This is a genomic window from Leptospiraceae bacterium, assembly GCA_025059995.1.
In the GTDB taxonomy this organism is placed as follows: Bacteria; Spirochaetota; Leptospiria; order Leptospirales; family Leptonemataceae; genus SKYB61.
Genome location: JANXCF010000001.1, coordinates 346029 through 461371, shown reverse-complemented (window position 1 = coordinate 461371; position 115343 = coordinate 346029). Strand labels below are relative to the sequence as shown.

At 33.7% G+C, this 115343-nt stretch carries 101 protein-coding genes, 3 tRNA genes, 1 pseudogene and 1 riboswitch (2 of these 106 cut by a window edge); of the genes and pseudogenes, 49 read left to right on the top strand and 56 right to left on the bottom strand.

The genetic code is table 11. The features are described from left to right. A protein-coding gene (locus NZ853_02150) for a hypothetical protein (GenBank protein MCS7204479.1) crosses the window boundary here: on the bottom strand, window positions 1–1598 show its 5' portion. It extends 187 nt beyond the left edge of the window; the window shows 1598 of its 1785 coding nt (coding positions 1–1598); its start codon is at window positions 1596–1598; its stop codon lies off the left edge, out of view. A 91-nt stretch (window positions 1599–1689) separates the two neighbouring features. On the opposite strand from NZ853_02150, the gene NZ853_02145 reads away from it, so the two are divergent. Continuing rightward, the gene (locus tag NZ853_02145; protein MCS7204478.1) at window positions 1690–2214 is read left to right on the top strand and encodes a C40 family peptidase; all 525 of its coding nucleotides are present in this window, start codon (window positions 1690–1692) and stop codon (window positions 2212–2214) included. Here NZ853_02145 and NZ853_02140 read toward each other — a convergent pair. Further along, window positions 2160–3311, bottom strand: a complete 1152-nt coding sequence (locus tag NZ853_02140; protein MCS7204477.1) for a DegT/DnrJ/EryC1/StrS family aminotransferase — start codon at window positions 3309–3311, stop codon at window positions 2160–2162. The genes NZ853_02145 and NZ853_02140 overlap by 55 nt on opposite strands. A 317-nt stretch (window positions 3312–3628) precedes the next feature. On the opposite strand from NZ853_02140, the gene NZ853_02135 reads away from it, so the two are divergent. Next, window positions 3629–3760 carry a hypothetical protein gene (locus NZ853_02135; protein MCS7204476.1) on the top strand — a complete coding sequence of 44 codons (132 nt, stop codon included), beginning with the start codon at window positions 3629–3631 and terminating at the stop codon, window positions 3758–3760. 85 nt (window positions 3761–3845) lie between these two features. Here NZ853_02135 and NZ853_02130 read toward each other — a convergent pair whose 3' ends face one another. Then, window positions 3846–4370 (bottom strand): hypothetical protein, encoded by a 525-nt coding sequence (locus NZ853_02130; protein MCS7204475.1) that lies wholly within the window; start codon window positions 4368–4370, stop codon window positions 3846–3848. A gap of 161 nt (window positions 4371–4531) precedes the next feature. Between NZ853_02130 and NZ853_02125 the strand changes: the two genes are divergently transcribed. Continuing rightward, on the top strand, window positions 4532–4978 hold the full coding sequence (locus NZ853_02125) for a hypothetical protein (protein ID MCS7204474.1): 447 nt from the start codon (window positions 4532–4534) through the stop codon (window positions 4976–4978). Window positions 4979–5235: 257 nt separating this feature from the next. On the opposite strand, the gene NZ853_02120 is transcribed toward NZ853_02125, so the two are convergent. Further along, window positions 5236–6504 carry an AarF/UbiB family protein gene (locus tag NZ853_02120; GenBank protein ID MCS7204473.1) on the bottom strand — a complete coding sequence of 423 codons (1269 nt, stop codon included), beginning with the start codon at window positions 6502–6504 and terminating at the stop codon, window positions 5236–5238. A 46-nt stretch (window positions 6505–6550) separates the two neighbouring features. Between NZ853_02120 and NZ853_02115 the strand changes: the two genes are divergently transcribed. The 4 genes from NZ853_02115 to gltX are packed head-to-tail and all read left to right on the top strand — an operon-like array spanning window position 6551 to window position 9854. Continuing rightward, window positions 6551–7207: a protein-L-isoaspartate(D-aspartate) O-methyltransferase gene (locus NZ853_02115; GenBank protein MCS7204472.1), complete on the top strand. Its 657-nt coding sequence runs from the start codon at window positions 6551–6553 to the stop codon at window positions 7205–7207. Then, window positions 7204–7860: a lipoyl(octanoyl) transferase LipB gene (gene lipB, locus NZ853_02110; protein ID MCS7204471.1), complete on the top strand. Its 657-nt coding sequence runs from the start codon at window positions 7204–7206 to the stop codon at window positions 7858–7860. Before NZ853_02115 ends, lipB begins: the two co-directional genes overlap by 4 nt. After that, window positions 7827–8240, top strand: coding sequence for a hypothetical protein (locus NZ853_02105; protein ID MCS7204470.1), 414 nt, complete (start codon window positions 7827–7829; stop codon window positions 8238–8240). The genes lipB and NZ853_02105 overlap by 34 nt, the downstream gene beginning before the upstream one ends. Before the next feature lie 15 nt (window positions 8241–8255). Further along, complete coding sequence (gene gltX, locus NZ853_02100) at window positions 8256–9854, top strand: glutamate--tRNA ligase (GenBank protein MCS7204469.1); 1599 nt, start codon at window positions 8256–8258, stop codon at window positions 9852–9854. On the opposite strand, the gene NZ853_02095 is transcribed toward gltX, so the two are convergent. Next, on the bottom strand, window positions 9851–11203 hold the full coding sequence (locus tag NZ853_02095; GenBank protein ID MCS7204468.1) for a SpoIIE family protein phosphatase: 1353 nt from the start codon (window positions 11201–11203) through the stop codon (window positions 9851–9853). The genes gltX and NZ853_02095 overlap by 4 nt on opposite strands. A gap of 392 nt (window positions 11204–11595) precedes the next feature. After that, complete coding sequence (locus NZ853_02090) at window positions 11596–12681, bottom strand: hypothetical protein (protein MCS7204467.1); 1086 nt, start codon at window positions 12679–12681, stop codon at window positions 11596–11598. 699 nt (window positions 12682–13380) lie between these two features. On the opposite strand from NZ853_02090, the gene purD reads away from it, so the two are divergent. Continuing rightward, window positions 13381–14652 carry a phosphoribosylamine--glycine ligase gene (gene purD / locus NZ853_02085; GenBank protein MCS7204466.1) on the top strand — a complete coding sequence of 424 codons (1272 nt, stop codon included), beginning with the start codon at window positions 13381–13383 and terminating at the stop codon, window positions 14650–14652. 7 nt (window positions 14653–14659) lie between these two features. On the opposite strand, the gene NZ853_02080 is transcribed toward purD, so the two are convergent. Genes NZ853_02080 through NZ853_02070 form a run of 3 tightly spaced genes read right to left on the bottom strand, consistent with a single transcriptional unit; the run spans window position 14660 to window position 17846 of the window. After that, window positions 14660–17089 carry a hypothetical protein gene (locus NZ853_02080; protein MCS7204465.1) on the bottom strand — a complete coding sequence of 810 codons (2430 nt, stop codon included), beginning with the start codon at window positions 17087–17089 and terminating at the stop codon, window positions 14660–14662. Between the two features lie 2 nt (window positions 17090–17091). Next, a complete protein-coding gene (locus NZ853_02075; GenBank protein MCS7204464.1) occupies window positions 17092–17550 on the bottom strand; it encodes a hypothetical protein in 459 nt (152 codons plus the stop codon). Then, entirely contained in the window at window positions 17547–17846 is a 300-nt protein-coding gene (locus tag NZ853_02070) for a hypothetical protein (GenBank protein ID MCS7204463.1), read from the bottom strand. The genes NZ853_02075 and NZ853_02070 overlap by 4 nt, the downstream gene beginning before the upstream one ends. A gap of 165 nt (window positions 17847–18011) precedes the next feature. On the opposite strand from NZ853_02070, the gene NZ853_02065 reads away from it, so the two are divergent. The 5 genes from NZ853_02065 to NZ853_02045 all read left to right on the top strand — a co-directional run bounded on the left by NZ853_02065 (window position 18012) and on the right by NZ853_02045 (window position 22818). Continuing rightward, window positions 18012–18329, top strand: a complete 318-nt coding sequence (locus tag NZ853_02065) for a hypothetical protein (GenBank protein MCS7204462.1) — start codon at window positions 18012–18014, stop codon at window positions 18327–18329. Window positions 18330–18429: 100 nt separating this feature from the next. Beyond that, window positions 18430–21117 (top strand): TonB-dependent receptor, encoded by a 2688-nt coding sequence (locus NZ853_02060; protein MCS7204461.1) that lies wholly within the window; start codon window positions 18430–18432, stop codon window positions 21115–21117. Between the two features lie 124 nt (window positions 21118–21241). Beyond that, window positions 21242–21865 carry a MotA/TolQ/ExbB proton channel family protein gene (locus NZ853_02055; GenBank protein MCS7204460.1) on the top strand — a complete coding sequence of 208 codons (624 nt, stop codon included), beginning with the start codon at window positions 21242–21244 and terminating at the stop codon, window positions 21863–21865. Further along, the gene (locus tag NZ853_02050; GenBank protein MCS7204459.1) at window positions 21852–22247 is read left to right on the top strand and encodes a biopolymer transporter ExbD; all 396 of its coding nucleotides are present in this window, start codon (window positions 21852–21854) and stop codon (window positions 22245–22247) included. Before NZ853_02055 ends, NZ853_02050 begins: the two co-directional genes overlap by 14 nt. Continuing rightward, complete coding sequence (locus NZ853_02045; GenBank protein MCS7204458.1) at window positions 22234–22818, top strand: energy transducer TonB; 585 nt, start codon at window positions 22234–22236, stop codon at window positions 22816–22818. Before NZ853_02050 ends, NZ853_02045 begins: the two co-directional genes overlap by 14 nt. Here NZ853_02045 and NZ853_02040 read toward each other — a convergent pair. After that, the gene (locus NZ853_02040) at window positions 22793–24088 is read right to left on the bottom strand and encodes an aminotransferase class I/II-fold pyridoxal phosphate-dependent enzyme (protein MCS7204457.1); all 1296 of its coding nucleotides are present in this window, start codon (window positions 24086–24088) and stop codon (window positions 22793–22795) included. The two genes, NZ853_02045 and NZ853_02040, sit on opposite strands and share 26 nt — an antisense overlap. A 199-nt stretch (window positions 24089–24287) precedes the next feature. On the opposite strand from NZ853_02040, the gene NZ853_02035 reads away from it, so the two are divergent. Next, window positions 24288–24548 (top strand): lipoyl domain-containing protein, encoded by a 261-nt coding sequence (locus NZ853_02035; GenBank protein MCS7204456.1) that lies wholly within the window; start codon window positions 24288–24290, stop codon window positions 24546–24548. 3 nt (window positions 24549–24551) lie between these two features. Here NZ853_02035 and NZ853_02030 read toward each other — a convergent pair whose 3' ends face one another. From NZ853_02030 to NZ853_01950, 17 genes are all read right to left on the bottom strand, one after another. Continuing rightward, entirely contained in the window at window positions 24552–25064 is a 513-nt protein-coding gene (locus tag NZ853_02030) for a polyhydroxyalkanoate synthesis regulator DNA-binding domain-containing protein (protein ID MCS7204455.1), read from the bottom strand. A 39-nt stretch (window positions 25065–25103) separates the two neighbouring features. Further along, window positions 25104–25886 carry an energy-coupling factor ABC transporter ATP-binding protein gene (locus NZ853_02025; protein ID MCS7204454.1) on the bottom strand — a complete coding sequence of 261 codons (783 nt, stop codon included), beginning with the start codon at window positions 25884–25886 and terminating at the stop codon, window positions 25104–25106. Further along, window positions 25840–26430, bottom strand: a complete 591-nt coding sequence (locus tag NZ853_02020; GenBank protein MCS7204453.1) for a hypothetical protein — start codon at window positions 26428–26430, stop codon at window positions 25840–25842. Before NZ853_02020 ends, NZ853_02025 begins: the two co-directional genes overlap by 47 nt. Continuing rightward, on the bottom strand, window positions 26427–27074 hold the full coding sequence (locus tag NZ853_02015; protein MCS7204452.1) for an energy-coupling factor ABC transporter permease: 648 nt from the start codon (window positions 27072–27074) through the stop codon (window positions 26427–26429). Before NZ853_02015 ends, NZ853_02020 begins: the two co-directional genes overlap by 4 nt. 4 nt (window positions 27075–27078) lie before the next feature. Beyond that, a complete protein-coding gene (locus NZ853_02010; protein ID MCS7204451.1) occupies window positions 27079–28773 on the bottom strand; it encodes a hypothetical protein in 1695 nt (564 codons plus the stop codon). 18 nt (window positions 28774–28791) lie between these two features. Next, on the bottom strand, window positions 28792–29505 hold the full coding sequence (locus NZ853_02005; protein ID MCS7204450.1) for a DUF4198 domain-containing protein: 714 nt from the start codon (window positions 29503–29505) through the stop codon (window positions 28792–28794). A gap of 151 nt (window positions 29506–29656) precedes the next feature. Continuing rightward, window positions 29657–30094, bottom strand: a complete 438-nt coding sequence (locus tag NZ853_02000) for a DsrE family protein (GenBank protein ID MCS7204449.1) — start codon at window positions 30092–30094, stop codon at window positions 29657–29659. A gap of 627 nt (window positions 30095–30721) precedes the next feature. Continuing rightward, window positions 30722–31738, bottom strand: a complete 1017-nt coding sequence (locus NZ853_01995) for a hypothetical protein (protein ID MCS7204448.1) — start codon at window positions 31736–31738, stop codon at window positions 30722–30724. Further along, window positions 31735–32190: a cyclic nucleotide-binding domain-containing protein gene (locus NZ853_01990; GenBank protein ID MCS7204447.1), complete on the bottom strand. Its 456-nt coding sequence runs from the start codon at window positions 32188–32190 to the stop codon at window positions 31735–31737. Before NZ853_01990 ends, NZ853_01995 begins: the two co-directional genes overlap by 4 nt. 4 nt (window positions 32191–32194) lie before the next feature. Next, window positions 32195–32581, bottom strand: coding sequence for a cyclic nucleotide-binding domain-containing protein (locus NZ853_01985; GenBank protein ID MCS7204446.1), 387 nt, complete (start codon window positions 32579–32581; stop codon window positions 32195–32197). Window positions 32582–32635: 54 nt separating this feature from the next. Then, a complete protein-coding gene (locus tag NZ853_01980; protein MCS7204445.1) occupies window positions 32636–33274 on the bottom strand; it encodes a carbonic anhydrase in 639 nt (212 codons plus the stop codon). Window positions 33275–33295: 21 nt separating this feature from the next. Continuing rightward, window positions 33296–33862 (bottom strand): hypothetical protein, encoded by a 567-nt coding sequence (locus NZ853_01975; protein ID MCS7204444.1) that lies wholly within the window; start codon window positions 33860–33862, stop codon window positions 33296–33298. A 14-nt stretch (window positions 33863–33876) separates the two neighbouring features. Then, window positions 33877–35154, bottom strand: a complete 1278-nt coding sequence (locus NZ853_01970; protein MCS7204443.1) for a nicotinamide-nucleotide amidohydrolase family protein — start codon at window positions 35152–35154, stop codon at window positions 33877–33879. 16 nt (window positions 35155–35170) lie between these two features. Then, on the bottom strand, window positions 35171–36205 hold the full coding sequence (locus NZ853_01965) for a hypothetical protein (GenBank protein MCS7204442.1): 1035 nt from the start codon (window positions 36203–36205) through the stop codon (window positions 35171–35173). A gap of 15 nt (window positions 36206–36220) precedes the next feature. Continuing rightward, window positions 36221–37033 (bottom strand): class I SAM-dependent methyltransferase, encoded by an 813-nt coding sequence (locus NZ853_01960; GenBank protein ID MCS7204441.1) that lies wholly within the window; start codon window positions 37031–37033, stop codon window positions 36221–36223. Next, the gene (locus tag NZ853_01955) at window positions 37023–39488 is read right to left on the bottom strand and encodes a 1-acyl-sn-glycerol-3-phosphate acyltransferase (protein ID MCS7204440.1); all 2466 of its coding nucleotides are present in this window, start codon (window positions 39486–39488) and stop codon (window positions 37023–37025) included. The genes NZ853_01960 and NZ853_01955 overlap by 11 nt, the downstream gene beginning before the upstream one ends. A 114-nt stretch (window positions 39489–39602) precedes the next feature. Then, window positions 39603–42083 (bottom strand): transglycosylase domain-containing protein, encoded by a 2481-nt coding sequence (locus tag NZ853_01950; GenBank protein MCS7204439.1) that lies wholly within the window; start codon window positions 42081–42083, stop codon window positions 39603–39605. 158 nt (window positions 42084–42241) lie between these two features. Between NZ853_01950 and NZ853_01945 the strand changes: the two genes are divergently transcribed. Continuing rightward, a complete protein-coding gene (locus NZ853_01945; GenBank protein ID MCS7204438.1) occupies window positions 42242–45979 on the top strand; it encodes a GAF domain-containing protein in 3738 nt (1245 codons plus the stop codon). Between the two features lie 7 nt (window positions 45980–45986). Beyond that, window positions 45987–46898 carry an alpha/beta hydrolase gene (locus NZ853_01940; GenBank protein MCS7204437.1) on the top strand — a complete coding sequence of 304 codons (912 nt, stop codon included), beginning with the start codon at window positions 45987–45989 and terminating at the stop codon, window positions 46896–46898. On the opposite strand, the gene NZ853_01935 is transcribed toward NZ853_01940, so the two are convergent. Genes NZ853_01935 through NZ853_01915 form a run of 5 tightly spaced genes read right to left on the bottom strand, consistent with a single transcriptional unit; the run spans window position 46887 to window position 57521 of the window. Further along, on the bottom strand, window positions 46887–47501 hold the full coding sequence (locus NZ853_01935; GenBank protein MCS7204436.1) for a hypothetical protein: 615 nt from the start codon (window positions 47499–47501) through the stop codon (window positions 46887–46889). The genes NZ853_01940 and NZ853_01935 overlap by 12 nt on opposite strands. A gap of 10 nt (window positions 47502–47511) precedes the next feature. Continuing rightward, window positions 47512–48630 (bottom strand): hypothetical protein, encoded by a 1119-nt coding sequence (locus NZ853_01930; GenBank protein MCS7204435.1) that lies wholly within the window; start codon window positions 48628–48630, stop codon window positions 47512–47514. Beyond that, window positions 48627–51242, bottom strand: a complete 2616-nt coding sequence (gene leuS, locus NZ853_01925) for a leucine--tRNA ligase (GenBank protein ID MCS7204434.1) — start codon at window positions 51240–51242, stop codon at window positions 48627–48629. Before leuS ends, NZ853_01930 begins: the two co-directional genes overlap by 4 nt. A gap of 44 nt (window positions 51243–51286) precedes the next feature. Continuing rightward, window positions 51287–56668 carry a hypothetical protein gene (locus tag NZ853_01920; protein MCS7204433.1) on the bottom strand — a complete coding sequence of 1794 codons (5382 nt, stop codon included), beginning with the start codon at window positions 56666–56668 and terminating at the stop codon, window positions 51287–51289. A gap of 1 nt (window position 56669) precedes the next feature. Then, a complete protein-coding gene (locus NZ853_01915; GenBank protein MCS7204432.1) occupies window positions 56670–57521 on the bottom strand; it encodes an SDR family oxidoreductase in 852 nt (283 codons plus the stop codon). Window positions 57522–57634: 113 nt separating this feature from the next. Here NZ853_01915 and NZ853_01910 point away from each other — a divergent pair. The 17 genes from NZ853_01910 (at window position 57635) to mgtE (ending at window position 79334) form a co-directional block, all read left to right on the top strand. After that, window positions 57635–57707: transfer RNA gene (locus tag NZ853_01910), tRNA-Ala, on the top strand. 48 nt (window positions 57708–57755) lie between these two features. Beyond that, window positions 57756–58670 carry a hypothetical protein gene (locus tag NZ853_01905; GenBank protein ID MCS7204431.1) on the top strand — a complete coding sequence of 305 codons (915 nt, stop codon included), beginning with the start codon at window positions 57756–57758 and terminating at the stop codon, window positions 58668–58670. 9 nt (window positions 58671–58679) lie between these two features. After that, window positions 58680–59696 (top strand): response regulator, encoded by a 1017-nt coding sequence (locus tag NZ853_01900; GenBank protein ID MCS7204430.1) that lies wholly within the window; start codon window positions 58680–58682, stop codon window positions 59694–59696. A 98-nt stretch (window positions 59697–59794) separates the two neighbouring features. After that, window positions 59795–61582, top strand: coding sequence for a GGDEF domain-containing protein (locus NZ853_01895; protein MCS7204429.1), 1788 nt, complete (start codon window positions 59795–59797; stop codon window positions 61580–61582). A 69-nt stretch (window positions 61583–61651) separates the two neighbouring features. Further along, window positions 61652–63271: a pilus assembly protein PilM gene (gene pilM, locus NZ853_01890; GenBank protein MCS7204428.1), complete on the top strand. Its 1620-nt coding sequence runs from the start codon at window positions 61652–61654 to the stop codon at window positions 63269–63271. A 2-nt stretch (window positions 63272–63273) separates the two neighbouring features. Then, window positions 63274–63771: a type II secretion system protein GspM gene (gene gspM / locus NZ853_01885; protein ID MCS7204427.1), complete on the top strand. Its 498-nt coding sequence runs from the start codon at window positions 63274–63276 to the stop codon at window positions 63769–63771. A gap of 4 nt (window positions 63772–63775) precedes the next feature. Beyond that, window positions 63776–64621, top strand: coding sequence for a type II secretion system protein GspN (gspN, locus tag NZ853_01880; GenBank protein MCS7204426.1), 846 nt, complete (start codon window positions 63776–63778; stop codon window positions 64619–64621). Window positions 64622–64624: 3 nt separating this feature from the next. Then, window positions 64625–65686: a CPBP family intramembrane metalloprotease gene (locus NZ853_01875; protein ID MCS7204425.1), complete on the top strand. Its 1062-nt coding sequence runs from the start codon at window positions 64625–64627 to the stop codon at window positions 65684–65686. Window positions 65687–65690: 4 nt separating this feature from the next. Further along, a complete protein-coding gene (locus tag NZ853_01870) occupies window positions 65691–65972 on the top strand; it encodes a hypothetical protein (GenBank protein MCS7204424.1) in 282 nt (93 codons plus the stop codon). Between the two features lie 71 nt (window positions 65973–66043). After that, window positions 66044–66149, top strand: a riboswitch (TPP riboswitch). Continuing rightward, window positions 66140–67933 carry a phosphomethylpyrimidine synthase ThiC gene (gene thiC, locus NZ853_01865; protein MCS7204423.1) on the top strand — a complete coding sequence of 598 codons (1794 nt, stop codon included), beginning with the start codon at window positions 66140–66142 and terminating at the stop codon, window positions 67931–67933. (Overlaps the previous riboswitch by 10 nt.) Before the next feature lie 279 nt (window positions 67934–68212). Next, on the top strand, window positions 68213–69424 hold the full coding sequence (locus tag NZ853_01860; protein MCS7204422.1) for a fructose-bisphosphatase class II: 1212 nt from the start codon (window positions 68213–68215) through the stop codon (window positions 69422–69424). Beyond that, the gene (locus tag NZ853_01855) at window positions 69421–70776 is read left to right on the top strand and encodes an oligosaccharide flippase family protein (GenBank protein MCS7204421.1); all 1356 of its coding nucleotides are present in this window, start codon (window positions 69421–69423) and stop codon (window positions 70774–70776) included. Before NZ853_01860 ends, NZ853_01855 begins: the two co-directional genes overlap by 4 nt. Then, complete coding sequence (locus NZ853_01850) at window positions 70773–73250, top strand: transglycosylase domain-containing protein (protein ID MCS7204420.1); 2478 nt, start codon at window positions 70773–70775, stop codon at window positions 73248–73250. Before NZ853_01855 ends, NZ853_01850 begins: the two co-directional genes overlap by 4 nt. A 1-nt stretch (window position 73251) precedes the next feature. Continuing rightward, a complete protein-coding gene (locus NZ853_01845; protein ID MCS7204419.1) occupies window positions 73252–73791 on the top strand; it encodes an NUDIX hydrolase in 540 nt (179 codons plus the stop codon). Next, a complete protein-coding gene (locus NZ853_01840) occupies window positions 73788–76589 on the top strand; it encodes an SNF2-related protein (protein MCS7204418.1) in 2802 nt (933 codons plus the stop codon). Before NZ853_01845 ends, NZ853_01840 begins: the two co-directional genes overlap by 4 nt. 65 nt (window positions 76590–76654) lie before the next feature. Then, window positions 76655–77845, top strand: coding sequence for a CoA transferase (locus NZ853_01835; protein ID MCS7204417.1), 1191 nt, complete (start codon window positions 76655–76657; stop codon window positions 77843–77845). 118 nt (window positions 77846–77963) lie between these two features. After that, window positions 77964–79334, top strand: coding sequence for a magnesium transporter (gene mgtE, locus NZ853_01830; protein ID MCS7204416.1), 1371 nt, complete (start codon window positions 77964–77966; stop codon window positions 79332–79334). Here the strand turns inward: mgtE and recR are convergent, their stop codons facing one another. Both recR and NZ853_01820 read right to left on the bottom strand, forming a co-directional pair. Beyond that, window positions 79335–79937: a recombination mediator RecR gene (gene recR / locus NZ853_01825; GenBank protein ID MCS7204415.1), complete on the bottom strand. Its 603-nt coding sequence runs from the start codon at window positions 79935–79937 to the stop codon at window positions 79335–79337. It abuts the gene before it with no gap. After that, window positions 79937–80257, bottom strand: coding sequence for a YbaB/EbfC family nucleoid-associated protein (locus NZ853_01820; GenBank protein MCS7204414.1), 321 nt, complete (start codon window positions 80255–80257; stop codon window positions 79937–79939). The genes recR and NZ853_01820 overlap by 1 nt, the downstream gene beginning before the upstream one ends. 310 nt (window positions 80258–80567) lie before the next feature. On the opposite strand from NZ853_01820, the gene NZ853_01815 reads away from it, so the two are divergent. The 4 genes and pseudogenes from NZ853_01815 to NZ853_01800 all read left to right on the top strand — a co-directional run bounded on the left by NZ853_01815 (window position 80568) and on the right by NZ853_01800 (window position 85082). Continuing rightward, complete coding sequence (locus NZ853_01815) at window positions 80568–81038, top strand: transcriptional regulator (GenBank protein MCS7204413.1); 471 nt, start codon at window positions 80568–80570, stop codon at window positions 81036–81038. A gap of 427 nt (window positions 81039–81465) precedes the next feature. Then, window positions 81466–82182: pseudogene (locus tag NZ853_01810) on the top strand (TRAM domain-containing protein). 3 nt (window positions 82183–82185) lie between these two features. Continuing rightward, window positions 82186–83415 (top strand): 4-hydroxy-3-methylbut-2-enyl diphosphate reductase, encoded by a 1230-nt coding sequence (locus NZ853_01805; protein ID MCS7204412.1) that lies wholly within the window; start codon window positions 82186–82188, stop codon window positions 83413–83415. Window positions 83416–83471: 56 nt separating this feature from the next. Further along, the gene (locus NZ853_01800) at window positions 83472–85082 is read left to right on the top strand and encodes a CTP synthase (GenBank protein MCS7204411.1); all 1611 of its coding nucleotides are present in this window, start codon (window positions 83472–83474) and stop codon (window positions 85080–85082) included. Between the two features lie 7 nt (window positions 85083–85089). Here the strand turns inward: NZ853_01800 and NZ853_01795 are convergent, their stop codons facing one another. The 9 genes from NZ853_01795 to NZ853_01755 form a co-directional block, all read right to left on the bottom strand. Next, window positions 85090–85881, bottom strand: a complete 792-nt coding sequence (locus NZ853_01795; GenBank protein ID MCS7204410.1) for a MoxR family ATPase — start codon at window positions 85879–85881, stop codon at window positions 85090–85092. Window positions 85882–85923: 42 nt separating this feature from the next. Continuing rightward, the gene (locus NZ853_01790) at window positions 85924–86973 is read right to left on the bottom strand and encodes a zinc-binding dehydrogenase (protein ID MCS7204409.1); all 1050 of its coding nucleotides are present in this window, start codon (window positions 86971–86973) and stop codon (window positions 85924–85926) included. Window positions 86974–87155: 182 nt separating this feature from the next. Then, window positions 87156–87341, bottom strand: a complete 186-nt coding sequence (locus NZ853_01785) for a hypothetical protein (GenBank protein ID MCS7204408.1) — start codon at window positions 87339–87341, stop codon at window positions 87156–87158. Further along, the gene (locus tag NZ853_01780) at window positions 87338–87841 is read right to left on the bottom strand and encodes a hypothetical protein (GenBank protein ID MCS7204407.1); all 504 of its coding nucleotides are present in this window, start codon (window positions 87839–87841) and stop codon (window positions 87338–87340) included. Before NZ853_01780 ends, NZ853_01785 begins: the two co-directional genes overlap by 4 nt. A 17-nt stretch (window positions 87842–87858) precedes the next feature. Continuing rightward, a complete protein-coding gene (fba, locus tag NZ853_01775) occupies window positions 87859–88902 on the bottom strand; it encodes a fructose-bisphosphate aldolase class II (GenBank protein ID MCS7204406.1) in 1044 nt (347 codons plus the stop codon). A 316-nt stretch (window positions 88903–89218) separates the two neighbouring features. Then, window positions 89219–90124 carry an ornithine carbamoyltransferase gene (gene argF, locus NZ853_01770; protein MCS7204405.1) on the bottom strand — a complete coding sequence of 302 codons (906 nt, stop codon included), beginning with the start codon at window positions 90122–90124 and terminating at the stop codon, window positions 89219–89221. A gap of 11 nt (window positions 90125–90135) precedes the next feature. Further along, entirely contained in the window at window positions 90136–91290 is a 1155-nt protein-coding gene (gene lpxB, locus NZ853_01765) for a lipid-A-disaccharide synthase (GenBank protein MCS7204404.1), read from the bottom strand. Beyond that, on the bottom strand, window positions 91287–92147 hold the full coding sequence (gene lpxI / locus NZ853_01760; protein MCS7204403.1) for a UDP-2,3-diacylglucosamine diphosphatase LpxI: 861 nt from the start codon (window positions 92145–92147) through the stop codon (window positions 91287–91289). Before lpxI ends, lpxB begins: the two co-directional genes overlap by 4 nt. Window positions 92148–92214: 67 nt before the next feature. Further along, window positions 92215–92982: an NAD-dependent protein deacylase gene (locus tag NZ853_01755; GenBank protein ID MCS7204402.1), complete on the bottom strand. Its 768-nt coding sequence runs from the start codon at window positions 92980–92982 to the stop codon at window positions 92215–92217. A 324-nt stretch (window positions 92983–93306) separates the two neighbouring features. Here NZ853_01755 and NZ853_01750 point away from each other — a divergent pair, with 324 nt between their 5' ends. Further along, a complete protein-coding gene (locus tag NZ853_01750; GenBank protein MCS7204401.1) occupies window positions 93307–94071 on the top strand; it encodes a GNAT family N-acetyltransferase in 765 nt (254 codons plus the stop codon). Continuing rightward, window positions 94049–94954: a fatty acid desaturase gene (locus NZ853_01745; GenBank protein ID MCS7204400.1), complete on the top strand. Its 906-nt coding sequence runs from the start codon at window positions 94049–94051 to the stop codon at window positions 94952–94954. Before NZ853_01750 ends, NZ853_01745 begins: the two co-directional genes overlap by 23 nt. Here the strand turns inward: NZ853_01745 and NZ853_01740 are convergent. The 7 genes from NZ853_01740 to NZ853_01710 form a co-directional block, all read right to left on the bottom strand. After that, window positions 94949–95389, bottom strand: a complete 441-nt coding sequence (locus NZ853_01740) for a ClpXP protease specificity-enhancing factor SspB (GenBank protein ID MCS7204399.1) — start codon at window positions 95387–95389, stop codon at window positions 94949–94951. The genes NZ853_01745 and NZ853_01740 overlap by 6 nt on opposite strands. 18 nt (window positions 95390–95407) lie before the next feature. Then, window positions 95408–96190, bottom strand: a complete 783-nt coding sequence (locus NZ853_01735; protein ID MCS7204398.1) for a polyphenol oxidase family protein — start codon at window positions 96188–96190, stop codon at window positions 95408–95410. Next, complete coding sequence (locus NZ853_01730) at window positions 96191–96814, bottom strand: hypothetical protein (GenBank protein MCS7204397.1); 624 nt, start codon at window positions 96812–96814, stop codon at window positions 96191–96193. A gap of 131 nt (window positions 96815–96945) precedes the next feature. Continuing rightward, window positions 96946–97827 (bottom strand): hypothetical protein, encoded by an 882-nt coding sequence (locus tag NZ853_01725; GenBank protein ID MCS7204396.1) that lies wholly within the window; start codon window positions 97825–97827, stop codon window positions 96946–96948. 52 nt (window positions 97828–97879) lie between these two features. After that, window positions 97880–98272 carry a hypothetical protein gene (locus tag NZ853_01720; protein ID MCS7204395.1) on the bottom strand — a complete coding sequence of 131 codons (393 nt, stop codon included), beginning with the start codon at window positions 98270–98272 and terminating at the stop codon, window positions 97880–97882. Between the two features lie 52 nt (window positions 98273–98324). After that, window positions 98325–99797 (bottom strand): HDOD domain-containing protein, encoded by a 1473-nt coding sequence (locus tag NZ853_01715; protein MCS7204394.1) that lies wholly within the window; start codon window positions 99795–99797, stop codon window positions 98325–98327. A gap of 80 nt (window positions 99798–99877) precedes the next feature. Beyond that, a complete protein-coding gene (locus NZ853_01710) occupies window positions 99878–100816 on the bottom strand; it encodes a hypothetical protein (protein MCS7204393.1) in 939 nt (312 codons plus the stop codon). A gap of 119 nt (window positions 100817–100935) precedes the next feature. Between NZ853_01710 and NZ853_01705 the strand changes: the two genes are divergently transcribed. Genes NZ853_01705 through NZ853_01690 form a run of 4 tightly spaced genes read left to right on the top strand, consistent with a single transcriptional unit; the run spans window position 100936 to window position 104963 of the window. Next, window positions 100936–101796, top strand: coding sequence for an AAA family ATPase (locus NZ853_01705; protein ID MCS7204392.1), 861 nt, complete (start codon window positions 100936–100938; stop codon window positions 101794–101796). After that, window positions 101793–103682, top strand: a complete 1890-nt coding sequence (locus NZ853_01700) for a hypothetical protein (GenBank protein ID MCS7204391.1) — start codon at window positions 101793–101795, stop codon at window positions 103680–103682. Before NZ853_01705 ends, NZ853_01700 begins: the two co-directional genes overlap by 4 nt. A 21-nt stretch (window positions 103683–103703) precedes the next feature. Next, a complete protein-coding gene (locus NZ853_01695) occupies window positions 103704–104654 on the top strand; it encodes a 2-dehydropantoate 2-reductase (protein MCS7204390.1) in 951 nt (316 codons plus the stop codon). Between the two features lie 6 nt (window positions 104655–104660). Continuing rightward, on the top strand, window positions 104661–104963 hold the full coding sequence (locus NZ853_01690) for a hypothetical protein (GenBank protein MCS7204389.1): 303 nt from the start codon (window positions 104661–104663) through the stop codon (window positions 104961–104963). Here the strand turns inward: NZ853_01690 and NZ853_01685 are convergent. Then, the gene (locus NZ853_01685; GenBank protein MCS7204388.1) at window positions 104955–106025 is read right to left on the bottom strand and encodes a chemotaxis response regulator protein-glutamate methylesterase; all 1071 of its coding nucleotides are present in this window, start codon (window positions 106023–106025) and stop codon (window positions 104955–104957) included. The genes NZ853_01690 and NZ853_01685 overlap by 9 nt on opposite strands. A gap of 11 nt (window positions 106026–106036) precedes the next feature. Next, the gene (locus NZ853_01680) at window positions 106037–106528 is read right to left on the bottom strand and encodes a chemotaxis protein CheD (protein ID MCS7204387.1); all 492 of its coding nucleotides are present in this window, start codon (window positions 106526–106528) and stop codon (window positions 106037–106039) included. Window positions 106529–106670: 142 nt separating this feature from the next. Between NZ853_01680 and NZ853_01675 the strand changes: the two genes are divergently transcribed. The 3 genes from NZ853_01675 (at window position 106671) to coaD (ending at window position 107420) form a co-directional block, all read left to right on the top strand. Next, window positions 106671–106743 (top strand) — tRNA-Lys (locus NZ853_01675). 3 nt (window positions 106744–106746) lie between these two features. Next, window positions 106747–106818, top strand: a tRNA-Glu gene (locus NZ853_01670). 104 nt (window positions 106819–106922) lie between these two features. Further along, entirely contained in the window at window positions 106923–107420 is a 498-nt protein-coding gene (gene coaD, locus NZ853_01665; protein MCS7204386.1) for a pantetheine-phosphate adenylyltransferase, read from the top strand. Here the strand turns inward: coaD and NZ853_01660 are convergent. Beyond that, window positions 107415–108992: a PAS domain-containing protein gene (locus NZ853_01660; protein MCS7204385.1), complete on the bottom strand. Its 1578-nt coding sequence runs from the start codon at window positions 108990–108992 to the stop codon at window positions 107415–107417. The two genes, coaD and NZ853_01660, sit on opposite strands and share 6 nt — an antisense overlap. A 171-nt stretch (window positions 108993–109163) precedes the next feature. Further along, a complete protein-coding gene (locus NZ853_01655) occupies window positions 109164–109766 on the bottom strand; it encodes a peroxiredoxin (GenBank protein ID MCS7204384.1) in 603 nt (200 codons plus the stop codon). A 537-nt stretch (window positions 109767–110303) separates the two neighbouring features. Between NZ853_01655 and NZ853_01650 the strand changes: the two genes are divergently transcribed. Then, a complete protein-coding gene (locus NZ853_01650; GenBank protein MCS7204383.1) occupies window positions 110304–110828 on the top strand; it encodes a hypothetical protein in 525 nt (174 codons plus the stop codon). 39 nt (window positions 110829–110867) lie between these two features. On the opposite strand, the gene NZ853_01645 is transcribed toward NZ853_01650, so the two are convergent. Continuing rightward, window positions 110868–112514, bottom strand: a complete 1647-nt coding sequence (locus tag NZ853_01645) for an acyl-CoA/acyl-ACP dehydrogenase (protein ID MCS7204382.1) — start codon at window positions 112512–112514, stop codon at window positions 110868–110870. Between the two features lie 101 nt (window positions 112515–112615). Here NZ853_01645 and NZ853_01640 point away from each other — a divergent pair, with 101 nt between their 5' ends. Both NZ853_01640 and NZ853_01635 read left to right on the top strand, forming a co-directional pair. After that, window positions 112616–113482 carry a polysaccharide deacetylase family protein gene (locus tag NZ853_01640; GenBank protein ID MCS7204381.1) on the top strand — a complete coding sequence of 289 codons (867 nt, stop codon included), beginning with the start codon at window positions 112616–112618 and terminating at the stop codon, window positions 113480–113482. A 72-nt stretch (window positions 113483–113554) separates the two neighbouring features. Then, window positions 113555–114400 (top strand): bifunctional methylenetetrahydrofolate dehydrogenase/methenyltetrahydrofolate cyclohydrolase, encoded by an 846-nt coding sequence (locus NZ853_01635; GenBank protein MCS7204380.1) that lies wholly within the window; start codon window positions 113555–113557, stop codon window positions 114398–114400. Here NZ853_01635 and NZ853_01630 read toward each other — a convergent pair. Continuing rightward, a protein-coding gene (locus NZ853_01630) for a radical SAM protein (GenBank protein MCS7204379.1) crosses the window boundary here: on the bottom strand, window positions 114397–115343 show its 3' portion. Its footprint extends 526 nt past the window's final position; 947 of the gene's 1473 nt are visible here — the last part of the coding sequence; its start codon lies off the right edge, out of view; its stop codon occupies window positions 114397–114399. The two genes, NZ853_01635 and NZ853_01630, sit on opposite strands and share 4 nt — an antisense overlap.

Here is a 115343-nt window from a genome sequence, read left to right as displayed (position 1 = left end):
GGCAAGATAAAAATCCCATACTCATCATGATTGGGTAGTTGTTCCTGCAAAAACGAAGAAAAGCCAGTCCAATCGGATGAAATAGAAGGAATCCCTGCGGCAGTGCATTCCATCGGTGTATATCCCCAAGGTTCATAATAACTTGGAAACACTCCTAAATGAGTTCCTCGGATAAAATCCATATAATCAATTTTGATGATGGATCCAAATTCAGAGATAAAATCAGGATGATATACTACCTTCACTGCTAATTCTTTTTGATTGAATAATTGATTTTTGTAAATGTAATTGAGGATGATATCGTTTGGATGCACCATTTCGTGTGTTACAACTGAAGGAAGTCCTTTTCTTTTCCATGAGTAATAAATTCTTTTGAGATAAACTAATTCTGACTCCGTGAGTAGTTGTTGGGGTTGTATGTTAGGAGCTTCCACAAGTTGCTGTAGAAGTCTTTGAGGAATATTTTGAGAGATTCTCATTGTGGCATTTTGTAGTTCTTCGAAGATAAACCGATTCTGTAAAACTTCATAGCGATAACCCAAGGTCGCAGCCTTGGTAATAATGAAAGCAACCACTGTAACAGACAATTGATTCTTTTGAATTTTCTCATTGAGAATCGGTAGAGCATCAATGAACATGTCAATTCCTTTGTTGCGAAACTCATAGCGACCAGAAATAAAGATATAAAGGGTTTTATCCAAATCAAACGTGTAGTAAGGAAAGAAATAACCAGTTATGAAATCATGAATCTTGGCTTTGAACAAGCCATGTAAATTCTGGTGTTCATGGGCAACGACAAACTTTTGGATGTTTAAACCATTGGGAGTTACTAAATGGACACTTTTATGGAGTAAGTATTTTGTTTCTTCTGCTGTGATATCGCTTACTGTGGTAAAAACATCCGCACCATAAGCCGAAGCTCTCTCTATCAAATATTGGGAAAAGATATTTAGTCTTCGAGCTTCTTCGTAAGGATCAATATACTTCATGTATTCGTAAATATTATCTACAGTAGGGGCAATGTATCTTGCTAATAGGGTTGCATGGGTTGTAAAAACGATTTTAGTTTTAACTTGCCTTTTCCTTAAAATAGGGATTGTTGAACCTACATTCCATTCATGAAAATGAGTAATCAATTGAAGAGAATTCCCTTCTTCATTTATGACGTTAGCAAACATTTCTATTAAGGTTGCAACTTGGTATCCAAACAAAACAGAATCATTCACCCACATTTCATCAGGAGTTTCGATACCATGATCGACCCAAAAGTAATATTTGTATTCTTGGATGCGATGAAACTGGGAAAGATAATCAATCAATATCACATTTGGACTACCTGTAATCAACCACTTACCGAAACGAGCTCGGAATCCAAGCGACCAATATTTCTCCAAAGCCTTTTGATAAACTCCATAAGGTGCCATTTCTTCGAATTCCAAATTGGATTGTTCAAAAAAATCGGGACCGATCAAACAATAATTGGTTCCAAATAGTTGCTTCATCACAGGAGCTTTTGTTCGAATGACCCGATAAATACCACCAATTTGTCGACAAACTTCCCAACTGACTTCAAAAAGCAAAATCGATGACAAATCCATGGTAGTGAAAATTCTATGTATTTGATAGTTTTCAATTCAAATAGAAAAAATAAAATTTACTTTATTTGTTTTCAACTCCGAAGAAATGATCATGAGGAAATTTTTATTTTTGACGTTTGCGAATTTTATTTTTCTTTCTACACTCTTATGTTATGAGTCCAAAGATCGAAGAGTCACATTAGCCGATAGAAACGGGATTGTTGAGATTGCCAAATCATATATTGGCACACCTTACAAAGAAGGTGGAGATACGCCAAAAGGTTTTGACTGCTCAGGCTTTACTATGTTTGTTTATCGAAAAGCTGGATATAAAATACCTCGAACTACCAAAGATCAATATCTACAACTTGAACCCGTAAAAAAACCAAAAATTGGGGATCTAGTATTTTTTAAGTTGGAATCAAACAGTGTGAGTCATGTAGGTATTTACATCGGAAATTTTCAGTTCATTCATGCACCCAGCACAGGGAAAAGCGTAGAAATTTCGGACTTACGCAATCCTTACTGGAGGAAACGTTATGTGGGTTCTCGAAGTTATTTTTTTGGATCACACAGACTAAATCAAAATCTATTTACTACCTCAATGATTTCATTATACTCAGCTGAGGTCATATAAGGAAACAACGGAAGATTCACCACCGACGAACAAACGCGCTTGGCGTTATCACCCCCGACCTTATATCGAAGATAACCCTGAGCTCCTTTTTGAACAGAAATAGGATCAGGATAGACGGTTCCAAATCCAATCTGGTGTTTTTTTAAGTGCTCTAAAAAAGCATTTCGTTTTTTGGGATCCATCAAGATAACATTGAGATAGCCATTTTCTTCTATGCGAATGGAGGTGGCACTTTCTTTCCAAAGAACTCCCTGGGAAGACACTAAACCAGGAGTTGTATGCACCTCAAACTTCTCCGCAAGGTCTCGGCGATAACTATCGGCTATGAGACGACGAGACTGAATACGTTCCCCCAGGTAAGGAAAATTGACATTCAGATAAGCTGCTTGCAGGTTTCCTAAGCGGGAATTCCAACCTACATACTGATGGGAATAATGAAATTCTCTTCCATGATTTCCTAAAGATCGAACTTTTTGAGCAATTTCAGGATTTTGTGTTAAAACAGCACCTGCATCGCCGGCAGCACCAAAAACCTTTGCGGGATAAAAACTGACTGTGGCAACCAATGCATTCTTATAAATTGACTCTCCATTGACTTTGACACGATAAGATTGAGCACCATCTTCAATCAAAAAGACATTTTTTTCTTTTGCGTATTTTCGAAATGACTCCAAGTATTGAGAGGTCCAGCCATACAAATGAACTAAAATTGCTGCTTTGGGCTGAAACTTTTCCACTGCTTCTTGAAACAAAAAAAAATCCATTTGTAAATCTTCTAAACTGATGTCCACTGTGATGGGTTCAGCTCCCACATTAATTATGGCTTCGAATGTTGCCCAAAACGTCAAGTCAGGAAGCAACACTTTGTCTCCACTGCCTACTCCCACAGCTCGCAAAGCAAGTTGAATGGCATCTGTTCCATTCGCACATCCGATAGCATACGCCACTTGATTATCTTTCTTGAGGGTTTCCTCAAAAATCTCGACTTCTTTTCCACCAATGAATTGGGTATTGGCTACTAAACTTTGAATTTTTTGACTAAAAATCTCAGGGATGGAATCTTCGAAACGCTTAAGGTCAATAAACGGCACAGGCATTAAAGCCAAAATCAAAGAACATCATTCCACTACAAGAAAAAAAGAACAAAACGTAATCGGAAAACCAAAGAAATAAGCAAACTAACTAAGCTACCCAAAAGAAAAAAGTAAACTTTCCTGCAAAAATTTTGGATGTCTTTATCGAAGAACTGATAATTTTTTGATACTAAGTTCCAAAAAAAGCTTCATTCAAAAAAAAGAAATATCGCCAGCTCTTGCTAGCGAATTTCTAAAGATGAATTAGAATGTAACATCGACTGATTTTGAGGTGGTTTTTTTATCAGTGGAATCACGTAAAGAAACACTCTCTAAAGTGAATGTTAGGGTTTAGTCAGCACAGCTTGTGGCACCTTTGGATACTATACGAAAACATAAACATCACAGATGCTGATATGTTAATAGCAGTAGATAAAGTTGATAATCGACATGCTGCATCAATCGGACGTTGATCCAGATATAAGTTTATTTTTGCATATACATCAAAACTTGATTATTCATTTTGATTTAGTTTTCAATGATTACTCTTACGGAAGATTAATTTCTTGGGCTTGGGAAACTCACGCTTACTTCTTTTTTGGTATGCTTTACGTCAGGGGGGTTTATTGATGTTAGTGTAGATACACTTTCGAGGGTGAAACTCAGTTTGACGGTTTTACTCACGCATGGGGTGTCTTTGAATTTCATGAGAGGTTGATAACCTACACTTAGATTATCCCTTGTGGTGTCATACTCACAAATGGAATATGTCAAACGTAATTTGCAATCTGAGTCATTTGTGTCCAAAAAGTATTTACATTTCGTCCATGAGCCTAAATTTTTGAAAGTGGCGCAAGAAAAAGTTTCTCTATCTAATTTTGGAACATCACATGTGACATCGGTTAACTCATAGTGGATATATTTTTGATTCTCTTGTAGGGTAGAAAGCAAAAGAAGTAAATACAACTGAAAATCCCTATTAGCCTCCTCTAACATTGAGTCCATCTTCTTGATATCATTATGAACACAGCTCAAAATGAAAAGGGAAAGAACAAGGAAGAATAACTTACGGAATAACTTCATTTCTTCCTCCCAAATAATTTTTTTCTGCACAAAAATACCAAAGAGCTGTGTATTTCAATGATTTTTTGGGATTTTCAGTAATTCTAATTAGCACAAAAGGTCTAGGATCATTTAACTTTTGTCTACTGAATATGTTAAAGTACTAATCACAAGAGGTCAATATGTTTGAGTTTGATATTCAAAAAATAAAGAAAGCTCATCTTATTCGAAAAATAGAGAAGGCTTATCTTAGCTTAATTCACGTCTTAAACGATCCAACTGGGAAAGCTAAAATCACGTTAAGAATACTTCTTACTCAAATTGATAAAAGTAAATTTGTTGAAATCACACCAAGAGATTTCCAAAACCTAACAGATTTGATTTCGAAGAATCTTATAAAGGACTATGTGATTATGCTTATAGATGAAATCGATCTACTTAACGTAGAGCAATTAAGCACAATCGCATATATTGCAGACTCTGATTATGTCAAAATAGGATATCGTAAGATCAATTTGACTGCAAAAATCATATGGGGTGTGACAAGTCCGAATTTTGACCGTTCCACAAGTTTGCTCTGCAAACCGGAATTCAAGGATTATTTTGTTGTATTGGACTACAAAGAATAACAGGCATCACCTTCAGAACAAGACATTTTGGAAGTATTCAACTTAATCAGGTATAGAAGATCTCAATGCACACATCAAATCAAGCTCAAATCAAAAGGTGAACTCTGGGGACGGTAGTTATCGCCAAGGAGGTAGAAAGTTGTTTCCACCATTTCGTTTTTGACACGGGAACTTCAAAGCCAAAAGGTTTTTGCTCCCAAGTTTTTTGTTTTTATTCAATAATCATCGGCTGTTTGTTTTGAGATGATTTTTTTGGGTCATGTTGTTTCGGCTTGAGCTATCAGCTCTAAAAATACTTGGCGCCAGTTCTTTTTTACATGCAATCTTCGTAAATTTCCAAAATGACCTATGAGATTTCTATGAATGAAGATGATATCTTTGGGGAAGACAAAGTCTCTTACGTCTTCCCAGCTTTCATGGGTGATCTCTAAAAGCCGTTGATAAACCTTTGAGTCCTCTCCAAAGTAGGTTTCTTTATTGGGGAAAACTTCTTGGATGATGACCAAATGGGGTCTTAGGAATCTTTCTGGGAGAGGTTTTTCTCCTTTTGTCTTGATTCCAGCATTGTATAGTATTTCTCCTATTTTGTCCCACTCATCCATGAGAACACAAACAGCTGTTTCTTTATAAGCTTTTGCTAAATAAGACGGAACTTTTTTGATGCAACCAAAATCATATACGACGACCGTGCCATCTTCTCGAAAACCAAAATTTGCAGCGTTCGGATCTACGTGAAGAAGTTCATACTTAAAAAATCCCCATATGATAAACTTCAGCAAAGCAATGATCCATTTTTCTTGAAGATGAGGATACTTTTTTGTTTCACTCCATGAGAATGATTCTTCGAAACCTAATGTTAAAACCTCTTTGGTTGAGTATTCTTCAAAATACCTTGGATAAACCAAATTTTCAATATGAACCTTTTGATGGAAAAGTTTTAAGTTTTCTAATTCTTTGGAATAATCGACTTCTTCCATCAAGCGTTCTTTGATTTCTTCCCATGGTTCCTCAAAAGGAAGTTCTAAGGCTTTGAAGAGTGGAGATAAAATCAATTTGATTGTAGCTAGGTCAGTTTTGATTGATTTTCTGATCCCTGGATACTGAATTTTGAGTATGACATCTTCTCCAGTTTTTAATTTTCCTTTGTGAACTTGACCAATCGATGCCGAAGCAAAAGGCCTTTTTTCAATAAACGTAAAATCGCTTAACTTTTCTTTTAGTTCTTTTTGAAGCACTTGTTCTATCACACTAAAAGAAACTGGGGGAGTATCTTTCTGTAAAATCCGCAATATTTCGATGATTTCTGGAGGTAATAAATCTTCATGAAGACTCAACATCTGTCCCACTTTCATGGGAGCCCCTTTCAATCGAGAAAGATTATCTACTACTTTTATCACCTGATTAAGATCAAGGTTTTTGAAGTTATTATTAAGATTTTTCAATAAAGTAAATCCTACTCTGCCAGTTGTTTCTCCCAAACGAAAAAGTCTTGATAATGTCCCTGATATGAAATTATTATCATTCATAAAACTTTTGCATTTTAGATTACAAAATAATGAAAAAAAACCCTTTATGTCAAACTATTTTAATTCACTATCCTACAACAAGAACGCATTAGAAGACATGATACGCAATCAAATTGTCTATCGAGGCATTACAAACAGTCGGATTTTGGATGCAATAAGAAAATTCCCAAGAGAATTTTTTGTCCGAGAAAAAGACAAAAATTATGCCTATACTGACGGACCTTTGAACATAGGATATAATCAAACCATATCACAACCCTACGTAGTTGCGTTAATGACAGAATTATTGGAATTAACAGGAGAAGAAAAAGTTCTCGAGATTGGCACGGGAAGTGGCTACCAAACAGCGTTACTTTCAGATTTAGCCAAAGAAGTTTATACAATTGAAATCCATCCGAATCTATTAGAATTTGCCAAAAATAACTTAAAGCGTTTTCAAGTCAAAAACGTTCATTTTTTTTGCAAAAATGGATGGGAAGGTTTAGAAGAACATGCCCCTTTTGATCGGATTATTTCAACAGCAGCTCCTAAAAAAATCCCCGAACACTGGAAAAGACAATTAAAAGTTTCTGGAATCATGGTTGTACCAGTTGGAATTGTATATCAAGACTTACTCAAAATAAAAAAAACCTCAAAAACAAGCTTCATTGAGGAAAAAATCATCTCTGTCAGATTTGTTCCTCTTTTGAAAGAAGAAGAATGATTCCTGTATATCCATATAAAACCATCCCATACGATAGTTATCTGCGTTTATCCCACTACTTTCGGAAGAAACGCAAGGAAAACCTTATGTTTTGTGATCACTATCCTGTGATTACTGCTGGAATGCAATTCCAACCTAAAAGTTTGAAGGTATCAGAAGAATGGCTGAAGCTCCATCAAATTGATTTTTTTCATGTAAAACGTGGTGGAGATGTAACGGCTCATGAACTAGGACAAATCATCATCTATCCTCACATAGACCTAAGAAAACGAAAGATTCTACTACAGAATTTCATCGATATGATAGTTTCGATCACAAAGCAAACCGTAAAAGAAATATTTCAAATAGAACTCGAGTATAAAAAAGACATGCCAGGTTTTTATTTTGATGATCAAAAAGTGATTTCCATGGGATTGGAAATCCGAGCTGGTTTTTCTTCTTCTGGTTTAGCGATAAACTATAAAAATGACTTAAAGACCTTTCGTTTCATTCATCCCTGTGGTTACGAAAACCTAAAAATGACTACCATCGAACAAATCTTAGAAAATCAAAAAAAAATTACCAATCAGGAAAAAAAAGAGTTGTATTTAGAAGCAAAAAAAATCGATTTTTGCAAAAGATGGGAAGAATTATTTTGCTCTTATTTGGACTGACTTTGCTTGGATATTGCACCACAACAAAAGTTAAAACAGAGTTTAATTTCAAATTCCAGTGGCCAGATGAATTTAAACGCACGGGCTTAATCACAAGCTCAACTTATCAAGTATACTTTTACGTGAGAGGTGAAACCTACGCTCAAGCATTAGCAATCGCAAAGAGAGAAGCAGTGCCTCTTGCCTTGGGATATATCTTGATGGAACCATTCATCACCATTCGCATTACAGCCCAAGGGAAAGCCAAAATCCGAAATATCATTCAATCAAAAGGAAGGATTGTCTTTTTTAAAAAGATTCCCAATAATTCCGATCATTATGAAGTTGTTTTCCATGTCACAGATTTTGATTTATTTAATAAGTTGAAATCCATCAAGTAGCGTAAAATACAACAAATGGAAGTTCGAACGAGATTTGCCCCATCCCCTACAGGTTTTTTACATATTGGCGGAGCAAGAACAGCACTTTTCAATTATTTATATGCAAAAGCACGAGGTGGTTCTTTTATCTTGAGGATTGAAGATACAGATCAGGAGCGATCTACCAAAGAGTCCGAAAGAATGATTTTAGATGCTTTGAAGTGGTTGGGGATTCAAGCCGATGAAGGACCCGAGGAAGGTGGAAAATACGGACCATATCGTCAATCAGAGAGACTGCACATTTACAAGAAATACACAGATTACTTATTGGAGAAGCAATTAGCTTATCGCTGTTTTTGCTCTCCTGAGGAACTCGAGGCAAAGCAAGAGCGTTCAAAACGCTTAGGGATCCCTCATGTGTATGATGGTAAATGCAGAAATTTGTCAGCATCAGAAATTGAAGAAAAAATCAAAAAAGGAATACCCTACGCAATCCGCTTCAAAGTAGACCCAAAAGAAATTGTTGTAGAAGATATCGTTCAAGGGAAAGTCAAGTTTGATTCGCGTTTAATTGGAGATTTTATCATAGTAAAATCAGATGGTTTTCCTTCATATAATTACGCTGTAGTGATTGATGATTTCGAAATGAAAATTACTCATGTGATTCGTGGTGTGGGGCACTTATCGAATACTCCAAGACAAATTTTAATTCACGAAGCTTTTGGTTTTCCATTACCTAAATATGCTCATATTTCTGAAATCGTTGGAACTGACAAAAAGAAATTATCCAAGCGAAGAGGGGCTACATCTGTAATGTTTTTCAAAGAGCTGGGATATTTGCCAGAAGCAATGGTGAACTATATGGCACTTTTGGGGTGGTATCCTGAGGATGGCGTTGAATTCATGCCTGATGGAGAGATCATGAAAAAGTTCGATATTTATCGTTGTTCGAAAAGTCCAGCGATGTTTGATTTCTTCTTGATCGAATCCATCGAAAAGTCCGAGAAATCAGATACGAAAGAGGAGACTGACGAAAGCTCTGAGTTTTCGTCCCAATCTATTCAAGAAATGACACTTGAAGAAATTAAGCAAATCATCAACCCCAAAACCAAACTCAACTGGATGAATCAAAAATACATTCGCCATTTCAGTTCTGACAAAATTTTTGAACTATCAAAAGAATTTCTACTTCGTAATGAGGAATTGAAACTTCAGCTCGAAGAAAACGAAGAAAAAATTAAACAAATCTTCCAACGCATCAAAGATTATTTAGTTACATTAGATGAAGCGGTTTTGTATATAAAAGAACTCTTAAGCGACCAATTGGAACTTACAGAAGAAGCCTCCCAAGAATTAGAAGAATTAGAAAAGCAATTCCCCAATACTTCAGAACTTATTGAGGTGTTCTTGACTTTGCTTAATCAAACTACGCCAAAATCAGAAGATGACTACAAACTACTCATAAAAAAATGTGGAGAACAAACCCAAAGAAAGGGAAAATTCCTATATATGCCAATACGAATTTATACAACTGGGAAAACTCATGGAATGGAACTCCCGATTTTGTTCACTCTATTAGGAAAAGAACGTATTTTCGAACGAGTTGTATCTTTGAAAAAATTAGTTAAGACTTAAACTTTGAAAATAAAAAAAGAAATATCATCTCGAATTTTGCGGTTTTTTCGGAACTCGGACCAACTTTTTAATAATATTTTTTTATTTTTTTGGACGTCCTTTCCAAATTTATTAAGAACATCAGGCAAAATTTCCATGAACATAATTTTTTCATCATTCAGTTGTTCAGTTAACCCATCGCTACAAGAAAATACAATATCTCCTTCTTTTAGTTTGTAAGAAACTGGTTCAATGACTGTGTTTTCAAACAAACCAAGAAAAACAGCTTCATTCGATTTGGTTTCTGATTTCAATGCATAAACTTTATGATTCCTTTTAAGCCAAAGCATTCCATGACCATAATCATAAACAGTCATAACTTTATTCTTTTTGTTAACTAAGATAAACACACCAGTAGCATAAAGTTCTTTTGACGTTGATATTGCTACTTCATCATTCAAATCTTGCAAGGCTTTATAAAAATTTCGATAACTTATATTATTTTTCCTGATAAAATCTTGTATAATTTTATTCAAAATAGAAATGATTACCAAAATCATTGATGCCGCTTTCAATCCCTTTCCACATACATCAATCAGAACAACTAAAGAATAATTATCGTCGATTTCATATTTATAAACGTAATCCCCCCCAGGACCTAACAAAAGACGCAAGAAATCTGTATATTCTAATTGTTTCTCTATCCTTTTGTGGTGTTGTTCATAAAAATTCATTAATGAAAGTTGAGATTCTTTGACAGCTTCCAAGTCACGTTTTATGAAGGTATTCATTCCCAGAAGAACATTATCAACGGTTGAGATACCAAAAAATTTTCTATCTAACGTCACAACAAAGGGATCAAACCGTATCTGAGGAGGACGACTCATTAAGATTTCGCTAGCTTCTGTCAAGGAAGAATAAGCATTCAAACATATGACATTTTGATTGTAAAGATTTTTGATTGTAACATCTTTTCTAAACAATAATTCCCGATTAAATGTATTTTCACTGATTAATGATAAAAATGATTTTCTTGTAAAATAGCCTTTAATCCAACCATTTTCATTCACGATGGGAAGAAAATCCAACTTAGGATGGTGATGAAAAATCTCATAAATCACACTTGTATTGGTTGTCTCAAGTGGCAACCTTGAATAATCATAACCTGTTAATGATTTTAACTTTGGGATTGTTAAACAAACCTTCCCAACTTCATTAGCAGAAAAGATTGGGGATTGAATTTCTTTTATCTCAAGAAATGCTGAAGGATCAATTAAATCTTCTTTTTGTTCTTCAATAACTAACACTTCATCAATTTCAAACTGTCCATCAGTTTCGTTTTTAATAGTTTCGTTGATGAATGTTTCCATAAAAAATATATAATAAAAAACATTGTTTCAAGATTTTTACAATAAAGTAAATTATTTAAATAAAATAAATTTCTTACTTTAGAGTATCCAATTTTTAATATGCAAAATGTTAAAATGTTATTTACACGAACACCAAGATTTATTACTATAGTTCAATTCCAATTAAGAATATGATTACAAAAGATTGAGGGTTCTCAATACATTGAATATCATCAATATAGGTGACAATTATTGTCAAAAATAATAATTCGTAAAACCAACTTAGTAATCAAGGTAATCAAAGTAATCAAGTGAAAACATAAAGACAAATCAAACATTGCGATGAAAAGAAAGTCCAAATGTTTCAGAATTTAGGTTTTAAGTCTAAGTTGTATTTTCTCAAATAACTCATTCTAATAATTCATATCATAATCTTTAAACAATTTGATTAGTTTTCCGTGCTTTAGTATTTCTTTTTCTATTAAATCTGGCTGTTTTTTCAAAACGAAAGGATGAAACTTTAAAATCACTTCTTTTGATTTTTGATTATAAATCCTAATCGGAAACATCTTAGAAAATGAACTTACAAAAAATTGATTCATTTTTCTTTTAAAGAAATTAGCTCTTTTCGAAAATACATAAATAGCAAAAGGCTTATGATTTTGATTTTTCTTTAAAAAAATATCAAGAACCTCAAGGAATAGATGAGGAGTTTCTGGGTTTTCAGAAGCATCTACATAAATGATTTTTCCAGAACTTTTATAAATACCCGTATAAATTGAGTAATTATAATCATTATGGTTATGAATCTTAAGTCTTTGTGTATTTGATAAATCAGAAAATTCAATATTCGAAGAAACCGATTCGCTACCTTCGACGATAATTATCTCCAAATAATGCAAGTTTTTTGAGGATAAGTAATTATACCAAGATATTAACTTTTGGCGTGCCAAATCCAAATCGGATGGTAGAATCAAAATAACGCTTAATTTGGTTTCGTTTCCCGTCGGATTCTTATGGAATTTCTTTTTTGCGATAACAAAATAATTGGACTTTAAACCTACAGGAATAAAAGAAAATAAATATAAAAAAATTCTTGGTAAAAAACTTTTGATATGAAAATATCCATCTTCATAATAAACTTGTTCTATACTATACAACTGTGCCAAAAAAATGATTTCAAATCCAGCTATGTGAAAGGTATTTTTGATCTTTTTTTTGTTCCAATATTTTTTTGATAAATGCGCGATTGCAATGCCACCAGGTAAGATAGTTTGAATATATGATGATAATATTTGAATAGATTTTGGTGAGTGTTCAATGTCTATAAATAGCCCATCTAAACTTGATGCAGGTGCAAGTTCTACAGGTATAGGAACTATATGTTCTGGGAAAATTCTTTCCCACCCTATATAACCTTGGATATATCCACACCTCTTTGACCATTCTGGTAAAAGATCGCTGAATAATCTTTTATATAATTCAGTTCTATAGTTCATAGATAAATCAATACACCAAATTTTTATTTAAAAAGTCGATACTTTTTTGATATTTTAAAAAACTAAAAACTCACACTTTCGTTATTTCGACTATTCTGTCTTGTATATCCGATTTTTGTATTACTCATTATTTAACTATCGTCTCATAAAAAATATTTTACTTTCTGAGAACTTTTATTCCCAAAAGCGACTAAGATATGAAAATTTTAAACTTAAAATTTCTTGAGGGATTATTTTGATTATTAATGATTACAATCCAAGTATCGATTTTTATTCCTCTACTTTGAACCTCTCATTCAGTAAATATTCTTATGAGTCACTAATTGAGTAGCCACTGAGTTCGCACAGATTTTTATATTCTAACTAAAGAATATAATCTTTTGTTCTTTATTCTTGGTTGGTAATGTGTTGTAGCAGTCTTTTTTGTTGAAGAAATTTTCAATTCATAATCTTTCTTTTATATTTCTTATGATCTCACCCTTACTTAAATCCATCAAATACTGAAGCAAAATTGGCTTAATGTATATCCAAACCTCATAGCTATCATGAAATTGAATACCAACGAATGTCTCATCAATTTAGTAAGTCTCTAAAAACTAACTTCCTTGTTAGAAAATTTTTGATTTTTCTTTGGGTTTTGCCTCTTTTCAATGTTTACAAATTATTTGACTTTGGATTGTATAGAGCAAAATCAACTTTATGAATGTTTTATTGATTGGGTCAGGTGGTCGAGAACATGCTATCTATACGAAAATTCTGCAATCCCCTCTTCTTGAGGAAATATATGTTTATTCAGGAAATGGTGGGATACCTGAACAAAACCGATTGCGAAAAGAAGATGTTGGTGACTTATTCGAGGATAATTATCGGAAGCTGATACGATGGATTCGGGAGCACGAGATTGATTTGGTTATTGTAGGACCCGAGCAACCATTAGTCGATGGTATAGCTGATGCCATAAAAGAGTATTGTTTAGTTTTTGGACCATCTCGTGAAGGGGCTAAAATTGAAGGTTCAAAATCCTGGGCTCGTGCTTTTATGGAACGATTCGGCATACCATCAACGAAATATCAAGTATTCACTCAATCCAAAGAAGCAATTGAATATTTAGACCACATATCCCCACCTTATGTTATTAAAGCTGACGGTTTAGCTGCTGGAAAAGGTGTTACAGTTACAGAAAACAAAGAAGAAGCCATCCAAAAAATTATTCAAATAGTTGATCACAAAATTTTTGGTCCTTATCCAGTAGTAATTGAAGAATTTCTTGAGGGGAAAGAAGCTTCCGTCTTTGGATTTTGTGATGGAGAAAAAGCCATTTTAATGCAGGCTGCACGTGATTATAAAAGAGCTCACGACAACAACCAAGGTCCAAACACAGGCGGAATGGGTTCTGTTACTCCCGTTGAATATGTCGATAACCATCTGATGGAATTTATACAAAATGAAATATTCAATAAAGTGATAAAAGGATTTCAAGAACTTGGTATCAAATATCATGGTATATTATATGCGGGCTTGATGATAAAAGATAACACTGCTAGGGTTGTAGAGTTCAATTGCCGTTTTGGTGATCCTGAAATCCAAGCATTACTTCCAGTCTTAGAAGAAGACCTTTTGAAGCTTTGTTGGAATACTGCAAGTGGCACCTTATCAAAAGAACCATTGAAATTTCAAAATAAAGTCAGTATGACCGTTGTCCTCGCCGCCAATGGTTATCCAAATAACTATACGAAAAACATCCCTTTGAACAAGATTTTAGATTCAGTTCCTGAGGACATATTTATTTTTCATGCCGGTACTGAATATGACCCAACCACCAAAACTTATTATAACACAGGGGGAAGAATTCTCAACATCACATCTACAGGTAACTCCATAGAAGAAGTCAGAACAAAAATATATAGCTTTTTAGATAATTATCGTATTCCTAATACTTTTTATCGTAAAGATATAGGAATTTTATATTAAGTCTTAACTATTGGCTTTTTGACATGACAACAACCTGATTTTGAAATTTTTCTTTCCCTCGAAAGAAGAGTAAATCAAAATCTTTCTTGAACTCTAAATCAAAATCACGAAATTTCACTATCGTACTATTAGGAACATAATTAGTTTCATAGAGCTCTTCTTTCATACTTTTTGATGTTATTAATTCTACCACCAACTTGTTTTCTTGATCAGAAATTTGGAGTTGATATTCTTGGATTGATTCTTTTCCATCCCATGATTTTCCTTTCCATGTCCCAACAAAGTTTTTTATCCCTACATTACCAATACTTCTTGGTTTAATGATGGGTAGTTGAGGATTCCAGATTGCTACTACTGGCTCCGAGTTATCGGATTCTTTTCCTAATTCTGATTTACTTCGAACTACGTAAAAGAAAATTTGTGGTTCTTCGTCATGTGGAGATAGTATGAGAAGTTCTTCTTCAAAGTAATTCGAGGGATGGTGTATTTCTTTTAAAAATTGGTATTCATCTTCTTTTATGGATTTCCTAAAGATGTAATAAGATTGTGCATTATTGACATGTTCCCATTCGATACGTATTCTTTTGCCATTCGTTTGGATTTTTAGGTTCTTTGGTGATGGAAGAACTTCTCCTGTTCTGTTAATATTTGGATTTGTAAATCCTACTTCATAATTCGAATAAGGACTATTGCCTGCTGAATTGATGGCTGAGACAACGTAAATAAACTGTTCACCAGTAAGAATTTTATCAGACTTATCAATAAACTTTGATTCTTTTGTGATGTAAGGTCCATCCCATTGATTTTCTTTTGAATCAAAACGAAAAACTGCATACTCCTCTGCTCCGATGATGGGTGTCCACTCCACTTCAATTCTATCACGGTAAGTGCCTTTAGAAACTTGTGTGATTTTTGGGGCTTGTGGAGGAAAGGATTCCCCAGGAATTGAGACTTCAATAGGTTCACTCCATTCAGTAAAACTTTGATTGACTAAGGCTCGAACTCGATAAATTAAACGTTGATTTTTTTGAAACTTTCTTTCAATAAAAGAATTTGCTTTTGTTGTTATGGTTTCTTTTTGCCATTGTTTGTTCTTTTCATCCCACTTCTGTATTTGGTATGAACTTGCATTAGGAAAATCATCCCATTTGATCAGAATTTGATTTGATTTGATTTCTACGTGAACGTTTGAAATCTTTAGTGATAATTTCTTTTCTTGTTTTACATCAGCATAACCCGTTAATACTTCAGATTGATTTATGTCTGAGGTCTGATTATCAGAAATAGAATAAACTCTGTATTGATATGCAATTCCCGGCACTATCTGATAATCTTCGTAATAAGGCTTATCCACATAAGCAATCTGGCGATAATTATCGGCATTGGGATCCAAGCGTAGAATTCCATATGCCAATGCATGTGGAACTCTTTTCCATTTGAGTAATATCTTATCGGGAAACTCACCTTGAGAAACTTGTACCATCCTTGGGTTTTCTATAATTTGACCTTCTTCTTCAGGAGATGTAATATTTTGTAGCCGATAACTATCATACAAGACATATGCTTGGGGTCGAAGAAGCAACCACATTTTGTAAGTAATCCAGCCATAACCTTTATCTCCCCAAGAACTTCCCCAAGAATTTACAAGCTTGAAGGCTCCCACATGACCATTTGGTGATCGTAACTCATCATTATAACCCACTAAAACCATCGCATGTCCACCATAGCTCCTTCCTCCTTGTTGATCGTAAATAGCTGGATTTTTTAATTTGTAAAAACGATCATCGACAGTAATGCCAAAAATAATCAAATTTCCCCTTGATAATTCAGATTTAATTGCTTCCAACTGATCAAAAGGAATCAATCTGTAGCTTCTTGCTTTGTACTTTCTTGCTTCTCTGATCGCCATTTCTGATGGTTTTGAGAGATAATCTTTCTCATCATAGGGCATATATTTCCATGGAGAAACTCCCTTTTGAATCACTAAATTTAAAGCATCCACAAAATAAGCTCCGTGATCCTTGCCACCATTGATTTGATTATAAATAAAAGAAGGAGAAAAAACTTTCTCACCACTACCACCTGTAATAGGAGGATCATACTGCCACTGATTTTCTTTATATTCATAAAATGATTTTGTATAATACCCCACAGCAAATCCGATACAACTATTTTGTCTTCCTTGATGCATGATTGGTGGTAATTGATTGGACATATCGACTTGTTTTGGTAATCCCCGATGAGAAATATAAACACTTTCTGCTACGGGAATTGACTCCTCTACTTCTTGTGGAACAGGTAAAAACCCACATTTGAGTTCTTTTGGATTACATGTAGGTGATTGCACTGAAGCGGGATCAAAACTTTCTTGACTGACTTGATTTTCAATGTAAACGAAAATCAACAACACACTTATTATTATTTTATAAAATCTCACAATCATCCCTCAGAAGTAGAATTTTGCTGAGATATGATGGCTCGAATTTCTAATTCTTTTTCTTTGCTCCAAGGTTCCAAAGCAAAAGGTTCTTCTTCATAAAGTTCAAAATTCACAATTTGATTTTCCTTCACAACCGGATTCAAAAACAGAATGTATTTTCCATCTTCGGGTTTGAATTTGATTTTGTTTTCATAAGTCTCAGGATAAACATAGATATACAAAAAAAAGTTTTTTGGTATTTCTAAGTTTTGATTTTGATAGGTATTCTTTAAAATTTCTTGAGTTTCTACGAGAAAAGAAACTAAATAGGTATCTTCAAATAATCTCTTCTGCCAAACAATCTTGATGTTCCCAATCATAATAAAAGAACATTCCTTGATTCGTTCCTCAAACGAAATGAAAGGAGGAAGCCCCCAAAGGGGAAATAACAACAAAAGAAATAACCATAACTTTTTCATTTCTTCTGCTGCTTAATTGTTTGATTCAGTTGTTGGATATGCTGGGTAAGTTCTTTTAGCATTTCTTCTGTTCCCGATAAGATGAGCTCCAACTCATCTTTTTCTATGTTATAGACAATGGGAGTTTTTAAAGCCTGAGCTGATTGCTGAGGAAAACTTTCATTCGACTTTGAAAGAACGTAACTATACCATATCGCTAAAATCACTTTCAGTTGGTTTATCTCTTTGATGGGTATGGTAACCACCTTTTCTTTTTCTTGTTCTTGAATTCCTGTTAATTTCTCATTTTTTTCCATTACTCTTGAGCTTTAAAGACGATTATCTCTATTGACAAGCTGTTTTTTTATTGTAGTTTTTAAAAAATTCATCAAAATAAATGACAAATCAAAATTGAATTGACAAAAAATAAAGATAAATTAACGTTGTATTAACTTTCTAAAAATGAAAAAACAAACAAAATTATGGTATATTCTATCATTATATTAACATTTTATAGTAGTTATGATTTGAGTGGTGTTAATTATAGGATTTTTCCGAAAAAAGACCCTTTTACCGATGTTTGCTCAAGCTTTTCACACGTAAATTTAAATTTTTGCATTATAAATCAAGAATCATCATTAAGCATACTTTTTCCTTTTTGGAATTATTGGTTAATTCATCACTCCCATAAATTTGCTTATTCAAATGCCCTAATAGAAAAAATTAGTATCCACCAAATTTTTCATCTTGATGTAGCTGGTTTAGAACTTTATCCAATCTTTTCACGAGCACCACCTTAATATAAACACCACAGGACTTGTCTTCATTAAACTTAAAAGTTAAAGAAAATAACTTTCATAGTTTTGATTTTAAAAACAAGAATGAAAAAAAGGAGGAAATATGAAAACCATAAAGCTCACAACGTTAATAACAATAATATTAGTTAGTTACCACCTGATGGGACAGGAACGGGCTACCATCATCGTGAAAGGTCAGAAGAACCAAATCATTGCCGAAGAAGTAGCAGAGAGAGGTTACATAGAAGCTGGTGAGATTGTAAAAGATATTGAAGGAATGCATAGAATCCGAAGAGGTAAAGGTTCTTTGGATTATGTCATTAGAGGCTTCCAGAGGGATAACATCAATGTTTTGCCAGATGGAGAAAAAATCTACGGAGCATGCCCCAACCGAATGGATCCACCATCTTCTTTGATTAACCTACAAGACTTGGGAAGAATCGAAGTCATAAAAGGTCCTTATGATGTAAAAAATCAAGGAGGTTTAGGGGGTACTGTCTACTTAGAATCCAGAAAAATTTCTACTGGCTTAGAGAATTATCTTAAATTACAAACGGGAAGTTTCAGCGAAAATCTGGTACATTTCCGTAGTTCCTACGGCAGCGATGCCTTCAAAATAGCCGTAAGCGGCAACTATAATAGTTATCATCCTTATTTTAAGGAAGATAAGCGCTCCTTAGCTTCTTTATATCCTGATGTAGATAATCCCCTTTATATAGCACGAGTTTCGAATCCAATCGCATTCAATCAAATACAACAACAACTTTCTGGTCCAATTGATCTTGCAGGTAGAAAAGTATTTACCGAGGTTTTAAGATACGAATTTCCATATTTTTTCCAAGAAGACTTTTTACAAGCTATTCCATCAATAAATCGCTATGAGTATGATAAACGAAATGTGATGGGATTTCGTAGAGGTGCAGATTTAGAAATGGTAATTTCTCCTATCAAAAATCACGAATTCGAAATTAAAGCGGGTTATCAAGCCCGTGATAATGATATTACTCCCTACCTCTTGATGGATATGATTTGGGATGACATGAAAAAAGTCTCAGTAGCATACAAGCAAAAGAAAGTATCAGACGTAGTCGAAACCATCACTTATAAAATCTACGGAAACGAAATCCTCCATGATATGACCGATGAGTTGCGTTGTTCTTCACACGTAGTTCCTCCTGGAGCTGGAACCATTGATCCCTCAGGATGTGTAGCAAACTTTTTATCTCGTGAATATGGAATGAGGAGTTGGGCACAAAGTGGTATCCGTGGTTTGAAGGTTGAAAGTGAAATGAACCTCATGGGGAAAACTTCAATTGGTCTTGATGCTTATATTCGAAGATGGAACATCGAAACCACAATGAGAATGCCATATCCTGGGCATTTTTTAATAGAATATCCTCAACAACTACCTCCCATCAATTATGCTCAAATTGAAAGTCTTCTCAAGGGAATGATGGGACCAATGATTGAATATAATGGTCTTACAGGATCAATCGCAATGATGAATTTGAGGATGACTAATCCTGCTGTATTCTTACAACGACAGATTTTCTACCGAACACAAGCAACACTTCCCGACACAGAAGCCCAAAACATTAGCATCTATCTTGAGAATGAAGAAAAAATCTCCAAAAGACTAACCCAAAAATTCGGAATTCGTTATGACCAAATTCAAATCAAAGCTAAGAAGGACCGAAGAATAGTTTACAATTTATATTATCCTGCCTACGAACCCTTTGCTTACTTTAAGTATGTGGAATTCAATACCGAAATCCCTGATTTGAATCAAACCTTTACTGTGTTTGATGCGGAAGTTTATCTACCACCAAAACAACCTCAAAGAAAATACGGCGAAGGAAGTGGTTATATCAAATGGGATTACGAAATCAATCCTTCTTTAGTGACAAAGTTAGGTCTGGGATATGGAGTTCGCTTTCCTGATCCTCAAGAACTGTATTTTGCCGTCATACGAATGGGACGTATTACAGCTCCTGACCTCGTAGGGAATCCCACTTTGAAACCTACAAGAAATAGTCAAATTGACGTAGGATTAGAAACCAAATCACTCAACCTTAAATTTGATTTTGATTTGTTTTATAGCAAATTGGACAACTACATCGTAGTTCGAAATACACCAGATCATATTTTAGGAAACATCACACGAGATGATCCCATCTATTTCGCTGAGATCAACGGAATGAAGTTCTATCAATACATAAATCACTTGATTACCTATTCGATTGGAATACAGAGAACGAATTTAAATCCCGCTAATCCTATTGGTTCACCCCTTGGAAATCATATTTTTGGTCGATTTGGACGAACCTTCAAGCAAGTGGATGCAGTCATGTATGGTGGAGAAGCCCGCATGATATATTCCCTTACTGACAACTACATCTTGAAAGGAGGACTCTCCTACACTAGAGGTATCAACGAAACCGAAGATACCAACCTGCCCGAGATCCCACCCCTCAAAGTAAAGTTGGCGTTAGAATACCTCATGAATCGTTTCTCTGTAGAATTAGAAGGAGTTTTTGCTGACTCCCAAAAACTCGTTGATAGAAACATTGGAGAAAGAAGAACAGCAGGATGGGGAATAGCGAATTTGCGTTTCTCATACGAAATCAATCCTGATAGAAGAAATCTCATTAAACTCAATGCTGGTATCAACAATTTATTCAATCGATTGTATTATGAACACCTCTCATATTTACGAGACCTATTTGCCTCTGGGTTGCGAATTCCTGAACCTGGAAGAAGTATATATGTAAACTTAGAAATGAAATTTTAGCTATTATCCCACACCCACCCCATTTGAAAGTTTTAAAAACCAGAGGCAAGACCACTTGGGAGTCTTCGATAAAGAAGACTCCATTTTTCTTGATTAGCTCAAGCATAAAAAAAATCAAAGTTGTATGAATGAACTAATTGATTTGTTTTTTAAAGGCGGATTTTTAATGTGGCCAATGCTTTTTCAAGTAATTTTATCTTTGAGCATCTTTTTAGAAAGAATTATTTTTCTCTTTTACACATCCATCAATAAAACAAAACTTCTCGAACTTATCGAACTAATCCAATACCAAAAACTCAAAATCGACGAAATCTGGAGTCATATCGAAAGAGAATTCCCAAAGAAAACCAAAACAAACGAAACCCTAATCCTTATAAAAACCATTTTAGAAAAAAAACAAAACTCAGAACCTCAAATCCAAATCCAAGGAGAAGAACTCTTACAAAACCTGCAAAAACGAATCTCAGTGTTGGTGCTGAATGCTCAGACCGCACCGTTAATAGGACTTTTGGGAACTGTGATTGGAATGATTCAATCATTTCAAAACATTTCCTTCGAGGATGGGCAAATACAACCTGAGCGTATTGCCGAGGGTATTTGGGTCGCCATGATCACTACGGCTTTCGGGTTAATTATCGCCATCACAAGTTATGTGTTTTACTTCATCTTGGACAAAATAGTAGAAAAGCGAATCAGCATGATGAATACAGCTCTATCTCTTCGATTTTCGTTCTATGAACAAGTTTGAGTATAAAAAGAAAAGTTTCAACATCGATATAACTCCTCTTGTAGATGTGATTTTTCTTGTGATTATTTTTCTGATTTTGAATGTAGGGAAAATTCACTCTTTTTTGAATATCCAACTTCCGAAATCAGAAGTTAATCTTATTGAGGTAAAAGGGAAAATCCCCACTATATCAATTGTTTATGAAAAAAATCACTACGAAATATATTGGAACCAGCAAATCATCAGCCTCAATCAAATTTCTGAATTTTTGATTCAATCCCATACAGAAAAAATCATTTTGAAAGCTGATAAAGACGTTCCTTATGGAATTGTAGTTAGAGTTCTTTCAGAAATCAAAAAATCCAAAAGTGTAGAGCTACTATTAGAATATGAAGTGGAATAAAATTCAAAATTACATAGAAAAAAAAATCATCAAGGGTGATAGTTTTTTTTTGTTTATGGTTTTGTTTCATCTTTTGGTTCTTGGTGTTCTTTTTACAAGCAGAAATCCTAAAGATGTTTATTCCTTAGCAGGAGAAAATCGCGTCCTTTTGCCGGTTCAACTTTACGAAAAAAAAGCAACAAAAACCCAAACAGTTCCAATAATTACCTCTGAAGAAATGCCCACTACACAAACAAATTCTCAAACATCACACCAACAAGACATACAAGGTTCAGAAGGAAACCTTCAAAATCACTACGTTGCTAGGGTTCTACAAAAGATTGAAAGTAAAAAACAATACCCAAAAGTAGAATTATTTTTTGGAAGAGAAGGACATGTGAAGGTCAAAATCATCATTCATAAAAATGGACATCTGGGACAGCTCGAAGTGATTGAGGGGACAAACAACAATTTTATTCAAGAAACCCTCAACACAATCCATCGAGCATCCCCTTTTGAACCTTTCCCTGCAGAACTTCAAAACAAAGAGTTCTTGGAATTAGTGATTACTTTAAAATACTTTCTTGAATAGAAGTATCAATATAGGATTTTGTGATTTTTGCTAAAATCTCTATTCCTTTTTCGATGGTTTCTTCGGCTTGAGAAAAACTAATACGAATTGCTTTGGTTTCGTTTGCATGGGCAGAATTTCCAACAAAATAAAACTTTCCAGGCACAATAATCAGCGAATGTTTTTTTAAAATCTCATACAAATCCATGATGGGGATTTTTAACTTTGGAAATTCTACCCACACGAAAAAGGCACCTTCGGATTGGTGTATTTGAATTTCATCTGAGGAAAAATATTTTGTAAGTAATGACAATGCGAGATTTCTTCGTTTTTCATAAAATGGCTTGATGTACTGGGAACACAAATGATAAAATTCCAAATTCTCGAAGGCACCCTTCAAAACAAAGGACGCTATTCGAGATGGTGCCAAATGATGGATGGCTTGGATCCTACCAATGATGGAAATAATATCAGGATTAGCGATAACAAAGCCAGCCCTCAAACCCGGCAAACCTGTCTTCGAAAAGCTAAAAACATAAATAAAGTTTTCTGAATAAAGAAATTCTTGTTTCTTATAGACAATGCCGGGGAAGGGCTCACCATACGCAAAATCCAAAATCACAGGGATACGATAGTCATCGGCAATGGTTTTGAGAAATCTCAATTCCTCAAGAGAAAACACCTTCCCTGTTGGATTGGTAGGATTGGAAATGATCATACAGCCAATAGAACCATCGGTTTCAATTGTTTTTAAAATTTCATCTTTATCCAGTTCATAGTAAAAATGATAGTTATCGACTTGACGCCTTTTCCCCAAAGTCGATATAACAGCATCCTCTTGAATGGGTATATTTTCATAGCCAATGTATTCTGGCACTAAGGGAAAATATACTTTGAGGGTTTGTTTTAGTTGCTTACTCCAACCAGAAAAAATGTTGAGTAAAATAAAAAAAGCATTTTGGCTACCCTGCATTATGGCAATGTGATCTTCGGAAATATCCCAGGACCAAAGGTGATTAAAGAAACCTGCCAGCTCTTTTCGAAACTCAACATTTCCTAATGGTGAGTCATAAATCCCAATGGATTGAAAGAAATCCTTTTTGTTTTCTAAAAAAAGTTTAAATTTTTTATAAAAATATTCCTGTATTTCGGCAATAAATCCCGGATTTCCACCTCCCAACATGTAAATATTGGGATTCTGATTAAGAGCTTGATCTAAATCTTCCATTAAAAGAAAAATCCCAGAATCATTTTGATACAAAGAACCAAAATCAGATAAATGAAACCTCATAGTCTATAAGTAAAATTTCCAACAAATTTCCTTATGAAAAGTAAAAAACAATTCAAAATATAATCAAATCAGCCTTATTAAAAACTTGGTTATCAAAGTTAAACCTTTGTAAAATACATTACGTCTCTGAACGATTTTATACTTCCTCCGTTTGTAATTTTTTCTCTTGACTTAGCTTGATAACTCTTAAAATTAGTTTATGTTAATCCAAAAAAAAATCGTTCCCCTTTTGGTTCCAGACATCGGAGAGCCTGATAAGATTGAACTGGTTCAATGGAACATAAAAGAAGGTGATATAGTCAAAGAAGGACAAGAACTCTGTGAACTTGTGACCTCCAAAGCTTCTTTTCCTCTTGAGTCTCCGTTCGAAGGTAGGATCATCAAAATACATAAACAAGAAGGGGAAACCGTTCAAATTGGGGAAGAATTAGCCATCATTGAAATTTCTATTTCGTCATAATTTTTATTTTGATTCTCTTTTGTCCAAATATTGAAAAAGTTTTTCTATATACTCGGGGTTTTTGAGGATTTCTTTTCGGATTAGTTCGTCCAAAAGTTGATTTTGATTTTGTAGTTTCTCATGAATTTGCCTTAAGTAGGATTCTTTTTCGTGAATTGTTAATTCTCCTTTTCCGATGAATTCTTCAACAATTTTCGTTAACCTTTCGGTATTTAGAAATTCTGTTCCAATCCCACCTTGGATGAGTCGACTCAAAAAGTTTGCCAAATTACTTTTAAGTTCTCGAATGAGGGAATAAAAAAGAAATTTGGTAAAATCATCATTTTTGTTTTTAGATGCCAGCTTCATGAAGGTTTGAGCTAAAACCTTTGATGTGATGTCCTTTCCTGTTTTGTTATCAATGACTACGATCTCTTCACCATGAAGTATATACTCTACAATTTTATCCAAGGTGATGATTTTACTGGTTTGAACATCGTATAGCCTTCGATTACTGTATTTCTTTATTATTAACATTCGAAAATGAGTTATAACTTGAGATAATTCTTTCTAATATTAGCTATTCCAACTATGAATATGAGCTGAATCCTTTTCGGAATGAAAGTGGAATAGTTCAGATTTGTATAAAACCTCATTATTACTAAAAAAATCATCAAAACTCCCTTGGTAAAGCAAATTATATTTAGGATGCAATATCCATAAATGATCACAAATTTCTTTTGAAAGCTCAAAATTATGAGTAGTAAATAAAATTGTGCTTTTGCTTTGTTTGATTACATCCACAAGAACCCCCGTGTGGATAGGGTCTAAATTGTCAAATGGTTCATCCAATAACAACAAATCAGCCTCCAACATAAACAAAGAAGTTAATACCACTCTTTTTTTTTGCCCACTACTCAAAAAAAGAGGATTTTCATTCAGAAGTTCTTGAACTTGAAAACGCTCACTCCAAATTTCTAATCTTCTTTGAATTTCAACTTTGGAATAATCCAAGATTTTCAAAGTGAATATCAAATCATCAATCACTTTAAAATGGAACAGCATAAATTCGAAATTTTGGAACAAAAGTGCACAACGCTTTCGGAATTCAAGATGAAACTCTTTGTTTTTTAGTCTTTGCTTTGTAATTTTTTGTTGATCAAAAAAATATTCTCCTTCTTGAGGAAATAAGATTCCATTCAAAATCTTTAATAATGTTGATTTTCCTGAACCATTGACTCCCATCAAAGCAATCTTTTGACCAGGTTGTATAGAAAATTCTAAATGATGAAAAATGGGATTTTGTGAATTTTTATAAAAAAACTTTATCTTTTGAACTTGAACTATAGGTTGAGTCATAAGAATAAAAAACTCCTCGAGATTCTAATATTTGCGAAATTTCTTCTATTTCTTTAGAAAATTTTATAAATAAATTTATTAAAAAATTGCTATAAAATAAAAGATTTTCTTTGATTCCTGAAAGTTTATAACCTCTACTTTTTAAAATTTCAGGATATTCCTTAATAACTCTTGAATAATGAAAAATTACGCTTATAGCAATACTAAAAAAAATAATCAAATCTTTTGAAAAACTCAACACATCAAAAAAAGAAAAACGCTCAAAAAACCAAAAAGAAAACAAATAAATATTCATCACTCTCAATTGAAAAAGGAGATAAAACTCCCACAAAAAAATTCTTTCATAAAGGTATTTCACAACAACATACGAAAAAACCGTAATTTGGGTTATGATCAAAATGAATATCCATTTCATCCAGAAATTCTTTTGATTTAACTTTTTTTTATTCAAAAAAATCAAAATCAAAAACAATAGAAAAGCAATCTGCCAATCCTGTATCAACGACAATAAAACAACTCCCACAAGAAAAACTAAAAGAATCATTTCTGATAGAATTCTAATTTTTTTGCAAACTTCATAAATAAATTCGAAACTACTGATTCCAAAACCATAATTGGTAAATGAGAAATCAACATTGCCGAAAAAACAACAGGGAAACGAAAAGGAAAATACAATGGATTTCCATCTTTTCCTTTTGCGATATCTGGCTGTATTCCTAAAACAAAACTGGTAAATAAAACCACCAAAAAAATCGAAACAAAATTTAAAAGAATGATTAAAAAAGTCTGAGGAAGAATATTTTTCAACGTCTTATCAAGAAAATAAACTGAAAGAGGACCCAAAAATCCCATCGCAAAGGTATTTAATGGCAATGACGTAACCCCACCCATACCCAAAAGAGTCGCCTGCAAAAGAAAAACTACTGTGTAAATCAAATATGTTTTGATCACACCAAAAAGTAAAGTCGTTATGACTATTCCTAAAAGATGAACTGTGGTTCCTCCAATAATGGGAAACTGAATTGAGGTCAAAATAAAAACAAAACCTGAACTGAGGGCTAAACGAGGAAGCTCATCCGGACGGACACTTTTCGAAAATCTCTTTATTGAGTAAATCCATATTGGAAGATTGATTGCATATAGACTTAAATAAGTTTGAGGCGATAAAAATCCGTCCGGAACATGCATATCTTTATATGATAAACGACAACGATAAAATCAATCGGTATTTCTCAGTTCCTTCCGCACCTTGATATAAATGTTTTTCTAAAATCTTGTATTCCCAGAGAATATCTCTTACATCAAGGGGAGTTCCATCGATGACTTCCCGCAAGGTTCGAATTATGTAAATTTCAGTTAAGTTTGGTTGATTAGGATTTGAATAAACTGGAAATTTCACTCCTAATCCCAAACTCATTTTTCTAAAATAAACCCTAAAACCAGGGGTTAGATACAAAACCTCTGTTCCACTAGGTTCTTCACCAAGCCCTAATGTAGATAAAACGACATCGCCTATATTCGAAGGCGGAATAAAACTTGTTTGTTCAATTCCTACTAAGGTTTCTTCGAGTTTCCATGGAGGGATTTTACTGAAAGTTATTTGTTGAAGGATTAATTCTTGATTGATGGGTGTTGAAGTTTGATTTGCTATAAATTGTAGAAGAGTATTTTGAGATACTCCTTTTTCTTCATCCGGTAAAATCTTTAGATAGTTGAATTCTAAAAACCCATCAAACCTCCAACTTTGTTTTTCATTGAAATAAAATCTATAAATCAATGCTAAGTTGCCTCGGAATTCATCACCAAACTTTGCTTCTATGTTATTCGCATAACGATAAGATTGAAACATTAAGTAAGAAACCTCAAAATTCCACGTTAAGGCATCATAAAACTTTGAAATCGTTCCTCCTAAGATGTAATAGGGTTTTCCAAAACCTAACGAAAATCCCGGGTCAATCTCGTTATCCACATTTTTTACGTTTGGATTTCCCGTGGGTAAACTTGTTCCTGCATACACTGAGAAATGATAATCCTGCAAATCATCTAAACTCTCTTGAGAAGGATTCCAATAAAATGTTTCGTCATACTTAAAACCTAACACAGCATAAATACTTAAATCCGCAAAACCAGAAGTATTGAATTGATTATTTTCAATAACCTTTTCGTTATAAGGAATAAAAGCATATACACTAAAATAAGAAGTAAAACCATAACCTAAACCATAAAGTAAAAATCGATTATAAGGTATTTCTTCGTCTCTTTCGGGAGTATAGGTTTTGAACACTGGTTCATCATACTTAAGCAAGAAAATAGAGGTATTTTGAGGAAGGACCCCTTGTGCAGAAGTTTCCACTGCAGCACCAGGTCCACGAATTCCCACACTACCCAGAGATGCTATACCATGATGTGCCAAAAGAGAATTATAAGTAAAAAACAGCATTAAGATTGTCAAAGATGACGAAGTTCTCTTTTTCAGAAAATAAAACACACCAATCCCCAGTAAAACCAGAATCGCTATAACACCATAGTATTCTGAATAGTTATGAGTAGAAGTTTCAATTTTTGTTGCTGTGATTTCTTTTACGTCAAATTCATAAAAAACCCCATGTCCATCTTCTCTAAAACACTGCAATCGATGTTTGCCTGTTTTTTCGGGATAAAATGCTAATTTCCCAGACTCATTTGTATAAATAACTTGAATGGTTCTATACTCATTGTTGACTAAAAACTTCATTTCACATTTTTCAAAAGCATAATAAGTTCCATCAGAAAACTGAATTTGAAAAACCTTTGAAGGTGCATCGAACATTTTAACGGAAACACTATGGGAAAATATTAAAGTTTGATGGAAAAGTAATGTAAATAAAAATAGTAAAATTTTTTTCATTTTCTCCTCCTTCTTTCTTTAATTGTGAAGTTGAAAAACTAAGCTGGCTGTGATAATTCTTTTTGGGTTATAGCCAAAATCTGTCAAAGTAGCTTTGATGACTTGTAGCCCTGCTTTCCTTAGCCGAACACGAATTATTCCTTCTTCATCCGTATTTCCCCGAACATCGTCGTAATAAGATACAGGGATATTTTTTGCTGGATTTTTTTTATAAACAATTTTGATTTGTATTTTTTCTCCTAATTTTTTTCGAAAAGGATTTTCCAGAGGTATGATCTCTAAGCTTTCAGAGAGAGGATTTGATAAGTGATCATTCCACTCTTGAATTTGCTTGAGAGTTTCAATCGATTCCCAGCTATCGAGCACATCTTGTTTTTGAATCGAAATGCGTTCAGATTGTTTTAGTCCCTCTACGGTTTGATGCCAATAAAAAGAAGTAAACTCTACCCAAAATACAGGACAGTAAGATAACTTCACAGGAGCAGAAAAATTGTTTATCTCTTCTATGGATTTTTGGGATTTGTGAACACAAGATAATCTTAGTATTTGTTCTTTCTTATAGGGTATTTCTTTTAAACTTTCTTGATGTTCCTGGTTTTTATGATTTTCTATATGTCCATATTTGAGTATCCAGTATTGAGATACGGACTCAAACCAAAGGTCATGAGATAACAATAAATCACTATCGAGAAATATTGACGTTAAGTAGAATATAAAGTAATACTTTTTCATTTAAAATATTACTAAAATCTTGAAACTATTGAAGTCAATCAAAAAAAGCTTTTATTAGTTGTGAATTGTTTAGAAATTACTTAGTTAGTGAAGGAATTTTGTAGAATGATAAAAGAACCAGAGGCAGGACCATTTGGCTGTTTTGTTTTCATTACCAGCTTAAATATATAACGTTTGGATCTTTGATTTGTTCATATACGATCTCGAACTTAGAAAATTCAGCCCCATCGATCAGTTTTGTCACTCCTAACTTAGCAGATGACACGGGGCATACATATACTTTCCCGCCTTTAGAGATAAATTCTTTTAGCATCATTCTTTGTTCACTATCAGCTGCGTTTGCATCAGCAAGCTTGACTCCTTCAGCATTTAACCATAGAGTCGTAGGGCTCCCATTTTTGAGGGACATCCTTGAAAAATTCAATGCCATGCCGGTTCTTAGTCCTTGATCTGTGCCCAAACTAACAAATACTTTTTTCATTTCTGCTTTTTTAGCATCTGTCTTGGTTTTTTCTTGAGCAGCCAGACCAAAAGGCAAAGCCAGAACCAACGTCAATACCATTATGGATTTAAGGAATTGAACTTTCACTTTTCACCTCCTTTGATGTTTAATTAAGACCAATATACTAAGTGGGGGTATATAAAAAATGAAAATTTTAAGCGTTGATAAAATTTATGCATCATTAGAAAGTAGTTTTTAAAGTAGTTTTAAATGAAAATTAAATTTTCATAATGCTAAAGTATAACTTATCTTTATCTAAAGAAATAAATACTTTGATTAAATCACGTTTTTATCTCCAAATCTTTTTAGAATCTATTTATACAAAGTCAAACTTAAACATTACTTTCGTCATCTTCAAAGAAGTTTTCAATCTGATTAATTAAATCTTCAAAGCTCTCATCTTCATGGTGATAGGAAATAAAAAATTCTTTTTTTTTCCCAGAAGTTGGATCAAAAATTGAAATGTGATACTTGCGATCTATGTTTGAAAAATTTTCATTTGCGCTTTCCATCGCTATTCCTCAAAAATGTAAAATAAATGTTAAGTATGCAAAATTTTTGATATTTTTTTCAAAAATCAACTATTTTTTATCGGAAGCGAAGAAAAAAGAGAAAAATTAATTATCTTGATGAAATAAATTCTTTTTTTATCATAAAATTTTCTTAAAATAATTTCTCTTGAAATCTATAAATAAATACAGCTTCAACATCATTTCACTCAGCAACGAGCTTATAGGCTGTCCCTATTTTGTTTTTGTTGATTTTTTGGAAAAATGCTTCATTGTTCAAAAACAAAAAATTCTTTAGAGCATCAAGCTCCATTGTTGGGAAGAAAAGAACCTCATCATTTTTTTTAATATTCAATGAAGTAATTAACTTTTTTTTACGTTTGTAATCAGGAAGAATATACACACGTCTTTTTGAAGCTCTTTTAAAAAAAGCTGAGAAGTTATAAAAAATCCCATTCATGTATCCTGTTTTGTAGAGCTCAATTAAACCAAGACGTTGGTTTTGAAGGTAATTCTGTTGAATTAGTTCTTCGACTTTTAAAATTCGATAATCAGAATAAATTAATTGATCAACAAGTCCCATCCAATATTCACTTGAATAATTTTCTCTTTCCCACGATGAAAACATTCCTACTACTTCGTGATTGGTTTCTCTCACATAACCCTTGTATATGTATTTGCTTTCAGAAAAAACAATTTTTTTAAATCGATACTTGAGCTTTTCTGCTTCATTCTTTATATTCTGTCTTGTTTGAATAAATTTTATATTGTTTAACTCATTAATGTAAACATTGCTTTCTTTTTCTCCTCCTGAGAGGAGCGACTCAAATAGAGGTCGTTCTGGCTTCCAAAGAACTATGAACAACGGAAATAGATTTCTTTCTAATAATAACTCATTAGAAAATTCCTTCTCTAATTGAACGAAAAAAACATCTTCATGATTTTTATAGTTATTTTGAACTTCTTCTTCCAGTTCTTGAATAAGCTGCATGATTTGAGCTTTTACTATATTGTATTTACTGCAAATTATAGCAAGGTGGTAATTTCGATAATCCCCTAAGAAGAGTCCTCCTGGTAATTGATTAATTTCATATTGATAAAAAAAATTTAATATTTTTTTAGGAATTTCATTTTTATGAATAAAAATCAAATCTCTTGGTCTTGCCCAATCTTGAATGACCACTGATAACGGAACTTGTTTTTGTATCCAGTTCTTTATCATGTTTTATTACTACCTCTGTAATAAGAATCGATCTGTTCAAACGCATTCTGAATTCTTTTACAAAGAGCTGCTACAATTTTTAGCGCCCATCTTGGATGGGTTCTGAAAATTCTTTCGAAGTTCTCAGGACTCAAAACTAAAATTTTACAATGCTCAATTGCTACTAAGGTCGCAGATCTGGGCTGATCATCAAACATTGCCATTTCCCCAAAAATCTCACCAGGACCGAGAGTAGTAAGAACCTTGTATTGATTAGAGGATGCCAATTTCTCTGCAACAACTACTCTTCCAGACAAAATCAAATAAACATCTTTTCCTTTATCTCCTTCTTTTAGGATAACTTGCTTAGGTTCGTAAGTCCTCCCAAACTTAAAGAACAGTTCATTAGTTATGGCTTGCTCACCTTCTAGCCCCAACTTGAGCAAATCCCATTCTTGCTTTTCCTTTTCCATGCTTCTATTTGGGTAAGTGTTTGATTCGTTGATTCGCCGTTCTTAGAATTTTACTAAGATTTCTTATGACTTTGAGAGATAGTTCCATATTTGAGATAATCAATCTTTCAAACGTAATTCGATCCATTCCAATAACCTCCACATCTGTTTTTGCTTCGGCTTCCATCAAACGAATTTTGCTATGATATATTTCCAGAAACCCAAATAACTCCCCCTCTTGCAAGAGAAACTCATCTTTTACAAGAGATGTATATTTCTTTCTTAACAATACTTGACCTTTAAGGATATAGAATACTTTTATATCTGACAAATAACTCTTCTGATCATAGATTTTTTCCCCTTTGGAAAATTTTAGAATTTTCCCATCTTGCTTTAAATCTTCTAACTGCATAAAACTTGGAAATTTCTCTCAAAACAATGTATTTTTCTTAAATCAGTAAAATAATTAAGATTTTATTTGTTCTTCTTTTAATAATCGTAATTCTCCATTTCTTACGTCATAAATCATGCCATATACATTCAATGTTGTGTTTTCTTTCTGCAAATATTCTTGAACGATACTCAACTTTTTAAAAACTTCCATCTGTTTGAGGACATTTTTCTCTGATAATTTATCTGCCACGTGTTTTTGGTTTTGCTCATTCACTTCATGCACATTTTCTTCCTGCAATAATTCTTTCTTGATGCTATTGTAGTATTCTTTGATGGGATGTAGCCAGTTTTCGAGAAACCCATAAGAACCCTTATTTTCTGCTAAACTGAGGGATGCAAAAACTCCTCCGCAGTTTGTATGCCCACAAACAATGATGTTCTTAATTTTTAAATAGTTCAAAGAAAAATAAATAATACTTAGCACACTCATATCATTAGGTGAAATTTGATTCGCGATGTTTCTATGAACAAAAATAGTTCCAGGTGGTTGATTCGTAATCACCTCTGGAGGAACTCGTGAATCAGAACAACCAATCCACAGAAACTCAGGTTTCTGACTTTCGGCTAATTGATGAAAAATCTCAGGGTGATCCTTTTGAATTTGCTGCAAAAACTTTTTGTTTCCTTCTAACAGTTTTTGTAGTGAACTCATATCAAACTCCTCTTTTTATAATCAATCAGAAGTAAAATGTCTGAATTTAGAGATGTTGGATTTTAAAATTTCAAACACTTTTGGTAAAATACTTCTTGGAACCCCTAAATCTTTATTCAAAATTTGTCCAACAAAGTTGTTTATATTTTTTTCTCCTTCTTTTGGATCTTGTCCGTATATGTAATAAACAAAGTTCCCCTGCTCAGGATGTTCTATGGTAAAATTCCCATAACTTGTATAGGGTTCCTTTGAGATCAAAATCCGATCTCGTTTTGGTAAGTCAATGATTACCGTTTCACTAAATCGTAAGGGAGCTTGTGCTTCCTTCTCCCTTAGATAGGGTTCTTGAAACCGATACTGATAGTTATTAGGCTCGTAAATGATGTATGTTTTAAATCCATCAGAATGAAAGGTAACACCCGTTGTTGTAGGAGTTATATTCTTCACATTCTTGAAAGAAATCAATTCCATCAAAGTATACATGGATTTTTTATCAAACTTCACAACTATAATAAAACCTTCTTCTTCAAAAGGTATTAAACCCTCCGTTAAACCTTTGAAAAGTTCAACATATTTTTGTTTTTCCATAATGAAATTTTAATTTAGTTATTATGTTTTTTTTGTAAATCTTTTTTAATATTTTTATAGAATTCTTTGTATAGAAGAAAAATTGCCGTGTAAGCTGAGTATTCTCGTATCCTTTCACGACTTTGAGAAGGATAATAAATTTTATGAACTTCAGTTTTCTCGGGTGTTTTTATGCCAATAAATACGGTGCCCACAGGTTTTTCTTTCGTTCCCCCGTCAGGTCCTGCAATGCCTGTGATAGAAATTCCATAGTCAGACTTTGTTAGATTCACCACCCCCTCTACCATTGCTTCTGCACACTCTTTACTTACAGCTCCATAGGTTTGAATAATTTCTTTCGGAACTTTTAAGATATTGATTTTTAGTTCATTTGAATATGATACAATCGTACCCAAAAAATACTTGGATGAACCCGGAATGTCTGTCAAGATTTTTCCTAACAATCCTCCGGTGCAAGACTCTGCAATACTCAATGTTTTTTGATTTTGCACAAAAATACTTTGGAGTTCCCATTCAATGGGCTGATTGAGAAATTTTTCTCGGTAGAATTCTTCAATTTTTTCTATGAGCAGAGCAAATTTTTTTGAAAGCCTTGGTTCTTTGTTTTCGACAAACACTTTCAGGTATCCAGGATTTGCAGATACTCCCCATGTAAAACTAATAAAACTAAAAGAACCCATCACTTCTCTTTGTAAATGATGAAAATTCTTTTGAAATTCTGACTCAGGCTCGTTGTATAGATAAAATCTCTTTTTCTCATAGAATTCTTTTTTTCTTAACTTATCAAGATATTCTATCACATAAGAAAGCATGGATTTCATCTCTAATGGAACTCCAGGTAAAGCAATGATTACCTTATTTTGATAGTTTATTATCATTCCTGGAGCTAATCCTACAGGATTCAAAATTGGAATTGACTCTTTTAAAATCCTTGCTTGTTTTTTTGCTATATCAAAATCAATGTTTCGGATTTTAGCAATTTCTTCTATTTTTTTTGTTGTTTCCGGATGCATTATGATTTCTTTCTGCGTGATTTCCCTCAAGACATCGACTGTATGATCATCATCTGTAGGTCCTAACCCTCCTGTGATGATAATACCATCAATATTCTCCTCTAAAAGTTTTTCAACAAAATTTGACTTTAAAATTTTTTTATCATCTGGCAATATGGAGATTCCCAAAACATTAAAGCCATTCTCTAATAGGGTTTGAGCAATCTCTGAGCTATTAGTATCTTTTGAATAACCTCTCGCTAATTCGGTTCCTGTAGAAAAAATCCAAAAATTATTCATATGGTTTTTTATTGATTCAGCTGAAAAATACCTCGATTGACCTTTTTACGAAAAGAACTTTTTTTTGATGATCATCTATGTTTTGCCGAAAGCTAAAGGCAATATCGACCAAAAAATGATAAATTTTTTCTAATTTTTCTATGGTGTAGAACTTACTATATTCTTCTAATTGTGCGAGGAGTTTTTTTTGGATGAAGGGATGCTTTTTTTCTGCCTTCAGAATTTTTATCATTTCTTTGTGATCAAAATTTAATCTTTTTCCAATGAGATATTTTCGTATTTCATCCGTTTTGTTTAATAAGTTCTTTAGTAAGTTATAATAGTTATCTTCTGGGGGATTGTATTTTTCGATTTCTACTAAAAATGTAATCAGATCCCTATCAAAACATGCTTCGATGATTTTGAAAACATCCCAACCTCCTGAAGGATAAAAAATTGTTCGAATGTCCTCGTAGGTGATATAGTAAGGTTCTTGTTGTTCTTTTGTGGTTTTTACGATTTTTTCTATGTTCAAGATTGCTGTTCTCAAAATGGATTCTTTTGGAGGAAAGAGTAATTTCATTTCATTTATAGCTTCTTCTGAAAGAACCAGATTCAATTCTTTTGCTAAGGAACGAATGAATTCATCAATTTGGTTATCATATAAAATTCGTGTTTCGTATAGAAATAGCTGATTCTCAGGAATAGAAAATAGCTTTTTTGGAAAATCTCCTTCGTATTCCACAAGAACCCAAGTTTTTGGAGGAATTTCTTTTATGGCGGTGTTTTTTAAATTTTTAAAAACAACTTGTGCTTGCTTGATCACGTACAATCGATGCGGAATAAACAAAGTAAAGTTATACAAATCATTAATGAAAATACCGGCATCCTCCTGCTCACCAGTTAAAACCGAAACCTCAACAGGAACGTGTTTGTATTTTTCTTTTTCTACATATTCAGAAATAAAATTAAAAACCTGAATGTCTTTTCCATAAACAACAACAACTAAGGGTTCATCAATCGAATATTTGTTTATAGACCTGATTAAATCCTCGTATTTCTTATATTGCATAAAAGAAACCCAAACTCATAATTTATGATTAACCAAATTCGAATTTCTTGATACTTCTTTTTTTACTACTTCTGCTAGAAGAAACAAGGGAATTTCTTTTCGGGCTTGATTTTCTGCTTTGGCTCTTTTTCCTACACTGACTTTATTTGATGTCAGTTCTATTAGATTGCTTATCAAGAGATTATGATTTTTTAAGTGCTTCATGATAACAGACAGTGGTCGATGAAACATAATGGTATAATCTTGATCTTGAAGTTCTTTTTGTCTTGAGACTTTCCCTGGATGAGTGATGATGGGAATTTCCAATTCCGATAAGTATCGCTGTATCCTTCGATATTGAAGCTTTTGGTTATCATCGTATTCCCATTGGCTTTGTCGAGGGATACGAAAACAGGGATGAATGATTACAAAATAAAACTTTCCTGTTGTTTTTAGAAGCCTTGCAACTTCACGAAATACTTTGTCCAAATCACGCATATTCCCCAAAGACAGAATACTTACGATAAAATCAAACATCTCATCATGTAGAAAAGAAAGTTCCTCAGCATTAGCAACATAGTACTGAATCCTATCGTTTGGATACTTTTTGGCAAGTCGAATCAACTCTTGGGATAAATCAATGCCCACCACTTTCGCTTTTTTCTCACTGAGGATTCTACAAAAAAAACCTTGTCCACATCCCAAATCTAAAACTGATTGGTTCTCGAGATTTCCCATTTCTTTTAGAAGTGTTGGAATGATCACCTCATGATGATAATAAGAACCCTTTTCTCCTACAATCCCATCATACCATTTGGCTTGAGCATCCCAATCGGTATTAGTTTTCATTGTTTTCATTTTCTTTAATATAAGCAATATCTTCTTCTGTAAATTCAGGTATCATGTTTCCATAGTATTCCAAAAGATAGGGATTCAGTATTTCAAAACCTTTAGAAGTTTCTTTTATGATACTTCTTTTCTTGAGAATTTTGATTCCGTTTTTGAATAGAACTTCTACATTCTTTGTAGTTATCGTGCCAGGATAGGTTTTTACGAACTTCTCAATTTCTTTTTTTAGTTCTTCTTCTGTGTCTTTCCCCGGATGTTCATATAAAAGTTTACTTATGACAAAATGCTCTTGAACACGAAAATGATATTTCCACTCTTTGAGTATGATTTTTGCTATTTCTTCAGTAGGATTATCATACTTTGCAAAGCGAGAAACCAAAATGGGTTTTCCAAAATCAAAATATACTTTTCCTCTTCTTGTGGCATAAGTAAAAAAGCTCACCTTTTTTGTTTGATTTGTAAATAATAAATCTTCTGGTACCCATTGATGAGAGATTGCCAATGGAATCACAGCGACTTCTTTTCCTGACTCACGATACGCATCAATAGCTGTTGAAAGCAATCCCGTCTTTATAGATTGAAACATTCCATTCCGGCTTCTCGTTCCTTCGGGGTAGGCTAAAGCTGGAATACCTGACTCCAACATCATCACGTTGTATTGAGACAGAACTTCTAAATATAAAATATTTTTTGTATTCTCTCGATCTACCACATAAGCTCCCAACGATCGCAAAAATGCTCCCCAAATTGGATTTGACATCAAAACACTTGCTGCTGCCACTCTGGGTATGGGTAATCCTTGAAAAAACAAACCATATGCCAGTTCAACAGAATCCAAGTGACTTTTATGTGTAGGCGCATAGAAAACCGGGTATTTATCAACTACTTCTTTTGCTTCTTTAACATGTCCACCCACAAAAGGACCGATTGATCCTCGTCGAAATTTTCCAATCAAAAGTCGAAATGGCATAACAAAATAAATCAAAAAAGTTCGAATAGGAGCTATGAAATAATCCACAATGTTGGAAATGTAGAATTCAACAATCGCTTCGATTTTTAGGATCTCTTCTTCTGGTTTAGATTGTTCTAATTCCTTCCATAAAAGAATTTCTTGTTCGAAATTTTTTACATCTTTCATGAGATTTTGTTTGAGTGCTTTTTCTTTTCGTCTCTCCAATGAACTTATAATATGGGAGGATTGTCTTTTGATACGCGCATGCATATTAGGAGTATACATGATTTTTTTTAGAATCCTTTCTTTTAGAACATTTGAAATCATCCTACCTGATGCTACTAACTCGATTCGCTTCTTTTTTCGTAAAACAGGTAATTGAGAAAATTTGATCTCTTTTTCTGATAGCAGCATCAATACATCTTGAGGAGCATTTTTCCTCAAAAGGATATGATAAAGCATTTTGTATAATGGCAGTTCTATATTTTTCTCTTTTGCTATCTCAAGAATTGGTGTTATCATTAACCCACCCTCTGCTAAATTTTGACTCATCATGATTTCTTTCTCAATAAAATAAGATGGCATAAGAAACATTTGTATTTGCTCTAATAAATTCAGCTTGCTTTGACCTTTGAGGAGTTTTTCCGTAAACTGTCTTCCGTATTCTCTGTTTCTGCTATGAGGGCTAAACACAGCTGACATAAAATCCGAAAGCCCAGAACGTTTTAGAAGTAATTCTGAATTTGCTCCCAGAGATTTTGCTAATTCCATCATCTCCAAAAAACCCCTCGATGCTATCTCTCCCATCATACTACTTCCACAATTGGGTAAAACCGAAATCATCCCTACTAAAATCGAAATGGGATTTTTCAAAATAGCACCCAATTCAGCAGTAAGTAAATCAGTATGAGAAGAGAAATGGATGAAAGGTTGATGAAAGATTTGTTTAAGAATTTCATATAGTTCCTTACTATGGGTAGCCACATCAAGAAAAATATGGTTTTTGTGAATTATATCATACAACAAAGAAGGACCACTCAAGATAGCTAAATTCCCATCAATCTGATGTTTTTTTTGAAGTTCCTGAATCAACTGATGGAAAGTATAAACCCCATATTTTCTTCGATTCGCATTGTTCAAAAAACCTTTGGTTACTAACACAAAATTATAATGAAACTTCGGATTCAAATTTAAAAAAATATTTTCGCAAGTTTCTTCAAACTGACGAGATGGCAAAGCAAATATAATTAGCAATGAATGTTTATGAAAGAAATCATAACCATTTACTAAAGTTAAATTTCGTGGTTTTGTAAATATCAAACCTTCAATTTCTATCGAGTAATGATCCTTCCATTTTCTATACAAAAAACCGTCAGACACCCACAAATAAAAATGAGATAAATTCTTCTGAAGAACTTCCGCAAGTCCAAACCCCATAGGACCGCCTCCGATAATTATCGTCGCAGTATCTTCACTAAACGGGATATCTTTTTCTGTTGTCATACAGAATTAAATATTCATGATTCTTCTTAAAGATGTCAACTTCATTGTATAAATGGCTTTTGTACTATATAAACTTTGGAAAATATCAAGAGCACTACTAAGCACAGAATATTTTTAATCAAAATCCCTTAATCTCGTTGGCATTTTGAGTTCTTCTTCTGGTTTATGCATATCACATGATTCTGCTGGAACGCCATTTATAGGAAAAATTTCTTTTAGCACCCTCTGGCAATAAGGATTAGGAAGTTTCCCAGAATTAGAACAAATAGAAACTTCAACCGCTCTTGGATCGAAAAAATAATCACCTTGATCATACCGGTCCTTAACATTCTTTATAATTTTCCCGAAAAGAGGTCCTGCCATTGTTGCTCCTGTTCCTTTGTTCATACTCACCTTAGGTTCATCGAATCCTACCCAAATCGCTGATACCAAATCTGGAAGAACACCAATAAACCACGCATCTCGATATTGATTTGTGGTTCCTGTTTTCCCTGCCAATCGTCGTGATGTAAAACCTCCTCGATTGACTCCACTTTTTTTCGCTGAAGTCTTTAATAAACTTATCATGACTTCTGCCACATCCCCCGAAAGAACTTTTTTTTCTGCTGGCATGTTTGTATTAAATTCATCTTTCTCTTTGCCTTGATAAATCACATTGCCATTTTTATCCTCAATCCGTGTGATTAAATACGGACGAGGAATAACGCCATTATTCGCAAAAGCCGAATATGCCAACATCATCTCCAAAGGACTCATTTCAATAATCCCAATGGAAATTGCCAACTCTCTACGAAAACGTTTTTGAAACTCAGATTCTGTATGGAAAAAGAATTTTTCAAACTGAACTCCTAACCTTTCAATACCAATCCTCTGCCCTGCGATCAAAGCTGGTATATTTCGTGAACGCTCCAAAGCTTCCCTTAGAGTGATTTTTCCTTCGTAGGATTCATCGATATTTTCTGGCAGCCAATATTCATTTTGGATTTGATTCAAGGAAAAATAAAGAGGTGAGTCTTCAAAAACGGTTCCCGGATGAAAAATCCCATCTTCTATACCAGCAGAATAAACAATGGGTTTGATGGCAGAACCAGTTTGTCGTTTCATGAAGATAGCACGGTTGAACTGGTTGCTTGCCGAAAATTCAGCCCCACCTTGCATAAATAGAATTTCACCAGTGCGAGGATTCATGCCAATCAAAGCAGCTTGGAGCTCTTTCTGTGGGATAGTAGGAATGGGTAAACCCAAAAACATACCCCCCAGAGCTGATTGAAGATAATATTTCAATAAATATGTATTCACATCGTCTTCGCTCACTTTGTAAGGATGATATTTTCGCAATTCTTCGATGTGGGATTTGGTTTCTCTTGATACTATGATTTGCAGATTACCATCAATAGTTGTATAAACCTTCAAGCCCCCTGAGAACTCATATTTTTCACCCAAAAGAGATTTGATTTTAGTTCGAACCCACTCACTCACGTAAGGAGCATGATCATCCCTTGTTCCAAAGACGGTTTCCATCGGACTGCGATTTAAAATTTTTCTTAGAGTTAGCTTTTGAGCTCTGTACTGTTCTTCTGAGATTGCATAGGGGAATTTTTCTTTTCTCATTCGCTGAAATATCGTATCCATCTTTTCTTCTAATTGCTGGAAGTTCCTCAAAGGAGAATAAAACTCAGGACGAGAAGGCAAGCTCGCCAATGCGAGTTTTTCCGTAAAGTTCAAATTCTCCAAATCCTTTTGGAAATAAAATCTTGATGCATTTTGAAAACCATAAGCTCCATGCCCAAGATAAACTTGATTGATGTATAACAAAAGTATTTCTTCTTTCGTAAATCTCCGTTCCAACTCCAAAGCAAAAAAAGCTTCTTTGAGTTTTCTTGTGACGGTTTTTTCTCGCTCACCTAATAAAATCCTTGCTAATTGTTGAGTGATTGTTGATCCACCTTGAACAAACCTCATAGAAATAAGATTGTGATACATCGCTCGAAATAAGGCAGAAAAATCAATCCCAACGTGGTAAAAAAAGTCTTCATCCTCCACAAAAAGTAAAATCTCGATAAAATCTTTGGGAACCTCGTGCCATTTTAGAGTACTTGTTTTTATCGTAAAAAGTTCTGATAATACTTTCCCATTTCGATCATATATCACATTGGATTGACTCTCGTGAATTTGGAGTAAATAATCATCTACGGAGAAAAAGAGCATTGATCCACTAATAAAAACAATCCCTATCGAAACAAAAAAAATCCCTAAGAAAAACAAAACCAATGTCTTTTTACTCCAAACAATATCTAAAACAAAATGTAAAATATTGATTAAGTTTTCAAAGAAATGATACCTTTTCTTTGGACTTTTGATCTTACTTACAATCAAATTTTTATTACTTGTTCCATAAGATTGGGAATTATTCGAAGAAACTTTTTCTATTTTTGTTGCCACATTTGGATTATCTTTGAACTGATGGTTATGCAAAATACGAACGTTCCCACAATTTCCGCATACTATTCTTAAAAACCTTATTTCTTGAAGATCTACCTCAATAACTTGTTTATGATTACAACTCCTGCAAGTATATAGATACTTTTTTTTCATCCCTGAAAAGTCTTAGAAGAAAATGATTTGAAATCAAGAAAAAAATATAATTACCTTGAGATTTACGAAATCTTGATTCCACAAAAAAATCATTTTACTATTTTTCTAATTAGAAATTTCTTGAAAAACGATTCTTCACTTTAAAAGTAAATCCTAATATGAATTATATTGAAATTATATCTATTGGTTCTGGTTTATTTCTTTTTATTCTTTCAATTTATTACTTCGTTTTATCTTTAATTTATGAAGAAAAGAAACCAATCCTTTTATTTGCAACTTTAAACTTATTCATGTCCATACGGAGTTTTTTGAGAATTTCATGGCTTAAACAAGTAGTCAGCGATCCAATTATTATTGAAAAGCTTGATCATTTTACTTACTTCTTTGGGTTTTTTCTTTTCGTTGCTTTCTTTTACGAATTATTCAAAGATAAGTTCCCCGTAATCATAAGAAATATTACGTTTTTTTATTCTTTGATATTTGTTGGTTTGTTGTTCGTTCCTGGTTATTTCTTTTTGGATTTTAGAATTTTCTTTCATATTTTTGGATTGTCGGTTGCTTTCCTTTTGGTGGGTTTTTACTTCCTTCGTATCTTTTCGAAAGATCCTCATGCTAAGCTTCGATTCTTTTCCCTTCTTTTACTCCTTTTGGGCTTTGGTAGTGATATTTTTGTTGTCGAAATCCTTTCATGGGACCCCTTTATTACACCTTTAGCTATGATCATCTATTCGATTTCATATAGCATTTTTTTAAACTATCAGTTAGAAAAACAAAAGAAACAACTATTACTCTATCAAGAAGAAATCCAGAATGCAAAAGAGAACCTTCAAAAGCAATTCGAGATAGCAAATGAAAAAGAAAAGAAATTAAAAAAAATGAACATGATCTATGAATCTCTTTTGGATTTATCTAGGAAATTATCAACTACTTCGAATTTTGACGTAATACTCGAAGAAATCTCACTTCACTTAGAAATCAACTTTGGCATCAAATATTTTGTGATCATGACCATTGATCCAGAAAAACAAGAAGCCCGTTATTTCAATAGCAACTTATATAAAAAGCTCACTCCAGAACAATTCGAAACCATGAAGATGGGCGAAGGACAAATGAACTTAGATCTAAAGGTTGTTGGAGTGCATCATGGAGTTTATAAACACAAAAAGCCTCTGTATTTAAAACACTTCATGGAAAAATCGAAAAAATCCACTTACGATATCGAAAACTTTTTATTGGAAAAACTCAACCTAAAATCCCTTATCATCTTCCCTTTAATTTACAATAACGAAGTTTTTGGATTTTTTGACATCACCCATGTAAATGAACCATTAAACCTAACTAAAGAAGAATATTTAAATTTGAACATATTTATCCAATACTTTTCTCAATTATTCAAAAACTATCTCTCTGTGCAAGAAATCCAAAAACAACGAGAGTTATTAGAAAATTACAATAAAGAAATTTCTAAGAAAAATAAAATTATCTTAGAAATGAATGATAAATTATCAAAAATGTATAATTCTTATGAAATCAACGAAATCATAGATATCATGTTCGATTTTTTGAATAAAAACTTCGGAATCGAAAATTTTCTATTATATAGATTGAACAAAAATGTTTTAGAATATGCATATTCGAATTTGGAAACCCTTTATGATGAACAAACTATTGAGATACTAAAATCAAACAAGATTTCGTTAGATGGAAATAGTATCCATTCTGTGGTCTGTAAAAAAAAGAGATTCGTTTATCTTCCGAACCTAAGAGAAGCAGAAGATTTCATCGAATTTCAAAATCAAAAGTTATTAAATTTAAAATCTGTCTTGATATTTCCTTTATATTTTAGGCATGAATTACTTGGAACACTTGACTTTTCTTTTAGAAATGAAGTAAAACTCAATAGAGTTCAAATTTCTTTGATTAAAATCTTCATAGAGCATTTTGCCTCGATTTTGAAAAATAAATTTTTAATCGATGAACTAGAAAAAAAACAACTTTTATTAGAAAAATCTCTACTCGAATTAGAGGACAAAAAGCGAGAATTAGAGAAATTAAATGAGTTTACAAAAAGAATCAATGCAGCCCAAGATTTTAATTTAATCATTAATGATGTTTTCAACTTCTTCCAAGAAAAATACAATTTAGACTTTAGTTGGTATATTGTCGTTGATGAAAAAAATAAGGTATTCAAAAGTTCTGCCTTTTCGAAAACTTTTGATGATTTTGATGACTCAATCAAAGAATTTTTATTGAAATTTCAAGCACCTATTAGTGAAGAAACTGGAACCCTATACAGAACCTACAAAAAGAAAAAATATTTCTATATTCCCAAGATTCTTAAAAATTTTCAAGGTTCTTATATAGATCATCAAATTTTAGAAAAACTTAATCTAAGTTGGTTTCTTCATGTTCCACTAATTGTTCAAAACAAAGTTGTGGGCATCTTGGCTTTCACAAATTATGAAGAAAAAGTCAGCTTAACGCAAGAAACCCTAAAAACCATTCAATATTTTTGCGATCAAATTGCCGGTGCTCTTTATAATACTTACTTAATGGAACAAATCCAAATAGAAAAAAGAAATGCAGAGTTATCTCAACAAGAGCTCCAACAACTGAATGAGTTCACTAAACAAATCATCGAAAAAGAAAACTTCGAAGAGCTAATCCAAAACTTATTTGATTATTTGAGGAAAAGATTTGAACTCCAATTTGGTTGGTTATTAATCATCGATAAAGAAAAGAATAGAATCCGAACATTATCATACACGAAGAATGTTGATGTTCCTTTCGAAGGATTATATAATTTCCTTGATAACTTTGATTATCCTTATACACCGGAAATTGGCACCATTTATCGTAGTTGTGAACGAAAAAAACATTTGTATTTGAGACGAATAGGTGAAAATTTCAAAGGAAACCCTATTGATGAAGAATTAATCAAAATAGCCAAAATCAAATGGGTTCTGTATATCCCCTTGATCTTGAAGAACGAAACTATTGGACTTTTAGCTTTTACAAACTACGAAAAAGTTGTTTCTCTTAGCATGAGAGATATTAAATCAATTGAGGCGTTTTGCTCTCAGATAGTCGGTGCTATCTATAATTCATATTTGAGGGAAAATCTTGCAAAAGAGAAAGAAAAAACCGAAAAACTATTACTCAATATTTTACCTCCAAAAGTAGCTCAAGAACTAAAAGAAAACGGCTTTGTAAAACCCAAGCTCTTCAAAAATGCTACGATTGTTTTTACAGATTTTATCAACTTTACAAAGTATGCTAAAAACATAACTCCAGATGAGCTTATCAAAGAATTAGATCTTCACTTTCATCAGTTTGATGAAATCATTTCAAGACATAACCTCACAAAATTAAAAACAATTGGCGATGCCTACATGTTTGTAGGTGGTATTCCAGAAGAAAATTATACTCATGCAGTTGATGCTTGCTTAGCGGCATTAGAAATCAAAAATCTAATCCTACAAGTGAACGAAATTCGAAAGCAACTCAATACACCATCCTTAGGGATTCGGATTGGCATTAATACAGGAGAAGTTATTGCTGGAATTGTCGGGAAAGACCGATTTGCTTTCGATGTATGGGGAGACACTGTAAACCTTGCTCAAAGGCTAGAGGCAAGTTCTTTACCATTTGAAATCAATATTTCCTTTTCTACATATAATATTGTAAGATTTTTCTTTCGTTGTGAGTATAGAGGGAAGAAAGCCACAAAGAATGTCGGAAAAATTGATATGTATTTCCTAAAGGGAATACATCCTAAACTTTCTGTTAACAACGAAGGTAAAATTCCCAACGAACGATTCTTAGAACTTTACGAAAAGCTAAAACGGGGTGCTAAATTTGTTTACAAACATGAAGTAAATCATATCTTAAAGTAGAAAATTCATGTATTTTGACCAAAAAAGCAATTTTGCGTCTGATGAATTTGAGTTTGATTTTGCAAACAAAACGATAAAACTAAAATACATTTATTACTGGTATGATTCAAATCACTCAACTATTTTGTTTTTTCATGCAAATGGTTTTTCATCTCAAACTTATAATAAAATCTTAAAATTCTTTTATGAGCAATCTTATAATATATTTGGTTTGAATTTCGCTGGACATGATGGTTCTGAAAATTACTCGAATTTTCGGAACTGGTTTTTCTTTCGAGATCAGGTTTTGTCGTTTGCTAATTTTTTGAGATCAAAAACGGGGATTTCTAAATTTCACTTGATTGGTCATTCTCTTGGTGGTGCATCTTCACTTTTAGCAGCTTCTCTTGATAAAGAACACATCATTTCTGTGGTTTGTTGGGATCCCGTAGTTTTTACCCCTTTCTTTAGTTTTCTCACATTATTCATTGAGCCACCAATAGCTAAGACCACAGAAAAACGCAGAGACGAATTTCCAAATGTTGAGGTTTTAAAACGAAGTTTGAAGCTTCTACCTCTTTTTAAAAATTGGGATAAAGAAGTCCTCCAGGACTATGTTGATTCTTGTTTTTATTTCGATGAGTTCTCAAAAAAATACAAACTCAGTCTACCTAAAGACATAGAAGCTAAAATTTTTCGTTCTTTGAAATTTGGTCACTGGAAGTTCTACAAGAAAATTACACAACCTGTTTTCGTTCTGACACCAAAAACTTCTTTTGTCTGTCCTCCAAGAGCTCGAAGACTTTTAACCCGAAATCATCCTATTTCGAAAAGCGAAATCCATCCCATCGACTCCCACTTTTTTCCTATGATTCAGCCAATACAGACAGCAGAGATCACCCTTAGATTTTTGAAGCAGATCGAAAACTCAAAACTTTGAATTACATGTGATTCTTCCCTCTAAGACATTTCTGTCCTTGTCTACCATAAAGAACTCCAGGTTTGCTCTTTGAACATATCTATCATCACTACTCAAAATGAATCCTTTGCTCCAATCAATAGTGCCAGAAACAGCTTGAAATACGAAAGGATTCAAAACTCCCACAAAAATAAAAGTTTTTGTTCCACCACACTTTATCCCATCCGCTGTTTCGCACTGAGCTGTTCCATTCGGATTACAATTGATAAAGTCTGAGGTTTTACAAATTGATACGGCTGTAGTTGTTGGGGTCAAAGAAAACTTCTTTCTTTGAGGGTCATAAGTAAATCGCAATTGAACATAATCCCCCCACTTAAACTGAAGAAAAGAGTCAATATCATACTGGGTCGGAGAGGTTTCTTTTTTTGATGACTCAGAGGTTGGTTTTTTCTTCACCTCACCACAATAAGGAGAAATTTCCTTATCTATCTCTCCTTCGAAATAATAGTAATTCCCAAAATTGCCAACCAAATTCAAACCAAAAATACTTAACTTTGCTTTGTCTTCTGGTTTTTTACAAGTAAGGACAAACAAAATCAACAACCAAAATAAAATAAACCTCATCCTTGATTGATTATCGTATTGAATATAACAATTCTTCTTTCAGTAGAAAAATCTTTCTTTCTAAATTACTAAAAGGTTCCTTCCGCAGGTAAAGTCCCTGATGAGTGAGAAAAATCAGATAGTTATCATAAACAAAGTAGTCGTTCAAGTAGATGGGTAGCTGAATTTCTTTGGATGTCTTAGGATTCAAAAGATATAAACTATCTTCATCGGAGTAAAGAAAATAATCTTGATTGGTGATATACACATAGTTTTCTTTGTATTCTACATTAAAGCTTTTCCATAATTCATCGGGAAGTCGAAATCCCGTCAAAGAATACTGACCAGCCCCACCGGTAAAAACGAAATAATAATTCTCTGACGAAGTATGCTCCTGAAAAAGTTCGTAAATAGCATAATAAACCTTTGGTAAAGCAATCCCTTTATAAACCAACCTTAAGGATTTCTCGTTAAAATAAAAGAGCTCATAATAACCAATATTTCCATAGAAAATCCAAAATCCTTTTTCAGGAACAGGGAAAAAATACATATAACTCGAGTTTTTTTTGAAAAGCTTAGGAAACTGATTCGATCTTAAGGCAACAGTAGAAGTAATTTTATTCCAAACCTCTTTTTGATCTTTTAATTCATATATATTCCCTGTATCAGTGATTACGATAGGATTACACACACCCGCAAACTCTTTGATTTGCTGGAATTCACTTCGTTCTTTTGATATTTTTAGGGAATAAAAGACATCTTGACAAATATGATTTTGCTTATAACGAAATATCCAAAACTCACCGCTAAAAGAAGAAAAAACCTCATCAGGAACTTTAACGTCAGTAGGAAAAATTTTACCATAAAAGAAAATCTGAATTTGATCTTCTTTTCCAAATAAAAAAACCCTTCTTGATGGAGATAGAAACGTAAACAAACTTTGACTTTCTGAAAATTTTTCGATTTCCTGAATTTTCCCTTCCAATTCCTTTTTTTGTAGTTCTTTTAATTTTTCTAAAATCTTAGCTATTTTCTTTTGATCTTGTTGTAAAATGGCATTTTTAGCTTTTTCTTCTAAATTCAAGTATTGTTCGTTTAAATCTGTTGAACAAGAGAATAAAATCACAAAAATCCAGAAAAACCTCTTCATTTTACGACAATGTTTACTAATTTGTTTTTTACGGTGATGATTTTGATGATAGATTTTCCTGATATGTGTTTTTGCACATTTTGTTCGCTTAGAGCTTCTTTTTCAAGTTCATTTTCTTCTAAATCTAAAGGAAGCATCTTTTTGGCTCTGATTTTACCATTGACTTGAAATACAATTTCTACTTCTTGTCGTTTGATTTTTTCTTCATCGTAATTTGGCCAAGGAACGTAAGCAATCGTTTCTTTATGTCCCAAGAGCTCCCATAATTCTTCCGCCAAATGAGGGGCAAACGGAGATAAAAGAATCACGAAATCTTCGGCGGCTTTTCTCCCTATTTTTTTGATCTTGTATGCCTCGTTCATAAAAATCATCATGTCACTAATTGCTTTGTTAAATCGAATTTTTTCTATGTTTTCGGTTACATTTTTTATCGTAAGATTTATCCAATAATCTCGTTCGGAAACGTAAGCTTTGTCAGGTTCTTCTAAAATTTCAGGATTGATGCGATAGTTTCCGCTCTCCTCAAGGGTATAAAAACGAAAAACCCTCGATAAAAACCGAAATACTCCTTCAATTGCTTTTGATGACCATGGCTTGACCACCTCAAGAGGACCCATGAACATCTCATACATACGAAAGGTATCAGCTCCATATGCATCAATCACGTCATCAGGGTTAATCACGTTTCCTCTAGATTTCGACATCTTCTGTCCATCCTCGCCAAGAATGATTCCTTGATGAACCAATTTATAAAAAGGCTCAGGAGTAGAAACATATCCTAAATCGTATAGAACCTTGTGCCAAAATCGCGCATATAGCAAGTGTAAAACTGCATGTTCAGCACCACCAATGTAGAGATCCACACCATTAGGTTGCATCCAGTATTTTTCTTTTTCTGGATTTACCATCTCTTTGTCATTGTGAGGATCAATATAACGCAAGTAATACCAACAACTTCCAGCCCATTGTGGCATGGTATTAGTTTCACGTCGTAGTTTCTTTTTTAAGACTGGGTGTTCATATTCCACCCAATCCTTGATTTTCGCCAAGGGGGATTCTCCTGTCTCAACGGGTTTAAAATCCTCAGATGGTGGCAACTCCAAAGGAAGATTTTTTTCATCCTCAGGAACATAAAACCCATTTTCATCAAAACTAATGGGGATGGGTTCTCCCCAATATCTTTGTCGAGAGAAAAGCCAATCTCTTAGTTTGTAGGAAACATGAAATTTTCCTTTTATTTGTTTATTTTTTTTAGGCTTCTCGAGTTCTTGAATCATCACTTTTTTGGCTTCTTTTGTAGGTAATCCATTAAGAAAATCAGAATTGATGTTTATACCTTCCTCCACGAAGGCTTCGTCTTGAACTTCGAAATCGGGATTCCCATCAGGTGAAACCACAGTCTTTATAGGAAGACCAAAAGTTTTAGCAAAAAGAAAATCCCTCTGATCGTGAGCAGGAACCGCCATAATAGCTCCAGTTCCATACGACATCAAAACGTAATCTGAAATCCAGATAGGAATCTTCTCATTCGTGAAAGGATGATGAACATAAGCTCCCGTAAATACCCCAGTCTTTTCTGCCTCTATTCCTTTTGAGGTTCTTTCCAAATCTGTTTTTCTGAGAGTGTTTTCGATATATGCTTCAACTTGTTTTTTATATTTTTTTCGTGTGATGACGGGAACAACAGGATGTTCGGGGGCAACGACCATGTATGTCACACCAAACAAGGTATCCGGTCTTGTAGTAAATACTTCTAAGTAAGTTGGTAAGCCTTTTTCTTTTAAAGCTTTTTTTGAAGTTCTATCAAAATCAAAATAGATAATGGCTCCTTCGGATCGACCAATCCAGTTTTTTTGCAGCTCTACGGTGCTTTCAGGCCAATCAACAAGTTTCAAATCTTCTAATAACCGTTCAGCATAAGCAGTAATTCGAAGCATCCATTGCTTCATGGACTTCCGAACTACGGTATAACCTTTTGAGGTCCATTCTTCCACTTCTTCGTTTGCTAACACTGTCCCCAGTTCTGGTGAATAGTTTACAGGAGCTTCTTGGATATAGGCTAATCGATGGCGATTGATATAGTCTTCTCGTTCTTTTTCTTTTCCGGGCTGATTGAGTTCCTCAGGTATAGGTAATTCCTCAATCGGTCTTGCTTTTTTTAGAATGGGATCGTAATATGAATTAAAGATTTTCAAAAAAATCCACTGGGTCCATTTATAGTACTTCGGATCTGTTGTGTCTATCTCTCGATCCCAGTCATAAGAAAATCCAAGAGACTTTAATTGCCGTTTGAAGTTCTCTATGTTTTTTTTCGTAGTAATGGCAGGATGAATCCCCGTTTGCATGGCATAACGCTCTGCAGGTAAACCAAAGGCATCCCAACCCATGGGATGAAGCACATTATATCCCCTGTGTCTTTTGTATCTTGCGATGATGTCCGTAGCCGTGTATCCTTCAGGGTGTCCCACATGTAATCCCTGAGCCGACGGATAAGGAAACATATCCAATACATAAAACTTGGGTTTGGTTGGATCTTCAGTGGTTTTGAAGGTTTTTTTGGTTTCCCAATATTCCTGCCATTTTTTTTCTATGGTCTTGAACGGATAAGTCATAGAACCAAAACTTAATCAAAAAAAAGATTATCAAACAATTTTAGTTAGGGCTCTATTGGGTTTTTCACCCATTGGAAGTTTAGTTTTGTTCCAAATCCTTCGGGACCTTTCGTGATGTAAAAATACGAACCTAAAATCTTGGACATGGAAATTAACATAGGAATGCCATCTCCATTCTTTGGATAGTATTCCCCAGCTTTTCTCAAAATACCTTCACCGTCATCATATAATGACCAACGAAACCATTTATCATTATCATAAAATTCCATCCCAAAAATCTTCCCATCACTGTGTAAGATAGAATTCAACAAAAACTCAAGGAAAATCCAGAATATATATTGTTCATGATTCTTGAATTTTTGTTCTATGATATCTAAAGCTTTTAAAATCTCTTCTTCTGTTGGGAACTTCAAAATGAACTCAGAATACGATATGATCTTTTGAATTTTCTTTATTTCTTCTAAATAGTGCTCTTTGCTCCAATCATCACTTTGAAAATGATAGATTCTTAAAAGTTCCTCATAGAGGAAAGCCACCAAATCCTCTTTTGATAAAATTTTAGATTTTTCTTTTGTGCTACTTTTTCGTTCTAAAAACTCTTTTGCTTTTTTGAATTTTTTCCCGAATATTTGATTGATTGTGTAGTATTCTTCGACTAAATCTTCAAAAAATTTCTTTTGTTGAGAAATCTTTTCGTATTCAAATGTAATAGATAAAATAGGAATCAAATTTTTCAGGATGTAAAGTTTTTCTTCGTTCAAAACATCTTGATCAAAAACAAAAACATCGACAGCTGTGGTAGTATTATTTACAACAAAAGGAACCACTACATAAAATTCCCAACTTTCTTTAGAAGAAGATATTATCTTTTCTATGGCTTGATATTCTTTTTCTTCGTAAAAAAATATATGATTGGGTACTTGTGTAAATTCAAATGGCTCTATTCCTTTTTCTTTCTCGAAGACCTTGATTTCTCTTTCTGTGATGACTTCACCAAAAATCGTATCACTGATATTTAAATAAAATTTCGGTAGCTTTTCACTCGAAGAATAATATAAAAGCTTATCCTCAACGAGCTGAAAAATTGTGTATCGTTTATATGAACTCTGGAAAATAGAATTCTTAACATATTCCAATCGTTCATAAAAACCAGATATTTCAGAAAGGGATTGAATGGAATTGATGATTACTTTCCCCAGTTCTTTTGAATATTTTTCTCTGCTTAAACTCTTTTCTAACTCAATGGTAAGTTGTTGAACTCTCTCTTGACTATGACTCAACTCTGAAATTAGCCCTTGAATTTGATGGATATAATTTTCTTTTTCAGAAAGAAGTTTGTTTATGTTTTCTTTTTGTTTTTCAATTTCTTTTTCTTTTTCTGTTAATGAAGTTTTTAAAACATAGATTTCATTGTCAAAGTTGACTATCATATTTTGTTTTTGTTGAATTTCTCGTTCCAAATGTTGGATTTGAGAATGATACTTACGAATTTGTTCATTCTTTTCTTTTATCAGTTCTTTTTCTTCTTTCAGTTCGATCTCGAGTAACTCATAGGATTTTTGTAGTGATTGATATTTCTGGATTTCACTTTTGATTTCTTTTTCTAAGGTTTGAATAGTATTTTCTTTTTTGTTTAATGTATTTTTGAGTTGTTCCGTTAGCTTTTCGAATTCATCTTTTTTTTGGGATAATTCGCTAAGTTCTACTTGTAATCTTTTGATTTCTTTTTGATGATTTTCTTGCAGAAAAGAAATGTGATTTTTGTATTCTGCCAATAGATCCTGTTTTTCTCTTTCTTTTAGTTGAATTTCCATTTGTAGATTGTAAATCTTTTCTTCTAAATCATGTATGTTTTTTTTCAAATCTTCTACCGTCTGTTGATAATTCTTGATTGTTTGCTCATGACTTGTGATGATGGTTTGCTTTCTTTCCAATTCTTCTTTTAGTTCGAAATTGATTTTTTGTATCTCTTTGATATTTTGATTTAATTCCTCTACAATTTTCAGATTATCTTGTTCAATCTTGATGATTTTATTTTCATACTCTCTTTTTGTTTCTTCCAGTTCTTTCCTTTTTTGCTGAAGATGATCTTCCAATGCTTTTATCGTATCCTTTTGCTGATAAATCTCATTTTGTAGCTTATTTCTTTCTTCTTCTAAGTTATCAATCTGACTTTGTTTTTCGGAAATGATTCCTTCAAAATATTGAATCTGAGTTTCAATAAACTCTTCTTTCTCTTTGATTTCATTTTGATACTTTTGATTGATCTTTTCTATCTCTTTTTGATAAAACTCTTTCAATTCTTGTATTTCTTTTATTCGAAGCTCTATGGTTTGGAGCAATTCCTCTATCTTTTGGTTTTTTTCTGATAAGGTTTGCTCAAGATGACTTTTTTCGTTTTGAAGCTGATTTATCGTTTGATTTAATTGTTCTTTTTCTAAATTCCATTCGCTCTTTTCTTTTTCAAACAAAGCATTTAATGAATCATAATTTTGAATAAGATCTTCTATTTCTTTTTGTTTTTCCTCTAATTGTTGTTTCTTTTCATCTATCTCTCTTTGCAGATTTTCTATTTCGTGTTGTAGTTGGCTGACTTTATCTTCCAATGCAGCTTTTTCTTCTAACCATGTTGTCTTTTCCCTCTCAAACTGATTACTTAATAAATCATAACTTTGAGTTAACTCGTTGATCTCCTTCTGCTTTCCTTCAATCGTGATTAAGTGTCTTTCAACCTCACCTCGAAGAACTTTCAACTCCTCCGTTAAATCCCTTATGGTCGCTTCTTTTTCTTCTTTCTCTTCTAACCACAACCTTTCTTTTTCTTCATAAGTGTTTTTTAATTGTTCATAACTTTCTTGGAGCTCCTTGTATACTTCACGACTTTCCTTTAACAAATCCTGATGATTTGATAATTCCTTCTGCAAAGCTAATATGACATCTTCTTTTTCCTTCAGAATTTGTTTTAAATGATCGTATTCATTTTCTAATTCTCTTTTTTGCTCATCGAGTGTTTTATATTGATTTTGTAAAGTCTGGATCTGCTGAGACTTGTCTTGGATTTCCCTTTCTAAACTTTCTATTTTTTCTGATTTTTTGATGATTTCCTCTTGTTTTTGTTGGAACTGTTCTTTTTGATTTTGGATTTCTATTAAAAGTTCTTGTTTTTCTTGATGATTGGCATCTAAGATTTTTTCTAAATTTTGTATTTGTCTTTGTTTTTCTTTTATTTCTTCCTCACGTTTTTGAATTTCATGATGTAAATTCTGAATTTCGAAATTCAAACTATCTACTTTTTGAGTCCATTCTTGAAGTTCCTTTTGATATGCCTCTTGAAGATTGTTGATTTCTTTTTCTTTTTTGGATAAACTTTCGTGTAAACCATCAATATTCTGCCTGAGTTCACCAACTTTTTGCAAAAGCTCATCTTTTTCTTTTTCCAAAAGATTAATCACATTTTGTTTTTCTTGAAGTATAGCCTCATAATCTTCTTTTGTTTTTTGTAGCGTTTTTTCTAATTGCTCATATTGAAACTGCGCTTCTTGTAATTCTTTTTGAAGTTTTTGATATTCCGATACTTTTTCTTCTATTTTATCTTTTAAACTTTGATTTTGTTTTTCTAAATCTTCGATTTCTTTTGTTTTTTCTTGGAGAACGTTTTCTTTTTCTTGAATGGCTGTTTTTAGCAAAGCAATTTCTTCTTTGAATTGACTTATTTGTTGATGAAGCTTTTGAACTTCACTTTGATGCTCTTGAAGGAGTTTGAGGATCTGATCTTCTTTTCCTTTTATATTTTTCTCTAATTCTTCTATTCGTGCTATCTTTTCCAGCAAAGTTTCTTCTAATTTTTGTATCTTTTCTTGATTGTTGGTAATGATGGTATTTTTATCTTGTATTTCTTTTTCTTTGGATTTAAGAAGTAAGTCAAACTCTTCTATCTTCTGGTTTTTTTCAGAAATTTCGTTTTTCAATTGACTAACTTGATCGTTTAATTGTTGATTTTCGGTTTTCTGTTCTTGTAGTTGGTTTTCTAAGTCCTTCTGTTTTTGGAGGAACTCCTTTTCTTTTTGTTGAAAATCCTGAATGAGATTTTGTATTTGCTCGTTGAGTTCTTGGATTTGGTTTTGATATTTTTCGTTTAAATACCTCTTTTCTTGTTCTTTTTCTTCTAAATTTTTTTGATAAGTATTTACTATTTCTTTGATCTTTCCTTCGTAGTTTGTAATGGTTTCTTGAAGATATTCTTTTGTATTTTGAAGTTCTTTTTCTATTTTTTCAATGGTTTGCTGTTTATACTGTATGATTTCTTTTTTTTCTTCTATAGTCAGCTCTAAGTTTTTTATTGTCTCTTCTTTGTATTGTATTGTTTCTAAAAGTCTTTTACTTTGTTCATTAAATTCAAGAGTTTTGGATTGCAGTTGTGTTTGCAAATCTTGAACTTCTTTTTCTAATTTTTGAATTAAATTTGTTTGTGTCTTCTGAGTCTCCTCAAGTTCTTTTATAGTATCTTCTTTTTCTTTGATTTCTTGCTTTAATCTTGTCTCTTCTACTTGGAATGTTTGTCTTGATTCTTCAAATTCTTTTCGAAGTAGTTCTAATTCATTTTCTAACGATAAAACCTTGTCTTTTAGCTCTGCTTTTTCTTTTTGCTCTTGGTCCAAGTTCTTTTGCAGGGTTTGGATTTCGTTTTCTTTGTTTTTTACGATATCTCGTAGATTTTGAATCTCCGACTGGAATTTTTTTCTTTGATCTTCCCACTCTTGATTTTGTTTTTCGATTTGACTTTGGAATTTCTCTTCTTGTTCTTTCTGAGCTCTTTTTAGGTTTTCATAGGTTCTTTTGTGTTTACTTTCGATTTCTTCTTTTTCTTTTTCAAAGTGGCTTCGGAGCTCCAAAACAAAATTTTGGAAATAATCTTTCAAAAACAAAGTAGAATATTTGATTGTCCATTGTTTTATCACTTGCTGATCTTTTTTGGTAATTTTTGGTTTTTTCTCTGTCGAAAGTATCAAATAGATTGCTTCATCTTCAGAAAAAAAAGAAACATCAATCAAAATTCTAAAAGATGACTCAGACAACTCCGAACTTAAAATGTTTTGAATTTCTTCATTTGAAAGCAAAACAAGGGGTCCAGTCTGTGTTTTTGTTTTTAAAGATTTGACTTGACTAGATTCAAATCCATCAGACAAATTTTGAGCTTCAAAACGATTTTTCCACTGATAGATTTTGATGAACTCATAATTAGTATTCGCATAGAATAAATAAATTTCTTTGAATGTTTGTTGTAATTCTGTTATTAAATCATCAAGTCTTACAAAGTCTTTTTTTAAAAGTTTTTCAAAAATTTGTATAGAATTGGGTTCTTTTTTAGTTAGGGTTTTAATGTTTTTTTTTGGTTCTTTTTTCTCTTTCGTTTTCTTTGTTGGCATTTTACTTCATCACACTTTTAGTAAAGGTTTTCAAAACGAAATCCCAAACTCCTTCTGGCAGTAGATTTTTTAAATTTAAGTAAAATCCTGCGTCAACACCAATTAAGTAGTGTGGTGGCAAATTCTCTCTTTGGATTAAATTCATAATTTTTTTTGCAGCAGTTTCTGCACTTGTTGCATAGTTAGGATACCTTCCTAATTGTTGCTTAATTTTTTGATTTAGTTTGTAGTATGGTGATGTTTTGTGATCTATTTCAGCACTCAATTTCATGTTATCTTTGAAATCTGTCCTAACCAATCCAGGTTCTACCGAACAAACTTGGATTCCGAAAGGCGATACTTCATATCGTAAAGCTTCAGACAAAGCCACTAATGCATGTTTTGCTGAACAATAGGCTGACCCAGTTGGTATTGTGACTCTTCCCAGTATTGAAGCAATGTTGATAATTTTTCCTGATTGTTGATTCCTCATAATTGGTAAAACAAGCTTAATCCACACCATTGGAGCAAAAAAGTTCGTTTCAAATTGATCCCGGATCTCTTTTTCATCAAGTTCTTCTAAAGGACCATACAAACCATATCCAGCATTGTTCACCAAAACATCTATGCGATTGTGTTTAAAATAGATTTGATTTATAAGTTCTTTTGTTTTGGTGAAGTTTCTCACATCCATTGGAACGATATGCAAATTTTCTTTTCTCGAAAACTGATATTGCTCCATGTTCTTTTGAAACTTCACCTCATTCCGCAAAATACCATAAACGATAAAATCATGATTAGCCAAATAATTTGCCAAAAAAAAGCCAATTCCCGAAGAAACGCCCGTAACTATAGCAATCTGAGGTGAGTTCATACTGCCTAAAAAAAAATTCTTAGAAACCCAGTAAATCAAAATCATTTTTAACTTTACTTTACAAGTATTAAATTTAGTTTGGAATCGAGAAAAACACCCTATTCATCAATGATGGGGGCTTAGCTCAGCTGGGAGAGCATCTGCCTTGCACGCAGAAGGTCATCGGTTCGAATCCGATAGCCTCCATTTTTTTTAATTGACATATAAAAAAAATCAAGTTTCGTTTCAAATTAGATGAATATTCACAGATTTAAGAAGATTCTAAAAGAAGTTCTAATAAGATCCTGCACAACAGAGCAATTAACGTATATAGGAAGAGAAGCCGATCCAAATTTCAATTTACGAGAACAATCTGGATATGGTCCTCATGTAGTAATCCCAAAACAAGTAGCAGCAGACATTGTTTTAGAATATTTTGATAGTGAATATGAAATCCTCAACTTTGTTTCTACCTTACTTCAATATGAAGGGAAAGGGATCAGCGGTGGAGCTTATTCTTTAAGGGAAAAACACAAAATCCATAAATTTTTAGAAGAAGAAGGTTTATACTATGATGAAAATCTAAGAAAATTCATTTCCATCAAAGATCGCAAAAAAGAAGACTGGGGAGTTTTAGAAGATGGCACAGAATATCGTTTGTCATTATTTGTGATCGATGTTGTATCGAGTTCAGAACTAATCAAAACTAACGTCAAAATTGACATAGAAAATACGTTGATCCAGTTTCATAATTTTGTTCAAAATATCATAGAACTTTATGATGGAAGGATTTGGCAGTGGCATGGTGATGGTGGATTGATTGCTTTCTTACATGAAAGCGGGATATCAAAAGCCATACGAGCTGGGCTACAAATCATTTATCAATTGCCTATTTTTAATCTGACTAAAAACCAACTTCGATGGGAAAACCAAATTTCTGTTCGTATTGCAATCCATTTTGGCTCTGCTATTTATCGAAAAAACTTAGAACTAACAACAAGCGAAGATATAGAACTGACAAAATACTTAGAGCATTATTATGGTTCATTGAATGCTATCATAATAACTGAGAGTGCGTTCAACTTAGCTGAGAATGAATTAAAAAAATTTTTCAAACTTACAGATTTAAGTTATAAAAATCAAGCTTTATGGATTACAAAATTAATTTGAGAGATGAATATGAATGTCTATATTTTTGATTACGATTTAGCAATTCATGACTTTTATCGAAACTTTTTTAAAAATGAATTTCGCAATGTTTTGCTAAAATTTTTTTTCAATAAAGAAACACTTTTGAATGAAATCAATGTAAATCCTCCTGACTTGATTATTTTAGAATGCGACATAGAAAATCCTTTTGATCTTTTTGAAAATCTTCGAAAAAAAAACTTGCTGTTTATTGTTGTCTCAAGGCTCTTCTCAGAAAGGATCATAGTTGAATCCCTGAAAAGTGGTGCTTACGATTATATATACAAATCCAATCTTAAATATGACTATCTTAAATTTGTATTAGCAAGGGCATTTTTAGATCTTCCACGTTGGAAGAAAATACTCAATTTTGCCGAAAACACAGAATATTTACCCGAATTCAATAACTACAACTCGAAGCTAAAACAAATAACATTCGATTCCCGTTTTTACGAAAAATGGAGTCTACCTTTACCAAAATTTTACGAAGGCAATTCTTATGTTCTTAATTTTTTAACAGTTCGCCTTCCTTTCTCTTACAATGCAAGTTTATTCCTAACCACAGAAGAGGAATTTCAAAAGCTTCATCAAAATTTTTTATTTGAATTTGCAGAAATCTGTAAAAACTTCAACTCCGAGGTTTGGATTAAAAAAAACGACTCATTTACATCCGTCTATCACAAAGATAATTATTTAGAACCTATCCTTACGTTTCTTCACATCTATGCCAAATTTATTGATATTTTGAGCAAAAATGAAATTGAAAAATTACGTCTCATATGTGCCATCGAGCAGGGAAGTGTTACTTATACAGAAAAAAAAGAAAACATCTATTGCGAAGCCATCAATCTTACTTATCATATCGTCGAGAAATTCGAAAGCACTTATAAATTATACATAACCCAAACCATCTATGATGGACTAAATCAAAGAGCAAAACAATACTTCTTCAAAGAAAGTCAAATGTTTGAAGGAAGAATCATTTATCATTTTGATTACATTTCATAAAAGAATTAAAAAAAATTCCAAAATTTACTTCTCTGTAAAGAAGGTTTAAAATTTTTTGTATTTTTGTATTGATGAAACAGATATAAAAGCAAATTAATATGTCCAAATTCGAGGAAAAAACTAGTGATTATGCAGTAGATTACGATTGGAATAAGGCTGTTGAAAAAATCAATTTCGCTTTTCAACCAATTGTGGATTTGAGAGCGAAAAGAATTTTTGGTTTTGAGGCTTTATTGAGAAACTACCAAGAAGCTGGATTTCAGAGCATTTTTCAATTTTTTGATGTAGCCTTCCAAGAAAAAGTTCTTTATGGTATTGATCTCCTTTTGAGGGAAAAATTACTCTCTTTGTTCGTTCAGTTTCCTGATTACCGAAAGCGCAGACTTTTTTACAATATAGATAACCGAATTTTGGAAATGCCTAACTTTGAGTCTGGAAACACAGTAAAACTTTTGAAAAAATATAATCTACCTAACTCGACTCTTATTTTTGAAATTTCAGAAAGGTTTCCTTTTCATTCCTACGAAAACTTGTCTAAAATTATTTATAACTATAAAAACCAGGAGTTTAAGATTGCGATTGATGATTTTGGGATTGGTTATTCAAGTCTGAAGTTAATTTACTCAGCTGAACCAGAGATCCTAAAGTTGGATCGTTTCTTTGTTTCAAATATCCATAAGGATCTTAGAAAAAAACTATTTGTAGAACAAATCGTTCATTTAGCTCACCTCATAGGTGGACGTGTAATAGCAGAAGGAGTTGAAACCAAAGAAGAACTAATTACTTGTATGAAAATTGGAATCGATCTAGCACAAGGACATTATATTGCACCTCCTTTTTTTATTGAAGAATATAATGAAATTTTGCCAACAATAGAAGCTCTTTTTCACGAAATCAATGTTCTTTATGATCCTTTTATTACTGATAATGAATTCCTCATAAAGGAAATCCATATAGAAGCAATACCTCCCATCAAAAACACATCAAGAAAAGATGAAGTTCTAGAACATTTACAAAATTATTCGAAATACTCCCTCTTTCCTGTTGTAAATGAGCATGATGAACCAGAAGGTATACTTTACGAAAAAGAATTGAAAAGACACTTTTTATCTACAGATAACTTTTCTCATCATACTCTAAAAGAACTAATGAAAAAGACGTATGTATTAGATTCTAAAATTGATTTATTTCAATTTTTAGAAACGCTAAGTCTAGATGAAGACCTACAAGATCAAAACTTTTTTGAAATCATCATAACAGAAAATGGAGTCTACAAAGGGGTCATCACTGCAGAAAATCTTCTGAAGTACGTATTTCGAAAACAACTCCTTGTTGCTAAAGAAACCAATCCATTGACTCAGCTCCCAGGAAGTAGTGCAATTAAAAGATTTATTAACACTCACAAAAATTTTATAGATGTCATGAGTATTGCTTATATAGATATTCAAAATTTCAAAAATTTCAATGAAGCTTTTGGTTTCGATGAAAGCGATAAACTCATTTCTTATTTGGGCACTCTTCTAAAAAACACCTTTAGAGATAAACATGTCTACTTTCTTGGACACATTGAAAGTGATGATTTTATCGTATTTACTAAATACAAATCCTTTTTCCACATTTTGAAATCTCTAAGAAAAATTCAAAAAGAGTTTGATAAGCATATAAAAAATTCATTACCAAAAGAAATCATACACAATGGTTTCTTCACTTATACAAATCGTTTCGGATTTTTACAAAAATCAGAACTTCCAAAATTATCAGTGGGTGTTTTGTATTTTCAAAACCAAAAAGAACTACCTGTTGATGAACTTTTTCTAATGATTAATGATTTAAAATACCAATCCAAAGATCAAACACAAAGAAGTATTTTCTATAAAGTCTATTAATTTCTGATTAAAGATTTAAAATTTGCTTTAAATTCAAACCTCTTTTTAAAAAACCGAAAAACATAAATAATGAGTTTACTACAACAGAAGGTTTTAGTTGTAGATCGAGGTAGTAAAAATTATAAAGGAATTTTGATTGAGTTTAGCTGGGGAAATTTTAAAATTCTTCAGAAAGAAATCTTGCCCTTTCAAAATGAGATTGCATCAATTAACGAAGAACACCAAAAACCTATTTGGGAATACAACCTCATTCGCTATCTGGAAACTTTGTTTCCTCAAGAGAAAGAGCTAATTCTGTTACTCAATGAGGAAGAAGTTTTCGTTCGAAAACTTACAATTCCCGCAGAGAAAGAAGAAGTAGTACTTCAAGTTTTAGAAAATGAAATCGAGGCTTATATTCCAGTAGCTTTGGAAGAGGTTCAAGTTTTAGGTATCACTACAAAAATAGAAAAAGACGAAGCAAAGGTTTTAGGTTTCGCTGTAAAAAACGAAATCATTGAGTCATACATAAACTCAATGCATTCTATTGGTATAAATCCCAAGATGCTGGGTTTGGAAAGCTTAGCCTTATCAAGTGCTTTGGAACTCCTAATCGATAAAGATTACACAAGAAAAACGATTTTACAATTAGATATTGGTTATTCGAAAACAATTATAAATATTCTCGATAATGGTAAACTTTCATATACAAGGCAAATTCCTTTTGGTGTGAGAAGTCTGTTGAATGTGCTTGAACCCCATTTTGAAAAACAACCAAATGAAGTAGAAAAATTCCTTTTTGAAAATTTCGATAAACTTATCAATAAAGAATCTATTGAAGAAATAAAGAGCCAAAAAGATATCGAAGAAATTCAAAAAAATCTCTACGAAGAATGGGATTTTTTTATTCAAGAAGTCAAAAGAACTCTCTATGCAGCTGAAGTAGAATTGATTTCATATTCTTATCTTTCGGGAGGTGGTTCTCTTATTCAAGGTATTCAAGAAATCTTAGAACGGGATTTGAACATCCAAATGCGTAGATACCAAATCACCTTAGGTGATGATCCCATTGAAACTTGGATAATTGCCATCGGGGGATTTCTTCACTTTCGAAAGAGCCAAAGCCAAAAGGAAAAAATTGATTTTTTAAACACACCCTTAGGAAAAAGTCTTAAAAAAGGGGAAATACGCATAGAGGTGTTTTACCTTCCCATATCATTTTTTGGAATAGCAATTATTATTTTTTTGATTTCGTTTATTTTGAAGATACTTTTGGATCAACGTCAATCGAGGTTCTATGAGAGTCAGATTCGAGAAGTAGCTCAGACTATCCCTGATGTGGGAAATGTTCCCAATCCCGTTCAGCGGGCAAAAAAGGTCTGCGAAGAAAAACTAAATTACTGGAAAAATATAACGATTGGTATCAAATTTTTAGAAATAATAAAAGAAATCGAGAATCATATGCTTTCTCCTGAGATAGCTCGATTGGAATTCAAAAGTCTTCGTTACACTGAAGATCAAATTAACTTAGAACTTATAGTTGACAACATAGCAAATGTAGTAAAAGTTCAAGAAGAACTTCAGAAAAGTAGGATGTTTTCCATGGTAGAGGTAGTAAGAAGAGATTTGATCGCTGGACAGAAGGTTCGATTAGAATTGAGTCTTAAAATCAAACAACAAGACACGAAATTAGAAATAGACTGTAAATAAAAATGTGGAATAGACTCAGTCCGCGAGAAAAGTTATTACTTGTTATCGTTGTAATTATTCTTTTCATTCTGGGACTGGCATTTGTTTTTCAAATCATAATCAAAAAACAACAAGAAATTGAAAGCAGCATTGAAAAAAAAAGAAAGGATTTACAAACTTTAGTAAGGCTAAAAAACCAAATCTCAGCTATTCCCAAAATTCCTGATATTCCCGATAAAAATGAACTTTTAACTATCATTACTCAAAAGCTTCAAGAAAAACAAATCACTCCCAATAGCATTCGGGACCGAGAAGAAAAAACAGGAAAAACAAAAACCAAAACCATTTTTGTTGATATGAGTTTCAATGGTATTGCCCTTCCGCCTTTCTGGGAGTTTCTTTATGAAATAGAATACCAACAAAGAGGAGTCAAAATCAAGGAATTAGTGATAAGAAAACCTTTACCGGGAAGAGATATCTTTGATGTTCGCCTCACCCTATATGTAGAAAAAATGGAGTGAATTGATGGAACAAACTGAACAAATAGAACAAAAAGAAGAAGAAACTCCCCCCGAAGAAGAACTAAAAGAAGTTCGTATCACCACTACTCAGAAGTTCATTTTGATTTTTGTAGGTGTTTTTTCTTTTTTGGTTTTTACGTTGTTGCTTCTTCCTTATTCTGCTTTGATTCGATATGCTTTATTAACATTTATCAAGGAAATAAAAATTGATTACGTAGAATTAAAGCTGGGGATTTTTTCTCCTATTGTATTGAAGGACTTTTATATTACTAATGAAAAAAACTTTACTTTAACTGGAGATGAAGCACAACTCAAGTTAAATATTTGGAAACTTCTTGGTAAAAAAATCCAAGGCAATCTTTTAGTTCAAAATGGTCAAATCAAGATAGAAAATATAGAACTCAACTTAAAAAACGCAAGGATTCAAGCACTTTTCGAAAACTCCTTTGATGAACCCCTCAACCAGTGGAAAGGAAGTATAGAAGCCAAAACAAGGGAAATCCAATTCAAAGAACTCATGGGGCAATTCAAAAATCTACCCATTCCTGATGAACAAAAAGTATTCAGAAATGTTAACCTTCAAATCAAAATGGACAAAGGAAGTTTTTCTATCCCGAAATCGAATATCGATAATCCTTTATTCAAAATTAGCCTCCAAGGAAGTGGCAATCTTGCGAATGACTTGGCAAATAGTATAATAGATGCAAGAATTTGTTTAAATCCAAACCCTAACTTAGAAGAAATTAATCCCTCTATTTATGGTTTTTATCTTACTTTGGGGGGAAGTATGGGGGGTGAGTGGTGTGCTAAAATTCAAGGAACTATTTCCAATCCAAAATTACAAAATTGATTTATGAAAATATTTTATAAATTTTTTATAGTAATTTATTTATCCTTAAGCTTTTCTTTGGATTCGCAATCACCGATAAGATATGCTATTTACGGAATCATTCCAGGGTTAGGACAGGCTTTATTGGGGAATTATCTTGATGCTGCAATTCAATTTACTTTATTTGGAGGATTTCTTTACGGTGCAAGGGAAATGGCAAAACGAAAAGACTATGTTGTTGATAGTTATATTGATTTTGATTTAAAAGAAGCAATTTATTCTGATTACTATCGAAGATATATACTTCCTAATATTTATCCACCCACAAATCCAAGAATAGCCATTTTACGAAAAAATCTTCAATTGCTCAAGGATGGAAAATGGTTCGAAATCAATCCTTTAATTGAATATGGTAATTATGAGAGGAAAACCTATGCAAGCACAGGCAGTGAATTGTTATTTCAGTCGGCTCAGCATGTTTGGTTCTATTCTATATATTCCTCATATCGTGACGCTGGAGGAATAGGAAGTTATCATAAAGAAAACTATTTGGATTTGGTGGTCGCACCTTTCCAATGGCGATACTTGAATAATTTTTATTTTTGGATTCCTATTGGAGTATTGGGTTCAATCATTGCCTATAATACCACAAATCCCCCGAAAAATCCAACATACACACTTCTATACCCCGGGATGAAGAAAAACGGATACATGAATTTTTATTCTACGGTTTTGAGTTTTAATGCTGCCGTAAGTGAAGAAGCTTTTTTTCGTGGGTTTCTCAATCACTACATTATCCAAGAAACGAATTTTGAAGTCGGCTTAGTAAGTTCTTCCCTTATTTTTGGTTTAGCTCATTATTACAACGGTATTGGAAATGTATTTGTTGCCACGATTATGGGGGTTTATTTAGGATACCTTCATTACAAGAATAACTGGGATTTTCGTCAATCTATAGCAATTCATTTTTGGTGGAACATGCTCATACTCCTTAATCAAATTCGTTATATGAAAGAAGATAGAAACGTTTTGCGAGAAGAAAGGGATGTTTACTTTATGCCTGTTTATTATCAAGTGAAATTTTGAGCTCATGAAAAAATTCATGATTTTGTTCTTTTCTTTTGGTTTTAGTTTTTGTCTTGATGTTGATACAAATGTTATTTCACAAAAGAAAGCTTACGAAGAGTTTTTGATTGCATACCTTTACAAAGCGAGTATTTGCCAAACTGAACCGGGTTATTTTTTGATCTTACCAGAAAAAGTTCCTCGAAGATGGTTTGAATCCTGTTTATTTACCATCATTCGTTCGGAATGTCCTTTTGTTGATTATCCATTGATTTGTGGCAAAATCTACGAAAAACCTTACGAATAGCCAAAAAATGCTTCTTTATAATTGACATATTTATAATTTAAGATATATTATGTAATTTGAACCATACCACATCAAGTTCCAGGGGGTGCTCCATACTCTTTTGCTATGGGGCTGAGATTATACCCTTTGAACCTGATGCAGGTAATGCTGCCGTAGGGAGTGGAACTATGAACAAACCCATCACCAAAAAATTTGAAATCACAAGAGAACCGTTTCCTAATTCCAGAAAAATTTATGTTTCAGGATCACGTGAAGACATCAAAGTAGGGATGCGAGAGATACAGCTCTCACCCACAAGAACAAGAGAAGGAAAGCTAATTCCCAATGAGTCTGTCATTGTGTACGATACTTCTGGTCCTTACACCGATCCAGTAATCGAGATTGACATTAACAAGGGACTTCCTGAACTTCGAGAAAGGTGGATAGAAGAAAGAAACGATACAGAGATTATACGATATGACGGGGTACTACGAAAACGAAGGATTCGTAAAGCCAAAAAAGGCATGAATGTAACTCAAATGCACTATGCAAGAAAAGGTATCATAACCCCTGAAATGGAATACATTGCCATTCGCGAAAATATGGCAAGGGAGCTTCTTTGGGAAAAATTTGGATACAACCCCAAAATCCTTCCATCTGGATTGCCTGAATACGTCACCCCTGAGTTTGTAAGAAAGGAAGTAGCAGCAGGACGCGCCATCATCCCTGCCAACATCAATCATCCCGAAACTGAACCCATGATTATTGGAAGAAATTTCCTAGTAAAAATCAATGCAAACATTGGGAACTCAGCCATTCGTTCCTCCATTGAAGAAGAGGTAGAAAAGTTGGTTTGGGCAATCCGATGGGGAGCTGATACAGTGATGGATTTATCAACAGGAAAAAATATCTACGAAACACGAGAGTGGATTCTTCGAAATTCACCTGTTCCGATTGGAACTGTGCCTATCTATCAAGCATTAGAAAAAGTCGGAGGAATCCCCGAAGAACTAAGTTGGGAGGTTTTTCGAGATACTCTTATTGAACAAGCAGAACAAGGAGTGGATTACTTTACCATTCATGCAGGCGTTCTTTTACGCTACATTCCTTTGACAATGAATCGTATGACGGGTATTGTTTCTCGGGGTGGTTCTATCATTGCGAAGTGGTGTTTGGCTCATCATAAAGAGAATTTCCTATATACTCACTTTGAAGAAATCTGCGAAATCCTCAAAACTTATGATGTGGCAATTTCTTTAGGAGATGGTTTACGTCCCGGAAGTATTTATGATGCCAATGACGAAGCTCAATTTGCTGAACTCAAAACATTAGGAGAATTAACGAGAATTGCATGGAAACACGATGTGCAAGTCATGATCGAAGGACCAGGTCACATTCCGCTTCACTTAATAGAAGAAAATATGAGAAGAGAAGAAGAAGAATGTTTCCATGCGCCTTTTTATACCTTAGGTCCTTTAGTAATTGATATTGCTCCCGGGTATGATCACATTGCTTCTGCGATTGGAGCTGCCAACATAGGAGCTATGGGAACCGCCATGCTTTGCTATGTGACTCCAAAAGAACACTTAGGATTACCGAACAAAGAAGATGTGAAACAAGGTGTGATTGCTTATAAAATCGCTGCTCATGCCGCTGACATTGCAAAGGGACATAAACAAGCTATCTTGAGGGATCATGCTATATCAAAAGCAAGGTTTGAATTTCGTTGGAATGATCAGTTCAATCTTTCGCTTGATCCTTACACTGCCAGAGAATACCATGATGAATCTCTACCAGCGGAGGGGGCAAAATTGGCTCATTTTTGTTCCATGTGTGGACCCAAGTTTTGCTCAATGAAAATCACAGAAGAACTCAGAGAATATGCCAAAGAAAAAAACCTCACAGAATTAGAAGCCATCGAAGAAGGCATGAAAGAAAAAGCCGAAGAATTTCTCAAAAAAGGACAAGAAATCTACGTGTAAACACATTCGAATAAAGTTTTTTCTCAACAAAACAAAAGTTTGAGTAAAATGATTTTACATTAACTCAAACTTTTTTTTTGCTTCGAAAACCCGACTCCTTCAACCCATCAGAATGAAACCTACAAGTGTGTATTGTAGAAACTTATTGATTTGACATGAGAGATTTTTCTTTTTTTAAGTTAAAAAAATGAAATCTAACTTCAAAGAAAAATTCAACAACGTTATTGACTCTAAAATTTCTTTTGTCAAAAAATCATAGAACAAGCCAAGGCAAAATCTATGGAAACCTTAGAAACCAAACAAGAATCTAGGAAAGAACGTAAAAGCGACATCATACACCTGCATGAAATTGCTCAAGACTTCATCAAAGTCACAGACACGGTTGCAAGGGGTATATACGAGCTCTCCGGGAAAGGACAAAAAGAGAAGGCAGACCAAATCGCAGCTCAAATCATGGAAGAAACCTTAAATTCCCTTCCCTACAAAATACAAGTTTTGATAGGGGAAGGAGAAAAAGATCACTCAGGCTACGGTGGACATAGGAAAATACTAGGAATTCCCTACAAAGAAATGTTGGATTTAGAAGCCGTGATTGATCCTTTAGAATGCACCTCAAATTTTGCAAAGGGTTTGCCTGATTCCATGTCGGTTCTACTTATCGCCGAGAAAGATACCATACAAGCTGTCCCAAAAACATACATGAAGCAACTACTTTTACCTAAAGAAGTAAGGGATTTGGGGAAACTTTTATTCATGGAGGATAAATTCCAAGAATTAGATACAGAACACCAAGAACTGATAAAAAAATATTTCTATATCGATATCGATAAAGAGGGAACTTCTAAAATTCACATCAAAAAAGAACTTTTAGATGCTGATCCAAAAGAGATACTCATGTTAACTGCGTTGGCGTTACATCGAGACATTTCTGATCTTACTGTGGTTGTGCAGGATCGTCCTCGACACAGCGAATTGATTGATAGGATTCGTGAGCTCGGAGCTGGGGTTGCCTTGATTGACTCAGGGAGTATATCAGCATCAGCAGAAATCATAGTCCGAAAAGAAGGAAGGATGAATTTACTGATAGGAATTTATGGAGCTCCAGAAGGATTAATTCAAGCCTTTATGGCAAAATCCACTCACTCCATTTTTTTGGGAAGAATCCAACCCCATAATGAAAAAACAGAAATAGAAGCCGAAGAGTTAGGAATTTTAAATCAAACCTTAAACGAAGATGAGTGGATAAAAGGAGAAGCCATCCTCATTATGACGGGGATACATTCTTCGATTTGGTTGCCTGGCATAAGAAAGGTCCCAAAAAAGAAAGTCAATCAAAAACAAGTATCCAATAGATCTTCTGGTCTTCCGGAAGCTCCCAAAGGGAAAAATCATCGGCTTATGGTTTCAACGGTTATATGGACCATCAATAACGTCATGCTCGTGGAATTAGAAGACGGCGATTTTCGAAGAAAAGAAATCATTTTTCAATGATACAATCACTTTTGAAAAAACTTTTGGATTTTGCTTCTTCTTCGATGTTTCAAGCCCTTGTCTTATTTTTTTCCCGTTCTTTTCATTCACTTTCGTCATTGATATTTTCTTTTATAGTAGGAAGGCTTCTCACCATTGAAGAACATGGACTTTATAGCCAGTATTTAGCAAGGATGGTGATTTTCCAAGCAATACTGGAGACGGGTTTACAATATTCCCTCATACGATACTTATCTCCAGCCATATCTGAGCAAAAAGAAAGCCAAATCCATCAACTCTTAGCAGCCTCAATTAAAATCAAAATTTATTCCTTCATAGTGGTTTTTGTTCTTGTGGTTTATTGGACCCTTGAGAATTTTCTTTATAACTTCTTTCACGTTTCATCAGGATTTTTCCCTTTGACTTCGACACCGTATCAGATCACGAATGCTTGGTTAGTGTTTTTGTCAGCACTGGGAATGTCGTTTTTTTCGTATTTTGATGCGTTGTTAGTCTCCCACAAAAACTACAGAACCCTTTCTTTTTGGATACCTTTGACGGGTCTATCAAGAATACTTTTACTTTTTTTGTTTTTCTTTTGGAATCAAGGGTATTTGGAGATCAAGCATGTGCTTTTTAGCTTCATGGCTGGGACGTTTTTCCCGTGGTTATTCTATTTTCTTTTCTTTGATGCAAAAAAATTCTTTTTTCCAGTTCAAAAGATCAAAATCCAATTCTGGACCAGAAAACTAATTAGATACAATCTTTGGATTTTGTTTGCTTCGTTTTTTGCAATGCTCTCTGATTGGATGGAAATTTTGATGCTGACTCAAGTTCGAGATGCAGGATTGTTTAATGCTGCAAGAACCCCCACACAAGGAATTGTGATTTTGCTTTCAACCATGCAATCGATAATGCTTCCCACTATGAGTCGATTTCAAAATCCTGATGAATATAAGCAATATTTTAAAAAAATTTATAAATATGTATTACTATTATTTTTTCTCTTGCTTCCTCTTGTATATGTTGGCGAGTGGTTTATTACTCTTTGGTATGGAGATGAATACTACCAAGCTGTAAATGTTTTTTGGGTGATCTATCCTTCTTTTCTTCTTCGCTTGTTTTTTGCTCCTTTAGGAACAGCTTTATTTTCTTTGGATCAAACTGTTTTGATTGCCATCGAAGCATTTTTGAGGATGCTTGGAAGTTTTTTGTTCAATTGGATACTCATACCTCAATTTGGAATCATGGGTGCTGCTTATTCTACATTGTTTTCCCAATTCTTTGGGTGGTTTTTTTTGATTTTTTTATTTACTCACTATTTCAAAAAAGGAAAATTTCCTGAGTTCATGGAAAAGATAAAAACCATATGATTGACTCTCGTCCATCCCAAGTTGATCCGTTGTATAACAAATTTCAAAACAAGAATTTTTTAGAAAGGGTGTTTTTCGCTTTTTTGGCTACGTACTTTCGCAGATTTCTTCAAAAAGAAGCTTATCTTAGAAACTCAATCCTTTTGATTGTTGTTTTAGTGTTTCTTATTCCGCTTTTGGTGGCATTTTCGTTTGCCGATCCATTTCTCGTTTGGTTTGTAGAAGACTACGAAAAACCTTCCATCATTTATGGCTACAATAGTAAAGGAGAAGTTGTTCCCATAGCTGAGTTTTATTCCCAAAATCGAAAGATCATCGAACTCACAGAAGATGATTTTGAAAATCTCAATGTAGTAAAAACCTTCATAGCCGCGGAAGACATCCGATTTCGTGAGCACTTCGGAATCGACATACCCGGTATCATACGAGCTCTGATCATCAACCTCATAGCTGGAGAAATCAAAGAGGGAGCTTCTACTCTGACTCAACAAACAGCTAGGTTACGTTTTTTGAGCCGAGAACGAACCATCATTCGCAAACTACGAGAAGTAAGTCTTTCGTTTTTTTTAGAACTCAAATACCCAAAATACAAAATCTTAGAAATCTACTTTAACGAAGTTCCTCTGGGTCACGGAACTTTAGGTATTGAGTCAGCCTCTCAGTTTTACTTTAACAAAAATTTTCGGGAGCTCACCATTGGTGAGGCATCGGTGTTATCTTCGTTGACCACCAGTCCTAATAACTACAGCCCATTGAAGAACCCGATGAAGTCCATTTCGAAAATGCAGGTCACTTTTAAGCGACTTGTAGAAAATGGCGAAATTTCTATCAGAGATGCTGAAAGAGAATACAAAAACATTGTTCAAAATTACATCCTGACGTTGAATCGTTATCCTGATGAGAGCTCTTTTACGAAGCGATTGGATTTGTTTCCTTACGCCTCAAACTATGTGCTTACTTTACTACCAAGTGAAATCAAAAATAACCTCAATACGGGAGGATATCGCATCTACACAACATTAAACGTAGAAAAGCAAATCGCAGCAGAAAAGGCATTACAGGGTTGGCTCAAACAACTCAACGAAATCCGAAATCCCCATCGAAAACCTTTCACTCAATACGAAATTTTCGATGAACGTTATCAAGAAATCTATCCTCTCTTAAAGCAACTCTTTGGCATTGCAGATTTTAAATTTCGTATTAGCAAAAAACAAAGGGATTTTGAACAAAAATATCTAAAAGAAAACAAAGAAGACTTGATTTTACTGAATTATCTATTTGGAGAACGAAATATCGTGAATGCATTAGAAAACAAATTAAAAGAAAGCATTGATACTCAAACCCTCAAACCAGAAATCATCGAAGGTGCTTTGATTTCCATCAATCCCAACAATGGAAAGATAGAAGCAGTCGTAGGGGGTTCAAAATTTATACCCGCAAACCAGCTCTTACGTTTTTTGTCAAAACGACAGCCCGGCAGTGCGTTAAAGCCTTTAATTTACGCATCAGCCATGGAATATTCTTATCGAAATCCTGAGGACAAAGAAAGAAACTTCACGGCTGCTACAGTTTTAGATGATAGTCCCATCACTTTCATCGATTCGGATCTGTCGGAATACGAACCTGATAATTTTGGTGGAACGTTTCAAGGTCCTATGCGTATTCGAGAAGCACTGGTTCAATCCAAAAACACGATTGCTGTGCAGAGCTACATCAAAATGGGACCAGACGTCATCAATGGGTATTTAGAAAAACTCCTACAACTCCCGAAAGGAAAACTACCACGAGAAGCAGCGATTGCTCTGGGCTCCTATGATGTATCACCCTTGCAACTTGCTACTGCTTACACTGTTTTTCCACGAAATGGAAGCATGATCACCCCCTTCTTTATCGAAAAGATCACAGTGGAAAAAAACAAAGAAGTAAAGTTAGTTTACCAAGCTCCACCCCCTGAGGTGATAAACATTTTTTCTCCAGAAACTATGTTTATTTTGAAAGATATTTTGAAAGAAGCCGTTCAAAAAGGAACAGGAAGAGCTGCATATATCCCTAATGTTCCTGTTTATGGTAAAACTGGAACATCAAATCGATTTACGAATGCTTGGTTTGTAGGTATGACGCCTGATAGCGTCACGGTGATTTATATTGGATATGATAATAACAAATCTTTGGGTCAGGGTTCTACTGGAGGAAGCTTAGCAGCACCTGTTTGGAGGAACTTTTTCGTTAATTATATCAATCAAACGAAGTTCCCGAAGTACGAAAACGAACCTATTCCCAATAACGTGATTAAAAAATCTGTTTGCTCGTTAACAGGAAAAAATCCGACAAAACATTGTGATACCATTGAAGAATACTTCATCATTGGAACTGAACCAAAAGAAATCTGTGAGGTTCATTCATCTAACTTAAAAGAAATGAAAAATCCCATTACAGAAATCCCCAAATTGGATTTGAAAATTGAGTTAGAATGATATGAAGTATTGTAGCAATTGTGGACATCCTGTTATTCGAATGACTCCCCCCGGTGATCACGTTGAAAGATACGTTTGTTTGAACTGTAATACCATACATTACGAAAATCCCAAGATTATCGTTGGAACCATTCCCATTTATGAAGAGAAAATTTTGCTTTGTAAAAGAGCAATTGATCCTCAATTTGGCAAATGGACCATACCAGCAGGATTCTTAGAACTTGGAGAAACCGTCGAAGAAGGAGCTCTTCGAGAGACCCTTGAAGAAGCAAATGCCCGAGTTGAGATCATAAAACTCCAAGCAGTTTATAGTATTCCTAAAATTAGCCAAGTTTATTTACTTTTTTTGGCAAGACTACTAGATTTGGATTTTCATCCCGGACCTGAGACTTTAATTACACAACTTTTTTCTATTGATGAGATCCCGTGGGATGAAATCGCATTTACATCAGTTAAGTATGCTTTAAAAACCTACATCGAGGATAAAAAAAAGAGTCGACTTGATTATACCCACTTGGGAATTTACCCCAATCATTCATGAATTCTTTTGACATTTTCGAGTTTGATCGAACTATTCGAAAGGAAAGTGTTTCGATTTCCTTACCACAAGATCATCAACACGATGAGATTTCTGAAGATAAATTTTATATTGTCCAAAATAAAAAAGAACTCCATCAAGCAATGAATTCACTGATAGCTCATCGTATACGCTTACATTACGTATATCACAAATTATCGAGTTTATCGAATTCGAGGACTCGATTGCTTCCTCATCAAATCGAAGCTACTCATCGAGTAATACACGCATACAAACCTAGATTTCTTCTCGCTGATGAAGTAGGATTAGGAAAAACAATCGAAGCAGGTCTGATTTTAAAAGAATTAATATTTAGGAAAAATTACAAAAATTTTTTAATAGTTGTGCCAGCACCCCTACAAATCCAATGGCAACAAGAACTCAAAAATAAATTCAATGAAGATTTTGTTATTATCAATAGTAAAAACTTTAGAGATATTTTATCTAAAAAAATTTACAAAATCATAACATCAATAGATTTTATAAAAAATCCAAAGTATTATGAAACTCTATTGAAAATAAAGTGGGATTTGATTATTTTCGATGAAGCTCATAGACTCCGAAGGGATTATAACAAAATCACTCAAGCATACTCTTTTGCAGAGAAAATCTCGAAGACTACGGAGGGTATATTGCTCTTGAGTGCTACACCCTTTCGTGGAAAACTAGAAGAACTTTATTATCTAATAAAGCTAATTGATCCACATCTTCTTGGTCCGGAACATTCTTTTTTTCAAGAATATATAATCTCATCACGTCAAGGAGAGAATATCTCTCATCTTCGTTCTAAGATCGAGAAAATTCTAATTCGAAGGAGAAAAACCGAAGTAGGGGGATTTACGAAAAGGATAGTAAAAACCGTCAAGCTTGATCTTTCTCAAGAAGAAAGGCTTTTCTATGACGAAGTAACGGAATACGTAAAAAAAGAATACAATCTTTCTAAGGAACAACAAAATCGAGCAATTGGCTTTATCATGATTGTTTTTCAAAAATTGTTAGATTCTTCTACAAAAGCCCTGGTGAAGGCTTTAGAAAAGAGAAGGTTTTTGTTAGAAACAAGAATCTATCAAAATCATCGTAAACAAATTGAAGAAGATTGGGATTGGGAAGAGCAAATAGAATACAACGAAAACGAAGATGAACTAGTTGAAAACCTAAGTTATTTTGATCAAAATTCCTATTCCCTCCAAAATCTAAGAAAAGAAATCCTCACGCTATCACGCTTGATTTCGATTGGAAAGAAAATCAAGTTTGATACAAAAGTACAGAAGCTAAAAGAAACAATTGACTTCTTGAAAAAGAATGGTTACAAAAAGTTCGTAATTTTCACCCAATTTCGAACCACACAAGAATATTTGTTAGAGATGTTAAGTTCTTATCGATGTAATATTTTTCATGGGAGTTTAAATCAACAACAAAAAGAAAAAGAAATTCAGGAATTCAAAGAAAAAGGGGAAATTTTGATTTCTACCGAAGCAGGTGGAGAAGGTAGAAATCTTCAGTTTGCAAATGTTTTGATCAATTATGATCTTCCATGGTCACCCCTCAAAATGGAACAAAGGATTGGAAGGATACATCGTTTCGGGCAGAAAAGCGATGTTTTGATTTTGAATTTCTCCACAAGGAATACGGTAGCAGAAAAGGTGCTACATATCTTAGAAAATAAAATTCGGATATTTGAAGAATCCATTGGACCTTCAGATATCCTTCTGGGAACAATCGAAGAAGAAATCAATTTACCTCAATTAGTTATGGATTTTGTCTCGGGGAAAATCCATCAAAAGGAACTTGAGGAAAAAATCGAAAGTCAAATCGAAACCATCAAAAAATCTTACCAACTTCTATCTGAGCTCATATCCCCCAAAGTGATGGATTTTAATTTTGCGGATTACTATAAAATCACAAACCAAGAGAGAGAAGTAGATAACCTTCACATTGAGAAGCTAACAAATCATTATTTATCTGAGAATCCATCCTCATGGAAATTAGAAAAGTTCCAAACAATCAAGAAGCCGAATAAACAGAAAGTTCATATCTATAAGATTCCGAGTCAAGAAAAACTGGCTATCTTTGATGCAGAAATTGCTTTGGAGAATGAACAATTTGAATTTTTGGCGGTTGGACATCCCCTTGTGGATGAAGCTTTAAATTTTTATTTGAATCACCCTCACAAACATGCTATTATCAAACTTCAAGCAGAAACCTTACAAAAAAAAGGGATATTCATTGTTTTTTTGATTACTTATAAAAACAAAGATGTTGTTCTAAGAAAAGAGTTGCTATCGGTTGTTAGTTCTTCAAAAACAAAAAAAGGAGATCATTTTTCGCTTCAAAAAAAATTGGAGCTCGAAGATTTATTTTTGAAAGACTTTGCCAAAAAGTCATATTCTTTTCACCCCATCACAAAATCCGAAAAGGAAAAGCTGATAGGCATTTCTATAAGAGCCAAAGAGTGGCTACAAAAAACCTTACAAGAAGAAAATCCCACTTGGATCGAAGAATTCAAAGACCTGTACAAAAAAGAACAATACAAAATAGAAATTAGTTATGGAAAGAAAATACGAAGTTTAGAAGAAAAAAAGGACATTGAAAAACTCAGATATAAACTCAATCCCACATCCGAACGAAAAGCCGTATTAACAAGAACTGAAAACGCTATCCTTCAAACGAAACTAGAACTCCAACAAAAATTGAATGAACTTAACCAATCTAATTATATACAAACTCAAGTAGAGATCTTCCAAATCTATTGGATCCTTTAAGATTAGATGAGCACAAAAAATATTTGTAAAACTAATCAATTTGTCATACTTAGATAATAAAAAAAATGAATGAAAAAAAATTATTATTAGAAGGCATAAGAGTCTTAGATTTTAGCACGTTGCTTCCTGGTCCTTTGTGCACGTTGTATTTGTCAGAACTTGGGGCTGAAGTCATAAAAGTGGAACATCCTGTCGCTTTTGATGGGACAAGAAAATTGGGAACTACTTTTTCTAATTCGAATCAAAACACTTACTTTTATCTTTTGAATCGAAATAAGAAATCCTTAGCCATCAATTATAAACGAGCTGAAGGAGTAGAAATCCTAAAAAAACTTCTTCCCAAGGTGGATATTCTTGTTGAGGGATTTCGTCCTGGTATGATGGAAAAGATTGGTCTTGGGTATGAAGAAGCTGCAAAAATCAATCCTAAAATTATCTACGTTTCGATTTCTGGTTTTGGAGCTACAAGCATCTATAAAGATTATGCAGGGCATGATGCGAATTACTTGGCAATATCAGGAGTTTTAGATTTGCTTAGTGAAACCAGACCTACTCTTCCTGCCGTTCAAATTGCTGATGTAATGGGAAGTTATAGCGCTTTGGCTCAGATAGGTTTTGCGTTGTATCATCGTGAACGAACAGGTCAAGGGAGCTTTATCGATGTGAGTATAACGAATTCAACATTGCCTGTTGCTATGCTTGCTATTGGGGATCTTTTGGGAAGCAAAACCTATGATAAAAACAAAACACCCTTAGCGGGATTGCTTCCTAATTATCAAGTCTATGAATGTAAAGATAAACGATATATAGTCGTTGCTGCTTTAGAACCTATGTTCCTTCAAGTTTTTTTAAGACTGATTCAAAGAGAAGATTTATGGGAATTAACGATTAATGGTAATTATGAATATGTCAAAAGGGAATTACAAAAATATTTTATCAACAAAACCTATAAAGACTTAGATTTTCTTTTTCAAAATCCGAATAGTTGTGTCTTTCCAATTTTAAAACTTCATGAAGTGATGGAACATCCTCACTTTATACAAACTCAGATGTTCGTTGAAATTAATGACAAAGAAATAGGAATCCTCAAACTTCCAAGAATTCCCTTTCGGTTTTCGAATCTCGAAACAAAAACTCACTCACCACCACCAAAATTAGGACAACATACAGAAGAAATTTTGAAAGAACTCAACATTAGCAAAGAAAAAATGGCGAATTTAGAAAAACAAAAAATCATTTTGAGAAACAAAGAATAGGCATTGATTATCTTTTAAAAAACCAAAAAACAATCTTTTTATGTGTATTGACTAAAATAACTTAAATAAAAATTTATCAAAATCTTTATGATTTTAAATAAATTTTACGGAAGCTTTTATGGAAAGAGATACTGTTTATATAAATATTGATCAAGAACTTTTGGATGAAATTTATTATCTTATTGAAAACGATAATCAAGAAATCTTAAAAAACATTCTTTTTGATTTAGAAGCAGCAGATATTGCATTGATTTTAACTTATATCGAAGATGTCCATAAGCAAAATTATATATATAGTTTAGTTCCTGAACAAAAGAGACCCGAAGTATTCTTAAAAACATCAATTGATGTTAAAAAAAAGCTCATACCTTATTTGAAGCAAGAAGAACTCATATACATTTTAGAAGAGCTCGAAACAGATGACGCAGTTGACTTATTGTTAGAATTACCCAAAGATATACAAAAGGTATTACTCCAGAGTATTACTGAAGAAAGGAGAAACATCCTGACAAAACTCTTGGGTTATGAAGAAGATACGGCTGGCGGTATTATGTCAGCGGATCTTCTTTCAGTTAAAGAAAATGATACCGTGAAGAGAGCTCTTTCAAAATTAAAAAAAATGATACGAGAAGGTTATGATATACACAATACTTTTGTCGTAGATGATGAAGGTCGCCTCATTGGGGTTGTGTCTATTTATGAACTTTTGGTTCATAGTGAGAATAAACGTATCAAAAAGATCATGAGAAAGCCTGAGTTTATCATCACACCTGATATGGATCAAGAGGAAATAGCTCAAATTTTTAAAAAATACGATGTTTACTCTTTGCCTGTTGTGGATGTCCAAGGAAAACTCATCGGTAGAATTACAGTGGATGATATTGTCGAAGTAATGGAAGAAGAACACAATGAAGATATTGCAAAAATGGTGGGAACTGATGCAGAAGAAATGTATAATCGTTCTCCTGTGAAAATTGCCCTTATGCGAGCTCCATGGGTTCTGATGACTTTAGCGGTAGAGTTCATTGGAGGAATTGTTATCCATCATTATGATGATGTTTTGCAAAAAATCATTTTGCTTGCTTCGTTTATGCCCATCATATCGGCAATATCGGGAAATACTGGTTTACAATCAGCAGCAGTGATCATACGAGCTTTAGCAACAGGTCATGCCAAATTAGAAGAATGGTGGAAACCCATCATCCGCCAATTAACGGTAACCTTGATCCTAGGTTCTTTACTGGGAATTGTAATTGGGTTCATTGGAGGGATATGGCATCAAACGGTGAAATTTGGTGTTGTTGTGGGAATTTCTATGTTTATTGCAGTGAATCTTTCTGGTTTTGTAGGAACTGTTACACCGATGATCTCTAAAAGATTTGGTATTGACCCGGCAATCACAGCAGGACCTTTTGAGACAGCATTCCAAGACGTTGTAGGAATCACAATCTTTCTTACTTTAGCGAAGATTTTTTTTGAATATTTTTGATCACGCTCCAATTAAAGGGCGGCGGTTCCGAATACTCAAGCTCAATGTGTATTTGTCAGAAAACTCTAAAGAGGATCCCGTGAGAACTCCATGCGATAACCGAGTAAACTTCACGGGATATTTTTTAAAACTTCTTACAATGTAGTCGGCTGTAGCATCCCCTTCAAGAGTAGGGTTTGTTGCAATAAAACATTCTTTAATGACTCCTAATTGCAAGCGAGCTTCCAGTTCTTTGAAACGTAAATCTTCTATACCAACTCCATCAATGGGAGATAACGCCCCCATCAATACATGATAATAACCACGAAATTCACCAGTGTTTTCGATCAGAAATATATCTGATGGTTCCTCTACAACACAAAGTAATTCTGCATTTCGTGTTGGATCACTACAAATGTCGCAAATCTCAGATGTAGTAAATCCTCCACAAGTTTTACAAAAATGAATCCTTTCAACTAATTGTTTTATGTTTTGGCTAAGTTCATGGGCTAATTGCTTATCAGATTTCAGTAGAAAAAATGCAATCCGCCTCGCACTCTTTTCCCCAATCCCAGGAAGTTTGGTAAAGGACCTTATGAAAGAGTCTAGTTCTTTAAAATACATTATTTTAAAAGTTGTTGAAGTTTGTCGAATCCCCCTGTTTTTTTCATTTCTTTTTCTACTCTTCTTTTGCTTTTTTCGATTGCACCATTAATGGCAATGGTAATCCATTTTTGTTGCTTCTCTCGATCTGTTTCTTGGAAAAATTTATCGTTTAAAATTACATTGACTACCTTTCCTTCACCGTTGACAGTTACTTGAACTGCTCCTTTGCCAGCTTCTTCTGTTACTTCAATTTCTCGAAGGATTTCTTGAAGTTTTTCAGCTTCTTCTTTGAGTTCTTTGATTTCATTTAGATTTTTTAATTTATCGAATATTCCCATAAAAACAAGAAAACTCGCATTCAATGTCATTCAATTCATTTTTAATGTAATACAGCTTTTTCATAACGAAACAATTTAAAAAAATAGTTGTCGACGAAATTATCTAATTCAAATTAGACATGAGGTAGTGATTGGAATTATTATGTCTCAGGCAAAAAAAGAGAAAAAAAAATCATTGAAAATAAAAGGAAGTAAAGAATCTAAAAAGCAGATAGAAGAATCAAACAAAAAGAAAAAGAATCCAACAGAAGAAATTTCAAAAGATAACAAAAAAACAGACAACGAAGGTTTGCCAAAAACATCCTTCAAAATGAATGACTACATTGTATATCCTACACAAGGTGTGGGGAAAATTATAGGCATTGAAGAAATCAAAATCAAAAACCAAAAGAAACAATATTACGTTATAGAAATCATGGAAAAAAAACTCATCATCAAATTGCCAGTAGAGAATGTTGAAGCTGCTGGCATTCGGAACGTGATTGATAAGAACGAAATAAAGAAGGTCTTAAAAATCCTTGAACAAGAAGCTGAAATCCCAGAAGAGGATTGGAAAATACGCTATCAAAACAATTTGCAAAAAATCAAATCTGGCTCTATTTTCGAAATTGCTAAAGTTTGTCGAAATCTATACAAGCGAGCTAAAGATAAAGAACTCTCTCTAATGGAAAGAAGGCTTTATGAAACTGCATTTTCCTTAGTTACTGGGGAAATTGCTATTGCCAAAGGGATTTCCTTAGAAGAATCGAAAAATTTAGTATCCGATATTCTTTCCAAATAATTTGAGCCTGAGAATTTAATAATTCCAAATCACTCCAATAAAAGAGGAGCTGAAAATGTTGATTATGTTTATCATATCTTTTGTTATCGCTTTATTGCTTTTTTCTTTCTCTTATTTTGCCAATCGAAATCTTTTGAGCTCAAGTATTTTTGCTGGATTCGCTTTTTTGGTTACACTATTGTCGCAATGGCTGGGGAAAAAAGGAAACCCCTTTAGCGTAAGAAAAATAGTTTTTACGGGAATTGGATTAGGCATTGGTTTGATTTTTGGACTCATCATATCAAATCTACTAAAGAGTGTTTTAGAGAATTTCTCTATTTCTCCAGAAGGACTCTTTTATCTAATTGGAGTCGTAACATTCTTAAGTTCTGTTGCTGGTTATTTATATGGAACTCTACAACCATCAAATGTAGTGAAAGTTCAAGAACAACAAGAGAAATTTACGGGGTCAGAAAAAATACTAGACTCCTCTGTCATTATCGATGGAAGAATATTAAAAATTGCTAAAACCAACTTCATCGAAGGAACATTGGTCATTCCAAATTTTGTTTTGAAAGAAATACAGTTGATTAGTGACTCCCCAGATCCCATAAAAAGAAATCGAGGACGTAGAGGCTTGGATTTACTCAACGAACTTCAGCAACTTAATAACATCAAAGTCAAAATCACGTATAATGAATATCCAGAAATACGAGATGTGGACTCTAAGCTCATTCAACTCGTGAGAGACACTGGCGGAAAACTAATCACCAATGATTTCAATTTAGAAAAAGTAGCAGAAGTTCATGGTGTGCAAGTATTGAATCTCAATGCCTTGGCAGAAGCTCTCCGTCCGATTGTACTTCCCGGAGAAGAATTAAAAATCCAAATCATAAAAGAAGGAAAGGATGAAAATCAAGGAGTTGGATACCTTGATGATGGAACAATGGTTGTAATTGAGGATGGAAGAGAATTGATTGGAAAATTAGTAAAAGTAATGGTAACCTCCATCATCCAAACTGCAGCAGGAAAGATGATTTTTACAAAAGCGATAGCTCCCGTATCAGAAGAAGAATTAGCTGAAGAAGCAGCTACCAGCGAAAAAGAATCCAAAAACAGAAAAATATTGAAAGAAGCTTTTACCAAAAAACCCAAAATCAAATAACTAATGAGAAAGCAATTCCAAATCCCTTTTACTTATCGTTCTTCCATCATCACAAATATAAAAAAATTACGAAATCAATTTGATCGATTTCGAAAGGATTTAACCCCCACCGTTCTTAATTTGGAAACTATAATCTTAAAGATAGCAAGACATTTTGGTTTTTGCTATGGAGTTGAAAATGCGATTGAAATTGCGTATAGAGCTATTGAGGAAAATCCCCAGAAGAAAATATATCTTATAAGCGAGATGATTCACAATCCTCATGTCAATCAGGATCTCCAAGAACGAGGCGTTCAATTTTTGATGAAAACTGATGGAACTTTATTGATTCCATTTGATCAAATCCAACCCGAAGATGTAGTTATAATCCCCGCTTTCGGAGTATCGATTGAAATTCTACAAAAAATTTACGAAAGAAATCCTACTATTAAAATTTACAATACCACTTGCCCCTTTGTTGAAAAAGTATGGCATAGAGCTGAGAGCTTAGGGAAAAAGCAATACACAATTGTCATTCACGGAAGACCTAATCACGAAGAAACAAGAGCTACGTTTTCTCATGCCAAAAGAAATGCTCCTGCCATAGTCATCCAAGATAAAGAAGAAGCTAAAATCCTGGCAGAATTTATCAAAGACGAAAGGAAACAGGAAGAATTCTTTTTTTACTTTCAAAATCGAACTTCAGAAGGTTTTAATCCCCAAAAGGACCTTCAGCGGATTGGGGTTGTAAATCAGACCACCATGTTGGCAACAGAAACTCTTGAGATCAGCGAAATTCTAAAAAATGCCATCATTCAAAAATACGGAGACAAAAACATAGAAGTTCATTTCGCTGATACAAAAGATACCCTATGTTATGCTACGTGGGAGAATCAATCTGCTTTGATAGAAATGCTGAAAGAACATGGAGATATAGCCATCATCGTGGGAGGATATAATTCCTCAAACACATCACACCTTGTTGAAATTTGTGAAGAAAAACTTCCTACTTTCTATATCAAAGACGAACAAGAAATTCTATCTAAAAGTCAAATACGCCATTTGAATTTGAAAACCAAGCAAATTGAGATCACGGAAAATTGGCTTCCTGATAAAACTCCCATTACTATTTTGCTTTCTGCTGGTGCAAGTTGTCCTGATTCTTTAGTTGATAAAGTCATTCGTAAAATTGTGCATTTGTTTTCATTAGAGGAAAAGTTAGAAGAGGAAATACAACGTTTTTCTTTAAGTTAAATTTCTAATATTCTGTTTTTTATCGTTTCCAAAGCAGGCCGATAATTCTTGGTAATATGCAAACGAAATATATTTTTGTTACAGGTGGTGTTTCTTCTTCGTTGGGGAAAGGTGTAACTGTTGCTTCTTTAGGAGCTCTCTTAGAAGCAAGAGGCTATCGAGTAGGAATGATCAAAATGGATCCCTATATCAACATCGATGCAGGCACCATGAGTCCTTTTCAACACGGAGAAGTATATGTGACTGAAGATGGAACAGAAACAGACTTGGACCTGGGATACTATGAGCGTTTTACAAAGAACGTAAAAATTCGTCGCGCTAATTCTGTAACTACAGGACAAATCTACTTTGAGGTTATTCAGCGGGAACGTCGTGGGGACTACTTGGGAAGAACCGTTCAAGTGATTCCTCACATCACAAATGAGATCAAACGAAGAATCACGGAAATCACAAAAGAAGAAGAATTAGATTTCGTGATCGTTGAGATTGGTGGAACTGTGGGAGACATTGAATCTGTGCCATTCTTAGAAGCCATTCGACAAATGCGAAGAGAAAAAGGAAGAAATGGGGCTTGTTTCATTCACTTGACGCTTGTTCCCACCATTGGTGTGACTGGTGAGGCAAAAACAAAACCTACCCAACATAGTGTGAGTGAGTTGATGTCCTATGGCATCCAACCTGATATTTTGGTCTGTCGAGTGAGTAAACCCCTCACAGAAGAAATGAAAGACAAATTGAGTTTGTATTGTAATGTAAAAAAAGAATACATCATTTCTGCAGTGGATATCAAGACTTCCATTTACGAAATCCCAGAAATGTACAAAAGAGAAAAGTTAGATTTAGCGGTATTGGAACATTTCAACCTGCCGCCAAATGAACTAAACTTTAAACACTGGGAAGAAGTTTTAGAAGTTCTTCGAAACCCAACAAAAACCATCAAAATTGCCATCGTTGGAAAATATATTTCTTTAGAAGACGCTTATCGGTCTGTTTATGAAGCTCTGATTCATGGTGGGATTGCCAATCGAGTTCGAGTGGAATTTCTTAAGATTGATCCCGAAGAATTACAACTAACAAAAGATGTGAGTGTGTTAAAAGAAGCTCATGGGATTTTAGTTCCTGGTGGTTTTGGGAATCGTGGTATCGAGGGTAAACTCTTAGCAATCCAATATGCACGAGAAAATAAAGTTCCTTATTTTGGAATTTGTTTAGGACTACAACTTGCAGTCGTGGAATTTGCTCGAAACGTTTTGGGTTGGAAGAATGCCAATTCGACGGAATTTGACCCAAAAACGGAATACCCAGTGATTTCTCTTTTAGACGAACAATTAAATATCGAACAAAAAGGGGGAACCATGAGATTAGGATCTTATCCTTGCGTCATCAAAGAAAACACCTTAGCTCATAGAGAATACAAGAAAACTCGAATCAAAGAAAGACATAGACATCGTTTTGAATTTACCTTGCGATATAAAGATGATTTTGAAAAAAATGGTTTTATCATCTCGGGCACAAATCCCGAAGGTCAATTAGTGGAAATTATGGAATTGGAAAACCATCCCTGGTTTCTGGGGGTGCAATTTCATCCTGAGTTTCAATCCAAACCTACTGAACCTCACCCTTTGTTTGAAGGTTTTATCCGAGCAGCGGTCAAACACGCAACGTAAACTATAATTAAAACTTATAGGATAGGAGTTTCAAATCTTCTTCGTTTTTTATGAGAGCTCCTATGAAAGGAATTTTTCCATCAAACCTATGGGCTTCCACCATTAAGACTTGTAGCCAATCTAGAAATTCAGAAGTGCTGGGTTTCTTTTTCAAATCAGGCTGAGAACGTATCCGATAGAAAATCTCGATTGCTTTTTGTAATAAAACCTGATCGATATTAGGAAAGTGAGCATACACAATTTCTTTCATAAACTCAGGAGAAGGAAAGGCTATGTAATGAAACACACATCGACGTAAAAATGCATCGGGTAATTCTTTCTCATTATTGGATGTGATGATGGTAAAGGGACGATGTTTTGCTTTGATCTTTCTTCCCGTTTCTACGATTACGAATTCCATCTGATCCAATTCTAAAAGTAAATCGTTGGGGAATTCGATATCTGCTTTATCAATTTCATCAATCAATACAACCGCAGGAACATCCGAAACAAAGGCTTTCCCTAATGCTCCTAATTCAATGTAGTTCTCAATGTTCTTTACTTTTTCTTGATTTTCCGAAAATCGAGAGTCATTTAATCTCGCTAGTGCATCATAAGTGTATAATCCATCCAAGGCTTTGGAGTAAGACTTCACATGCCACTCGAACAATGGCATATTCTTTTGTTGAGCTATTGCGTGGGCTAAAAGAGTTTTTCCTGTTCCCGGTTCACCTCTGAGCAACAAAGGTCGACCGGTGATTTCTGCGACACGAATCGCTTCTTGCAGTTCTGATGATATGATGTAGGAGATCCTTTTCATCGTTTTGATACCAACTAAAAATATGAAAACATCAAATCAATTTTAAATTTCCATTTTGATGACAACTTTTCCTACAGATTTGCCTGACTGAAGATACTTCAACGCTTCATACGAGTAAGGAAACTCAAAAACCTTGCCAACTAAGGGTTTCTTCCAGGAAACCTTTTGCATATCTTGTATCAGTTTTTGAAACAACTCAATTTGATCGTATAACCAAATCAAATTAAAACCAAAAATACCCTGATTTTTTTCTATCATACGCAAAGGTAAAATCCTTGGGAAAGTCAAATACTTAAAAGCAAGCCAAAGAAAGTCGGGTTTGTCAGAAAATTTCATAAAATCTGCTGCACCAAAAAGGACGTATATCCCTCGCCGATTTAGAGAATCGAATTGAGGCTTGAAGTATCTTCCTGCAACAGAATCAAAAACAATATCAAAACCACTTTTTCGATGATTGCTCAAAAAATTTTGTAAATCACGAAAGAACTTTTTTGGATCTTTTTGTCGAAGTAAGATTTTTTCCTCAGAAACTCCCCATGACTTCAAAAAAGAAACTTTGCTTAAGTCTCCTACGACTGCACAGTAATCAGCTCCAAAATGATGTAAAATTTGAAGAGAATAAAGTCCAACACCTCCAGCCGCTGATTGCAGCAAAACAAGTTTTTCTTGTGTTAATCTTCCCAGTTCCACAAGTCCATACCAAGCAGTAAGAGCTTGCACAAAAAAAGATGCTGCTTCTTCAAAACTCCATTCTTTGGGCTTGGTATAAAGGTATGCTGGTTCTACATCCACGAAACTCGACAAAGCACCAAATCTCGTTACCCCTATGATTTCATCTCCAACCTGAAAAGAAGTTTTTGTGTCAGAACCAACATCGGTAATAATTCCTGAGAATTCTAAACCCGGCGAAAACGAACCTTTCGGTGTTGCGGAATACAAACCCAAACACGCAAACACATCAGCAAAATTCAACCCCACAGATTTAACTTGAATTCGAACTCTTCCAGGAGGTATCCTGCTGAGCTCTTCTTCTACAAAGAGATAGTTTTTCAAATTTCCTGCTTTTACTTGCAAATAACGAATATTTTTCATAACAATCAAACAAACAGCAAGAACAAATAATCAACCCTTTATTGAATGAAAAAACCTCGTAGACTTCAGATTAGATGAGGAAATAAACGAAAGTTTGAATAGCCGATACGATAACTTAACAAAAAGTTAATTTTTAAAAATGACAATATTTTTTATTCTAAACAAAAATAAAACTTTAACAATCAAGCACTTTGTTTACTCAACAACTCATTAGACACTTCAAATAGAAAGATAGTAATTTGCATTAACCACATGATTCTTTCTTCTAAAGTCAAACGAGAAAATTCAGTATGCCCATCGAAAAAAGAAGGATCTAAAGATTGGATAACCCTTAGCCAAGCTTGCTTTTTTTCTTTTTGATGTTTCATCTTTTATCCTCCTTTTTTTCTAATTCCTTGATATCGATCAGATCCTTATCCCTCGGATTTTCTAATTTCTTTTTCATTTCAATGATTGCCTCTCTACTTAGTATGCAAACTTTGTGCCCAAATAGATCAACATTGATGGTATAAGGCAACCATTTATCATAAGAAAGGTCTGGGTGTATCAAAAGATCTACTTGTTTGTAGGGTTTTTGCTTATCAATAAAAGTAAAAGCAATGGCATTTTTTTCTCTTATAATGTAATCTACTGTATCAGGATCCAACAAAACTTCATCAGAAATGGGAGCTCTGGGGGTTAAATCAAAATCCCTCATAACTTTTAGAAAATTTTTTAGGTTTTCTTCCCTCATGTCGATTGAAACATCCAGATCAAGTGTCATTCTTTCCACACCATGTAGCACTACTGCTACACCCCCAAAGATAATATAGCGCACTTTTTGACTTGATAGAGCAATTATAATTTCTTTTAAAAAATTTTCTTCCATCAAGGAAGAGAAAAAAACTAAGATTTCGTATAGTAACTAGCAAATTTCTCTACGGGGATAGGTTTGATTTTGTTAGCATGCCCTGATGTTCCAAAAGCTTCAAATTTTTGTTTGCAAATTTCTTTCATTGCCTTCGTAGCCGGTTTAAGAAATTCTCTTGGGTCAAATTCTGAAGGTTTTTTATGCATGATTTCTCTTACCGTTGCCGTCCAGGCTAATCGCAGGTCAGTATCGATGTTGATTTTTCGGACTCCTGACTTAATGGCTTTTTGGATTTCTTCAACAGGAACACCATATGTTTCGGGAATGCTACCTCCAAACTCATTAATCTTATCAATTAGTTCCTTTGGAACAGAAGAAGAACCGTGCATTACCAAATGGGTGTTGGGGATTTTTTCATGGATTTCTTTGATACGAGATATAACTAAAACTTCGCCGGTTGGTTTTTGCTTGAATTTATATGCTCCATGACTTGTTCCTATAGCAACAGCCAGAGCATCAACATTTGTAAGTTCCACGAATTTTTTTGCTTCATTGGGATCAGTCAAAAGTTGTTCGCGGGTGAGAGTTCCCTCAGCTCCTTGACCATCTTCTTTGTCTGCCTTCATCGTCTCCAAAGAACCTAAAACCCCCAATTCTCCTTCTACACTGACCCCTAACTTATGAGCAACATTAACGACTTCTCGTGTTACTGCAACGTTGTATTCGAACTCTGCCGGTGTTTTTCCATCTTCTAACAAAGACCCATCCATCATCACGCTTGTGAAGCCCAACCGAATTGCGGAGTAGCAAGTAGCAGGACTATTACCATGATCTTGATGCAGTGCTACTGGAATCTCAGGCCATGTCTCCGTAGCTGCGAGTATTAGATGTCGAATGAAGTTTTCTCCTGCATATTTTCGAGCACCTCGTGATACTTGTAAAATCACAGGGCTATTTGTTTCGGAGGCAGCTTCCATGATAGCCAAAACTTGCTCTAAATTGTTGACATTGAAAGCTGGAATCCCATAATCATGCTCTGCTGCATGATCTAACAATAACCTCATTGGAACTAGTGACATATAATCAGAATTAGAGATTTTTCTTAACTTTCAATTCTTTTTTGTCAAGTTTTGTATTACAAATCATTAACTTCATTCAATTCGAATTGTGATAATACACTCATTGGTTTGAATTAGTGTTCAGCCTACATGAAGAAAAATCATCATTGCAGTATTAACTCGTCATGATTACCAACACTAAAACAACTTTCAAACATCATCAACGAAACCAAGATTAGCTATTAACAAAATCTTTCACAACCTACATGATGATGTTATAATTATGAAAAACTACCCAATCTCTGTTTTTGATTATTTTCAAAGCCATATCGTTTTTCTATATAATTCCAAAAATCCACTCCAGTAGAGCCTTTTGGACATGGAGGCGGTTTTCGGCTTGATTCATGATTATATGGTAAAATTTATCCATTATTTCATTCGTAATTTCTTCTCCTCGGTGAGCAGGTAAGCAATGCATCACAATCACGTCCTTTGGGGCGTATCTCAAGAGCTCTGAATTCACTGAATATGGGCGAAAGATGATTTTACGAGTTTCGGCTTCTTTTTCTTGTCCCATCGATACCCAGACATCGGTGTAAATCACGTTTGCATCTTTAACCACTTCTTTTGGATCATTTTTGATTTCTATGTTTTTGTTGTGTTTAGTTATGATATTTTTCACTTCTGGTATTAGTGAAAAACCTGAGGGGGTCGCAATCGCTATCTGTGTATTCGTATGGATACTTCCCAAAACAAGAGAATTAAAAACATTATTGGGTTCACCAATGAAAGCAATTTTGATTTTTGATACATCAAACCCCAGCTCCTGCATGGTCATATAATCTGCTAAGCCCTGGCATGGATGAAACAAATCCGAAAGAGCATTGATGATTGGTAGGATATTTAATTTCGCCATTCTTTCTAATTTTTCATGTCTATCGGTTCTAACGATGAGTCCGTGAATATAGCGACTCATAACATGAGCTGTGTCTTCGATCGTTTCTCCTCGTCCCAATTGTAATTCATTTGAAGAAAACACCATGTAGTGCCCCCCCAACTCGTGGATTGCTACACTGAACGAAATTCTCGTCCTCGTAGATACTTTTTCGAACAAAAGCCCAATGGATTTACCTTTCAATGCATGAGGGTTCAAAAAGCGATTTTTTTTGTGTTCTATCCCTCTGTGCAAAATCTTAAAAAAAGAGTCTCTATCTAAATCCATTAGGTTCAATAAATGCCTCATATAATCTCCTTTTATTGAAGGAATTGAAGTATGTCTTCCGAGAATATTTTTGCAGGTTGTTGATTCTTGGGAACAAATTGGATTTGTTTTAGTAAATTTACAATTTTTTTTCTATAACTTTCATTTTCTAAAATTTTCACCACTTCACTATAAATGTTTTCTGGCGAAGCTTCATTTTGTAATAACTCCAATGCGACTTCTTCTTTTGCTAAAAGATTAGGTAGTCCAATGTATTTTGTTTTTACTAAAAACGAAAAGATCAAGTAATTCAACCAGTGTATTTTATAACAAATCACCATTGGTTTATGAAAATAAGCTGCTTCTAAGGTGGCTGTGCCAGAAGCTATCACAAGAACATCAGATTCTTTCATGATTCGTAGTGAAGCTTCGGGAACTACTAAAATCTTGAGTTCTTTGAAGTCCTTTAATTGTTCTTGGATATAATCATAAATCAAGCCTTTACTTTCAACAGAAGACAACAAAAAAGTAGCCTGGGGATATCGTTCCTTCAGTAAAAGCGCACTTTTCAACATCGGAATAAGTAAGCCCCTGACTTCTGACAAGCGACTGCCGGGTAAAAAGCCAATCACTGGTTTATCTATGATTTTTATTGGTTTTTGTTTTCTCAATGCTTGTGGGATTCGGAACTTCAAAGGATGTCCTACCCAAAGGACGTTGATACCTTCTCTCTTATATATCTCTTCTTCGAACGAAAATAAAACATATATTTTTTGAATGGTCTCTTTGATGATTTTGATTCGTTTGTAATTCCAAGCCCAAATTTGAGGGCTAACGAAATAAAAGATGAATACCTCAGGTAGGGTTTTCTTGATTGCTTTGGCTAAGCGAAGATTAAAGCCAGGGTAATCAACCAAGATCACATATTGAATTTGTTGCTCTCGTATAATATCAAGAATACGACTCAATAGGTTTTTTAAAAATCGATAGGCTTTTATAGCTTCGATGATGCCAATTACAGCCATGTTTTTGATGTGTTCTATCAATCTAACCCCTTCTTTTTGGAGCAAATCTCCACCTGTTCCCCAAAACTGAAAATCTCCTACTTGTTTGAGCTCTTTTACGATGTCCAATGCTAATAATTCTCCAGAGTGTTCCCCTGTTATGATTAAGATTTTTTTGTCTTTTATTTTAGTGCTTTTTTTCATAAAGAAACTGCTCTACGATTGATGGATCTTACATAATTTGCATCCATCAAATTTCCTTTCAGACTCAAAATAGTGATTCCAAACTCTTTTGCTTTTTTGAGAAACTCTTCTCGACGAACTACAATGGTTCCATTGGTCTCAATAGCTAAAACTTTACTATTGGTTTCCTTCATTACTTGTAGTGTTGATGTTCCAATCACAGGAATGTCAAAGCGTGGGTCGTGATTACGCTTCCCCACTTTACATACTACTGCGCCTTTTTTGTATAAACTGCCAGCTCTTCGTATGCATTCATCGGTTCCTTCTGGACCTTCAACCGCCCAAACCACTTTATCCCCCACAACAACACATTGTCCTATGTCCAATCGATTGATTTCAATGGCATAATACATTCCAAAGACTACATCTTCGACTTGCTTTCGGGAAAGTTTCTTTCCGTACCTTCCCTCTTCTAAAAAGCAATCTTTTAGATATAAAGTTTGAGGCAGAACTTCAATCCCGTGTTTTTCTAATTCACGGTTTAAATACTGAAAGATGGTGTAGTCATTTTTATTTCGCATTTTAGCAAGCAAGATCAAGGTCCGAAGATCAAAATCCTTACTTTCGTAGATGATGGTTTTTGGGATTTTTCCCAACGAGACAAGACGCTTAACTTGAAAGCGCTTTAAACTTTTTAACACAGAAGAATAAAACTTTGTCAAATTTACACGATAACTGATGGATTCGAATTCCGCTGGCGGAGCTTCATCTGTGAGTAAAAACACAATCGGGTGCTCTCCCATCTTGATGGCATTTCTAACAGCTATCCACGGGAGTTCCCCTTTGCCAGCGAATATCCCCAACTTGCCATTAGCCATATTTTATGCTTATCCATTTCTTTTAAAATATTTCAAATTAAAATGAAATTTTTGATTGATCTAATGTCTATGCTTGATTTTTGTATAACTCCCAAAGTTTTTCTAAAACCACTGAAGCCCTTTCAGGGAAGAACAATTTTACATTATCACTGAAAATAGTCTTGTTTGGATTGATTTCTATAGTAAAGATACCTTTTCGAAAAGCAGCAAATACGGGTTCATAAATATATGGGAATACCCCCGAAGTCCCAATAATCAAAATAAGATCATACTGATATGACAATATTGTTTCATAAAGAAAAACCTTTTCCCAAGGCAGGTATTCCCCAAAAAGAACCACATCAGGCTTTAAAACACTACCACACCGTTCACAATAAGGAGGAATGGATATGGTTTTATAACTTTCTATATCTTTTCTGAAACCACAATTCAAGCAAACCAAGTTCTTCAAATTTCCGTGAATTTCTAATACATTCTTGGAACCCGCTTGTTTATGGAAACCATCGACATTTTGGGTTAATATCCAGAAATGAGGTTTTTCTTTTTCCCACTCTGCTAAAACCTTGTGGCTAATGTTGTAGGTTTTATCTTCAACCGCAGATATGATTTGTTTGAGGTATTTCCATACTAAACTTGGATTTTGATGAAACATATGGATACTTAGAGCTTCTTCAATTTCAATACCTTCATCCGTGAGTTGATCCTCGTAAAGTCCCCCCACCCCCCTATACGTAGGAAGTCCAGAATCAGCAGAAATCCCAGCTCCCGTGATCACCAAGACTGACTGAGATTTTTTCATGATTTCAATTGCTTTTAAATAATCGAAATCATTCATAAACAAGTTTCATTAAGAAACGAAGATGAGTGTTTTAAATAAAAAACGCATTAGACAATCAAAATAAAACCTAAAAATATGAACCTGCTTATAATTAAAACTTCAAGGTAATTTACATTTTTTTATTTTTAACAAATTTCCATTGTATAAACTAATTATTACAATTAAATTACAAATATTTTTAATTTTTATGAAAAACCTTTAAAAAATATTGCTTTTGAATCCTAAGTTTTTAATAAAATGTAATAAAATTTTAAAAATTCTCTATAATCTTAGAAATCAAAATCAAAAAAGTTATAATAAAAAATAAAAAGGAGACATCTTATGTCTAACTTAGTTACTAAAGAGAGAGAACTCATTGTTAGGTTAGTAGAAAACCAATATGAATTAGAGCAAACTCTTGCTCTTCGATATGAAATTTTCAATGAAGAGTTAGGGGAAGGTTTGCCTGAATCAAAAGAAACGAAAAAAGATCGAGATGAATATGATTACTTTTGCGATCACCTGGTTGTGATTGATAAAGCAAACAATAACAAAATCGTAGGAACCTATCGAATTTTAAGAAGCTCAATCGCAAAACAAAATATTGGCTTCTATTCCGAAACAGAATTTGATTTGACTAAAATTTACGAACTCAAAGACGAAGCAGCAGAAATCGGAAGAAGTTGTGTTCATAAAGATTATCGAGATGGGAGCGTGATTTCCCTTCTATGGTCTGGATTGGCTTGGTATGTGAAAGAATATAACATTCGCTATTTAATGGGTATGGGTTCATTTCATACACATGATCCAATAGAAATTTCCAAAGCTTATGCTTATTTTAAAGCGAAAAATCATTTTGTAGAGGAAGAATTAAGAGTCCCTATTTTAAAAGGAAGAGAACTCAAAGGATTTGATCCCAACTATCAACTTGGTGATCTTAGAGAAGGAATGCGTGCAGTTCCACCTTTGATATTAGGATACCTAAGAGCTGGTGCTATGATTGGCGGTGGTCCAGCTTATGATGAAGTATTTCGAACCACTGACTTTTTTATTTTCTTTGATGTAAAGAGAATAACAGAGCGATATGGGCAAAGATACCTTAAATAACAAATTTTTTTACATAAACCATTTGCTCATTTTAGTTTATATTATTGGTTTGAACTTTGTTTACTTCATCAGCCCCATTTTTCTAAAACATACAGAAATTTTTCTTTGGATACCCTTATTAGGGATTTTTTCTAATCCCCACTGGGTTCTTATTCATGAAGCCATTCACGGAGTTCTTTTTAAGAATAAATCATTGAACGATTTCTGGGGTAGAGTATTAAGTATCTATTTCGGTAGTCCGTTTCGTATCTTACAAGGCGGGCATTTGTTACATCATGCATACAATCGAACGAAAGCTGAAGTAACAGATATCTACAATCCCAAGGAAACATCAAAAGCAGTAGCGATCATAAGATACTATTACTGGCTTTTAGGTGGACTATATATTACTGAACTGTTAGTTAACTTTATTGCGCTTCTTCCTAAATCTGTGTTCGAGAAACTAAAAATCTACATGAAAAACCGTTCCATCCACAAATACAACTATGCATCATTCATATTGTTGAACTGGAAAGAAACTAAAATGGATGGCATAATCAACATTCTTTTCTATAGTATCATTTTTTATCTCTATGGTGAATTTTGGTATGTTTTTGTTGGTTTTCTTCTTGTTCGAGGCTTTATGATTTCAATGATGGATAATGTTTTTCACTATGGAACAGAACCCAATCAAATTTCATTCGGCTACAATTTGAAGACTTTACGTTTGCTAGAAATCTATCTTTTGAATGCAAACTATCATGGTTTTCATCATTTGAAGCCAAAAATCCCTTGGTATCTTTTGAAAACGGAATGGCTAAAAACAAATTCTAATTATCATGGAAATTTTGCGAAACAATACTTTTCTCAATTAAAAGGACCAATCCCTACACCAAATTTATGACTCTTCTTTTTTTTCTTTTTTCTTATTTTTCGAAAAATCTAAGGGGATTACGTTCGTTGATTCTTTTTCTTCATCGTTAAAAACATCATCATCGATATCCATAGTTACAAATTGCATGAGGAAATGACCTCCTTTATCGAAAATCCGAAAAATACATTCATAAGGTATATACACAGTTTCCCACTTACCGAAATTCATTTCACAAGAAATTCCTTTTTCATCCCATGATAATTTTCTATAACTATAAGGTCCTAAAACAAAGATGATGCCCTCTTTGATTTCTTTTTCTGTGAATTTTCTATCGCCTGTGCTTAAGCGTGAATGCATCATACAATGTAAGTAGAAAGTTTCTGTTTTTTCTAATAATACTTCGAAGATTGCTTTTTTCAAACTACGATTATATTGTAAATCTTCTTCAGTAAAAGTCCTATCCATATTTAACTACTTATTTCTTTATTCCTTTATGTAAATTACATTTAAATTTCTAAAAGTATCCCCTCTACGATGTGAATAGAACTTTTCGAATATTTCTTCTTGATTGCTATTTATATAGTCAAATGGATCTATTATTTCAATGTTCCTACTTTCTTTGAGATTTTTCAACACAAAAACACTATTCTCCCATAGATCCAATAAGTATTTATGATCATTTTTTTTTCTACGTATGGGAAATTGATATGCTACATCTTCATCGACTTCATAAATGCTTCCTGGAATGTATGGACCAGGGAAGATAGTTATCGGATTGCCTATGATGGAATCATAGCTTTGTTTCTTTATTACTTTATACTCATACTTTATTTTTTCAATATAATGATGCATCATTTTTATTCCATTTAGCAGGAGACCTCGGACAATACCTCTCCAACCAATATGCAAAATCCCTACAAAGCATATTTCTTTTTTCGGATGAGAATGAAACATCACTGGCATGCAATCAGCCGTTCGAATACAAAGTAGTGTGTTTTCCAGGGATGTAATCATCCCATCGGCTTTTTGATAATATGTGTTTTTGTTTTGTATCAAATCATACTCAGTTATATGAATACAATCGAAACCATGGACCTGCTCTAAAATAAAAATCCTTTCTTTAGGTAGCTGAAAATATTCTGATAGAAACTCTTTTTGTTGGTAAACTTGTTTTCTTGGATCTTTTTCGGTGATGTAGTTTTGCAGGGACTTTCCAAAAACAAACGCTTCAACTTTATGATTTTTATAATGTAGTTCAGGAATCATTCATTCAACTAAATAATGATAAACAAAGAGTTCATGAATTAACTGCATTTCGGATATTTCATTGGCTGTTAATCGCTCTTTTTTCTCTAAAAATTTTATTAAGTTTTTTGGATACTTCTTTTTATCATGTAAGATATATCCCAACAAAAAGAACAAATTTTCGAATTTTGTGAAAAACATTTCATTCCACGTTATTCTTTCTTTACTTAGATCTCTACTAAACATCATATCTTTTTCTTTTAAATAGGCATCCCTTCCTGAAAAATATAGTCTCGTAGGAGTTAAATAAAAGAACAATGATTGTCTTTCAACAAAATAAATATTTGTCAAAAAGTAATCTTTGGTTTGGACAAATTTTGGCAATAAGATAATGTTTTTAACGAATTTTAAACTTTCAATATTTTTATTTTTTGATAAATGATGTGCTATTTGATTTGCAGAAAAAAGGTATGGAGATGGAATTTTCAGAAAATTTTTAGGATAAAATAAAGAAAACGAAATCTTATAGGAAGAAAATTTGAATGTTTCTTGCACCCATTCAGAATATGGCAAATTACTCAAAAAGTAGGATAATTCTTCTTCTAATTCTAATTCCAATTCTTCCCAACCATCAATTTCTTTCATTAGACATAAAGTAATTTTAGTTTATGAAAAGATCAACAAGTTTTTAAAATCTACTTATCACTCCAAAAGTTCAAATATTCCAAAATTCGTCTTTCCATTAGACAAATCAAATCCACCCTTATAGAAAATTTTTATACCAGAAGCGTCAAAATCATGATCTCATAATAAAAATTCATATTCATATCAAGATTCTTCTTTATGTATAGTATCTGAGTTATAGTTTCATACTTCTTGGTCTTATCATTATAAAATAACGTATTTGGAGAAAACGTAGAAATATGAGCAATAGTTCTAAACATCGTAAAATCAAGAATTAAGTAATAACTAAGAATATAGAGAAAAGGCACGTTTGTTCCTAGAATCATTCCAACACCTTCACTTAATGTTTTTAGGGTCCCTTGGGTATAAGAAAAATTTCCTGGCTTTAGTATGTTGTATAAATGATAATTCTCTATTGATTTTTTTACAAAATCTACTTCTGCCGGTAGAACTGTTCTCGTTTCTATCCTATACACACCTGTGGATTTTATTTTTTTATAGTATAAACTAATTTCGTCTGAGTCAGTAAAATAATCTAGTGGTCCAAAACCAAATTTGATCATTAACTCTGAAAAATCATTAAAAAAAGTATCTAATGTAAAATTATCATTTGTATCATAATATTTTCGATATTCCACTTGGTTATCATAAAACTTATAGTTGACGCCAATAAAACCATCATACTCTAATCTTCTATTATAGAGAATTGTTCTTTTGGGTTTCGTCTTAACTTCTCTTTCCATGATTGAAAACTGATTTTGATTATCTAAAAACTGATTGGCTAAACGTATGCTATTGACTACACTACCTAAATCTTCAGGATCTTTTCTATTAGTTCTTTGAATAAGTTGGACCCCAATATCAAGGAAATTCGATACACCACCTAATGAACTTATACTTGAATCACCATCATTTGCGCAAACAGTAAGGCTATAAGCAACTATTGTAAAAAAATACAAAAATATTTTCCTCATTTTAGGGGGTATTACTCAAGCAAACCTAAAGTCAATTATTTTTCATAAAGCTTTACAAGACATTTAATATTTTCTCAATAAGTCTATCCATATACGTATAAATGGAAAATTCTTTTTGTTTTACAAAAGAATATATCAAAACAAAACTAAGAACGAAATAAAACAAAATAGCCATAGAATGAAGCAGAAAAAAAATCCAATTTAGAAAAAAAAGTATAGATTTTTTTGATGCTACACTAAAATACAAAAAGCCATTGTAAATAAAATACATCAAAGAACCAAAAAAAAGAAAACTCAAAGAAAGAAACATGCTTCGAAGAACAAATTGGAATTTTCTTCCATTAAAGCCCAATCCCAAAACCCAACTAAAAATCAGTGGAGACAAAGAAAAATAAAAAATCCCATCACGAAAAATATGAACGAGTTTTTCTTTTGATATTTGCATTGATTTTGTTTTCTATTGATATTTGGTTAGTCAAATGATTTTAATTTATATATCACAAAACATATATTGAACGAAATTCCTGATCATAAGTTTCACATAGTTTAAGGAATTCATCTTTACGATCCCACAAATCAAAATATTTCAACACACGATATTCTATAAAATCATAAGATAATCGATTGCATAATATTTCATTCATACATTTTGCCAAGTAGACTGGATACACAATAGGTATTTTGTCTTCGCTGATTTGTAATGGCTTCATTTGGTATCGTATACCATAGATTACGTTATCTGGGAACTTCCATAATTCTGCCAAAACAGCTCCTACCTCTGGATAGGTGATTCCAATTTCTAATTCTTCCAACATCAAATCAGAATATGTAGCTCTGTTCTTTGACAAAACACGGATCCTTTGGATTTCTTTATTGTCTAAACTGTAAATTACCAATTTCCCGATTAGGTTCAGTATTCCTATAATGAAATTGATTTCTTTGAGTTCTGGAAGTTTTTGAAGCCTTTGAGAAAAATAAGCAATGCGATTACTTTCAAACCAGATTTCTTCTAATTGCTTTTTTTCTATAATCTTACTAAAAACATTCTTTGTTGCGTAAATCATCAATAGATGTTTTAATTGTCTTAGTCCAATTAAACTGATTGATAACTTTAAATCAGGATTTTTGTTTCTTGTGATATAACCCGCTGAGGAAGCTAATCGGATGATTTGTGAAGTTAATCCCGGATCTCGAATGATCTTATTCACGATGTAATCAAAAGCTACTTCTCCATCATCACACTTTTTAATCAGTTCTTGTAGATGATCTGGATATGAAGGTAATGTATCTACTTTATTTAGAATTAGCTTTCTTAAATAAGTTTCAATTGATGGTTTATTTAATTTTAAAGGAACCCTCAAAATACCTATTGTTGAATCTTGACGAAATTCGATCTTAAAGTTTTTGAGTCCAATTCCAGAATTTACTATCAATGATTTTATGAGGAATAATCCCAATCCTCCTCCCTCACTGAAGTCTAAGTCATTATAAAAATCAATATATTGTGTTTCATCAACTAATAAACGTTTTTCTATTCTCTCTTTCTCGAAGATTGTTACCTTTACATTGTTTTCGATATAAAAGATAAAGTATTCATTCGATAGTATAAGATCAAAGTAAATTCGATATGCTGATTTTTCTAAATCGATAGGATATTTATCCCATTGATCTAAAACTAAAGATTTAAATTTACCTATGTTCGAAACATAATCATGGTAATTGTTGATGTCCAATTGCTGTTCGGCAAAAAAAATTCTTTTCGCTACTGCTTTTTGAAAATTCGATATTAATTCAACAGCTATAACATAAATTGTTTCAGTAAGAAACGATAAATCCAACTCTGCCAATATGCGATGGAAAATTGCATGCAAATAATGGATTATATTGTCATGATTGGATTTAAAATAATAGCGAATTTTTTTCTTTTCCCAAAAAAAATTAAAAAACTCCTGTATTTTTATATCTTCCACAAGAAAAACTATCCAGTTTTATCGTTTTTTCATACATAACTAAAAAATATTTACACTTGGCAATTCAAAAAGCAAAATTATTAACGAATTTTTATTTCTTTGCTGATAGAAAATATTCTGTGATACATAACAGGATTAGCGGGGCTCTCTCCTTCACGTAATGGTCTTTGAGCTTGTTCTTCGAAAACCTGAGCTTGATTTGCATCGAAAATCAAGATTCGAAACATGTTAAAAAAGTAAAAATTAGGTCTGTAAGGTGAGTAATGATGACTTCGAAAGATGGTTCTTCGCCTTGCATATTCAACTGTATAGGTATGTTCTACGAAATTTTTGAAAATTTTCGTTCTTTTTTCTTCGGGTGTAGGTGGGATATAATTTGTGAACATCAATTTATCAGGTGTTGGTCCTAAATCTCCATATAAGATTACAGGCAGTCCTTGAGTAGGATACCTCATGATGTAGCTTACATATTTCCAAACTGGTGGATAAATGTCTTCTATTAACTTCATGTGTCCTACGGCATTTCGCATTCTCTTGATCACATCAAAATAGGTTTTATGATCAGGATCAGCAGGACTCCAAATTTTGTCTGTTGGTATGTCTCGGGGTGTGATTTTGATGTATCTTGTCAAAAAAAATCTCTTATCTGGATCGTAAACCCTCCATGTCGGATGTGGAACAATCAATCTTTCTTCTTTATCAACAGCATCGGTTTCGTAATAAGCAATCACCCAAACATAAAGATCAATTTTTTGATTTGTCATATTCTCGATATTGAACATAATATCTAAGAATTCTCCCTTACCATCTGGAGAGAATCTTCGATCTAAAGAGATTTCTCTGACTTCAATTCTTGGATCTTCGATGCTAACGGGAAAATAATTTTCGATTTTAATAATATCTTTCGACTCATGACCTTGCGACGCTATGTTTTGATTCGCAACATTCTGAGCCCTTAAATTACCCATTGCTAAAACCATTTCTATGATAACAAAAGATAAAAAATAAAAAAATTTCATTGCTTTCTCCTCTGGATTCCAATAAATACCTTGCTTCTTATTCGACTATTAGTCAAACGAAATTAACGAAATTTGTTTGATATTTTTTTAAAAGCTAAATATTTAGTAGATAGAAAATTATGGAAAAGGTTATTCTACAAGGAGTTGAAATTGAACTAACTCCTCCCGAACAACTCGACGTTAAGTGGGTAGGAAATACTTTCGTAAAAGAACAACTAAAAGCGGCGTGGATGAAGGTTCACCCAGAAGATATGCCGTTAAACCCCCGGCTTATCGGAAAACCTGGTGTGGGAAAAACCACATTAGCTTGTGCTGTTGCCATAGAACTCAAAAAGCCCTTTTGGATATTCCAAGCAACTATGGATACTCGTCCTGAGGATTTAATCATTACTCCTGTGATTTCAGCTGAAGGAAAAATCAAATACGTAGCCTCAGGAATTGTATCAGCCATGATTAAAGGGGGTATTGCCATTTTGGATGAAGGAAACCGAATGGGAGAAAAATCATGGGCATCCCTTGCTCCTTTGTTGGATCATAGAAGGTATGTTGAGTCCATCATAGTGGGAATCAAAATCAAAGCTCATGATGAGTTTCGTTTTGTAACAACCATGAACGAAGATGCATCCACATTTGAGATTCCTGAGTACATCCAAAGTAGACTTCAACCTTCGATTTATATTGATTTTGCTGATGCTGATGAAGAAAAAGAAATCCTTCGAGCCAATATTCCGTTTGCTCCACCTGAGATCATTACATACGTGGTGAATTTCTTACAAAGAGCTCATTTCGAAGATGAACCCTACTCCATACGTGATGGTATCAACATCACTCGGATGGCACTAAAATTAGCCGTTCAAAAGCGATACTGGGAACCCGAAAATAGAAAACAAAAACTAACAGATAAACAGATCAAAGAAATCCTTCACATAGCAGTGCAGAATATCTTAGGTGATGAAGCTTTAAGGTATATTGAGATATGAAAGTAAATGAAAGTAAACTCCTCACATTAGTTGATCAATCCATTCTAGTAAAAGAAAATTTGAACATATTACCCATAGTTCATGGCTCTTTAGAATTTACTATTCTTGTGAAAAAACACTTTTTTGATAATCCTCCTCAAAGGGTTTTGATTGAAGCACCATATTATCTTTCGAATGAAATCCATCGTGCAATTCCTTTTGTATCTTCTTATCCTGTCATAAAGATAGAAACAGAAATCCCAAGCTACTTTATTTTAGAGCCGTTAGAACCGATTGTAGAAGCCATAAGAAATTGCTATGAACTTGACATTCCTTATCATCTAATCGATAACATAACACCGAATTTCCATGTTGCCTCATTATACAGAATTCAAACTTCTTTTCCAGATACATACGTGCTTCATTACTTAAGCCTCGAAGAATTAGTGGAGCTATACAGAAAGAAACGAAACGTCAAAAAAAATCTATACGACCTTTACAGAGAAACCTTCATGGCGCTACAAACAAAAAAGCTTTTATCGATTCATTCTGAGGAGGAAATCTTACTAATATGTGGGATTGAACATTACCATAATATTGTGAAGTTTTTAGATTACCCGGAAGAAAAACTCCAGGATCTCCTTGACTCACTTCAGATTCAACTGGCAAATCAAAGCCTTTACCAAGAAAATCAAACATACAAGATTGAAATTTTTTCCTTATCCGATCAGAGCCCAGAAGTTTTGATGCAACCCGGATATTACAATAATCTATGGAATAAGTTTCGAAATGAACCTCAAGCATGGAAATACTTTGACCGAGTTCTATTAAACAGAAACCTTTACAAAGCGACAAAAAATGAATACGAAATCCAATCAGGAGACTTTGTCCCTCCTCAAAAAGAAAAGCTCTTTTTTCAGTTTGCAAGAAATCTTAGCTTGATTTACAAAAAACTCATTCCAAATCCTTTGATTTTGATTTCAGCGGCGAAGGGTTTTGTGAACGATAACTTTGCAAAGATTTTCTACGAAAAAATCACAAGCATAGAAAAGAGCTCATCCCCTTTTCCTGAGTTAAAACTTAGCCTTGATGAATTAGGTTTGGATAAGGAAATCATACGATTTCGTTTATTGTTGTTCACTCATCACAACAAAATGGTCAAAGAAATGAAATCCAAAATTCATAAAGAAGAATATCAAGGACAGTGGAAAGAGCTCTGGAATCACTCTGGTCTTTGTTCTTATCCACCGGAAGATGTGGTTATCGAAGAATTCGGAAATTACCTAAGAAAAAGAGCCTTATCCATCGTCAAATCCCAAGATACAAGAACTCTTCCTTTTACTGCTAATCTTTATGACGGCATTGATTATCGAGAAACCATCAGAAATTACTACAAAAATACTATTTACGTAAAAGAAGCAGTAAAACGAAATTGGGATGCAGGAAACATAGTAATCATTTTTAGCTTGGATGAAGAAAAGTATCATTGGAAAAGCGTGTGGTGGGGTGAGCATTCCGAAGAAGGAGATATGGCTTTTTATGCAACCGATCCAAATGAAATGATAGTAGGACCCGGCATTGCTCGATGTTTCTATGGTGGGTTTATGTTGTCTTATCCGCCAGGACGATTATCCTACATCTGGGATGATTATGAATTGAGGAATTTTCGAAAACCAAATGAAAAACTTCTTGCAGCTGCGATTCTTTACAACACAAAAAGTGTTGTGATATACGTGGCTGATAAACCCCATAGCCAAAAAATGAACTATTTTGCTTCCCGTTTCGGACAAAAGATTGCGTATATCCCGATTTCGACGTTAAACCAAGAGAAGATTTCTCGTATTCGTAGATTTCACGTCTTGAGTGATCACAGTAAGCGAAAAGACGCAGACAAATACATCTGGTAAAAGTCATTCTCCTCTTAGCTCATGAAGGACTTACAACACGTTGCTGTCATTGGAGCAGGTGCTGTTGGTAGCTTTTACGGAGCAAAACTCGCAAAAAAGGGCTACTCCGTTGAGTTTCAGTCAAAGTATTTAGAAAACACAAAGACCCTATACGTAAAAAGCATCTGGGGTGATTTTACCATCCCTATTCGAGCTTATGCTTCAACGAAAGACATGAAACCAGCCGATCTCATCATCATTTCTACAAAAGTGCTTCCTACTGAAACAATTGCTGAGTTAGTAACTCCCATCATAAAAGACAAATCAAGAATTTTATTTCTACAAAATGGAATCAATCAAGAAGAAAAGTTTGATGATTTTATAAAAAAAAACAAATACTTTCGAAAAAAACAACCCATAATTTTGGGTGGTTTGGCTTTTACGTGCATAAACAGAATTTCGCAAAATGAAGTTCACCACTTAGATTACGGGAAAATCAAGATTGGTTCTCTAAAAAAAGAAGATCAAAAGTATGCAAAAGAAATAACTGAGATTTTTCTTTCTTCTGGGATTGAAACAGAATTCACATCTGATTTACGAAAATCCCGTTGGGAAAAGCTCTTATGGAATATTGCCTTCAATACTCTCTCTGTTATGGGAAACTCAGCAACGACCGAGCTAATCGTGAATTCACAACATGGGGAAAAATTATCAACCTTTTTGATGAACGAAATCATAAAGATCGCCGAATACGAAAAAAAATCACCTGGCAAAAAAATGGTCAAAGAAATGATAGAAAGAACCAAAAAAATGAATCCTTACAAAACATCCATGCTAATTGATTACGAACTTCAACGTCCTATGGAAATTGAAGCAATCGTTGGTGAACCCTTGCAACTTGCAAAGAAATACAAAATCTTAGTTCCTTATTTAACTTTTACTTATCACTTACTGAAATTTCTTGATGAACAAAACCGAAAAAATAATGTCTAATTTAGTATGAAGAAGACAATTTTAAGCTTCGTTTTAGGGATAGCTCTGACAGCTTCCCTTTGGGCAAAGGATGTTGAAATCACAGGTTTAGTCAATCGAGAAAAGATAGACAATCAAGAAATCCTCGTATTCATCACTGAAAACAACGAAAAATATGAGATCTCAGGGAAACTGGTTTCCGTAATCAATTCTTTTTATATCAACCAGAAGATACGAGTTTTGGGAAACATCACAAAGTTTGATCCCAAAAACCAAAAAGAAACTAAGCTCAACGGAAAGATTGATATCAAAGAAGTCATCCTAAAGTGAAGATAAAGTCTTTAAGTATTGGATGATTTTCTCCGGAATTTTCGATAAAGGAAGGATTTCTGTATGGGCATTGAGGTCGATTGCTGCCTTGGGCATTCCCCATACTATCGAAGTTTCTTCATCCTGAACAATCGTATAACCACCTTTTTGCTTGATTTTCCATAATCCTGCCGCACCATCTTTCCCCATTCCTGTAAGGAGGATGGCAAGGGTATTTTTTCCGAAAGTTTCTGCTAAAGACTCGAATAAAACATCAACCGAGGGTTTTTGAAAATTCACTTTTTCGCTGTCATCCAAATGAACTTTTGCGATGTTTCCCATTCTTAAAACTTTTAAGTGAAATCCACCTGGTGCTATCAGTACTTTCCCTAATTCTAAAATATCATTTTCCTCTGCTTCTTTTACCTGTAATTGTGAGATTTCGTTCAAACGATGGGCAAATTGATTAGTAAAACCTGGCGGCATGTGTTGAACAATCAAAATCGGTGGTAAATTCTTAGGAAGATTTGATAATAAAAACTCAATAGCCGTTGTCCCCCCTGTAGAAGCTCCAATCCCAATTACCATGTCTGTTGTTGAAATTTCTGCTAAATGTTGCTTTTTTGTGATTTTAGTTTCTTTTTTATTTGTAGGTATTGCAGATTTAAATTTTTTTAAAAATACTTCTCGGTTTTCAAAAGCTTGGCGTACTTTATAAACGATTTCATTTAAAACTTCCTGAACACTATACATAGAGGATTTATTAACCACATCAAAAGCTCCTAACTCAAAAGCACGAAAAATGGCTGATGTGTCTTTTGTTGTGATGGAACTCACAATAATAACAGGTAAAGGATGATATACCATCAGCTTCTCCAAGAAAGAAAGTCCATCCATTTTGGGCATTTCAATATCAAGTAAAAGGACGTCGGGTTTGAGCTTGACTATTTTATCTCTGGCAATGTATGGATCAGGAGCTGTTCCAACCACCTCGATGTCATCGTGAGAGTTCAGATGTCGCGTCAGGGTATCCCTTACGATGGCAGAGTCATCTACAATAAGGACCTTGATTTTTTCTCTCATTAAAGCAAAGATCAAAGATTGGAATTATACAAATCCTCGATACGTAATTTTTTGATAAATTCAATTTTTGTTTTACCTGATTTAGGGTAGAAAAACAATTTCCTTCCTTCATTCCCTCCGACTTCTTCTTCGACGATGCTGATGGAATACTGATTGAGAATCTCTTTCGCTATTTGAATATTCTTTTCCCCAATGAAAAAATATTCACTTTCATCATAAATAACACTTGCACCACCAAAGATCTTTGCTTCTAAATCACTTATATGAGAACCAGCTCTTAGAAGCTGATGGATCAAAATTTTGATTGCAATATTGCCAAATTTGGTGCTTGCTTCTTCTCTTCGTGCTGATGGTAAAATATAATGGCAAATACCCCCAAAGTTCAAGCTTTTATTGTAAACAGTTACACTAACACAAGATCCTAAGATAGTTTTTACTTCTATGTCTTCTGAAGTAAGGTAAAGCTCACCCGGCTGCAAAAAAACTAATTTTTCTGTTTTCATCTAAAGAAACCTTATTAAATTTATAACTTATTTTTGGCATAACTTAATCAAGTTTTATTTATCAAGTGAATGAAAAAATTGTAAAATCGAAATTTTTGTTTTGACTACGTTAAATATAAAAAAAAAGTATACAAGAAGCTATGAGACCGTAGCTCAGTCGGTAGAGCACCTCCCTTTTAAGGAGGGTGTCCCGGGTTCGATTCCCGGCGGTCTCAAATGCCCCGTTCGTCTAGTGGTTAGGACATCGCCCTTTCACGGCGGTAACAGGGGTTCAAATCCCCTACGGGGTGCTTCGTTTTAATTAAGAATCAGTAAGATGATAACTTTTTGAAATTAATTGAAAATTTTGCGAATTTTTCTTTACATCTAATGATGAGTCAAATCGTATGTTGGAATGAAAATAGGAGTATATCCGGGTTCCTTTGATCCTATTACCAATGGACATTTAGACATCATATATCGTGCTATTCATCTTTTTGACAAGCTTTACATAGCAATAGCGGTTAACTCCTCAAAACAAACCCTTTTTACATTGGAAGAACGAAAAGAACTTATTGAAAAAGTTTTACAAAAAAGAAGTGACATCTTCAATAATAAAGTTGAGGTTGTGATTTTCAAAGGTCTTTTGACATCTTTTGCAAAAGAAATCAAAGCAACAGCCATCGTCAGAGGACTAAGAGCTGTTACCGATTTTGATTATGAATATGCGATTTTCCAAATCAACCGAGAATTAGCATCAGATATTGATACAGTCTTTCTTTTAGCGAGCCGTGAATATTCTTATATCTCAAGTAGCATCATCAAAGAAGCAGCAAGATACGGAAAAACAATAGATACTTATGCTCCATCAGAGGTAAATGAAGCTCTTTTAAAAAAATTTGGTCATTTATAATGTTTCAACTTTTTCTGTCTTGATATCTTTTAGTTTTAACTGGTAAACTGGGATCAATAAGGTTTTGTTTTTGGCACGTAAAAAAATTCGATTTGAAATTTTGATTCCGTTTTCGCTAATTTCTTTTAGATAATCAGTCACATGATGATAGAAGGTTTCACTAACTAAAATCTGGTTAGGTTGACAAGCAGCCTGAATTCGTTGTGTTGTGTTGACAGTGTCTCCAATCAAAGTAAAATCCTTTCTGAAATCAGTTCCTATATCAGCATGAACAACAAATCCTGAATGGATACCAATTTTTAATTTAAAATTCGCTGTTTCTGTGTATTTAAGTATCTTGACTGCCGCCTCTAAGCAATCATTAGCTTGTTCAAAATATGAAAAAATAGCATCTCCCATAAATTTGTCAATATCCCCATGATGTTGATAAATGATTTGTATAATTGGTTCGAAAAATTCATTTAGATGTTTTACTATTTCTTCTGGTGTCCTTTTCTCAGAAAATCCCGTAAAGTTAAAAATATCCAAAAACATCAAATGAAGATAGCGATTCTTCGTATACTGGTAATTAATATCTTTTATATTTTCAATTCTTTCTTTTGCTATTAAATGCGTATCTCTTGATGAGTATTGCTTCAAATATTGCAAGATTAAATAGTTTTTGATATTTTGCTCTTCTAATTGTTTTTGTAATTGAAACTGATAGATTATATTTCCTAAGACTTGCCCTAATAATTCTAAGAATTCTGTTTCGATCTTTCTTTGCTTATAACCATTTTCTACATACAAAAATAAAACTCCCATCAGGTCCTTACCATGCATTAGGGGAACGTTGTAATGACCATGAGGTTGCATTCCCTCTGGATGATTGTGATGTTCCTCGTCAACGTGAGATTTAAATACCAAGCTCTTTTTCTGTGCTGCTATACCACATAAACACCTTCCCTCTGGGACAATACTACACGTTCGTATTAGACTTTCACCCACACCTTTGCGAACAAACATTTCTAATTGCTTTTTTTCTTTGTTCCATAGCATGATCCCTCCTCTTGATTCTACTTCTAACCACGGAAAGGTGAGAATAATTTCCAAAGATTTATCTAATATAGTATGTAAATCATCATTCGTGTAAAAAAGATTAAGGATTTCATAAAAATTAGAAAAAAATTGATCTTTTTCATAACTATCCATCAAAGCTGTAACTTCTTTTCGAACTGAAACGAACTCAGAAATTTCATTTGGATTAATGGGATCAAATAGAGGATAGATTGTAGAAATTACCCAATAATGACTTCCATCTTTTCGACGGTTCTTGATGAGTCCGGTCCAAGGTTTCTTTTTGTTTTTAATCGTATCCCAGAGCTCTTGAAAGACTTTCTTAGGCATATCAGGATGACGAACAATATTATGGGGTTTTCCAATCAGTTCTTCGCGAGAATAACCAGAAATTTCGCAAAAAAGGTCATTAACAAAAGTGATGATACCTTTGGGATTGGTCTTAGAAATAATAAATTCTTTTTCAATACCATCTAAGATTTGGTAAAAAAAAATGTGTTTAACAAATTCAACCATAGATTTACGATATTTAAATATCGATTTCAAAGTCGTCAATCAATTTTACAAGTAGACAAAGATTTTATTATGAGAAAAAAGCAAATGAGGTTATCTTCGAATTTGCGAGATATTTGCGAGATAAACGAAAAGGGATGGGCTCATTTTTATGAGCCCATCTGTTTTTAGGAATTAGGCGTATTTTCGGAAGTATTCTTTTGCACCTTCTATATCTGCTTTCATTGTATCCATACCTTCTTCCCAGTTCGCAGGACAAACTTCACCAGGATGGCTTTCGACGTAAATATCAGCTTTTAATAGTCGCAAGACTTCCCGAACATTTCTTCCTACGTTGTTGTTATTGATAATTGAAATCTTCAAAATTCCCTTTGGATCAATAATAAATACAGCCCTTAAAGAAACACCAGCATCTTCAATTAGAACATTGTATTTTCTTGAGATTTCTTTTGTAATGTCAGATACTAATGGGTATCTGATATTTCCTAATCCTCCATCTTTACGAGGGGTGTTGATCCATGCCAAGTGACTATATTTACTATCCACACTCACACCTATGATCTCAGCCCCAACTTTTTTGAACTCGTCATACATATCGTCAAAAGCAGTAATCTCAGTGGGGCAGACAAACGTAAAATCCAAAGGATAAAAAAACAAAACCACGTATTTCCCTTTGTAGTCAGAAAGGGAAATGGTCTTAAATTGTTTTCCTACTACCGCTTCAGCAGTAAAGTCTGGAGCTTTTTGTCCAACTTGTAAACAATGGTTTTTTTCCATACATTGTCTCCTTTTTTAATTAGAATGATTTTAATTTTATAATAAAAATAAAAGTAAAATCATTCTAAAGACAAATCATTTTCATAAAATTGTGAAATTTTTTTATAATCCCTTTTGAATTAAAATGAGTTCATTCAATTTTATACGAAAACGCGAAAACTTATCTTCAAAAAACAAAAGAGTTTTCTATCCATAGTATGGTATTTACTATTAAATATTAAAAGCCAAAATCAGTTTATTTGTAAAAACTTTTATATCAAATAAAAACTCAAATATGAAGTATAAAAAAATCTTGGCTTAAGTTTTTTCTAACATACAATAAGACTTTTTTATTTATGATTGCAAATGACTTCTTGAGAGAGCTTTTTTAATATTTTGAGAATTCATGATGCCATATGAGCATAAGGAGTGGTTAAGTAAGTCAATACATGGAAACCTAGAAATGAATAAATCACGCTTATGAGAATTTGATTAGAAAAATCCCAAAGAACTAATCCTAATTGATTTAAACTGATTATTAATTAAAAAACTTTTCTTTTGATATGGATTTTTTATTTTGAATTTATGATTGATTCTGCTTTTCTTACGTTTATGATTTCTTTGCACAACTTTTTTCGTTGGTTAATAGTGATCGGCATTCTCTTGATTTTTGCTTTGCTTCTAAAAAACTACATTAAGGTCTCTAAAATGCAAGAAACTGAAATCACAAACTATTTGTCAACTTCTCTTGTATGGCTAAAGAAATTTCTCTTTCGCTATTCTCTTTTGGTAAATATTCAATTGTTTTTGGGATTCACACTTTATTTCTTTAATCCCTCTGTTTTGGGTTCATGGAATAACTTTTCTGAGATGATCAAACAAAGAGAACTTCGAATGATCGCTATTGAACATCCTACTTTAATGATCATTTTTGTTGGATTGGTTCATATGATGAATAGTCGTTTAGAAAACATTGATAAGGCAAAAGACTTGAGAAAAGTTCTTATCTTCAGTTTTATCAGTATTCTGGTTTTATTTGCAGGGATTCCTTGGTTTCGCCCCTTACTTCGTTTTGGCTTTTAGTCTAATTTTAGAAAAAAGTAGAGTCGGAGTTCTACTTGATTACACTCCGACCGTAATTGCTTGATTTAAAATATCCCTTGCACAAACACGAAGAGCCATTACTTCTTCGGCTCCTTCGAAAATCGAAAATACACGGGCATCAACAAAATAACGAGAAACTGGGTATTCTTCTGCATAGCCCATCCCTCCGTGGATTTGCATAGCTTCACGAGTAACCCACTCAGCAAGTTTGGAGGCATAGAATTTCACTAAGGTGGCTTCCATGTTGCCTTTATCTTCGTCCATCATTCTTGCGACTTCGTAAGAATACTGCCTACATGCTTGTGTGATAATTGCCATTCGTGCTAATTTCCATTTTGTTAGCTGATATTCACTGATTTCTTTACCAAAGACTTTTCTTTCTTTTGAATATCGATTGGCTGCTTCTAATGCAGCTTGCATCACTCCTGTAGCTCTTGCAGCGGTTTGAACCCTTCCTCCTGCAAAACCAGCCATCTGTAAATAAAAACCTTTTCCTCTTCCCCCTTCTCCTCCAATGAGGTTTTCATCGGGAACAAACCAGTTTTCAAAGCTTACTTCAAAACTATGCATTCCTCGATAACCAATGGTTGGAATCGCAGAGCCTGTGATGTGCCCTTTGATTCCGTTTTCTTCTTTTGTGAAAGAAAATTTATGTTCCTTCGAACGTGGTTTTTCAGCTAATAAAATCGAAAGTCCCTTGTGTTTGAGGTTGGGATCCTTTTCTGTCCTTGCTAAAACTAGGAGAGTATCTGCATAACCTGCAAACGTACACCAAGTTTTCACGCCATTAATCACCCAGCCACCGTCAACCTTGTCAGCAGCCACCTTCATACCAGCAACATCACTACCAAAATTCGGCTCAGTCACAGCAATAGCAACCATCCTCTCACCAGATGCAATCATAGGCAACCACTTTTGCTTTTGTTCTTCCGTTCCACCTTTTAGAAGAGCCTTGGATAAAATCTCAGGTCTTGTGATGAGGGAACCTGCAATCCCCAAACTACCTCGAGATAATTCTTCAGTGACAATCATCATTCCAATGTTTCCAAAGGAATCCAAATACCCACCATATTTTTCAGGGATTGATAGACCAAAAGCTCCATTTTCAATCAAAGTTTGAATGATTTCTTCGGGAACAAACTCATCATGCCGATGAACTCTTTCTGCATGAGGATAAACAATCGTCTCAGCAATCTTTCGGTAAGTATCTCGAATATCCGTGTAGTCATCTGTATCAAGAGCTCCGTAATTTCCCTTTAGAACTTCGTTTGCTACGTAATCATATAACTTTTTATCTAAAAGGGCTTGAACACTTTGATTCACCTCACTCGAAAACAGTTCATTTAATTCATCATTTGTGATTTCATATTCTTGCATACGTGATGAGAGTTCACTTCGCAAATGATGGAATGATTCCCCCAAAAAGATAGCCGCCATAGTTTGTTCTAAGGGAGTGTATTTTACTGCGTATTTGAGGAAATAATCAGAAACAGCTTTCTCTGCAACGCAAAATGCTAAATTGTAAAAGACATATTGGTTTTCATCCATTTTATCTACAGAAATTCCGCTGTGATCTTTTACTTTGTTAGCTAACCTTTCGATGATTTTATTGAGTTGGGTGTGATATAAATTTTGAACCTTTTGGATTAGTCGATTATCTATCATGAGAATATTTTTTTGATTTTTCTTTTAGTGGCTACAATTTTTCAAAAATCCAAGTCTTTTTCTTTTGAGAAAACCATTTCTTTTCTCGAAATTATGTATTGATGAGCTCCATCAAAAAAAGAATTATGATTTCTTTACCTGTGTTCATTGCAATATTACTATTTAGTGTTTTTATTAGTTACTCATTTTCCTCACAAAAAACAATCTCAACAGCTCCAAAAACAGAAAGGTTGTATTATTTAGTTCCTATTCTTTTGTTTCATAACGTTGATGGCTTCGGACCTTTCTCTCTCACAAGGCAGGAATTCAGAAAATATCTGGATGTTATCAAAAACGAGAATATTCGAGTAATCTCCCTTAGAGAATTGTATGAACATGCAATTACAAACACTCTTTTAGAAAAGCCTTCAGTTGTCATTACTATTGATGACAATTATACAAACATCGTTAGGGTTCTAGCGCCAATTTTGAGGGAATATGGGTTTCATGCTACGTTCTTTTTTTACACAAACATGATTTATCCTCACCCCATGTTTGGAAGTAGTTGGGAGGATTTAAAGCGTTTATTACAAGAGGGGTTTGATATTCAAAATCACTCCCACACCCACACTATCTTTCACATTCGACAAGAGGGACAGTCCGAAGCCGACTTCAGAAATAAACTATATCAAGAAATGGTGTATTCAAAAAAAATTTTCGAAGAAAAACTAAATCACAAAATTTGGGCATTTGCCTACCCTATGGGTCTATACACAGAAGAACTTCATAAGTATGCTTTTGAAAATGGCTATCAATTGGTTCTTACAACAGACGCAAAACCCGTGGATTTAACAAAAAAATTCGAAGGCGTCATGAGACGATACACAATCCACAAATTCGAAAACCGAGATAACTTTATCGAGTACAAATACTTCCTCTCGTTCTCAAAAATAAAAATCACTGACTCCCACTCCCAAAACAAGAAGTGAAACTTTTGCTTTTTTGATTTTTGTAAAATGCTTGTTTCCCTTAGCTTAGGTTGAGAACTTGGGATTTCGTATATGGCAGTGATTTTAGATGGAAAAGCCCTTTCCGAAAAAATCCGTGAAAGTTTGAAAATTCAAGTTGAGGAACTAAAGAAAAAGTACAACAAAACTCCAACCTTAGCGACTATTCTTGTTGGTAATCATCCAGCATCACAAACCTACGTAAATATGAAAGTCAAAGCATGCGAAAAGATAGGAATGAATTCTTTCAAAATTCACATGAAAGAAACTTCCACAACAGAAGAAGTTCTTCATGAAATCCAAAAATTAAATCAAGATCCTAATGTTGATGGAATTTTACTACAACATCCAGTCCCCAAACTTGTGGATGAACGATTGTGTTTTGATGCAATCGATATTGAAAAAGACGTTGATGGAGTAACGACATTAGGCTTTGGAAAAATTAGTTTTGGTCTTCCAACGTATCCGTCTTGTACTCCTGCAGGCATCATACGACTTTTGGATGAATACAACCTAAACTTAGAGGGGAAGCATTCCGTGGTGATTGGTCGTTCCCCCATACTTGGAAAACCACTTTCGATGCTCCTTTTGCAGCGAAATTCGACTGTAACAATATGCCATTCAAAAACGAAGGATTTGCCAGAAATCGTTCGAACTGCTGATTTTGTCTTTGCTGCATGTGGCATTCCCAAGTTTGTCAAGGGTGATTGGCTAAAGGAAGGATGTGTTTTGGTGGATGCGGGCTACAATCCCGGAAACATCGGTGATGCTGATTTTGAGAGCTGTTATCCAAAGTGTTCGTATATCACACCAGTTCCAGGGGGTGTAGGACCGATGACTATCACTATGCTACTATATCATACTTACTTAGCCGCAGAAAAGAAAGTCAAAAAAGCTTAGGTTTCCTCGAGACCTATTCGATAATAATCTATTGCCATAGAAACAATTTCCTTCACAGGTCTACAATCAGGAGATAAAATTTCTCCTGTTCGATTTGCTGCTAATACTCCACAGCCTCCACCACATGACAATGAAACTGGACAGGTTCTACATTCAGGAATAGACAGAACATCTCTGGTTTGCCACTTCAAACGCTGTTCTTCTTGACTGTCCTTCAATAAAACCGCTTGGTGGTACATTTCAGGTTTATGTGATGTGTTTATAAACTTTACTTCTGCATCAATAGCCTCTGGACTATAACTCTGTAGCCTGACAGAATCTTTGACTAATTTTGTGTTTTCGAATATGTTTCCCAGTTTGTATTTCTCAACTCCAACAGATGCCGTGCAACCATAGATATTCCCGTATAAGTCAAATGCCCATTCTTTTTTCCCCGCAGGACAACCATCAAAAATCGGCATTGGCAAAGTGCCGTTTTCCGCCAAGTATCGTATACCATGAAAATGGGGTTTGTGAAATTTCTTCATAATGGGATATTTCTCAGCTAAGTCGATAAAATCCTTCCAGAGCTCAACTCGGTTATACAGGCTTGCTTTGGGTTGGCATGTATGTAGTTCATAATTTCTTCCAATCGTAGTTTCAAAAAACGAATCTGAATAATTCAACCAACCAGCTTCTTCTGCGTATTCTGCTAATTTTACGAGTGTGGGCAAATTTTCTTTATCAACAATCATTCTTAGATTGACTCGATACCCACTTTTTAGGGCTTCGGAAACACCGAGAGCTACTCGTTCAAACGTAGGTTTACCAGATGCTGTGGGTCTTCGTTTGTTGTGCTGTTCAGGACTTCCATCAATACTTACTTGAATTTCTCTGATTCGAACCCCAATTCTCTTGAAGTCCAGAACGTAATTTACAAGCTCATAGCCATTGGTCACAATCG

What these genes read in the sequence shown, in the direction of transcription:
- NZ853_01685 (MCS7204388.1), bottom strand. Translation starts at nt 106,025, where the DNA reads ATGAGAGAAAAAATCAAGGTCCTTATTGTAGATGACTCTGCCATCGTA.
- NZ853_01845 (MCS7204419.1), top strand. Translation starts at nt 73,252, where the DNA reads ATGAAGTATTGTAGCAATTGTGGACATCCTGTTATTCGAATGACTCCC.
- NZ853_01640 (MCS7204381.1), top strand. Translation starts at nt 112,616, where the DNA reads ATGAGCTCCATCAAAAAAAGAATTATGATTTCTTTACCTGTGTTCATT.
- purD (MCS7204466.1), top strand. Translation starts at nt 13,381, where the DNA reads ATGAATGTTTTATTGATTGGGTCAGGTGGTCGAGAACATGCTATCTAT.
- NZ853_01920 (MCS7204433.1), bottom strand. Translation starts at nt 56,668, where the DNA reads ATGCCAACAAAGAAAACGAAAGAGAAAAAAGAACCAAAAAAAAACATT.
- NZ853_02115 (MCS7204472.1), top strand. Translation starts at nt 6,551, where the DNA reads ATGTCAAACTATTTTAATTCACTATCCTACAACAAGAACGCATTAGAA.
- NZ853_01960 (MCS7204441.1), bottom strand. Translation starts at nt 37,033, where the DNA reads ATGAAAACTAATACCGATTGGGATGCTCAAGCCAAATGGTATGATGGG.
- NZ853_01900 (MCS7204430.1), top strand. Translation starts at nt 58,680, where the DNA reads ATGAATGTCTATATTTTTGATTACGATTTAGCAATTCATGACTTTTAT.
- NZ853_01750 (MCS7204401.1), top strand. Translation starts at nt 93,307, where the DNA reads ATGTCTAACTTAGTTACTAAAGAGAGAGAACTCATTGTTAGGTTAGTA.
- NZ853_01915 (MCS7204432.1), bottom strand. Translation starts at nt 57,521, where the DNA reads ATGAACTCACCTCAGATTGCTATAGTTACGGGCGTTTCTTCGGGAATT.
- NZ853_02075 (MCS7204464.1), bottom strand. Translation starts at nt 17,550, where the DNA reads ATGAAAAAGTTATGGTTATTTCTTTTGTTGTTATTTCCCCTTTGGGGG.
- NZ853_01735 (MCS7204398.1), bottom strand. Translation starts at nt 96,190, where the DNA reads ATGATTCCTGAACTACATTATAAAAATCATAAAGTTGAAGCGTTTGTT.
- NZ853_02090 (MCS7204467.1), bottom strand. Translation starts at nt 12,681, where the DNA reads ATGAACTATAGAACTGAATTATATAAAAGATTATTCAGCGATCTTTTA.
- NZ853_01875 (MCS7204425.1), top strand. Translation starts at nt 64,625, where the DNA reads ATGAAAATATTTTATAAATTTTTTATAGTAATTTATTTATCCTTAAGC.
- NZ853_01905 (MCS7204431.1), top strand. Translation starts at nt 57,756, where the DNA reads ATGAATATTCACAGATTTAAGAAGATTCTAAAAGAAGTTCTAATAAGA.
- NZ853_02105 (MCS7204470.1), top strand. Translation starts at nt 7,827, where the DNA reads ATGGGAAGAATTATTTTGCTCTTATTTGGACTGACTTTGCTTGGATAT.
- NZ853_01895 (MCS7204429.1), top strand. Translation starts at nt 59,795, where the DNA reads ATGTCCAAATTCGAGGAAAAAACTAGTGATTATGCAGTAGATTACGAT.
- gspM (MCS7204427.1), top strand. Translation starts at nt 63,274, where the DNA reads ATGTGGAATAGACTCAGTCCGCGAGAAAAGTTATTACTTGTTATCGTT.
- NZ853_02030 (MCS7204455.1), bottom strand. Translation starts at nt 25,064, where the DNA reads ATGTTAATAATAAAGAAATACAGTAATCGAAGGCTATACGATGTTCAA.
- NZ853_01740 (MCS7204399.1), bottom strand. Translation starts at nt 95,389, where the DNA reads ATGGATAGGACTTTTACTGAAGAAGATTTACAATATAATCGTAGTTTG.
- NZ853_01930 (MCS7204435.1), bottom strand. Translation starts at nt 48,630, where the DNA reads ATGAAGAGGTTTTTCTGGATTTTTGTGATTTTATTCTCTTGTTCAACA.
- NZ853_02060 (MCS7204461.1), top strand. Translation starts at nt 18,430, where the DNA reads ATGAAAACCATAAAGCTCACAACGTTAATAACAATAATATTAGTTAGT.
- NZ853_01945 (MCS7204438.1), top strand. Translation starts at nt 42,242, where the DNA reads ATGAATTATATTGAAATTATATCTATTGGTTCTGGTTTATTTCTTTTT.
- NZ853_02125 (MCS7204474.1), top strand. Translation starts at nt 4,532, where the DNA reads ATGTTTGAGTTTGATATTCAAAAAATAAAGAAAGCTCATCTTATTCGA.
- NZ853_01955 (MCS7204440.1), bottom strand. Translation starts at nt 39,488, where the DNA reads ATGACAACAGAAAAAGATATCCCGTTTAGTGAAGATACTGCGACGATA.
- NZ853_01700 (MCS7204391.1), top strand. Translation starts at nt 101,793, where the DNA reads ATGAAAGTAAATGAAAGTAAACTCCTCACATTAGTTGATCAATCCATT.
- NZ853_01720 (MCS7204395.1), bottom strand. Translation starts at nt 98,272, where the DNA reads ATGCAAATATCAAAAGAAAAACTCGTTCATATTTTTCGTGATGGGATT.
- NZ853_01790 (MCS7204409.1), bottom strand. Translation starts at nt 86,973, where the DNA reads ATGAAAAATATTCGTTATTTGCAAGTAAAAGCAGGAAATTTGAAAAAC.
- thiC (MCS7204423.1), top strand. Translation starts at nt 66,140, where the DNA reads ATGAACAAACCCATCACCAAAAAATTTGAAATCACAAGAGAACCGTTT.
- lpxB (MCS7204404.1), bottom strand. Translation starts at nt 91,290, where the DNA reads ATGAAAAAAAGCACTAAAATAAAAGACAAAAAAATCTTAATCATAACA.
- argF (MCS7204405.1), bottom strand. Translation starts at nt 90,124, where the DNA reads ATGAGGCATTTATTGAACCTAATGGATTTAGATAGAGACTCTTTTTTT.
- NZ853_01755 (MCS7204402.1), bottom strand. Translation starts at nt 92,982, where the DNA reads ATGAATGATTTCGATTATTTAAAAGCAATTGAAATCATGAAAAAATCT.
- NZ853_01855 (MCS7204421.1), top strand. Translation starts at nt 69,421, where the DNA reads ATGATACAATCACTTTTGAAAAAACTTTTGGATTTTGCTTCTTCTTCG.
- NZ853_01840 (MCS7204418.1), top strand. Translation starts at nt 73,788, where the DNA reads ATGAATTCTTTTGACATTTTCGAGTTTGATCGAACTATTCGAAAGGAA.
- NZ853_01990 (MCS7204447.1), bottom strand. Translation starts at nt 32,190, where the DNA reads ATGGAAAAGGAAAAGCAAGAATGGGATTTGCTCAAGTTGGGGCTAGAA.
- NZ853_02040 (MCS7204457.1), bottom strand. Translation starts at nt 24,088, where the DNA reads ATGAGGTTTCATTTATCTGATTTTGGTTCTTTGTATCAAAATGATTCT.
- NZ853_01820 (MCS7204414.1), bottom strand. Translation starts at nt 80,257, where the DNA reads ATGGGAATATTCGATAAATTAAAAAATCTAAATGAAATCAAAGAACTC.
- gltX (MCS7204469.1), top strand. Translation starts at nt 8,256, where the DNA reads ATGGAAGTTCGAACGAGATTTGCCCCATCCCCTACAGGTTTTTTACAT.
- NZ853_01970 (MCS7204443.1), bottom strand. Translation starts at nt 35,154, where the DNA reads ATGAATAATTTTTGGATTTTTTCTACAGGAACCGAATTAGCGAGAGGT.
- NZ853_01975 (MCS7204444.1), bottom strand. Translation starts at nt 33,862, where the DNA reads ATGGAAAAACAAAAATATGTTGAACTTTTCAAAGGTTTAACGGAGGGT.
- NZ853_02045 (MCS7204458.1), top strand. Translation starts at nt 22,234, where the DNA reads ATGAAGTGGAATAAAATTCAAAATTACATAGAAAAAAAAATCATCAAG.
- NZ853_01850 (MCS7204420.1), top strand. Translation starts at nt 70,773, where the DNA reads ATGATTGACTCTCGTCCATCCCAAGTTGATCCGTTGTATAACAAATTT.
- NZ853_01695 (MCS7204390.1), top strand. Translation starts at nt 103,704, where the DNA reads ATGAAGGACTTACAACACGTTGCTGTCATTGGAGCAGGTGCTGTTGGT.
- gspN (MCS7204426.1), top strand. Translation starts at nt 63,776, where the DNA reads ATGGAACAAACTGAACAAATAGAACAAAAAGAAGAAGAAACTCCCCCC.
- NZ853_01835 (MCS7204417.1), top strand. Translation starts at nt 76,655, where the DNA reads ATGAATGAAAAAAAATTATTATTAGAAGGCATAAGAGTCTTAGATTTT.
- NZ853_01660 (MCS7204385.1), bottom strand. Translation starts at nt 108,992, where the DNA reads ATGGTTGAATTTGTTAAACACATTTTTTTTTACCAAATCTTAGATGGT.
- NZ853_01635 (MCS7204380.1), top strand. Translation starts at nt 113,555, where the DNA reads ATGGCAGTGATTTTAGATGGAAAAGCCCTTTCCGAAAAAATCCGTGAA.
- NZ853_01860 (MCS7204422.1), top strand. Translation starts at nt 68,213, where the DNA reads ATGGAAACCTTAGAAACCAAACAAGAATCTAGGAAAGAACGTAAAAGC.
- coaD (MCS7204386.1), top strand. Translation starts at nt 106,923, where the DNA reads ATGAAAATAGGAGTATATCCGGGTTCCTTTGATCCTATTACCAATGGA.
- NZ853_02050 (MCS7204459.1), top strand. Translation starts at nt 21,852, where the DNA reads ATGAACAAGTTTGAGTATAAAAAGAAAAGTTTCAACATCGATATAACT.
- NZ853_01800 (MCS7204411.1), top strand. Translation starts at nt 83,472, where the DNA reads ATGCAAACGAAATATATTTTTGTTACAGGTGGTGTTTCTTCTTCGTTG.
- NZ853_01950 (MCS7204439.1), bottom strand. Translation starts at nt 42,083, where the DNA reads ATGAAAAAAAAGTATCTATATACTTGCAGGAGTTGTAATCATAAACAA.
- NZ853_02130 (MCS7204475.1), bottom strand. Translation starts at nt 4,370, where the DNA reads ATGAAGTTATTCCGTAAGTTATTCTTCCTTGTTCTTTCCCTTTTCATT.
- NZ853_01655 (MCS7204384.1), bottom strand. Translation starts at nt 109,766, where the DNA reads ATGGAAAAAAACCATTGTTTACAAGTTGGACAAAAAGCTCCAGACTTT.
- NZ853_01870 (MCS7204424.1), top strand. Translation starts at nt 65,691, where the DNA reads ATGAAAAAATTCATGATTTTGTTCTTTTCTTTTGGTTTTAGTTTTTGT.
- NZ853_01805 (MCS7204412.1), top strand. Translation starts at nt 82,186, where the DNA reads ATGAGAAAGCAATTCCAAATCCCTTTTACTTATCGTTCTTCCATCATC.
- NZ853_01730 (MCS7204397.1), bottom strand. Translation starts at nt 96,814, where the DNA reads ATGAAAGAAATTGATGGTTGGGAAGAATTGGAATTAGAATTAGAAGAA.
- NZ853_02015 (MCS7204452.1), bottom strand. Translation starts at nt 27,074, where the DNA reads ATGCATGTTCCGGACGGATTTTTATCGCCTCAAACTTATTTAAGTCTA.
- NZ853_02095 (MCS7204468.1), bottom strand. Translation starts at nt 11,203, where the DNA reads ATGGAAACATTCATCAACGAAACTATTAAAAACGAAACTGATGGACAG.
- NZ853_01785 (MCS7204408.1), bottom strand. Translation starts at nt 87,341, where the DNA reads ATGAAACATCAAAAAGAAAAAAAGCAAGCTTGGCTAAGGGTTATCCAA.
- fba (MCS7204406.1), bottom strand. Translation starts at nt 88,902, where the DNA reads ATGTCACTAGTTCCAATGAGGTTATTGTTAGATCATGCAGCAGAGCAT.
- NZ853_01745 (MCS7204400.1), top strand. Translation starts at nt 94,049, where the DNA reads ATGGGCAAAGATACCTTAAATAACAAATTTTTTTACATAAACCATTTG.
- NZ853_02025 (MCS7204454.1), bottom strand. Translation starts at nt 25,886, where the DNA reads ATGACTCAACCTATAGTTCAAGTTCAAAAGATAAAGTTTTTTTATAAA.
- mgtE (MCS7204416.1), top strand. Translation starts at nt 77,964, where the DNA reads ATGGAAAGAGATACTGTTTATATAAATATTGATCAAGAACTTTTGGAT.
- NZ853_02065 (MCS7204462.1), top strand. Translation starts at nt 18,012, where the DNA reads ATGGTATATTCTATCATTATATTAACATTTTATAGTAGTTATGATTTG.
- NZ853_01795 (MCS7204410.1), bottom strand. Translation starts at nt 85,881, where the DNA reads ATGAAAAGGATCTCCTACATCATATCATCAGAACTGCAAGAAGCGATT.
- NZ853_02035 (MCS7204456.1), top strand. Translation starts at nt 24,288, where the DNA reads ATGTTAATCCAAAAAAAAATCGTTCCCCTTTTGGTTCCAGACATCGGA.
- NZ853_02070 (MCS7204463.1), bottom strand. Translation starts at nt 17,846, where the DNA reads ATGGAAAAAAATGAGAAATTAACAGGAATTCAAGAACAAGAAAAAGAA.
- NZ853_01980 (MCS7204445.1), bottom strand. Translation starts at nt 33,274, where the DNA reads ATGAGTTCACTACAAAAACTGTTAGAAGGAAACAAAAAGTTTTTGCAG.
- NZ853_01780 (MCS7204407.1), bottom strand. Translation starts at nt 87,841, where the DNA reads ATGGAAGAAAATTTTTTAAAAGAAATTATAATTGCTCTATCAAGTCAA.
- NZ853_01935 (MCS7204436.1), bottom strand. Translation starts at nt 47,501, where the DNA reads ATGAGGTTTATTTTATTTTGGTTGTTGATTTTGTTTGTCCTTACTTGT.
- NZ853_01995 (MCS7204448.1), bottom strand. Translation starts at nt 31,738, where the DNA reads ATGATAAAGAACTGGATACAAAAACAAGTTCCGTTATCAGTGGTCATT.
- NZ853_02120 (MCS7204473.1), bottom strand. Translation starts at nt 6,504, where the DNA reads ATGAATGATAATAATTTCATATCAGGGACATTATCAAGACTTTTTCGT.
- NZ853_02145 (MCS7204478.1), top strand. Translation starts at nt 1,690, where the DNA reads ATGAGGAAATTTTTATTTTTGACGTTTGCGAATTTTATTTTTCTTTCT.
- lipB (MCS7204471.1), top strand. Translation starts at nt 7,204, where the DNA reads ATGATTCCTGTATATCCATATAAAACCATCCCATACGATAGTTATCTG.
- NZ853_02005 (MCS7204450.1), bottom strand. Translation starts at nt 29,505, where the DNA reads ATGAAAAAGTATTACTTTATATTCTACTTAACGTCAATATTTCTCGAT.
- NZ853_01645 (MCS7204382.1), bottom strand. Translation starts at nt 112,514, where the DNA reads ATGATAGATAATCGACTAATCCAAAAGGTTCAAAATTTATATCACACC.
- NZ853_01680 (MCS7204387.1), bottom strand. Translation starts at nt 106,528, where the DNA reads ATGAAAACAGAAAAATTAGTTTTTTTGCAGCCGGGTGAGCTTTACCTT.
- NZ853_02055 (MCS7204460.1), top strand. Translation starts at nt 21,242, where the DNA reads ATGAATGAACTAATTGATTTGTTTTTTAAAGGCGGATTTTTAATGTGG.
- leuS (MCS7204434.1), bottom strand. Translation starts at nt 51,242, where the DNA reads ATGACTTATCCGTTCAAGACCATAGAAAAAAAATGGCAGGAATATTGG.
- lpxI (MCS7204403.1), bottom strand. Translation starts at nt 92,147, where the DNA reads ATGGCTAATGGCAAGTTGGGGATATTCGCTGGCAAAGGGGAACTCCCG.
- NZ853_01710 (MCS7204393.1), bottom strand. Translation starts at nt 100,816, where the DNA reads ATGAAATTTTTTTATTTTTTATCTTTTGTTATCATAGAAATGGTTTTA.
- NZ853_01725 (MCS7204396.1), bottom strand. Translation starts at nt 97,827, where the DNA reads ATGAGGAAAATATTTTTGTATTTTTTTACAATAGTTGCTTATAGCCTT.
- NZ853_02010 (MCS7204451.1), bottom strand. Translation starts at nt 28,773, where the DNA reads ATGAAAAAAATTTTACTATTTTTATTTACATTACTTTTCCATCAAACT.
- NZ853_01965 (MCS7204442.1), bottom strand. Translation starts at nt 36,205, where the DNA reads ATGCAATATAAGAAATACGAGGATTTAATCAGGTCTATAAACAAATAT.
- NZ853_01690 (MCS7204389.1), top strand. Translation starts at nt 104,661, where the DNA reads ATGAAGAAGACAATTTTAAGCTTCGTTTTAGGGATAGCTCTGACAGCT.
- NZ853_02135 (MCS7204476.1), top strand. Translation starts at nt 3,629, where the DNA reads ATGTTAGGGTTTAGTCAGCACAGCTTGTGGCACCTTTGGATACTATAC.
- recR (MCS7204415.1), bottom strand. Translation starts at nt 79,937, where the DNA reads ATGTATTTTAAAGAACTAGACTCTTTCATAAGGTCCTTTACCAAACTT.
- NZ853_01985 (MCS7204446.1), bottom strand. Translation starts at nt 32,581, where the DNA reads ATGCAGTTAGAAGATTTAAAGCAAGATGGGAAAATTCTAAAATTTTCC.
- NZ853_01940 (MCS7204437.1), top strand. Translation starts at nt 45,987, where the DNA reads ATGTATTTTGACCAAAAAAGCAATTTTGCGTCTGATGAATTTGAGTTT.
- NZ853_02020 (MCS7204453.1), bottom strand. Translation starts at nt 26,430, where the DNA reads ATGATTCTTTTAGTTTTTCTTGTGGGAGTTGTTTTATTGTCGTTGATA.
- pilM (MCS7204428.1), top strand. Translation starts at nt 61,652, where the DNA reads ATGAGTTTACTACAACAGAAGGTTTTAGTTGTAGATCGAGGTAGTAAA.
- NZ853_01705 (MCS7204392.1), top strand. Translation starts at nt 100,936, where the DNA reads ATGGAAAAGGTTATTCTACAAGGAGTTGAAATTGAACTAACTCCTCCC.
- NZ853_01815 (MCS7204413.1), top strand. Translation starts at nt 80,568, where the DNA reads ATGAATGACTACATTGTATATCCTACACAAGGTGTGGGGAAAATTATA.
- NZ853_02140 (MCS7204477.1), bottom strand. Translation starts at nt 3,311, where the DNA reads ATGCCTGTGCCGTTTATTGACCTTAAGCGTTTCGAAGATTCCATCCCT.